Annotated in this window: 75 protein-coding genes and 3 pseudogenes (2 of these 78 cut by a window edge); 36 read left to right on the plus strand and 42 right to left on the minus strand. The window is 61.4% G+C overall.

Annotated features, from left to right (window positions below):
- The 5 genes from B0E42_RS07455 to yghU all read left to right on the plus strand — a co-directional run.
- Positions 1–755 carry the 3' portion of an aldo/keto reductase gene (locus tag B0E42_RS07455; RefSeq protein WP_018600658.1) on the plus strand. The gene continues 241 nt to the left of window position 1, outside the view, so the window shows 755 of its 996 coding nt (coding positions 242–996); its start codon lies beyond the left edge, outside the window; it ends in the stop codon at positions 753–755.
- Between the two features lie 123 nt (positions 756–878).
- Positions 879–1,637, plus strand: coding sequence for an ABC transporter substrate-binding protein (locus B0E42_RS07460; RefSeq protein ID WP_077506117.1), 759 nt, complete (start codon positions 879–881; stop codon positions 1,635–1,637).
- A 1-nt stretch (position 1,638) separates the two neighbouring features.
- On the plus strand, positions 1,639–2,982 hold the full coding sequence (locus B0E42_RS07465; protein ID WP_018600654.1) for a diguanylate cyclase: 1,344 nt from the start codon (positions 1,639–1,641) through the stop codon (positions 2,980–2,982).
- Between the two features lie 26 nt (positions 2,983–3,008).
- Positions 3,009–3,743, plus strand: coding sequence for an ABC transporter substrate-binding protein (locus B0E42_RS07470; protein WP_077506118.1), 735 nt, complete (start codon positions 3,009–3,011; stop codon positions 3,741–3,743).
- Positions 3,744–3,786: 43 nt separating this feature from the next.
- Positions 3,787–4,626, plus strand: a complete 840-nt coding sequence (gene yghU, locus B0E42_RS07475; protein ID WP_077506119.1) for a glutathione-dependent disulfide-bond oxidoreductase — start codon at positions 3,787–3,789, stop codon at positions 4,624–4,626.
- A gap of 261 nt (positions 4,627–4,887) precedes the next feature.
- Here the strand turns inward: yghU and B0E42_RS07480 are convergent, their stop codons facing one another.
- On the minus strand, positions 4,888–5,994 hold the full coding sequence (locus B0E42_RS07480) for a hypothetical protein (RefSeq protein WP_077506202.1): 1,107 nt from the start codon (positions 5,992–5,994) through the stop codon (positions 4,888–4,890).
- A gap of 339 nt (positions 5,995–6,333) precedes the next feature.
- Here B0E42_RS07480 and B0E42_RS31680 point away from each other — a divergent pair.
- Both B0E42_RS31680 and B0E42_RS31685 read left to right on the plus strand, forming a co-directional pair.
- Positions 6,334–7,488: pseudogene (locus B0E42_RS31680) on the plus strand (FIST signal transduction protein); the annotation flags it as partial.
- Between the two features lie 372 nt (positions 7,489–7,860).
- On the plus strand, positions 7,861–8,361 hold the full coding sequence (locus tag B0E42_RS31685) for a methyl-accepting chemotaxis protein (RefSeq protein WP_223471818.1): 501 nt from the start codon (positions 7,861–7,863) through the stop codon (positions 8,359–8,361).
- A 120-nt stretch (positions 8,362–8,481) separates the two neighbouring features.
- On the opposite strand, the gene B0E42_RS07490 is transcribed toward B0E42_RS31685, so the two are convergent.
- Positions 8,482–9,912, minus strand: a complete 1,431-nt coding sequence (locus tag B0E42_RS07490) for a diaminobutyrate--2-oxoglutarate transaminase (RefSeq protein ID WP_139353111.1) — start codon at positions 9,910–9,912, stop codon at positions 8,482–8,484.
- Between the two features lie 36 nt (positions 9,913–9,948).
- Entirely contained in the window at positions 9,949–10,164 is a 216-nt protein-coding gene (locus tag B0E42_RS07495) for an MbtH family NRPS accessory protein (protein ID WP_018600641.1), read from the minus strand.
- Positions 10,165–10,367: 203 nt separating this feature from the next.
- Between B0E42_RS07495 and fhuF the strand changes: the two genes are divergently transcribed.
- Positions 10,368–11,105, plus strand: coding sequence for a siderophore-iron reductase FhuF (gene fhuF, locus B0E42_RS07500; RefSeq protein WP_053186144.1), 738 nt, complete (start codon positions 10,368–10,370; stop codon positions 11,103–11,105).
- A gap of 7 nt (positions 11,106–11,112) precedes the next feature.
- On the opposite strand, the gene B0E42_RS07505 is transcribed toward fhuF, so the two are convergent.
- The 10 genes from B0E42_RS07505 to B0E42_RS07550 form a co-directional block, all read right to left on the minus strand.
- Positions 11,113–12,756, minus strand: coding sequence for a cyclic peptide export ABC transporter (locus tag B0E42_RS07505; RefSeq protein ID WP_018600638.1), 1,644 nt, complete (start codon positions 12,754–12,756; stop codon positions 11,113–11,115).
- The gene (locus tag B0E42_RS07510; protein ID WP_256578275.1) at positions 12,753–16,538 is read right to left on the minus strand and encodes an amino acid adenylation domain-containing protein; all 3,786 of its coding nucleotides are present in this window, start codon (positions 16,536–16,538) and stop codon (positions 12,753–12,755) included. Before B0E42_RS07510 ends, B0E42_RS07505 begins: the two co-directional genes overlap by 4 nt.
- A complete protein-coding gene (locus B0E42_RS07515; protein ID WP_168188497.1) occupies positions 16,538–25,558 on the minus strand; it encodes a non-ribosomal peptide synthetase in 9,021 nt (3,006 codons plus the stop codon). Before B0E42_RS07515 ends, B0E42_RS07510 begins: the two co-directional genes overlap by 1 nt.
- Positions 25,559–25,569: 11 nt before the next feature.
- Complete coding sequence (locus B0E42_RS07520; RefSeq protein WP_077506123.1) at positions 25,570–35,034, minus strand: non-ribosomal peptide synthetase; 9,465 nt, start codon at positions 35,032–35,034, stop codon at positions 25,570–25,572.
- A gap of 45 nt (positions 35,035–35,079) precedes the next feature.
- The gene (locus B0E42_RS07525; RefSeq protein WP_077506124.1) at positions 35,080–39,897 is read right to left on the minus strand and encodes a non-ribosomal peptide synthetase; all 4,818 of its coding nucleotides are present in this window, start codon (positions 39,895–39,897) and stop codon (positions 35,080–35,082) included.
- Positions 39,898–39,966: 69 nt separating this feature from the next.
- Positions 39,967–40,941 (minus strand): TauD/TfdA family dioxygenase, encoded by a 975-nt coding sequence (locus B0E42_RS07530; protein WP_077506204.1) that lies wholly within the window; start codon positions 40,939–40,941, stop codon positions 39,967–39,969.
- Positions 40,942–41,075: 134 nt separating this feature from the next.
- The gene (locus tag B0E42_RS07535) at positions 41,076–41,984 is read right to left on the minus strand and encodes an ABC transporter substrate-binding protein (protein WP_018600625.1); all 909 of its coding nucleotides are present in this window, start codon (positions 41,982–41,984) and stop codon (positions 41,076–41,078) included.
- A gap of 83 nt (positions 41,985–42,067) precedes the next feature.
- Positions 42,068–43,117 (minus strand): iron ABC transporter permease, encoded by a 1,050-nt coding sequence (locus B0E42_RS07540; RefSeq protein WP_077506125.1) that lies wholly within the window; start codon positions 43,115–43,117, stop codon positions 42,068–42,070.
- Entirely contained in the window at positions 43,114–44,148 is a 1,035-nt protein-coding gene (locus tag B0E42_RS07545; protein ID WP_256578276.1) for an iron ABC transporter permease, read from the minus strand. Before B0E42_RS07545 ends, B0E42_RS07540 begins: the two co-directional genes overlap by 4 nt.
- Positions 44,094–44,897, minus strand: a complete 804-nt coding sequence (locus tag B0E42_RS07550) for an ABC transporter ATP-binding protein (protein WP_024616507.1) — start codon at positions 44,895–44,897, stop codon at positions 44,094–44,096. The genes B0E42_RS07545 and B0E42_RS07550 overlap by 55 nt, the downstream gene beginning before the upstream one ends.
- 285 nt (positions 44,898–45,182) lie before the next feature.
- On the opposite strand from B0E42_RS07550, the gene B0E42_RS07555 reads away from it, so the two are divergent.
- From B0E42_RS07555 to B0E42_RS07570, 4 genes are all read left to right on the plus strand, one after another.
- Positions 45,183–47,399, plus strand: coding sequence for a TonB-dependent siderophore receptor (locus B0E42_RS07555; RefSeq protein WP_077506126.1), 2,217 nt, complete (start codon positions 45,183–45,185; stop codon positions 47,397–47,399).
- 295 nt (positions 47,400–47,694) lie between these two features.
- Positions 47,695–49,557 carry an ATP-binding protein gene (locus tag B0E42_RS07560; protein WP_077506127.1) on the plus strand — a complete coding sequence of 621 codons (1,863 nt, stop codon included), beginning with the start codon at positions 47,695–47,697 and terminating at the stop codon, positions 49,555–49,557.
- Positions 49,558–49,649: 92 nt separating this feature from the next.
- A complete protein-coding gene (locus B0E42_RS07565; RefSeq protein WP_077506128.1) occupies positions 49,650–50,882 on the plus strand; it encodes a porin in 1,233 nt (410 codons plus the stop codon).
- An 11-nt stretch (positions 50,883–50,893) separates the two neighbouring features.
- The gene (locus tag B0E42_RS07570) at positions 50,894–51,331 is read left to right on the plus strand and encodes a substrate-binding domain-containing protein (protein WP_077506129.1); all 438 of its coding nucleotides are present in this window, start codon (positions 50,894–50,896) and stop codon (positions 51,329–51,331) included.
- Positions 51,332–51,340: 9 nt separating this feature from the next.
- On the opposite strand, the gene B0E42_RS07575 is transcribed toward B0E42_RS07570, so the two are convergent.
- Positions 51,341–53,713, minus strand: a complete 2,373-nt coding sequence (locus tag B0E42_RS07575; protein WP_077506130.1) for a bifunctional diguanylate cyclase/phosphodiesterase — start codon at positions 53,711–53,713, stop codon at positions 51,341–51,343.
- Between the two features lie 354 nt (positions 53,714–54,067).
- Here B0E42_RS07575 and B0E42_RS07580 point away from each other — a divergent pair, with 354 nt between their 5' ends.
- Together B0E42_RS07580 and B0E42_RS07585 are read left to right on the plus strand one after the other, a co-directional pair.
- Complete coding sequence (locus B0E42_RS07580) at positions 54,068–55,078, plus strand: response regulator (RefSeq protein ID WP_053179107.1); 1,011 nt, start codon at positions 54,068–54,070, stop codon at positions 55,076–55,078.
- A 3-nt stretch (positions 55,079–55,081) separates the two neighbouring features.
- Positions 55,082–56,035, plus strand: a complete 954-nt coding sequence (locus B0E42_RS07585; protein ID WP_077506131.1) for a sensor domain-containing diguanylate cyclase — start codon at positions 55,082–55,084, stop codon at positions 56,033–56,035.
- Between the two features lie 125 nt (positions 56,036–56,160).
- Here the strand turns inward: B0E42_RS07585 and treA are convergent, their stop codons facing one another.
- Positions 56,161–57,789: an alpha,alpha-trehalase TreA gene (treA, locus tag B0E42_RS07590; protein ID WP_077506205.1), complete on the minus strand. Its 1,629-nt coding sequence runs from the start codon at positions 57,787–57,789 to the stop codon at positions 56,161–56,163.
- Between the two features lie 138 nt (positions 57,790–57,927).
- Positions 57,928–59,484 carry a carbohydrate porin gene (locus B0E42_RS07595; protein ID WP_024616516.1) on the minus strand — a complete coding sequence of 519 codons (1,557 nt, stop codon included), beginning with the start codon at positions 59,482–59,484 and terminating at the stop codon, positions 57,928–57,930.
- Positions 59,485–59,653: 169 nt separating this feature from the next.
- Here B0E42_RS07595 and B0E42_RS07600 point away from each other — a divergent pair, with 169 nt between their 5' ends.
- The 6 genes from B0E42_RS07600 (at position 59,654) to B0E42_RS07625 (ending at position 66,498) form a co-directional block, all read left to right on the plus strand.
- Positions 59,654–60,928 carry an ABC transporter substrate-binding protein gene (locus B0E42_RS07600; RefSeq protein WP_018600600.1) on the plus strand — a complete coding sequence of 425 codons (1,275 nt, stop codon included), beginning with the start codon at positions 59,654–59,656 and terminating at the stop codon, positions 60,926–60,928.
- Between the two features lie 21 nt (positions 60,929–60,949).
- Entirely contained in the window at positions 60,950–61,915 is a 966-nt protein-coding gene (locus B0E42_RS07605; protein ID WP_053179105.1) for a carbohydrate ABC transporter permease, read from the plus strand.
- Positions 61,912–62,754 (plus strand): carbohydrate ABC transporter permease, encoded by an 843-nt coding sequence (locus B0E42_RS07610; protein WP_018600596.1) that lies wholly within the window; start codon positions 61,912–61,914, stop codon positions 62,752–62,754. The genes B0E42_RS07605 and B0E42_RS07610 overlap by 4 nt, the downstream gene beginning before the upstream one ends.
- Positions 62,755–62,785: 31 nt before the next feature.
- The gene (locus B0E42_RS07615) at positions 62,786–63,931 is read left to right on the plus strand and encodes an ABC transporter ATP-binding protein (protein WP_077506132.1); all 1,146 of its coding nucleotides are present in this window, start codon (positions 62,786–62,788) and stop codon (positions 63,929–63,931) included.
- Complete coding sequence (locus tag B0E42_RS07620; RefSeq protein WP_174599571.1) at positions 63,928–65,430, plus strand: glycoside hydrolase family 32 protein; 1,503 nt, start codon at positions 63,928–63,930, stop codon at positions 65,428–65,430. Before B0E42_RS07615 ends, B0E42_RS07620 begins: the two co-directional genes overlap by 4 nt.
- 75 nt (positions 65,431–65,505) lie before the next feature.
- Positions 65,506–66,498, plus strand: coding sequence for a LacI family DNA-binding transcriptional regulator (locus tag B0E42_RS07625; RefSeq protein WP_018600589.1), 993 nt, complete (start codon positions 65,506–65,508; stop codon positions 66,496–66,498).
- 935 nt (positions 66,499–67,433) lie between these two features.
- Here the strand turns inward: B0E42_RS07625 and B0E42_RS07630 are convergent.
- Positions 67,434–68,036, minus strand: a complete 603-nt coding sequence (locus B0E42_RS07630; protein ID WP_053179099.1) for a TetR/AcrR family transcriptional regulator — start codon at positions 68,034–68,036, stop codon at positions 67,434–67,436.
- Positions 68,037–68,206: 170 nt separating this feature from the next.
- On the opposite strand from B0E42_RS07630, the gene B0E42_RS07635 reads away from it, so the two are divergent.
- The 5 genes from B0E42_RS07635 (at position 68,207) to B0E42_RS07650 (ending at position 72,901) form a co-directional block, all read left to right on the plus strand.
- Entirely contained in the window at positions 68,207–69,301 is a 1,095-nt protein-coding gene (locus B0E42_RS07635) for an alkene reductase (RefSeq protein ID WP_018600586.1), read from the plus strand.
- Positions 69,302–69,378: 77 nt separating this feature from the next.
- On the plus strand, positions 69,379–70,167 hold the full coding sequence (locus B0E42_RS07640; protein WP_053179095.1) for an SDR family oxidoreductase: 789 nt from the start codon (positions 69,379–69,381) through the stop codon (positions 70,165–70,167).
- Positions 70,168–70,257: 90 nt separating this feature from the next.
- Positions 70,258–71,289, plus strand: coding sequence for an NADP-dependent oxidoreductase (locus B0E42_RS07645; protein ID WP_077506134.1), 1,032 nt, complete (start codon positions 70,258–70,260; stop codon positions 71,287–71,289).
- Between the two features lie 61 nt (positions 71,290–71,350).
- Complete coding sequence (locus B0E42_RS31050) at positions 71,351–71,521, plus strand: hypothetical protein (protein ID WP_168188498.1); 171 nt, start codon at positions 71,351–71,353, stop codon at positions 71,519–71,521.
- A 141-nt stretch (positions 71,522–71,662) separates the two neighbouring features.
- Positions 71,663–72,901 (plus strand): DUF2599 domain-containing protein, encoded by a 1,239-nt coding sequence (locus tag B0E42_RS07650; protein ID WP_077506135.1) that lies wholly within the window; start codon positions 71,663–71,665, stop codon positions 72,899–72,901.
- Positions 72,902–72,955: 54 nt separating this feature from the next.
- Here B0E42_RS07650 and B0E42_RS07655 read toward each other — a convergent pair whose 3' ends face one another.
- From B0E42_RS07655 to B0E42_RS07725, 15 genes are all read right to left on the minus strand, one after another.
- The gene (locus B0E42_RS07655) at positions 72,956–74,566 is read right to left on the minus strand and encodes a gamma-glutamyltransferase family protein (protein WP_077506136.1); all 1,611 of its coding nucleotides are present in this window, start codon (positions 74,564–74,566) and stop codon (positions 72,956–72,958) included.
- 42 nt (positions 74,567–74,608) lie between these two features.
- Entirely contained in the window at positions 74,609–75,388 is a 780-nt protein-coding gene (locus B0E42_RS07660; RefSeq protein WP_003200817.1) for an amino acid ABC transporter ATP-binding protein, read from the minus strand.
- A gap of 2 nt (positions 75,389–75,390) precedes the next feature.
- The gene (locus B0E42_RS07665) at positions 75,391–76,167 is read right to left on the minus strand and encodes an amino acid ABC transporter permease (RefSeq protein ID WP_077506137.1); all 777 of its coding nucleotides are present in this window, start codon (positions 76,165–76,167) and stop codon (positions 75,391–75,393) included.
- Between the two features lie 12 nt (positions 76,168–76,179).
- Positions 76,180–76,986, minus strand: coding sequence for an ABC transporter substrate-binding protein (locus B0E42_RS07670; RefSeq protein ID WP_018600568.1), 807 nt, complete (start codon positions 76,984–76,986; stop codon positions 76,180–76,182).
- 76 nt (positions 76,987–77,062) lie between these two features.
- Entirely contained in the window at positions 77,063–77,731 is a 669-nt protein-coding gene (locus tag B0E42_RS07675) for a GntR family transcriptional regulator (protein WP_024616528.1), read from the minus strand.
- A 406-nt stretch (positions 77,732–78,137) separates the two neighbouring features.
- Positions 78,138–79,079, minus strand: a complete 942-nt coding sequence (locus B0E42_RS07680) for a helix-turn-helix domain-containing protein (protein WP_077506206.1) — start codon at positions 79,077–79,079, stop codon at positions 78,138–78,140.
- A gap of 175 nt (positions 79,080–79,254) precedes the next feature.
- Positions 79,255–80,019, minus strand: a complete 765-nt coding sequence (locus tag B0E42_RS07685; protein ID WP_077506138.1) for a 2-keto-4-pentenoate hydratase — start codon at positions 80,017–80,019, stop codon at positions 79,255–79,257.
- Entirely contained in the window at positions 80,016–81,623 is a 1,608-nt protein-coding gene (locus B0E42_RS07690; protein ID WP_077506139.1) for a bifunctional 3-(3-hydroxy-phenyl)propionate/3-hydroxycinnamic acid hydroxylase, read from the minus strand. The genes B0E42_RS07685 and B0E42_RS07690 overlap by 4 nt, the downstream gene beginning before the upstream one ends.
- A gap of 2 nt (positions 81,624–81,625) precedes the next feature.
- The gene (locus B0E42_RS07695) at positions 81,626–82,489 is read right to left on the minus strand and encodes an alpha/beta fold hydrolase (RefSeq protein ID WP_018600559.1); all 864 of its coding nucleotides are present in this window, start codon (positions 82,487–82,489) and stop codon (positions 81,626–81,628) included.
- Between the two features lie 25 nt (positions 82,490–82,514).
- Positions 82,515–83,117, minus strand: a complete 603-nt coding sequence (locus B0E42_RS07700) for an amino acid synthesis family protein (RefSeq protein ID WP_053179077.1) — start codon at positions 83,115–83,117, stop codon at positions 82,515–82,517.
- A gap of 14 nt (positions 83,118–83,131) precedes the next feature.
- Positions 83,132–83,581, minus strand: a complete 450-nt coding sequence (locus B0E42_RS07705) for a VOC family protein (RefSeq protein ID WP_003200799.1) — start codon at positions 83,579–83,581, stop codon at positions 83,132–83,134.
- Between the two features lie 11 nt (positions 83,582–83,592).
- Positions 83,593–84,633 carry a YCF48-related protein gene (locus B0E42_RS07710; RefSeq protein WP_053179075.1) on the minus strand — a complete coding sequence of 347 codons (1,041 nt, stop codon included), beginning with the start codon at positions 84,631–84,633 and terminating at the stop codon, positions 83,593–83,595.
- 12 nt (positions 84,634–84,645) lie between these two features.
- The gene (locus B0E42_RS07715) at positions 84,646–85,440 is read right to left on the minus strand and encodes an SDR family NAD(P)-dependent oxidoreductase (RefSeq protein ID WP_024619778.1); all 795 of its coding nucleotides are present in this window, start codon (positions 85,438–85,440) and stop codon (positions 84,646–84,648) included.
- Positions 85,441–85,466: 26 nt separating this feature from the next.
- Positions 85,467–86,957: an aldehyde dehydrogenase family protein gene (locus B0E42_RS07720; RefSeq protein ID WP_077506140.1), complete on the minus strand. Its 1,491-nt coding sequence runs from the start codon at positions 86,955–86,957 to the stop codon at positions 85,467–85,469.
- A gap of 10 nt (positions 86,958–86,967) precedes the next feature.
- Positions 86,968–88,509 carry an acetolactate synthase large subunit gene (locus B0E42_RS07725; protein ID WP_018600546.1) on the minus strand — a complete coding sequence of 514 codons (1,542 nt, stop codon included), beginning with the start codon at positions 88,507–88,509 and terminating at the stop codon, positions 86,968–86,970.
- A 276-nt stretch (positions 88,510–88,785) separates the two neighbouring features.
- On the opposite strand from B0E42_RS07725, the gene B0E42_RS07730 reads away from it, so the two are divergent.
- On the plus strand, positions 88,786–89,538 hold the full coding sequence (locus B0E42_RS07730) for an IclR family transcriptional regulator (RefSeq protein ID WP_077506141.1): 753 nt from the start codon (positions 88,786–88,788) through the stop codon (positions 89,536–89,538).
- Positions 89,539–89,732: 194 nt separating this feature from the next.
- Here the strand turns inward: B0E42_RS07730 and B0E42_RS07735 are convergent, their stop codons facing one another.
- The 4 genes from B0E42_RS07735 to B0E42_RS07750 all read right to left on the minus strand — a co-directional run bounded on the left by B0E42_RS07735 (position 89,733) and on the right by B0E42_RS07750 (position 95,457).
- The gene (locus B0E42_RS07735; protein ID WP_053179069.1) at positions 89,733–91,058 is read right to left on the minus strand and encodes a hypothetical protein; all 1,326 of its coding nucleotides are present in this window, start codon (positions 91,056–91,058) and stop codon (positions 89,733–89,735) included.
- 83 nt (positions 91,059–91,141) lie between these two features.
- Entirely contained in the window at positions 91,142–92,491 is a 1,350-nt protein-coding gene (locus tag B0E42_RS07740; protein ID WP_053179067.1) for an aminotransferase class III-fold pyridoxal phosphate-dependent enzyme, read from the minus strand.
- A gap of 11 nt (positions 92,492–92,502) precedes the next feature.
- The gene (locus B0E42_RS07745) at positions 92,503–93,924 is read right to left on the minus strand and encodes an aldehyde dehydrogenase family protein (RefSeq protein WP_018600537.1); all 1,422 of its coding nucleotides are present in this window, start codon (positions 93,922–93,924) and stop codon (positions 92,503–92,505) included.
- An 84-nt stretch (positions 93,925–94,008) separates the two neighbouring features.
- Positions 94,009–95,457, minus strand: coding sequence for an APC family permease (locus B0E42_RS07750; RefSeq protein WP_077506142.1), 1,449 nt, complete (start codon positions 95,455–95,457; stop codon positions 94,009–94,011).
- A 512-nt stretch (positions 95,458–95,969) separates the two neighbouring features.
- On the opposite strand from B0E42_RS07750, the pseudogene B0E42_RS31690 reads away from it, so the two are divergent.
- The 4 genes and pseudogenes from B0E42_RS31690 to B0E42_RS07765 all read left to right on the plus strand — a co-directional run.
- Positions 95,970–97,163, plus strand: a pseudogene (locus B0E42_RS31690) (HAMP domain-containing protein); the annotation flags it as partial.
- A 264-nt stretch (positions 97,164–97,427) separates the two neighbouring features.
- A pseudogene (locus B0E42_RS31695) lies at positions 97,428–98,021 on the plus strand (methyl-accepting chemotaxis protein); the annotation flags it as partial.
- Positions 98,022–98,116: 95 nt separating this feature from the next.
- Positions 98,117–99,286, plus strand: coding sequence for an efflux RND transporter periplasmic adaptor subunit (locus tag B0E42_RS07760; protein WP_077506144.1), 1,170 nt, complete (start codon positions 98,117–98,119; stop codon positions 99,284–99,286).
- A 3-nt stretch (positions 99,287–99,289) separates the two neighbouring features.
- Complete coding sequence (locus tag B0E42_RS07765) at positions 99,290–102,388, plus strand: efflux RND transporter permease subunit (protein ID WP_077506145.1); 3,099 nt, start codon at positions 99,290–99,292, stop codon at positions 102,386–102,388.
- 266 nt (positions 102,389–102,654) lie between these two features.
- Here the strand turns inward: B0E42_RS07765 and B0E42_RS07770 are convergent, their stop codons facing one another.
- The 4 genes from B0E42_RS07770 to B0E42_RS07785 form a co-directional block, all read right to left on the minus strand.
- Positions 102,655–103,503, minus strand: a complete 849-nt coding sequence (locus B0E42_RS07770; protein ID WP_077506146.1) for an ureidoglycolate lyase — start codon at positions 103,501–103,503, stop codon at positions 102,655–102,657.
- Positions 103,504–103,534: 31 nt separating this feature from the next.
- Positions 103,535–104,275 carry an SDR family oxidoreductase gene (locus B0E42_RS07775; RefSeq protein ID WP_077506147.1) on the minus strand — a complete coding sequence of 247 codons (741 nt, stop codon included), beginning with the start codon at positions 104,273–104,275 and terminating at the stop codon, positions 103,535–103,537.
- Complete coding sequence (locus tag B0E42_RS07780) at positions 104,272–105,654, minus strand: MFS transporter (protein ID WP_077506148.1); 1,383 nt, start codon at positions 105,652–105,654, stop codon at positions 104,272–104,274. Before B0E42_RS07780 ends, B0E42_RS07775 begins: the two co-directional genes overlap by 4 nt.
- Positions 105,655–105,928: 274 nt before the next feature.
- Positions 105,929–106,879, minus strand: coding sequence for a LysR family transcriptional regulator (locus tag B0E42_RS07785; RefSeq protein WP_077506149.1), 951 nt, complete (start codon positions 106,877–106,879; stop codon positions 105,929–105,931).
- A gap of 113 nt (positions 106,880–106,992) precedes the next feature.
- Between B0E42_RS07785 and B0E42_RS07790 the strand changes: the two genes are divergently transcribed.
- From B0E42_RS07790 to B0E42_RS07800, 3 genes are all read left to right on the plus strand, one after another.
- Positions 106,993–108,174, plus strand: a complete 1,182-nt coding sequence (locus tag B0E42_RS07790; RefSeq protein WP_077506150.1) for a fumarylacetoacetate hydrolase family protein — start codon at positions 106,993–106,995, stop codon at positions 108,172–108,174.
- A gap of 49 nt (positions 108,175–108,223) precedes the next feature.
- Positions 108,224–110,008, plus strand: a complete 1,785-nt coding sequence (locus tag B0E42_RS07795) for an IlvD/Edd family dehydratase (protein ID WP_077506151.1) — start codon at positions 108,224–108,226, stop codon at positions 110,006–110,008.
- A 138-nt stretch (positions 110,009–110,146) separates the two neighbouring features.
- Positions 110,147–110,365, plus strand: a complete 219-nt coding sequence (locus B0E42_RS07800; protein ID WP_003200762.1) for a 4-oxalocrotonate tautomerase family protein — start codon at positions 110,147–110,149, stop codon at positions 110,363–110,365.
- Between the two features lie 91 nt (positions 110,366–110,456).
- Here the strand turns inward: B0E42_RS07800 and B0E42_RS07805 are convergent, their stop codons facing one another.
- Positions 110,457–111,134 (minus strand): TetR/AcrR family transcriptional regulator, encoded by a 678-nt coding sequence (locus B0E42_RS07805; RefSeq protein ID WP_053187546.1) that lies wholly within the window; start codon positions 111,132–111,134, stop codon positions 110,457–110,459.
- A gap of 148 nt (positions 111,135–111,282) precedes the next feature.
- Here B0E42_RS07805 and B0E42_RS07810 point away from each other — a divergent pair, with 148 nt between their 5' ends.
- The gene (locus tag B0E42_RS07810) at positions 111,283–112,164 is read left to right on the plus strand and encodes a DAPG hydrolase family protein (RefSeq protein WP_077506152.1); all 882 of its coding nucleotides are present in this window, start codon (positions 111,283–111,285) and stop codon (positions 112,162–112,164) included.
- Between the two features lie 19 nt (positions 112,165–112,183).
- Here B0E42_RS07810 and B0E42_RS07815 read toward each other — a convergent pair whose 3' ends face one another.
- On the minus strand, positions 112,184–112,810 hold the full coding sequence (locus B0E42_RS07815; RefSeq protein ID WP_018600489.1) for a TetR/AcrR family transcriptional regulator: 627 nt from the start codon (positions 112,808–112,810) through the stop codon (positions 112,184–112,186).
- 419 nt (positions 112,811–113,229) lie between these two features.
- On the opposite strand from B0E42_RS07815, the gene B0E42_RS07820 reads away from it, so the two are divergent.
- Together B0E42_RS07820 and B0E42_RS07825 are read left to right on the plus strand one after the other, a co-directional pair.
- Entirely contained in the window at positions 113,230–114,312 is a 1,083-nt protein-coding gene (locus B0E42_RS07820; RefSeq protein WP_053187538.1) for a hydroxymethylglutaryl-CoA synthase, read from the plus strand.
- A 31-nt stretch (positions 114,313–114,343) separates the two neighbouring features.
- Positions 114,344–115,343, plus strand: the 5' portion of a protein-coding gene (locus B0E42_RS07825; RefSeq protein WP_024618313.1) for a thiolase family protein. Its footprint extends 197 nt past the window's final position; only the first 1,000 of its 1,197 coding nucleotides appear in the window; the start codon lies at positions 114,344–114,346; the stop codon falls past the right edge of the window.

The following is a 115,343-nucleotide window of genomic DNA, read 5'->3' on the forward strand; positions in this document are numbered from 1 at the left end:
GCAAGTTCGGCCTGGTGCGCAGCAGCGATCCCCATGCCCGCGGCGTCAATGGTCGCCCCGACTACGTCCGGCAATCTGTCGACGGCAGCCTCAAGCGCCTCGATACCGATTACCTCGACCTCTACTACCAGCACCGCATCGATCCTGACGTACCCGTCGAAGAAACCATCGGCGCCATGGCCGAGTTGGTCAAGGCCGGCAAGGTCCGCCACATCGGGATCTCGGAAGCCAGCGCCGAGACCATCCAGCGAGCCCACGCCGTGCATCCCCTGGCAGCGGTGCAAAGCGAATACTCGCTGTGGTCCCGCGAGCCCGAACACAATGGCGTGCTCGCTACTTGCCGGCGCCTGGGCATTGCATTCGTCGCCTACAGTCCCTTGGGCCGGGGCTTTCTGACTGGCGAGCTGAAATCACCGGAGGATTTCGCCGCCGATGACTATCGCCGCTTCAACCCGCGCTTCCAGGCCGACAACTTCAATCACAACCTGGCGCTGGTAGAGCGGGTCAAGGCATTGGCCTTGGACAAGGGCATCAGCGCCGCGCAATTGGCCTTGGCCTGGGTATTGGCCCAGGGCGACCACGTCATCCCGATCCCGGGCACCAAGCAGCGCAAGTACCTGGAGAGCAACGTGGCAGCTTCTTCAGTGGTGTTGAGCGCTGGTGAATTGGCCCAGCTGGACGGGATTTTCGCAGGCGAAGGTGCTGTGGCGGGCGACCGATACCAGGCGCACACGATGACGTTGTTGAACGGTTGATCCTTCGGCTGGGCTGGCAGTTTCGACAGGCCGGATTCAAGCAGGCGCCAGCCCAGCCGATAACCCTATACAATAATAGCTCCCAGACCTCCGGGTTCTGCCAGTTGCATAGGGTAATGATCAATGGATTGGCCGCTGAATCGCCTGCTGATGTGGGGCGTCCTGATGTTCCTCGCTGCAAGCGCTTATGCGGCAGAGGCGCCGCTGCGCATCGTGACCGAGGAGCTACCGCCCTACAACATGACGCAGAACGGCCGAATGACCGGCATGAGCACCGAGGTGGTCCAGGCCGTGCTCAAGGAAGTCGGCATGGACGCGCCTATCCATTCCATGCCGTGGGCCCGGGCCTACGAACTGGCGCTCAATGAAAGCAACGTATTGATCTACTCGATCGTCCGCACGCCTGCACGCGAATCGCTTTTCCAGTGGGTCGGCAGCATCGGCCCGACGCAGTGGTACATCTACTCGCTGGCGGACCGGCCGGTGAAACTCGACTCGCTGGCCGATGCCCATGGGCACCAGATCGCCACGGTCAATCAGGACGTGGGTGAGCAATACCTGGTCTCGAAGGGCTTTCGCATCGGCGAAGAACTGCAGTCGAGCACCAAGTACGAACACAACTACCGCAAGCTCAAGGTCGATCACGTGGAGCTGTGGATTTCCAATGAGCTCAACGCGCTGTACCTGACGCGCCAGAATGGCGAAGACCCGGACAAGTTGCTGATCCGCTCGCTGGCGCTGCCCGAGCTAAGCAGCGCCGATGGCTTGAGCATGGCATTCAGCCGCAATACGCCGGCCGATACGGTGGCGAAATTCCGTGTGGGCCTGGAGACCGTCCGGCGCAATGGCGTCTACGATGCCATCCTGCGCAAATGGTTATGACATGGATGCCAATTTTCGTACTGCGTCCTCCCTGCAACCACAGACCAAGGCGTTCAGCTCCCTAGGGCGCCGCCTGGTGCTGGCAACGCTGCTGTTCTGCCTGCTCTTTACCCTGGCGATGGTCACCTGGCGTACCTGGCTGGCCTGGGAAAACAACCTGGCGGAAATGAATTCGGAGCTGGCCCTGATCGATCAGGTGTTCCAGAACACCCTGGCCCATGCCATATGGGAACTGGACCGTGAATCCCTCGACCAGCAAATCAGCAGCGTCGCCACGGCAGCCCCCGTGGGTCGCGTGGCGTTGAACATCCTGCGCCCCGGGCAAGCGCCTGAAGTCATCGAAATCAATCGATACGCCGCCGACCAATCGGGCGTGGTGCCGGTGCTGCGTCGAGAGCTTATCGCGCATCCCTACGCCGGGGCCCATGAAAAAGTCGGCGAGCTGACCATCGAAGGCGACAACAACCTGCTTTGGGAACGCCTCTGGGGCGAAGCACGCAGCATCGTCATCACCCAGCTCATCCAGTCCTTGCTGCTGGCCGGGTTGGTCATGACCGTGTTCAATCGCCTGGTGACCGTGCATGTGGTGCACATCGCCCGGCACCTGGGCGAACTGGCGCCGCAAACCCTCATGCGTCACCTCAAGCTGCAACGGGCGGTGCAGCGCCAGGACGAACTGGGCCTGCTCGAATTCCAGGTCAATACACTCCAGGACAATCTGCGCGCCCATCTGGAGCGCCAGCATTCGGACGAACTGGCCCTTGCCGCCAGCCGCGACCAAATGGCCGAACTGGTCGAGGCCCGCACCGCAGAATTGAAGGCGGCCAACCAGGCCCTCGAAGCACTGTCACGTCACGACGATTTGACGGGGCTGGCCAACCGTCGCTATTTCGACGAGTTGAAGGACATCGAGTTTCGCCGGGCGATCCGCCACAAGACCCCGCTGGCCGTGCTCATGTGCGATGTCGATTTCTTCAAGATCTACAACGACACCTACGGCCACATGCAAGGCGACTTGTGCTTGAAAGAGATCGCCGAGACCTTGCGCAGCGTGTTCGGCCGCTCTGGCGAACTGACTGCGCGCGTCGGCGGCGAAGAGTTCGTCGTGGTCCTGCCCAACGTCGACGCCGCCCTGGCCTGCGAGGCCGCCCAACGTTTCCGTGCAAGCCTGGCAGAACGTGAACTGCCCCACAGCGGTTCCAAGGTGTCGCCGTTTGTCACCGTGAGCATCGGCGTCGCCGAGTTGGACCCGGAGACCATGGACCATTTCGATCAACTGCTGCAACGCGCCGACCAGGCGCTGTACCGGGCCAAACACCAGGGGCGCGACTGCGTCGCCCTGTAAACCATCGCGTGCCATGAGGTCTGTATATGCACTATCGCCTGATACTCTGCTCGTGCTTGCTCCTCACCTCGATCAGTCTGCAAAGCCACGCCGAGGCGATCGAAGTCGTGACCGAAGACTCCCTCTACGCCTACCAGCGTGACGACAAGGTCGTCGGGCCGGGCAGTCGCATCGCCGAAGAAACGCTGAAAAACGCGCAGCTCACCGACTACAGCCTGTCGCTGTACCCGTGGGCCCGGGCCTATGAAAAAGCCCTGCACGAACCTAACGTGCTGATCTTCCCGTTGGACCGCACCCCAGCCCGCGAGCAACTGTTCAAATGGGTGGGTGAAATACATCGGGTGGCGAGCCGGCTCTATAAGCTGCGCGACAATAAAGACATAGCCGTCAACAACCTCGAGGAGGCCAAGCAGTACAGCATCGGCGTGGTGCGAAACGACGCCAAGCAGATTTACCTGCAACAGCGTGGGTTTACCCGGCTGGTCATCTCGGCCAACAACCACGACAACTTTCAAAAACTGCTGAATCGCCAGATCCAGTTGCTGCCGATGCCGGAGAACACCGCGCGCCTGATGAGCCAAGATGCCCAAATGGATTTCACTTCGCTGGAAGAGGTCTACATCCTCGACGAACAACCCCACAAGGTCCACCTGGCGTTCAGCCTGAGCACACCGGATGAAGTCGTCGCCAAGGCCCAGCGCGCTTTCGAGCAGCTCAAGGCTTCCGGTGAAGTGGCGCGGATCATGAACGAACAGCGGTAGACTCTGGGGGATCACACCACAAGCAACGATGAGGTATGTCCCGATGAGTAAAGCGTCCTACGTTCCGCCCCAGGTCTGGAAAAACGACGCCCCGTCTGGCGGCCAGTTCGCCAGCATCAACCGCCCTATCGCCGGGCCGACCCATGAAAAAATCTTGCCGATTGGTAAACAGCCGCTGCAGCTCTACTCCCTGGCCACGCCCAATGGTGTGAAGGTGACCATCCTGCTGGAGGAACTGCTGGCGCAGGGTCATACAGGCGCGGAATACGACGCCTGGCTGATCCGCATCAGCGAAGGCGACCAGTTCTCCAGCGGTTTTGTCGAGATCAACCCCAACTCCAAGATCCCGGCCCTGCTGGATCGCAGCGTGGAGCCCGGCATCCGGGTCTTCGAGTCCGGCTCGATCCTGCTGTACCTGGCGGAAAAATTCGGCGCCTTCCTGCCCACCGACCTGGCAGGTCGCACCGAAACATTGAACTGGCTGTTCTGGCAGATGGGCTCCGCCCCGTACCTGGGCGGTGGCTTCGGGCATTTCTACGCGTATGCGCCGGAGAAACTCGAATACCCGATCAATCGCTTCACCATGGAAGCCAAGCGTCAACTCGACGTCCTGGATCGCCGCCTCGGCGAAAGCCAATACCTGGCAGGCGATGACTACACCATCGCCGACATCGCGGTCTGGCCCTGGTATGGGCAACTGGTGCGCAACAACGTGTACGGCGCCGCCGAATTCCTGAGTGCCCACGAATACACCCATGTGCAGCGCTGGGCAGAAGACATTGCCAAGCGCCCCGCCGTCCAGCGCGGACAGCGGGTCAACCGCACGTGGGGAGATGAGGCGAGCCAAGCGCCGGAGCGGCATGAGGCTGCGGATCTGGGCTGAGGCCCTGTGGGAGCGGGCTTGCTCGCGAAAGCGGTGGATCAGCTGGCATTGATGCTGAATGTGCCGACACCTTCGCGAGCAAGCCCGCTCCCACACTGGACGGGTGATGAACCTCGGTTTCTCGACCAGCACAGCCCCCCTCTGTGGGAGCGAGCCTGCTCGCGAAAGCGGTGGATCAGCTGGCCTCGATGCTGAATGTGCCGACGTCATCGCGAGCAAGCTTGCTCCCACAGTTTTCCCCCCAAGCTTTTCGTCAAGTGTTCAGCGGCTGGCTTCCAGCTTGTACCCATCGCCCGCCGACGCCGGGGTCGTTTCATTGGCCAGGGCAAAGATACACTCGTCCAAATAAGGCCTGACGTCCGCCCATTTCTTGCCATCGGCGATAAATCCCCGCAGCTTCTTGCCCGCATCCACCACATCCGGTTCATGCGCCATCAACATGAGCCTGGCGACTGAACTGGCATCACCGTCCTTGTGCTTGGCATGATCCTGCCGAGCGTAAGAGTGAAACGCCTCGATCCTCCCCAGCGCAGCCTCGGTACGGCCCATGCACTTGTCACCCAGGATCTCTTCGCGCCGCTGTGCGTGCCCCCCGGCAAAGCTGTCCTGGACAAGGTGAAGCAAACTGCCAAACGCCACCTGATTCACGTTCGCCCGCAACCATGGACGCCCGACAGCAAAAAGATCCTGCACCGTCTGCCCGTTATTGAAATGCTGCTCCCAGCCTTCGATCTTGATGTCTTTCAAATAGGTATTGATGGGATAGGTTCCATCGGCAACCCCCCAGGCAAACTCGGCCCACATCATGATTTCACGCTTGGTCTTCTCCGGCGCGTCACCCTCTTGGGAAGCCATTGAGTGCAAGAATTGCAGGTCGCCGAAATGCGAACGGGAGATGTAGTTTCCCGCCCCCATAAACGCTATTGGATCAGAGGCGCTTATGCTCTCCGCCTTCTCGAAGAGATTGACCCAGCACCGCGTCTGCGAAATAAACCCAACCGAGTAGCGACCATTGCAACCCTTGGTCTTGGCATCTTCCGCGCCCGGCATGAACACCGGATCATCGTTCCAGCGAACCCCGGCAATGATGTAGGCGCCAGCATTCTCCAGATTGGGGTTGCTGCAATCCTGCCAATCCCCGTCACATCCATAGATCTTCTGCGTCAACGCCTCGTGGGCAGGATCGGAAAAATTATGCAGCACAAAACTGGCAAAAGGCACCGTCGCCTTATAGGAAACCCCGTATTTCTTGGCCATCTCCCGCTCAGCCAAGGTGCCATCCGGCGAGAGTTGAAAAGCGTTGACCTGGCCGATGCAACCCAACAAAACACCCCAGGCCACTCCGGACACGGCTTTGTATGTATTCATGGATTGTCTCTGCATAGGGCGATGACGAGCAGGTTCTCGTCTCGCACCTGGGGTTGTGGTGGGCGTGATAAATGGCAAGATGCCACCGTCGATAGCATAGCGGGTGTCGCTTTGCCGTCCAGGCGTCATAGGGCTGATTTTTCCGTAGGCGTCTCCTGGGCCCCATACGAAAGTCGCTGATCAACAGGCGGAGTAAACCCCAACCAAAAGCCCCTATGGGCCGCCCCCGCAAATAGCACAAGCTCACGCCCATACAAGCCCCCCGCCGTGACCACTACAGAGAAAGGACTCCGCACGCATACCTCGTACGCGTCACGTCGCGCTCAACCGAGTCCAGCCATGAACCTACTGAACCTCTTCAACACAGCCCGAGCCCGTACTCAAGGGGCTGTCAGCGTGGCCTGCACCTCTGCTGAATTGGACCAGGCGCTGGCCAACGTACGTATCATTCCAGTGCTGATCACCGGCTTCGTCTCCCCTCACCTGGACATCGATCAAGTCGCCGCCAAGGTCAAGAAGCGCTTCGCCCACAGCACCATCAGCCTGTGCACGACGTCAGGTGAGCTGTGCAACGGTGCGAACACGCTGTACTGCCAGACCGGCGAAACCTGGGATCGGGTGGTGCTGCAGCTGTTTGACGCCAGTGTGATTGTGTCGGCCGAGGTGGTGATGGTGCCGCTGGAGTGCGAGGACATTCGCGGTGGCGGCAAGCGCTTGACCATGCGTGAGCGAATCGCCAGGTTGGTGACTAACATCAAGCAGGCGCAAGTGAGCACACCGATTGACCATCGCGATACCTTGGCCTATGTGGTGTTCGATGGTCTTTCGGCTTCCGAGTCGTTCTTTATGGAGGCACTCTATGAGTCGGGACGTTTCCCTTGCCTGTTCGTCGGCGGCTCGGCCGGTGGCAAGACCGATTTCAAGAAGACCCTGATCAGTGACGGGCAACGCAGTTATCAGAATCATGCGCAGATTGTCTTCCTGAAAACCGCGGCGGACGTGCGCTTCGGAGTGTTCAAGAGTCAGAACTTCCAACCGGCCGGGCTGACGTTCAGCGTGCTGACCGCGTCGGTCGAAGACCGCACCATCGACCAGGTCATCGACAGCCGTGGCAACATCAAGAGCATGGTCCAGGCGCTGTGCGATGCATTCGAGTGCAGTGCGCAGGCGCTGGAAAAGAAGCTGGCCGATTATTCATTTGCCATCCGCGTGGGCGATGAGCTGTTCGTCCGTTCCATTGCCCGCATCGACTATCAGCAGCAGATCATCCAGCTGTTCTGCGACGTGGCGCCCGGCGAAGAGTTGGTGATGGTCAAGCGCACGCCCCTGCGCGAGGCGACCCGGCTCGACTACGAGAAATTCCTCAAGGGCAAAGGCGGCCGTCCGGTGGCCGCTATTCTCAACGACTGCATCCTGCGCCGGCTCAACAACAGCAGCGACCTGGGCAGCATGGCCGGTATTTTCGGGGATGTGCCTTTGGCCGGCTTCTCGACGTTTGGTGAAATCCTCGGTTTGAACCTTAACCAGACACTTACGGCGATTTTCTTCTTCAGAGTCACCAAGGGCACCCGTTTTGTCGATGAGTACGTCGACAACTTCATCGCCCACTATGGCGAGTTCAAGGCGTTTTTTCTGCGCCGCCAGATCAAGAAACTGGCAGGCCTGAACCATGTCGTGGTCAAGCAGATCATGGCGTTCAAGATGAATGATTTCAGCAGCGCCTTGGACACGCGCGGCCTGGACAACACCATCCTGCCGGTGTTCGACGGCCTGACCGACCTGGGCCAGGTCTTGGCCCAGGCCAGCCAGCAGCAGACGCAGATGGCGACGCAAATCAAGCACTACTCAGGTGAGCTACACCTGTCGATGGATGACCTGACGGGCACGATCGACCGGCAAAACAGCGTCGCCGAACAGGCCGGCACGACCGTCGAACAGCTTGCCACGCAAGCGGGTGAAGCGGTGGTCGGCGCCCGTGCGCTTGCCAGTTCGAGCTTGCGTATTCAGTCGATCGTACAGGTCATCCAGCAAATCGCCGGACAGACCAACCTGTTGGCCCTCAACGCCGCCATCGAAGCAGCGCGCGCCGGTGAGATGGGCAGAGGGTTTGCGGTGGTGGCTGATGAGGTTCGCAAGCTCGCGGAAATCACCCGCAAGAATGCCGCGGAAATCGGCGTGGACATTGATCTGCTCTCGACGGAGATCCAAGGCGTCGCCCAACAGATCGAAGACCAGTCCGTCGCCGTCAGCGCCCTGCGCGAGATGCTCGACGCCCTGGAAGACTCGAGCCGCACCACCGAAGGCACCGCGCAACGCACGAAGGCCATCGCGGACACCTTGACCGGGCTGACTCACGCCAGCGCTTGAGCAATTGCCGCAGATACCCTGTGGGAGCGAGCTTGCTCGCGATAGCGGTCGGTCAGCTTGCGCTGAGGTTGAATGTGCCGCCGTCATCGCGAGGAAACCTGGCTCCCACACTGCTGCATTTCACGCGATATGCAACGTCCGGCCCTTGACCTCCACGAGGGCATTGGCCAGGGCAACCTGGAACAGTTCGACCAACACGTCGATCTCCTCGGCCCGGATGATCAATGGCGGCAGGAACCGCACAACGGCACCATGGCGCCCCCCGAGCTCCAGAATGACGCCCAAGCGCAGGCATTGACGCTGGATTGCCTGGGCCAATGCCGTATCGGCTGCTGGGACACGACTGTCGCTCGCCGTGTCACTGACGATTTCCACACCCACCATCAGTCCTCGGCCGCGTACTTGGCCCAGGCAAGCATAGCGGTTCTGCAACTGGCGCAGAGCCCCCATGAGTCGTTGCCCCATGACATCGGCATGTCCCGGCAAGTCTTCGCTGATGATATGACGCAGCGTCGCAGCCCCCGCTGCCATCGCCATTTGATTGCCGCGGAATGTGCCGGCATGGGCACCCGGTTTCCAGGTATCCAACTCTTCGCGGTACACCATCACGGCTAACGGCAGGCCACCACCGATGGCTTTGGAGAGTACAAGGATATCGGGCTCGATGTCCGCGTGCTCGAACGCAAACAGTTTGCCGGTACGACCCAGGCCGGTCTGGACTTCATCGATGATCAGCGCCACGCCGAACTTACGGGTCAATTGGCGCAAGCCCTGGAGCCAGCGTATCGGCGCAGGAATCACGCCGCCCTCGCCCTGCACGACTTCGACCACCACCGCCGCGGGTGGCAGCACACCTGACTCCGGGTCGCTGAGCAGTTGTTCGATAAAATGCAACCCGGCATCGACACCGGCTTCGCCGCCAATGCCAAACGGACAACGGTAGTCATAGGGGTAAGGCAGAAATTGCACATCGGCCATCAGCGAGCCCAGTGCCTGTTTCGGCCCCAGGTTGCCCATCAGGCTCAACGTGCCTAGCGTCATCCCGTGGTAGCCGCCAGAAAACGACAGAATCGGTTTGCGCCCGGTGGCCGTCCTGGCCAGTTTCAATGCCGCCTCAATGCCATCGGCACCGGTCGGCCCGCAAAACTGGATGCGAGCGTGACGGGCAAAGTTTTCCGGCAGCGCGTTGAACAGGTCCTCGACGAAGCGATCCTTGACCGGTGTCGTCAGATCCAGGGTGTGCAAGGGCAAGCCGGAGTCGAGCGTTTGGCGCATGGCCGCGATGGCTACCGGGTGGTTATGCCCCAGCGCCAGAGTTCCCGCCCCCGCCAGGCAATCCATGAACAGCTGACCTTGGGTATCACGAACATAGAGGCCATGGGCCTCTTGCAGCGCCAACGGAATACGCCGTGGATAAGACCGGGCATTCGATTCACGGGCCGCCTGGCGCTGAAGATACGGGTTGGTGTTCAGTTCACGCGGTGCTTGCTGGCGAAACTGTTCCAGCGTGAAGGTTGCGCTGGATGATAGACGGGGCTGGACGCTTTCCATATTGAATCCCTGAGGTAAAAACTCTGTCGCGGGCGATCAGCCCTGTCCTTGTACTTGCATGGCCTGGCGCAGGCTCAGCGGGCGCATATCGGTCCAGACCTTTTCGATATAGTCCAGACACTCTTGCTTGCTGCCTTTCATGTCGAGCGTGCGCCAGCCATTGGGCACGCTTCGATAATCCGGCCAGATCGAGTACTGCTCCTCATCATTGACTACAACCAGAAAGCGCGTATCCGGACTGTCCAAACTCATTGCTTGCTCCTTGACTGACATGGCGGAAAGACGCCTACGATACAATACTAATGGTAGCGATTCTCATTAATTTTTAAAAATTCATACACTGTTCTCAAATTTCCCTATCGACGATGAACAGTCGCAAGACGGCAACGCCCTGTTTATACTTCGAGCCCCTCTGAACGATAACCTCTCTCAATTCGCGGTCCACGGATGAGTCGATGATTCCCAGCCTTGCCCCGCTGTTCACCGGTCCGCTTGCCGAGCATGGTGAAAAGCTGCAACTGCGCAGCCATCCCCGTACAGACGTACCGGGTGACAGGTTCTTCCAGCATGAGTATTTCAGCGCATTCGTCGACGACCTGCAGGTCCGGTACAAAACCGATGAGCGCCTGGCCCTGGTGTCGCTGTGGTCCAAATGGTATTTCAGCACCTTCCTGGCACCGGTGATGGCCGCCAATCTGCTCCAGCAATGCGATCTGCCACTTGCCCTTGCCGACACCGGGATACAACTGGGCAATGACGCCAGGCCACAGGCGTTGCACTTGGTCCATGCCGGCCAGCCTTTGCCACCCTGCACGGCCTTCGAGCGATTTCATACCCTGGTCGAGGATCATCTGGAGCCCGTCATCGAAACCTTGGTCCGTGTCTCCCAGGCATCGCCCCGGTTGTTCTGGAGCAATGCCGGCAACACCTTCGAGTTCGTCACCAGCCGCATCGACCTGCACCCATTGGCCAACGCGCACAGCACCGCACCGGCCAAGGAAATCCTGAATACCCGCCTGCGCCCGAACGGCCGGCGTAATCCTTTGTTCGCCCCCGTGCAGTACCACGATATCGGCGAGGACGAGCCACAGCGCCTGAGGCGCATCTGCTGCATTCGCTACCGCCTTCCCGGCGTCGGCTATTGCAGCAGTTGCCCACTCGATGAATGCAAACGGCAGGAACAGCCCGTTTAACTGCAGCCTATTTCGCCAGTTGAAAAGGGTTCTCTGTCGCTCGGTCGTAGTCCACGAGATGGCCGTAGTCGAGACGATAGACCCGGTCGGCAACATCGAAATAGCGGTCGTCATGGGTGATTGCAATCACCGTCTTGCCGGCCGCCTTCAGCTCGGGCAGCAGTTCGTTGTAGAACACGTGGCGGAACACCGGGTCCTGATCCGCCGCCCATTCGTCCAGCAGGAACACCTCCCTGCCCTCCATCATCAGCAGTAACAGTGCCAGGCGCTTGCGCTGGCCCTGGGACAGGGCCGTGGTCGACAGGCGCCCGGCAGCGAACTCGACTTTATGGGCCAACCCAAGGCGGTCCAGGTAATGATCCACCCGGGCCTCAAGCCCCTCATGATTGCCCGCTTCGCCCAGCACATCGGCGAACAGATAGAAGTCGGCAAAAATGGCGGCGAAATGCTCCCGGTGCCACTCGCTGGTGCCGGTATCGAGCACCACGCCGTTCAGCGAAACCTGCCCAGAGGTGGGAACGTAGAGCCCCGTCAGGAGCTTGGCCAGGGTCGACTTGCCACTGCCATTGCCACCGACAATGAAAATCAACTCGCCGCGACGAATCGACAGGTCGATCGGTCCCAGCTCAAACGCAAACTCGTCACTTTGCCCGGGATAGCGGTAATGCACGTTTGACAGGCGCAACTCACCGAAGGGTTGCGCCGCTTGCGCAGGGGTCTTGAACTGCACCGTCTCACCCAACGCCAGGGCATCGATGGCCTGCAAGGCAACATGGCCGCGAATGACCGCAGGAATGGCATCCAGGATCATCGAGATCGGCGTGCGCAGAAACATGATTGCCAGCACGTAACCCACCACGACCTGTTGGCTGAGCAACCCTAATCCCTGGCCGAGAAAGAACAGCGTACCGATCAGCACGAACACCAGCAGTGTCGTCCAGTTCAGGTTCACCGCCCACAGCGTGTCGGCACGTACCGACGCATCCAGCGAGGCCCGCGCGATCGGTTCGAGCTTGCGCTCATAGAGCAGGTGCCGGCGTTCCCGGCTCAGGCCCAACTCGCAACGCCCCTGGATGGCGGCCTCGAACTGCTCGGTCAACTGGTCATCCTGCTGCCGCACGGCCTGCATCAGGATCTTGACCTTGCGCCCCAGCAGCACATCAAGACCGACCCCAAGGGCAATCACCCCCAGGGTCAGGAAAAAGAACGCCATGCTCAGCCAGGCCATGTAGGCGAGCCCCGCCAACAACAGCAAGCCGTTGTACAAGGAAATCGGCAGTTGCTTGAACGCCGTGGCGACGGTGGTCACGTCCTTGGTCAGCGCGTTGTAGATACGCGGGCTGCCCAGCCGCTCGATGCGTTCGAGTGCTGTGCCCAACACCTTGCCCACCAGCCGCAGGCGCAATTGGTAAACCAGGCGATGCCCGATCTGCACCAGCAACCATTGCGACGTGACACCGCTGATGAACAATAGAATCAGCAGGCCACCGAACAGCAACAAGCCCCGGCCGATATCATCGAGTCCATGCTCCAGGCTGCGGTTGATATACCCGATCAGGCCGATACTGGTTGCCGCGCTCAAGGCGCTGCTCAGAATCGCCAGCAGAATGCGCCATCGAGCGTCGTGCAGCAGTTCTTTCAATAACATCATGAGGCAGACACCACCTTGGCAGAGGTTTGCAACAGTAAAGGCAACAGGCTTTCGACCAATCGAGGCTCTGCGAGCATCTCGTGATGCCCCACGTCCAGCGTCCACTGGCGAACAGCTTGATGAGTATGCGCTTGCCACTGAGCACGCAAGTCGGCATGGGCATTGCCGCGCCAGAGCCACAGCGGCACATCAACGGTGGGCAAGGCTTGCTCGTACAAGCGCATCTTGATCGAGCGATATTGCGCCAATAGCGTGAGCAAATCAGCATCGGCGGCGCCCCATTGCAGATGCGCGCGCACCTGGGCATCGTTGAGCAACCGGGCAACACCCTCGGCATAGTCCAGACCTGCCAACAGGCCCGTCACACGTTCGCGCAGCGGCTCACCGATTGGCTGGGCGTGAGTGCGGCAGTAGAAAGCAAAATCTGCAATCAACTGGCCTGCTTCGTCGCCCTCGCCGGCCAGGCTGCGCTGCGCATCGTGATCGAGCACCACAAGCCCTTCGACGGTAAAGCCGCTGGCTTGTAGACAGGGTACCAGCATCAATGCCAGGCGCGACGCCAGGCTCCAGCCCAGCAGCACCAGCGGGCGCTGTTTCAGCTGGACAGGGATGCTCGCCACGTATTGCTGCAACAGCACGTCCATGTCGCCCTCATCCCAGCCCTTTTCCAGGGCGGCCAGACCAAAGACAGCGGCTTTACCGCTCAGATTGTCTACCAACGGCTGATAGGCCTGCAGATGCCCTTGCGCGCCATGCACCAGCAACAGGGCCGGCGAATGCTCGTGCGCGTCATTCAAGACTTGCCATGGGCCGCCGCTGTGATCGTTACCCAGGCCATGAACCAGGTCACGCACGGTATGCCGCTCGAACAGCAGATTGGTCGGCAATTCGAGAGACAGGCGCTCGCGAATCAGCGACACCACTTTGATCGCCGCCAGCGAGTGCCCACCGACGTTGAAGAAATTGTCGGTCACCCCCAGCTCGTCGACACCCAACACCTCGCACCAAATCGCCAGAATGGCCGTTTCGAGCTCGCCCACAGGCGCCACGCGAGTGTTCTGCAAACGCTGCCTGGCGCGTTCGAGCAGGTTTTTGCGATCAAGCTTGCCATTGCTGTTCAGTGGCAGCGTCTTGAGTGCAAGGATACCGCTGGGCAGCATGTAGTCCGGTAGCTGGCGAGCCAGGGCGGCGCACAGTTGCTCGGTCGTTTGCGACAGGGCGTCGTCCTTGACCACGAAAGCCAGCAAGCGCCCATGGTCGCCTTCGCCGTCCAGCAGGACAGCGGCCTGCAACACGCCCGGCTGCGCCAACAAAGCCTGTTCGACTTCCGCCAACTCCAGGCGAAACCCACGGATTTTCACCTGTTGATCATTGCGCCCCAGAATGCGTACGGCACCATCGGCCTGGCGCAAAGCAAGATCACCGGTGCGATACAGGCGGTGGCCACTGAGTGGATCGACACCAAAGGCACTGCCACCGACACCGCCCACATAACCGCGCCCGACACTGGCGCCACTGATGCACAATTCCCCGGCCTGGCCTGACGGCACCGCGCGTTGCTGGTCGTCGAGCAGGTGGATGCAGTTATCACCCAATACTTGATTCAAGGCGCTATCACCCACGCCCTGGCTGACATCGATCGCACGCCATAGCACGCCCACTGTGGTCTCTGTCGGACCGTAATGGTTGTAGAGGCGACAGGCAGGCTTCGCTTGGGCCAAACGGCTCAGCAAATGCTCACTGATCGGCTCTCCGCCCAGTACCAGGACCTGGCGTGGAAGAATGCCGTTGGGAGCGTGTTCGCCCATCAGCGCTTCGAGGTGCGAAGGCACGATTTTGAGCACGTCCAACGGGTAGCGCTGGAGTTCTTCGGCGAATGCCCGGGCATCGGTCACGGTGGACTGCTCCAGCACATGCACGCAACCGCCCTGCAACCAGGCCGGAAACAACACCGTATTTCCCAGATCCGCGAGCAGTGAAGACACCAGGCCATAATGCCCGGCCTCGGGCAACTGGAGTGCGCGGGTCACTTGCGTGACGTAATGGCGCAATTGGCCTTGCTCGATTTGCACACCTTTGGGCTTGCCGCTGGTGCCCGAGGTATAGAGCACGTAGGCCAGGTCTTGCGCCGAACCCTGCACCGGCGAATCGAACACCGGCCCAGTGCATGCCTGTGACCAGCACAGGGTGTCGACCGAGGTATCGGGCAGCAGCCCCTCTATGTGCAGCAACAAGGCCGGTTGAGCATCATCGATAATGTCGGCCAGCCGCAGCGGTGGTTGTTGAGGATCCAGGGGCAGATAGGCAGCACCGACCTTGAAGCAGGCCAGCATCGCGATCAGCATCTGCGCCCCCCGCGGCAAATACAGGCCGACCACTTGTTCATGGCCGACACCGGCCTGACGCAGGCTGCCGGCCACACGATCGCTCAAGGCATCAAGCTCAGCGTAAGAGAACAGTTGCTCTGCATAGCGCAGCGCCGGCCGATCCGGTTGTGTCCGGGCGTACTCGCGCACGGTGGCGACGATATCGAGATCCGGCGCCAGGGCCGGACGCGTCGGCAACGCCAGCAACTCCTCGGGCAAGTGCGGATCGACACCGTTGATGAGGCCATTGGGCGACTGCAGCAATTGCTCGAGCCAATGGGCGAATCGCTTGAGCAAGACCTGCATCTGCGCTTCACGGTACAGGCCACGGTCATAGGCCAGTGTCAGTTCCCCGTTGCCCTGGGCATCGAGCGTCAGCTGCAATTGCAACTCGACCGGGGTGTCGAAGGACAGGACTTGCAAACCCTGCAGCAGCGGTGCATGCACGACACGCAGCCCAGTCTGAAAACTGGCACGCCACTCGGGCAATAGCTGAGCCTGACCGACATATTCCTGCCAAGCCACCGCGTTTTCCAGTTGCCGTGCCAACGGCCGGGCCAGGTTGATCCAGGAGCTGTGTTCGGACACCCGCACCACCATCGGCAGCGTCTGCTCGAACAACCCACAGGCTCCCGAGAGCTCTTCATAGTCATCGCGAGGATCGTGCTGCAAACCCAATTGGCCGTGCTGCTGCCCATTGAGCCTGCCCAGCAATGCGCCCCAGGCGGCCAGGGCCAGTGCTTCGACGGCCACGCCTTCGCGCTCGGCCAGCGCCGTCAACGCCGCTGGCAGTGTCTGCGCAAGCCTTAGCCGAACAACGGCATGGTTGCCGCTGGCGATGCCATAGCGCTCGATCAGGCGCATGCCCGGCACGTCCTGCAAGGCCAGGTTGCGCCAGAACTGCGTGCCCTGCTCGGCATCCTCGTCCAACTGCAGGCCATTGATCCACTCGACGTATTCGCCGTACTGCATGGGTTCAGTTTCCAACGACGCGGCACGTCCCAGCAATTGCGCCTGCAACTGGATCAGACTGCGCTGATCCAGCGAATAGACCGGGACCGCCAATAGCAGGCAATCGTCGAGTAGCCAGGCCAGCACATCGGGCTGTTCAGCAAGGCAATGCGCCTGGGCCTCACGCAGCCACTGTTGCTCATCATGCCCGTCACCTGAACGTCCCTCACGCCAGCTCAGGCGCAACTCGAGGGGCTCGACCACATGCTGGCGCAGTCCCGTGGCGCCAACCGGGCGCTGGTAGCGCAAGCGCAGCGCTTGATGCTGCTGCAAGCCGTCACGCAGTCGCTGTTGGACAGTGGCCTCGGGCACGCCCGACAGTTGCATCCGAACCCAGCGCCAGGCCTGCGGATTGGCCTGGGCCAGTTGTTTTTGTTGAGGTGAAAGCGTTAGTCCAAGGTCCATCATGGTTTCAACTCTGCGTGTGTCTCTTCGGTCTGCGCCGGCGCAGCCATGACCTGATCACGACCATAGATTTCACCCATGGCCACCACAATTTTACGCTCGCCTTCGAACGGATCCCGGGCGTGCGCAGCCAGCATGTTATCGAGCATGACCACATCGCCCTGCTGCCAGTCGAAGCGCACGGCACAACGGTCGTAGGCAGCGTTGATGGCCTCGATGGCACTTGGCTCAAGCTCGGAACCGTCACCGTAGAACACTTGTCTCGGCATCGCCGTTGCCCCGTCGCGCAGGAACTGCTCACGCACATCGGCATCGAGAAAGGCCGGGTGATAGAGCTGGATCTGATTGAAGAAGCTCTCCTCTCCCGTCAGCGGGTGCAGGATCACCGCAGGGCAAACCTGACGGGTGTGCAGATCGTTGGCGCCGCGCCACTCAAAATCGATATTGCTCTCACGGCAGATCCGCTCGACTTGCTCGCGCTCCTGGGTCTGGAAGAAGTGCTGCCAACTGACGTCCAGGCTGGTGCTGAAATTACGCACGTACATCAATTGTTTGCGACGCAGGTTCGCTTGCAGCCAGGTGGGCAGCTCACGGTAGACCTGGCGGCTGTCGACAATCGGGGTCGCGCCACCGGAAGTGGCGGGCGTCTGGCAGTAAAACCATTGGCGACGCGGCCAGCGATGCTGATGAGCGCTCTCGTTGTGGAACAGAATCATCCGATCCTTGGGATAGGGCGTGGACTTGTAGATATTCTTGCCTCCCTCTTCCTTCGGCAGGTCACCGTACTGGCCATATAACTGAGGGCACAGGGCCTGGCAAAAAGCCTCGAAAGCCGCCGGAGTCGGCAAATCAAAGCCACGCAAGAGAATGCCGCCATGCTCGCGCAGCCAGCTTTCGACCTTCTCACGGTTGGCTTGCGCCCAAATGGCCGGCGCCAGTTCGCGGTCACGCAGTTGAATCAACAAGGGGAACTTCGAACCTTCGCGCAATGGCCGGGCTTCAAAGGGCTCGCGGGTAACGGGCGATCCGCTCTGGCGCATCTTGCCCAATTTGCTCATTTTGCGTTGCAACGGATTGTCCGTGGACATTGCAGCAGCTCCCTTTGGAGTCGGAATCAGGGTGTCGATTGGGTTGTCCGGTGCGCCGAGGGCCATGTCCAGCAGCGACTCGAAAGCTGTACGCAAGCGTTCGACCGTGGCCGGCAGAAACAGGCTGTTGCGATACACCCAGCGCAGGTTGAACACATCGCCGTCTTCGCTGGCGAACAGGGCCATGTCGAACTTGGAATGATGCTGCTCGCCCGTCAGTGGCTCCACCTGCAAATTGCCGAGTTGGCGTTGCTGGCGCGGCGTGTTGTCGAGGACAAACAACGTCTGCAACAACGGGTGGACATTCGCCACCCGTGGCAGCTCCAGGCATTCGACGACACGCTCGAACGGCGTGTCCTGCCAGGCGAATGCTTGCAGGCAAATCTCCCGGACCTGCTGCGCTTGCTCACGCAAACTCAGTTCCGGTTGCACGCGGATACGCAAGGCCAGCAGATTGACGAAAAAGCCGATCAGCGATTCAGTGGCCGGATGCTCGCGGTTGGCGACGTCCGTTCCGATGACCAGATCACGGCCTTGCGTTTCGCGCTGCAGCACGGCGGCATAGCACGTCAGCAGCACCATGAACGGCGACGTTGCGCTTTGCTGTGCGAAAGCCTTCAACCGGCCAACCGTGGCCGCTGACAACTGGAAGTCCAGGGCCGCCCCGGCGCCGCTGTCGCGCTCCGGACGGGGAAAATCGAACGGCAGTGGCACCTGCGCGGGAATGCCGGCCAGGGTCTGCCGCCAGAAGTCCAGGCCTTCACGCTGACGCAGCTGTACCGCCGCCGAACCTTGCCATACGGCATAGTCGACGTACTGGATCGCCAGCTCGCTCTGTGGCGGCAGCACACCCGTGCTGTAGGCTTCATAGCCCTGGATCAGTTCATCCACCAGCACGGCGCCGGACCAACCATCGGAGGCGATGTGGTGCATGACCAACTGCAGCACATGTTCCTGTTCGCCGAGGCGGTGCAGGACCGCCCGCAACGGTGCCTCGCTGGCGAGGTCGAACGGCCGCAGCGCAACGTCCCGGGCATCGACCGGCCACTGCGCGTCGCTCGACACGATCACTTGCAACGCCACCGACATGTGTCCGTGAATCCGCTGGTACAACTCGCCGTTACGTTGGTGATACGTCGTACGCAAGATGGTATGGCGGTCCACCAGCCGGTGCAATGAACGCTCCAGGGCATGGCGGTCCAGTTGTCCGCGCAAACGCACATTGCTGCTCATGTTGAAGCTGCTGTCAGCCAGGTCCAACTGCTGCATCAACCAGACGCGTTGCTGCGCCGAGGACAAGGGTTGATCAAGCTGCTGGTCGACCTGAGGGATCTGCAACGAAGCCAGATCCAGGTGCTGCGCCAGGCCCTCGATGCGCTGCGCAAGGTCCGCCAGTACCGGCGTTTCGAACAGCCAGCGCAAAGGCACTTCAAAACCCTGTTCACGCAAGCGTGCACGCACCTGGGCCGCCATCAGCGAATGCCCGCCCAGTTGGAAGAAATGACCGTCGGCAGGAATCTGTTGCAGGTTCAACACCGCAGCCCAGACCTCGGCCAGCGACGCCTCGCTGGCCGTCAGCGGGCGCTGGACGCCCTCCATACCGCAGTTTTCCAACTGCAAGCGTGGCAGTTGCTTACGATCCACCTTGCCATTGGTATTGAGGGGCAGTTGCTCCAGCGCCTGCAAATGCGTCGGCAACATATAGGCCGGTAAACGCCCCTGTAAGTAGGTGCGGATGGAGGCGGCGTCGGGTGGATTGTCGGGACTCGCTACCCAGAAGGCGGCCAGATGCTCGCCTTGCACGGCCACGACCGCCTGCAGCAGTTCGGGGTGGCTGAGCAGCACGGCCTCGATCTCCCCCAGTTCGATGCGATAACCACGCAATTTGATCTGATCATCGGTGCGGCCGAGGTAATACAGCTGCCCATCGGGCTGCCAACGCGCCAGGTCGCCCGTACGGTACAAACGCCCACCCTCGCGACTGAACGGATCGGCAATAAACCGTTCGGCGGTCAATCCAGGCTGCCCGGCATAACCGCGGGCCAGACCGTCACCGGCAATATAAAGCTCGCCCACACAGCCAGGAGGTACTTCGCACAAGTGCTCATCAAGGACGTGGCAGCGGGTATTGAGCAATGGCCGGCCAATGGGTGCGACGGGCAACTGCAGGGCACCGATCGGCGCCTGGGTGGACCACACCGTGGTTTCTGTCGGGCCGTAGACGTTGACGAGGTGAGCCACGCATTGGCTGAGCTCGGTCGCCATTTCCGCCGCCAGCGCCTCACCACCGGCCAGGGCCACACGCCCAGCCAGCACCGTGCGATCGCCTTGCAGCAACATCGCCCAGGTTGCCGGTGTGGCCTGGATGAGATCCACGGCCTGGTCCTGAATCAGTCGCGCAAGCAACATGGGGTCCTGTCGCTCTTCATCATCGGCCAACACCACGGTGCCGCCACGCACCAGCGGCAGGCACAGCTCCAGGCCGCAAATGTCGAAGGTCACCGTGGTCAAGGCCAGATAACGCTGCACGTTTTCCAGTGGCAGCGCCTCTTCCATGGCTAGCAGGAAGTTGGCGAAATTCCCTCGACTGATCTGCACGCCCTTGGGTTGCCCGGTCGATCCGGAGGTGTAGAGCGTGTAGGCCAACTGTTCAAGCGTCGTCGCCAATGCCGGGGCTTGTGCAGGGAACTGAGCCAATGGCAGGTCCGCCCACAGGCAGCTGCGCAGGTGTCCGGGCAGGTCCGCGAACAGCTTGTCGCAGAGCAGCAATTGCGGCCGAGCGCGGGTGAGAATCTGCGCCTGACGTGCCGGTGGATGAGCTGGGTCGAGCGGCAGGTAGCAAGCACCGGCCTTCTGAATCCCCAACAGGCACACCAGCAGTCTTTCGTCCCGAGGCAGGCAGAAGGCAATCGTCGACTCCTGCCCTATACCCTGCGCCAGCAGCCAATGGGCCAGGCGATTGGCTTGGGCATCCAGCGCCGCGTAGCTCAAGCGGCGATCAGCGCAGCACACCGCGATACGCTCAGGATGAACGGCGGCCTGTACTTCAAAGCGCGTGACAAAATCGGCCTCGCTGTGCAGATGCACGGACTTGCCCGCCGCGGCCAAAGTTGCGACTGAGCCCAGGGGGACTTCCAGCAAGCGCTGCTGAAGATCGAGGCTGACCAGGCTGGCGAGCAATCCCTGGTAATCCTCCATCAGTCGTTGGGTGGTACCGGGGTGCAACAGAGCAGTCGCGTATTCGACAATCAAGCCGGTACGCGCATCCGTGCCGCGGCCTTGGGTGAACAGATTGAACGTCAGGTCGAACTTGGCACTCACCACGCCGTCCGGCAACGCCAGTGTTTCCACGCTGATGCCCGGCAGGTTGAGGCGGCGCGAATCCCGATGATCGGCCTGGTAGTTGAACATCGCCTGGAACACCGGCGTGCGATCCAGGCTGCGCTCGACATCCAGCATTTCCAGCAGTTGCTCGAACGGCAGCGCCTGATGGGACAAATCATCGGCCAAACGTCCGTTCAGGGCCTGGATAAAGGCTTGCAGGCTTTGCCGGGCGTCAATCTGCACCCGGTGCGCCAGTGTGTTGACGAACAAGCCAACCAATGCCTGGCTCTTGACCGATTCGCGCCCTGCCACTGGCAAGCCAATGGCGAAATCATTGCGTCCGCCATGACGCCAGAGCAGGAGCTGGTAGGCGGCGAAATACAGTACGAAGGGCGTGACACCCAGGGCCCTGGCCCGGGAGTCGACAGCCGCGCTCAACGAGCCGGGCAAGGCCAGCTCGCTGCGGGCGCCAGCGTAGGCCTGCAGCGCCGGTCGCGTGCAGTGGTCGGGCAGCTCCAGCGGTTCGTTGCTCAGACCTTGCAAGCGTTGTTGCCAATAGCCCCGCAACTGGCTGCCCTGCTCCCCGTCCAAATCTCGCCGTTGTGCGTCGATCAATGGCAACAATCCGCTCGTCACAGGCGTGGCCCGGTCCTGGTAGATCAGCGCAAAGTCCTCGACCAACAAGCCCATGGACCAACCGTCCACGGCAATGTGGTGCACATTGAACAGCAACCGGTAATCACCCGGCGCAAGACAAAATACGTCGATTGCCAGCAACGGCCCCTGCACCAGGTCAAAAACGCGCTTGGCGGCCCCGGCAATGGCCGCTGCCTGGTGTGATTCATCCAGGTCATGGAGGTCATGCACATTGAAGAGTGCAGCGGCCTTCTCATCCAGGCGCTGCCAGACCTGCCCCTGCTCTTCGAAGAACCGGCAGCGCAGTGCGTCATGGCGCGAAACAAGGACCTGGCAAGCGAGCTGCAATCGTGGCACGTCCAGATCGCCGCGCAAGGCCAACAATTGCGTAACGTTGTAAGCCGTTGCAGCCGGATCGAGTTGTTGCATGAACCACACCCGTTGCTGGGCATGGGACAGTGCACGTGGCGGCGCCAAGGCTTCGGTTACCGGCGGCGGTGCAACCGCCGCCGACGCTGAGGAGGTCAGAACCCCAGCCAGTTGCCGGGCGCTGGGGTTCTCCAGCAATTGCCGGGGCATCAGGCGCAGTTCAGCCTGACGCAGACGCGCGATCAATTGCAGGCTGAGGATCGAATCCCCCCCTTCGGCAAAGAAATCGGCGTCCGGCCCCAGGCCAGGCTGTTCAAGCAACTCGCGAAAAGCCGTGAGGACGGTCAGCAACACCGGGTCCAACCGGCCGTCGATGCACAGGGCCATGGCCGCGAGGGTGGGATGTTGCAGGACATCGCGCGGTTGCAACTTGAGTCCTTCGCGCGCAGCCAGGCCGATCAATTGCAGACTGAGAATCGAATCGCCACCGAGGGCGAAAAAATCATCCTCGCGCCCGACGTGTGCGCAATCGAGAATCTGGCACCACAACTGCGCCAAGCGCTGTTCCGTGGCGCCGATCGGCGGCCGGGCGGATGCATCGGCCAACTCTGTCTCGGTCGGTTCAGGCAATGCACGCCGATCCAGCTTGCCATTGGCCGTCAGCGGCAACGTATCCAGCACCCACCAATGACCGGGCACCATGTGCTCCGGCAACTGGCGCTTGGCTTCGGCTTGCAGAGCCGCCAGTGCTTCGGTTGCCAGGGCAGGACTGAGATACGCCACCAGTTGCGTGCGTCCTTTCACCTCGCAGGCCAGCACCACCCCTTCGCGAACCTGAGGCTGTGCATTGAGCCAGGCGCTGACTTCGCCCGGCTCCACGCGAAAACCGCGGATCTTGACCTGATCGTCCTGGCGCCCCAGGAACACCAGGTGCCCACTGCGATCCAGGCGAACCCGGTCACCACTGCGATAAAAGCGTTGCCCCTGGGCAGTAGAGCCAAATACTTGCGCGGTCAACTCAGGTTGACCGAGGTAGCCCTGGGCGACCTGAGGGCCTGCGATCAGCAGCTCGCCGGCGACACCCAGCGGCACCGACACGTCATTGCCGTCGACGATGCGCAAATGGCAATCCGCTAACGGCTGGCCCAAGGGCAGATACAGACTCGAGTCAAGGGCGTCGAAGGCCTGGATTTCTCCGCAGATCACGCCGACCGTGGTCTCCGAAGGACCGTAATGGTTGAAGATGCGCAGTTGCGGTGCCAATTCACGCACCCGTGCAAACAAGGTCTGATCGAAACCCTCACCGCCCAGGATCAACACATCCCTGGGCAAGACGCGTCGAGCATCGTCCAGCGCCAACAGCCCGCGTAAATGCGACGGCGCGATTTTCAGGCAATCCACTGGCTGCTCGTCGAGAAAGTCAGCCCAGCCTGGCGGATCGAAGGTCAACGAGGCTGGCGGCAGAATCAGCGGATCGCCGGCATTCAGCCCGGCGAACACGCAGGTCAGCCCCAGGTCCGCGGCCACGGTCGCCAACGTCGCCCAGCGGCTACCCGGCTTGGCTTGCACGCGTTGACCGATCGCGCTCGCGTAATGCCCCACGTTGCCATGAGTGACCAGGACACCTTTGGGCTGACCGGTCGAACCCGAGGTATAAATGAGGTAAGCAGGCAGGTGCGGCTGACTGAGGCTCTCGCCCAGCCCCTCGGCGGCCACTGCGGACAAGTCGGCGGCACTGAGTACCAGGCGCGCCATGTCGGCGTTCGTTTCAGGGGCCTCGGCCAGTGTCACCCACAGCCTCGCGCCACTGTCCTGCACCAACTGCGCCAGTCGCTGTGGCGGCTGTGCCGGGTCAAGGAACAGACACACCGCACCGCGTTGCCAGCAGGCCAGCATCGCCAGCAGTTGTTCCGCGCAACGCGGCATGCACAGCGCAACCACCTGGCCCGGGCCGATGCCCTGCCCGGCCAGTCGCGCGGCCAGCGCGCGGGTCGCGGCACCGAGCGTGGCATAGTCGACGGTTTGCCCAGCGCTGCACAACGCTGCCGCGTTCGGCGTGTGCGTTGCCCAGTGCAGCACCTGCTGATCCAACGGCAAGGGCATCGCGCCCAACGCGGGGCCATTCAGTTCACTTGGCGGCGAAATCAGTTGCAGTTCGGCCAGACGTCGCTGGGGATGGCTTGACGCCTCTTGGAAAATCGCCAGCAAGTCATCCAGCATCTGCTCGACCGTCGCCGCGTCGAACACTTCATCGCTGTATTCCAACTCGCAGCGCAGCCGCGCGTCAGCGCTACGCACCAGGCGCAGCGTGAGGTCGAAGCGTGCATGACGCTGCGGCGGGTCGAGTACTTCAACCGCGACACCCGGCAATGTCAGGGTGCGGCTCTCGGGTAAATCGACCTGGACGAACATCACCTGAAACAGCGGGCTCGAACGTGAGCGCTCGAGGTTTTCAAGAACGTTTTCGAAAGGCAGCAACTGATGATCGAAGGCGGCCGCGACGGTGTCGCGGGTGCGCAGCAGCGCGGTGGCGAAGTCCGGGTTGCCGTGCAGGCGCTGACGGATCACCAGGGTGTTGAGCAACGGGCCGATCAAGGGCACCAGTTCCGGACGATCACGTTGGGCGGCCGAGGTGCCCAGGCACAGGTCGTTCTCGCCACTGTAGCGCGACAGCAAGCAACTGAAGGCCGTCAGGCCGTAGATGTACAGCGTCACCCCATGACTGCGAATGGCGGCTTCTACCGCCGTCGTCAGCTGCGGCGAAAGCTCCCGGGCAAGCACCGCGCCGCTATGGCGACGTTGTGCGGGCGCAGGGCGTGGTCGGTCCAGGGGCAACGCCAAGGGCGCGGGCGCATCCGCCAGTTGGCCGCGCCAGAAGTCGATGTGCTGCCGGCAGCTTTCACTCTCCAGCCACTCGCACTCCCACGCGGCGTAATCGGCGTACTGGATGCTCAATTCGGGTTGTCGGGCCGGCTCATTCGATGCCAGTGCCCGATAAGCCTCGGCCAGTTCCAGGGTCAGTTGCTGAGCCGACCAGGCATCGTAGGCCACGTGATGAATGGTGAAAAACAACCAGGTCGATTGCTCTTGCGCGTCGCTGAAGGCTTGCCAGCGCCAAGGCGCCGACTGAGCGAGATCGAAGGGCTCGGCGAGCTGACGGGCATATTCATCGGCGCACCACTGCTCGTATTCAGAAGCCGCCAAGGTCAACGGTTCGACGCTGGGCCGCGGCACTTGTTGCGACTCACAATGGGGTTGCATCCGGCCTTGCGAATCGGTCGTGTAGCGGGTGCGCAGGATCTGATGACGGTCAGTCAACTGCTGCATGGCCTGCTGCAAACGCGCGCCATCGAGGCGGCCGTCGAAACGCAGTACCGAGCACAGATTGTAAAGGGCACGACCGCTCAGGGCTTCCGCCGACAGAAAGCGCCGCTGCGCCTGCGCCAACGGCATATGCTCACCTTCGCCAAGCACGGCGGGAACGATTGGCAGGCGCCAGCTATCGATGCCCTTCTCGGCCAGGCGCTGGCGAAAGACTTTTTTCTTGTCCGCGGGCAAGGAAGCCAGCCGCTGCGCAATCTCCAGGAAAGCTTGTTGCGTCATCGCACTCATCCTTACTCTTCCATCTCTGATAACAGGCGCTGCATTTCGTCCAGGGCTTCGTCGGTCGAAGGCCCTTGGGGTTTCTCGATCTGCTCGGCAAGACCGGCAATCGTCGGGTTATGGAACAGGCTGCGCAGCTCGATCCTGATGCCGAAACGGCTCTCAATCTGGGTCATCAGGCGCATCGCCAACAACGAATGCCCGCCCAGCTCGAAGAAACTGTTGAACACCCCGACTTGCGGCACCTCAAGCAGGCTTTGCCAGATGTCGGCCAGTTGCTGCTCCAGTTCGTTGCGCGGCGCCACGCCCTGTACAGCGATGGGCTGCGGTGCCGGCAAGGCCTTGCGGTCGATCTTGCCGTTGGCATTGAGGGCAAAACGCTGCACCTCGATAAAACCGGCCGGGACCATGTAGCCCGGCAACAGGCCTTCGAGATGCCGCCGCAGGGCCACTTGATCAACGGGGCTGGTCGCCTGCAGCCAAGCGAACAGGCTTTGACTGCGCGGATCGATCATCACCACGGCCTCTTCAACGCCCGGGTAACGACGCACCAGCGATTCGATCTCACCGGGCTCGATGCGGAATCCGCGCACCTTGACCTGGAAGTCGCTGCGACCGACATACGCCAACCGACCGTCACCGCGCCGGCGTACCAGGTCGCCAGTGCGGTACATGCGGCTGCCAGGTTCGCTGGCATAGGGGTCAGGCAGATAAACCGCGGCCGTTGCGGCGGCGGCATGCTGATAGCCACGGGTAACCCCGGCGCCCGCGATATACAGCTCCCCGGTCGTGCCCAGCGGCACCGGACGCAGCATCTCATCGAGCACATAGCAGCGGGTGTTGAGCAGTGGCGAGCCAATATCCGCCACGCCAGACGGCACGTCCTGCAGCGCCTGGGTGGTCGACCAGACGGTGGTTTCGGTCGGGCCATAGGCGTTGATCAGGACCACGCCCCGGCTACGCAGCTCGGTCACCAGTTCGCCCGGAACCGCTTCCCCCCCAATCAGCCCGCGCACTGGCGGCCAGTCGGCCTGTCCGGTTTCCAGCAGGATCTGCCAGCCGGCGGGTGTCGCCTGGAACACCGTGGCCCGACGCAGCAAGGCAAACAGTTGATGACCATCGACGACCTGCTCGCGACGGGCCAGCAAGATGGCTGCGCCGTTGACCAGCGGCAAGAACAGTTCCGGCTTGCACATATCGAACGCGTAAGTGGTACTGGCCAGCCAGACATCCGCAGCGCTGAGTGGCAACTGCCGATCGAGACCGGCCAACAGGTTGCTCAGGTTCTCGCGGGTGACCTGTACGCCTTTTGGTGTACCGGTCGAGCCCGAGGTGTAGATCACATAAGCGCGTTGCTGTGGGTTGACCGCCAGCACCAGGTTGTCGGTGCTGCATGCCTCCAGCGACAACTGATCGAGCCAGACATTGTCGACACCGCTCAAGGCATCGCCACACTGACTTTCGCTGAGCACCAGGGCCGGCCGCGCGTGCTCGATGATGAAGCGCAGGCGATCTGCCGGGTGTTGCGGATCCAGCGGCAAATACGCCGCACCAGCTTTGTGAATAGCCAGCAGGGTTGGCAGCAACCAGGGGCCACGACTCAAGCAAACGGCAATCAGCTCATCGGTGCCGACACCCTGTGCACGCAGCCAATGGGCCAGGCGATTACTGAGGGCATTGAGCTGGGCATAACTCAATTGCTGATCCTGGCAATCGACCGCCAATGCCTGGGGTGTCAATGTCACTTGACGCTCGAATCGGGCAATCAGGTCCGCTTCGCCGTGCAAGGCCTCGGCCGCCTGGTTCCATGGCCGCTGGGCCAGGGCATGATCGGCGTTGGCCAGGTCAATGTCCCATAGGCGCGCCTGTGAGTTTTTCAGCATGCCCTCGAGCAGATACAGATATTCGTCGGCATAACGTTGCGCCGTCCGGGCCAGGAACAGGTCGGTGTTGTACTCCAGCACACATTGCCAATCGTCACCGTACTGCTCGATGTGCAAGCCGATATCCACCAGGGCGCTGTCACTTTCCACATCCAGTCGCTGCACCGGCAAGCCGGCGAAATGGTGCTCATCCTTTACGGCGACATCGCGCTGGATCAGGTTGAACAACGCCTGGAACAGCGGTGTGTGGCTGAGGTCGCGGCGCACCTGCAACGCCTCCACCAGCCGTTCGAAAGGGACATCCCCATGCTGCTGCGCAGCCAGGTGAGTGGCTTGCAATTGCTGCCAGAACTGTTCGACCGACTGCTGGGCATCAATGTGACTGCGCAGCACCTGGGTGGTCGCGAAGTAGCCAATCAGGTTATCCGTATGGGCCTGGTGGCGATGGGCGACCGGCAGGCCAATCCAGATTTCACGCTGGCCCGAGTGCCTGGCCAGGAGCGTTTTCCAGGCGGCCAGCAATGGCGCGAACGCGGTCAGCCCATGCTGTTGCGCGGTCTCGCGCAGTTCCTTGACCAGCCTTGCCGGCAGGCTGAAGCGCAGGCGCTGGCCGTTGTAACCTTGCTGCGCGGGGCGTGGCATGTCGGTCGGCAGGTTCAGCACTGGCGGCTCCCCTGCCAGGGTTCGACGCCAGTATTCAAGCTGCGATTCGATACGCGCTTGCCCCGAAGGACTCTGCCAACTGGCCGCGATGTCAGAAAACTGCAGCGGTAGTGGCGGCAGGCAAGCGCTGCCCCCCTCCAGCAAGGCCTGGTAGATCAGTTGCAGCTCATTGAAGAAAATTTCCAGCGAACGGGCATCGGCGATGATGTGGTGCAAGGTGACCTGCAGCACACTCAGGTGTTGGCCCTGATACACACGAACCCGCCACAGCGGGGGGGCCGAAAGGTCGAAGGGACGCTGTGCTTCTTGACTCAGTTTCTGCGCAAAAAAAGGCGAATGCGCGTCGATCTCCAGTGGCTCGAAGCTCACCGGCAGCGCCGTGAGCGCCTCGACCTGCTGACGTGCGCCCTCGGGCGTTTCGCTGAACACCGTCCGCAGGCTGTGCTGGCGGCTGATCAGTTGCGTCAGCGCCTGCTCCAGCAACGACGGTTGCAGTGCCCCCTCCAGACGCAAGGCCAGGGACAAATGGTAGGCCTGGGTATCGCCCTGCAAACGATCGAGGAACCACAGCCGCTGCTGGGTGAAATGCAGCGGTGCCAAGGGTTCTTCAAAATGACGCAGGACATCTTCGGCCTCGATGCTCGTCGCCGCCAGCTGCGCCGCCAGATCCCGCAGGACCGGCTGCTCGAACACCGTGCGCAAGGGAAGACGCCGGCCATGCTGTTCGGCCATTCGCGCCACCAGGCGCGCCGCCAGCAAGGAATGGCCGCCCAAGGCGAAGAAGTTGTCGTCGGCCCCCACATCGGTGCAGCCCAACAGCTCCTCCCAGAGCTTGGCCAACGCCTGCTCCCATTCGCCCGAAAGCCCGCCACTCTGGCGGTCACGCTGTACCGGTGCCGGCAATGCCTTGCGGTCAACCTTGCCGCTGGGGCTCAAAGGCAGGGTGTCCAGGCGAACGAACTGGCTCGGCAACATGTAGTCCGGCAATTGCGCGCCGAGTGTCTCACGCAGCATCGCTTCATCCAGCGCGTCGCCTGCGTAGTAAGCCACCAGACTCGCTGTTTCACCGCCGCCCAGCAGCACGACAGCCGCTTCGCGCACCCCGGGAATACGCGCCAGCAGCGCTTCGATTTCACCCAGTTCGATACGGAAACCACGCAGTTTGACTTGGAAATCCAGGCGCCCCAGGTAATCCAGGCCGCCACTGTTGTTGCGTCGAACCCGATCACCGGTGCGATACATGCGCGCGCCAGGCATGAAAGGATCCGGCAGGAACGCCGCCGCGGTCAGTCGCGCCGCCGCGAAGTAACCCCGACCAAGGTTCGCCCCGGCCAGATACAGTTCACCGGGCACACCTGCGGGCACTGGCTGCAGATCAGCATCCAGGACATACGCGGCGGTATTGGCCACCGGTTGTCCGATTGGCACCTCAACACCAGCCTCACCGCCGTTGCGCACTTCAAACGTGCTGTAGACCGTCGCTTCTGTCGGCCCGTAGCCGTTGATCACCCGGGCGCCCCTGCCCTCGATGGCCTCGGCCAGTGCACAGGGCAAGGCCTCTCCACCGGAAACGGCACGCACGCCTTGCCAACTGCGCGAGGTGTGCGCCACCAGCATCCGCCAGGTCGCCGGAGTGGCCTGCATGACCGTCGGTTGTCCTGTCATCAATAGCTGATCGATCGCTTGGGGATCACGCGCCTGCTCGCGATCAGCCAACAGGATGCTGGCGCCATGCGCCAGAGGCAGCAGCAATTCGACAATGGCAATATCAAATGTCGCGGTGGTCAATGCCAGCACCCGATCCCGGGCCGTCATTGGCAAGACCTGGTCCACGGCCAGCATCAGGTTCATCAGGTTGCCGCGGCTGATGGCCACGCCTTTGGGTTGGCCGGTGGAACCGGAGGTGTACAACACGTAAGCGAGCTGCTCCGCCACCAATACCGGAGCCTTGTAGCAGTCGGCAGCGCTCATCGCATCGATATCAAGCAATGGCACGCCACTGTTCCACTGCGCCAACACCGCCAGACTCGCGACCGTTCCCAGGCACAGCTTGGGTTGCGCCGCCTCAAGAATGTAACGGCCACGCTCCGGTGGCGTGTCCTCGGCCAACGGCACATAGGCAGCACCGGCCTTGAGGATCGCCAGCATCGCCATGGGCAGGCGGGCATCACGAGGCAGGCTCAAGGCCACTCGATCTTCGATGCCAACGCCATGGGCCTGCAAAGCCGCCGCCAGTCGTTCGGCGGCCTGATCCAGTTCGCCATAGCTCAGGCGCTCATTGCCAGCCAGTACGGCAACCGCGTCGGGTTGGCGGGCAACCTGATGAGCAAAGGCCTGGAGGATGTCCTGATGACCGGCCACGCCGTGCCCCTCGATTCGGGCAAGGCCACGTTCGGCAGGTTGCCATGCCAGCTCCCCCAAGGCCTGCCCTGGCTGCTCGAGCAACGCATCAAGCAATGCCAGATATTGCTCGGCCATCGCTTGCACGGTCTGTTCGCGGAACAGATCGCTGCTGTATTGAAGGCTCAGGCTGATGCCATGCTCGCTGTCACGCACGTCCAGGTGCAGGTCACACATGGCGCTGTCCGGACGATTGTCCAACGGCTCGGCGATCACATCGGTCAGCTCGAAACGCTCCAGGGCGTTGCCCGGAAAGTAGTTGAACATGGCCTGGAACAGGGGGTTGTAACTTACCTGGCGGACCACACCGAGCTGTTCGATCAGGTAATCGAAGGGCAAGTCCTGATGGGACTGAACCGACACCGACAACGCCTGCAACTCGGTCATCAGTTGCAGCAGACTGCGCTCGCCCGACAGTTTTTTGCGATACACCAGCGTGTTGACGAAGCAACCGACCAGGGGCTGCAGGACCCCATGGTGCCGATTGGCAACGGGAACCCCGACCAGGATGTCGTCCGCGCCGCTGCGGCTGCGCAACAGCAGCTGAAACGCGGTCAGCATCGGGATGAAATTGCTCCAGCCGTGACCAGCACTGAACGCGCGCAAGCGTGCCGTCAGGGCCTCGGGCAAGCGCCGCTCAACACGACCGCCCGCCTGGGTGGCCTGGGCAGGACGAGGAAAATCGGCCGCCAGCTCCAGCACCGGCAACTCGCCGGCCAACTGCTCGCGCCAATAGGCCAGTTCCTGCTCACAGGCCTTGCTGGTCATCCATTGGCGTTGCCAGAGCGCATAGTCGGCGTATTGCATCGACGAGGCTGACTGCTCCGTCACCAGGCCTTGCCGCAAGTTGCGGTACTGCTTGCACACACCGTCGATGATCAATTGCAGGGACCAGCCATCGGCAACGATGTGATGGCAGTTCAACGACAGGACAAATGCATCCGGCGCCAGGCGATAGAGTCTTGCACGCAGTAACGGAGCCGTTTCCAGGGAGAACGGCGTCATTGCATCCTGACGCAGCAAGTCGTGCAGCGCCTCTTCGCTCTGCACCTCGATCAAAGGCATCTCAAGCTCGGTGCGGGCCAGGATCACCTGGCTCGGCCCTTGAGCCTCGCCTATGAACCCGGTGCGCAGCACTTCGTGCTGATCGACCACAGCCTGCAGGGCCGCACGTAGCTCGGCGATATGCAACTCGCCAGTCAAGCGCACGGCACCGGCCAGGTTATAGGCGGGACTTTGGGGATCCAGTTGCTGCAGAAACCACAGGCGCTGCTGGGCAAACGAAAGTGGCAGCTTTTCAGGGCGCGGCAACAGCGTTGGCGACGACTTGACCGTGCCGGCCCGGCTTTCCAGCCAATCGGCCATGGCGGCGATGGTCGGGCGCTCGAACACCACGCGCAGAGGCAAATCCTTGCCACTGAGCTTGCCGATCAGGCCAATCAGTTGAGTGGCCAGCAGCGAGTGACCGCCAAGCTCGAAGAAATTGTCCTCGACCCCGACCTGACCGAGCCCCAGCACGCTTTGCCAAGCCTCGACCAGTTGGCCTTGCAGCTCGCTGCTGGGCGCGACATAGCGGGCCTGACTTTGCGCGGCGAAATCTGGCGCGGGCAAGGACTTGCGGTCGATCTTGCCATTGCCATTGAGTGGAAAGCGCTCCAGAAACACAAAAGCGCCCGGGGTCATGTACGGCGGCAGGTTACCCAGAACATGCTCGCGCAGGGCCTCGATGCTTGCCTGTGCATCCGCCACCACATAAGCCACCAGGACCTTGGAACGTTGCTGGTCATCACGAGCCACCACCACGGCTTCCCGTACACCGGGGTAACGGGTCAGGCAGGCTTCGATCTCGTCCAGTTCAATACGGTGCCCGCGGATCTTGACTTGGTGGTCGGTACGGCCGACGTATTCAAGATCACCATTGGGCAGGAAGCGCGCCAGGTCGCCAGTGCGATAGAGACGGGAACCGTCGTTGGCAATCGGGTCCGGCAGGAACACCGCCGCCGTGCGCGCCGGATCGGCCATATAGCCGCGCCCGACGCCCACCCCGGCAACGAAGATTTCCCCGACCGCTCCGGCCGGTATCGGCTGCAGGTCGGCATTGAGCAGGTACAAACGATTGTTCAATGTGGCGCGACCGATCGGCACATTGGTGCGCTGCTCAGGCAAACGTTCGAGCAACGGATGAAAAGCCACGTCATCGGAGCATTCGGCCGGCCCATAGGCGTTCATCAACGGGATGGCGGGATAACGCTCGAACCAGCGACGCGCCAACGCCGGCGGCAACGCCTCGCCGGTGGCCAGCACCCAGCGCAGGGCCGAACGCTCGAGCCCCGCGTCGAGCAGGCTCTGCATCAACGACGGCACGGCCTCAAGGATACTGATGCCGTGCCGTTCAATGGCTGAAGCCAGCGCCTCAGGATCCTGCACGACGCAATCGCCGAGGATCACGGTGCGCGCCCCCAGTACCAGGCCGGCGAGGGTTTGCCAGACGGAAATGTCGAAGCACTGCGGCGCGGTCTGGGCAATCACGTCGGTCGCATCGAGCCCCAGCCCCGGCAGTTTGCCGAGGATGTTATTGAGCATGCCCGCATGCGCCACCATGGCCCCTTTGGGGGTGCCGGTGGAACCGGAAGTGAAGATGCAATAGGCCAACGAGCGGTCGTGAACGGGGATGTTCAACTCGTCATCGCTGTAGCGGTCCAACACCGCCGGATCGTAGAGCACCGATTGGGGACGCTGCTCGAGGTAGTCCAAAGCCTCCATCGCCAGCTCGCCCTGCCCTGCACTGTGAATCAGCAGTGGCGTGCGACTCTGGCGCAGGACCTGCGCCAGCCGCTGAGGCGGGTTGCGTGGGTCGAGCGGCAGCCAACCGGCGCCGGCCTTGAGGGTGGCGACAATCATCACCACCAGGTCCAGGCCTCGCTCGTCGAACACCGCGACCAAATCGTCGGACTTGACCCCCTGCGCCCGCAAGTGTCGGGCCAGACGGTTGGCGGCGCGGTTCAACTGGTCGAAGGTCAGGCTTTGCTCGCCGTGAACCATGGCAATGCGCTCGGGCGTCTGGCGAACCTGTTGCTCAAACCGCTCGATGTACAGCGGTTGCAGCAGTTGTTCATCGGCCGCCAGACCACCCCCGGCCCAAACCTGATGCTGGTGGGCAATCTCACGCTCATCGAGCATCGCCAAATGGTGCAAAGGGGTCTCGGCGTTCGTGTGCAGGGCATCACCGATGTTCAGCAACAAGGTGCGGAAGTGGCGCAGCATCTGCTCGACTTCTTCGCGCAGGAACCAGTCGGTCTGGTAGGTCAGTTGCAAATGCAGGCGCTCACCCGGAACGATCACCACCGTGATGGGATAGTTCGTATGGGTGCGGTTGGCCATGTCGCTGATCAGGTAGTCCAGTTGCCCCTGGCGCAAGTCGGCGGCAATGGGTGCGTTTTCGAAGACGAACAGGCTCTGGAACAAATCCTGACGCTGTACTTCGCTCCAGCGCTGGATCTCGGCCAGGGACACACTCTCGTGTTCGCGCAGGCTCAGGTTCTCGGTCTGCAAGGCCTTCAGCCATGGGCCCAGCGCGTCATCCGGGCGCCAACGCCAGCGCAGCGGCAAACTGTTGATGAACAGACCGACGATGTTTTCCATGCCTTGCAGGTGCACCGGGCGACCGGCGACAGTGATACCGAACACCAGGTCGCGATCACCGCTGTAACGCGCCAGCAGCAAAGCCCAGGCCCCCTGCACCAGCGTATTGAGGGTGATGCCGTGTTGGGCCGCCGCGCTTTGCAAGGCCTGGGTCTGCGGGACATCCAGAAGTTCGACGCAGTCTTCAACGGGCTCGGCGGCGTCCTGAATACGGCCAACATGGCCGAAGCCAAATTCATTGGGCGTGTCAAAGCCGGCCAGGCGTTGTTGCCAGAACGCCTGATGATCTTCCGGTTTCTGCGTTTCCAGCCAGCGAATGAAATCACGGTACGGACGCGGCGCCGGCAAATTCAGGCGGCGACCTTCCTGGGCGGCGCGGTAGCCGTTGAGGAAGTCCATCATGATGATCGAGAAGCACCAGGCATCCATCAGGATGTGGTGATAGCTGCGCACGAACTGGTAGGTGTCGGGTGCCAGCTTGTACAGCCTGACCCGCATCAGGGGCGCCTTGGTAAAATCCAGTCCCTGGGCGCGTTCTTCGCTGAGCAATTGCTCCAGGCGATCCTGCTGCTCACCTTCGCTTAGATGCGACCAGTCCTCATAGGTGATCGGCAATTCGACCTGCTTGTGCACGACCTGCATCGGTCGTTTCTGCTGCTTCCAGACAAAGGAGGTGCGCAGCAACTCATGGCGCTCCACCACCTGCGCCCAGGCCTGACGAAAAGCGGCCAGATCGAGATTGGGCATGACCATGACATGACGGTATTGCAGCAGGTACATACCCTTGCCCGGGTGCAGCAGGCTATGAAACAGCAGCCCCTGCTGCATGGGAGCCAGCGGGTAAATCGCTTCGATATTGCGCGAAAGTGCTTTGACCTTGTCGTTCATGCTGACGGTATCCGAACCTGTAATGTAGGGGGGGCGCAATAGATGTCACTGCTCGAGTTGTTCGAGCAGCCCCAGGAATTCATCGTCGGACAAGCCGGAGTCGGCGAAGTCCGAAGCCGTGGCGCGACCGGCCGTGGGGGCCAGGCAGTGCTCCAGCAAGGCCGCAATGCGCTGCTGGAACTGCTGCGCCAACTCGCGGACCAACGCTGGCTCGTGGACCTGCGGGGCATAACGCCATTCGATATGCAGCCGACCTTCGTTCACCAGCGCGGTGACATCCAGCAAGTGCGTGCGGCGGGTGCTGTCGGCGCGCATGCCTGGGCAGATCGGCCGAGCCAATCGCCAAAGGCTGGACGCATCGAGCCATTGGTCGACCCGCCCCAGGTAGTTGAAGGTCAGCAGCGAGGCCGCCCCCAGGCCATGGGCCGGGTCGAGGCGCAGCAGTCCGTAACCCATGCCTTGTTCAGGTACGCGGCGCAGGGCTTCCTTGGCGGCGATGATCGAGTGTTCGCAATCCCATGAAGTGTCGACGGCCAGCGGATAGCGGCTGGTATGCCAACCAATCGAGCGGGACAGATCGGGGCTCTGCTCCCAACCGCTGCGACCGTGGCTTTCCAATTCAAGGGTGACGCGCTCCCGCCCCTGCCACTGGCCGATGGTCCCGGCCAGCGCGGCCACCAACAGATCCTGGACCTGGGTGCCGTACGCCCCATGACAATCGCCCAGTAACAACTGCGTCTGCTCAACCGACAATTGCGTGTCCAGCGTCCGGCTCTCACCGTACAAGCTGACCTGTTCAGGTACGACGCCCTCGGCGGCCAGCTGCTCGTGCCAGAAATCCACCTGCGCCACTACATCAGGCTCACCGCGGTGGCGCTGCAAAGCTTCGCTCCACACATGGAAACCTGCCGTGACGGCGGGCAGAACCACGTCCGGGTGCAGGTACAGGCCTTCCAACTCTTGCAGCAGCACCTGCCACGACACCGCATCGACCAACAGGTGATGGGCCGTGCAAAGCAATTCCCGGCTGTGGGGGAAGTACACCCAGCGGATCAAAGGGGCCTGGGCCAGGTTCCAACCCTGCTGCGAGCGTTGCAGCAGGGCTTCGCTCAAGGGTTCTTCCACAACCTGGAACAGCGCTTTGACCTGTTCCTGGGAAAAGCGCTGATAGCGTTGTTGCCAGCCCTGCGCCGATGCTTCAAAGGTCAGGCGCAAGCTGGCGTGGCGCTCAAGCAACGCGCCCAGGGCCTGGGTAAACCGCTCCTGATCCAGTGGCTCGTCCAAAGCCAGCAACAGCGACTGGTTCCAGTGTTCGGCCAGGTTTTGCTGCTGGGCAAAGAACCAATCCTGGATCGGCGTCAAGGCGAAAGCCGTGGTGAGCTCTGGCCCGTCGCTGACGGGCAGCGCAGTCATTGCGCCAAGGTCCACCACCTGCTCGGCCCAGCCGCGCACGGTGGGATATTCGAAGATCTGCTTGGGCTTGAGCTGCAGGCCCTGTTGCTTGGCCCGGGCGATGATCTGCAAACTCAGAATCGAGTCGCCGCCGACCGAGAAGAAATTGTCGTCTACCCGCAGATCCGGGTTATTGAGAATTTCCCGGGCGATTTCGAGAAGGCGTTGTTCGAGGGTCCGCTGTGGTGTCTGCACCACCCGGGCCAAGGCTCGCACGCTTTGCTCGGCAAACAACTGCTTGGGTGTCATCAGAATCTGTTGCTGGCGTGCCAGGGCAATGATTTGCAGGCCAAGAATGGAGTCGCCACCCAAGGCAAAGAAGTTGTCATCAGGCCCCACCTCGGGGTTGCCGAGCATCGCTCGCCAGATGTCCAGCAACGCGGTTTCCACGGTACTCAAGGGCTGATCGCCCAACGGCTCTGCCCCCTGCAGCGGCGCCGTCGTTTGCTCAGCCAGGCGCAACAATGCCTGACGATCCACTTTGCCGTTGGGCAGCAAGGCGAAGCCGTCGAGACAATACCACTGAGTCGGTTGCATGTAGTCCGGCAATTGCCCTTGCAGCGCCGTCTGGATTTCGGCCAGTGCGGCCGACGGCGCGACCAGGAAGGCTACCAGTCGATTGCCCGACAACGGCGTGGGGCTATTGAGCACCCTGACATCGCTGACATGAGGCATGGCGCGTAACTGTGCCGCGACTTCCGCCGGCTCCACCCGGTAGCCCCTGATCTTGACCTGCTCATCGAGGCGACCGAGAAACTCCACCTGCCCCTGGTAATTGAGTCGCACACGGTCACCCGTGCGATAACCGTGCTCACCAAAGCGTGCGTGATCGGCATCGGTGGCACTGAGATACCCCTGGGCGACGGTCGCCCCTTGAACGTACAGTTCACCGCTGACGCCGATCGGCAACAGAGCGCCATCAGACGAGCGCACGCTGACCTGGACATTGGCCAGTGGCCGCCCCAACGGTGCGGCACCGCTGGCATCGACCTCATGGGTCAACACCCCGACGGTGGTTTCGCTGGGGCCATAGTGGTTGACGATGCGCAAATCCGTGCTCAAGGCACGCAAGCGTGTCACCAACTCGTGGCTCAGGGCCTCGCCGCCCACCACCAGGCATCGACGCGGCAACAGCCGTTGCGGGTCTTTGGCGATCAACAAGGCGTTGAGGTGCGACGGCACGATTTTCAACAGGTCGACGGGCTGGTGTTCAAGCACGGCAGCCAGTTCCTCGGCGTCGAAGGCCAGCGCCTCGGCCAGCAGGCGCAGACAGCGGCCGCTCAACAGGGCGCCGAACAAGGCTGTATGCCCCAGGTCGGTCGCACAACTGGCCAGACTCGCCAGACTCGCATCGGCCGGCAGATTCAGGCGTTCAAGGCAGCCGGTGACGTAATGAATCAGGTTGCCCTGGCTGACCTTCACGCCCTTTGGCCGGCCACTGGAGCCCGAGGTGTACACCACGTAGGCCGCAAGATCGGCCGCCAGGGCCGCCCGCAAAGGTGCCTCACTGGACACGTGCGCAGACGGCAACGCCAACCACCGAACCTGCTCAGGCAACCACTCGGGTCGCGCGCCCTCACTGATCCACACCTTGGGCATTGCATCCTGACAGATAGCCTGCAAACGCGACGGCGGCCACTGCGGATCGAGGGCCAGGTAGGTCGCGCCACACTGCCAGGTTGCGAGCATGTGCATCACCAACTCACGACTGCGCGGCAGGCACAAGGCAATGCGTTCACCGGCCAGGCTCAAAGCCTCCTGCAAGCGTTCGCCGCGGGCGACCACAGCACGTCCCAGCTCGGCATAGCTGAGCGTACCCTGCTCATCCTGAAGAGCAATCGACTGGGGCTTGCGCTCACACTGCCCAGTGAACGCCTGCCAGGCGTTGCTGACGGCGACCGACGCATCCTCCCCGCCCAGGAATGACTGCTGCTCGGGCACCAACCACTCGAGCTCGGCAAACGGTCTTTTGGGCTGTTCGATCGCCGCGAGTGCCAAGGCGACGAACTGATCCCGATAGCGCTCAATCGTTTCATGGCGGTACAACGCCTTGCTGTAACGCCAGCGGCAGAGGAACCCCTCCTCTTCGTCGATGATCACCATGTTCAGTTCATGGGCCGCGCCTCGCTGCTCCGACAGCAAGCGGTCGACGTACTGCTCGAAAGGCGCGATGCGTTCCTTGTTCAGCGTGAACATATGCTGGAACAGCGGCGCCCTGCCCACCTGGCGCGGCAGATCCAACTGTTTGACCAGGCGCGAGAATGGGTAGTGGCGGTGCTGCAGGGCTTGCTTGACGGTGGCATCTACCTGCCTGGCCCAGTCGCCGCTGGACAGATCCCGACGCAGACGGCAGCGAATCGGCAGCGGATTGACCAGGTAGCCCGGCAGATTGACGTGCTCGCGTCGCAAGCGCCAACCGCTGGGGGTTCCCAGGACGAAATCGTCTTGGCCTGACAGTACGCCGAGAAATTGCTGGAACAGTGAGAACCACAGCACATACGGCGTCACTCCCACCTCTCGGGCTACGGTGCGAAACCGTGCCGTGGTGGCCGGATCGAAGCGCACCGACAACTCCCCACCTTTGAATGCCTGATTGCTGCCGTAGGGAAAATCCGTCGGCAACTCCAGCGTCGGGGCTTCGGCCAGTTGTGCCTGCCACCAGGCCAGTTCCACGGGCTCGGCCGCTTCACTGCGGATATGCAGATCACTGCAGTAGTTGCGATAGGCGTCGGGATTCACGGCGGACAGCGGTTGATCGTTGATCAACGCGAACAGCTCATTGAGCACAATGTAGAACGTGGCCAGATCCGCCGCGATGTGATGAATCACCAATAGCACGGTGTGCTCGACATGGCCGTCGCGTGCGTTGCTCAAAAGGACGACCCGACTGACGTCACCCTCTTCCAGCTTGAAGGGAAGATCGGCCGATTCAGTGATACGTTGCTGCAACGTCTCTGCGCCCACGTCTTGCATGGCCACACACTGCAACGGCTGGACCCGCTCGCGGTGGCTCCACTGCAACAACTCGCCGTTGCGCTCGGCATAGGCCGTGCACAACATCGGATAGCGTTGCTGGACCGTCACCCAGGCGTCCTGCAGGCGTTGAGGCAAGTCCTGGGTAACGAACTGCGGCTTGATCCGTCCGGCATAGGCAATGTTATAGGCGCAGCTGTCAGGCTCCAGACGCTGAAGGAACCAGAGCGCCTGCTCGTTATCCGTCAGGGGCCGGGCAGCAAAATAATCGGGATGCAGTTGCAGCCACTGCAGAACTTCGGCGTCGCGTGCATGGAGCTCGGCATTGAGCTCATCATCCAGCGCACCCGGCGATCCGTGCGTAACGATCAATTGACCTTGGGCTATCGATAGGCGAACTCCACGCAGCCAGCAGCGATGCATCAGGCGATCGAGCATTTGATGTCCTTGAATGTACTTGTTCGAAATAGGCCGCCCAGTGCGACGGCTTTCTGAAAGTGGGGGCGATCAGCTTGCCGAGGCTGGCTCTGCCATGGCGACCACGACCTTGCGCGATCCCTGGAAGGTCGAACGACCGTGAGCCACCAGCATGTTGTCGAGCATCAACACATCACCCGCCTGCCAGGGGAAGCTCACCTGACAGCGTTGCAGGACCTCGCGGATGTGCTCCAGCGCCTCTAGCTCAATCGGCGAGCCGTCGCCATAAAACACGTTACGCGGCACGCCCTGCTCCCCGACGATAGAGATCAATGTCTCGCGCACCGACGCTGCCAGGTTGGAGATATGGAACAGATGAGCCTGGTTGAACCACACCCACTCCCCTGTCACCGGATGCTGGGCAACCGCCTGGCAGACCTGGCGAGTGGAAAGCTCGCCATCGTCCGTCCACTGGAACTCGATGTTGCTGGCGCGACAGAAACGCTCGACCTGGGAGCGGTCTTCGGTGCTGAAAGCCTGTTGCCAGGGCAAGTCCAGGCCATTGCCGTAATTGCGCACGTACATCAGGCGCTTCTCGGCAAAGCGCTGACGGATTGCAGGATCGAGTTGCTGGTAAACGAGGCGACTGTCGGCAATGGGTGTTTCACCGCCGACCTGCGAGGCCTGCATACAGTGAAACCAGATTTTCATCGGCCAATTCAGCGAATAGGACTGTTCATTGTGCAGCGGGATAACCTGATGGGCCGGGTACTCGGTGGAGGTGTATACCCGGTTGTTGAGCTTGGTGCGCGGGGTGGAAGCGTAGTCGTAGGTCAGCAGTTCATGGCCGAAGCTACGAGCAAATTCCTCGAAGTCCGCCTCTCCCTTGAACGCAAAACCGCGAAACAAAATGCCACCCGCACGCGGCAACTCAGTTTCTACGACCTGCTGGATCTGCGCCCGGCTGGCTTGCCAGGCATCCCCGGCAAGCGGGGACTGGAGTATGAACGGCAGGGTCTGCTCGCTACCCGGTACAACATCCATGAATTGAACCTGTGCACGCATCAAACCGCTTTCCATTTAAGCCCCCCGCCATTGCGATCAGCGTATTTTTCGAGAGCATAAACTAATACAAACGAGTAACACCTGCAATAGAGAATCATTGTCATTAATGATGATTGTATCGCAGATGATACGTTTTACTTGGCCTGCAGCACGCTCTCGCGCTCGGCGATATGCGACATCAGCAGATAGGCAGAACCCACCAGGCCCTGCATCGTATCGGCATAGCGGCTGCGATTGAGGTACAGGAACTGACGATTCTTCACTGCAAACAGATTCTGCCACTGTGGGGACTGACGAAACGCCGCTGTGCTGGCTTCCGAGTCGAGCAGCTCTTCATACGTGTCAATAATGAAATCGCTGTCGAAGTCGCCGATGCGCTCCAGGCTGTAAGGCACGTTTTGGCGCGCCTCGCGGTAGGCGGCGACACGCCCCAGGCCAAAATCGCCGATGACGTCGTCCATGCCGCCGCGACCGATCAGTTGAAAGCCATCGCTGTAGACTTCCAGCGTCGTGACGGTAATGCGCGAAGGATCTTTCACGCGCTTCTTGAACTCGCTGACGACCCATTGATATTCGTTGAGCATTTCCGCATAGCGCTGCGGCTTGCCGACCAGGTCGGCGAGTTGCTTGGCGTAAGTCTTGATGTCGCTTTCCCGAGCGGGCAGCAGCACGACCGGGGCGATTTTGCTGAGCTTGTCCTTGAGGTCGGCGTGATAGGACAAACCCACGATCAAGTCAGGCTTCAAGGCGGCAATGGCTTCCAGATCGGGCGCCTGGTGCGAGCCGATATACTGAATGCCCGTCACATCGAACCGCTCCTGCGTCCCGCGGAACAACACGTCCGAGAACAGCTTTTTGCGCCCCGTCGAACCACAGGGTTTGACCCCCAACTCCAGCAACTGGGCCGTCAGGCTGAAGTCATGCAACGACACAATGCAATGCGGCGCTACGGGAACCTCGACTCGGCCAAAACTGTTCTCGAACACTTTGGTTTCAGCGGCGCCAGCCTGTACAGCCACCAATGCCAACGGCACACATAGCATGCCAAGCACACCTCGGAAAAAACCTTTAACCCGGTCCCGCACGCGTTTACCTCCACACATTTCCAATGAGCGTCGCCGTGTTTTCAGCGACTGCGTTGACGCGCCAGCAAAACAATCAGATACGGCGCGCCGATGATTGCGACAACCAGCCCTGCGGGCAACTGCAGGGGCGGCAAAAGCCCCCGACCCAGCGTGTCACCGGCCAGCACCAACAACGCACCGACCAAGGCCGACAAGGGGATCAAGGCGCCATGACGGTCACCCGCCATCTGTCGCGCCAGATGAGGCGCCACCAGCCCGACAAACGTCATGGTGCCCACGTTCGCCACTGCAGCCGCCGTCAACATGACGCTGCACAGCAACAACGAAACCATGATCCACGTGACATTCAGCCCTCGACTGAGTGCGACTTTTTCACCCAACTGCAACAGATTCAACTGACGATGACAGAACAGCAACGGCAGCCCAGCCACCAATAGCCAGAGGCCGAGGCTATGAACCTGCGGCCAACTGGCACGGTGCAAACTGCCGCCAAGCCACATCAGGGCCGACTCCACCTGATCGATATTGCCGTAAGTGATGAGCAGGTCGGCCACCGCGCTGAGCATCGCGGTGAGACCGACACCGACGAGGATCAAGCGCAACGGCGAGATGCCCTGGCGCCAGGACAGCAGCGCAACGAAGAACGCCACCGCCAGCCCTCCGGCCAGTGCCGCCAATGGATAGAATTCCAGAGGCAAAAGCGCCGGCCAGAGCACGATAATCAACAACATGGTGACGCTGGCGCCTGACTCCACGCCCACCAGGCCCGGCGCCGCCAGCGGGTTACGCGTCAACGACTGCATCAACAGACCGGCAAGGGACATGGCCGCACCAGCCAGGACCGCCAGCAAGACACGCGGCAGCCGTAGTTCCCAGAGCAGGTTGCGCATTGTCGAATTGACTTGCTCAGGCGCCAGCAAGGCTTGCCAGACCTGGGCGACACTCAGTGAGTAGCTGCCGACGGTCAATGCGTACAGCGCCAACGCAACAACGGCAACCGTCAGCAACAACACTGAAATCAAGTCGATCGGTCGCGCAATCCAAGGCAACAACGGATACGCCCGGGGCAAGGTCAATCCCGCTCGCATCATCTGACCTTCCTCAATACCAGCACGACAAAAATAGGGCCGCCGATAAGCGCCGTCACGATACCGGTATTGAGCTCGAACGGACGCACCACGGTCCTTGCCGCGATATCCGCCAGAATCAGCAGCAACGCTCCCAGCAACGGGGCGGCCAGCAACAGTCGACGATAATCATCGCCGAACAACAGTCGAGCCGCATGAGGCACCACCAGACCGACAAAGCCAATAGGCCCCGCCAAAGCCACTGCCCCCCCGGACAACAGGACCACCGACGCCAAGCCGAGCACGCGCATTTTCAACAGATTGACACCCATGCCGGCCGCAGCCTGCGGGCCAAGACGATGAGCATTCAATGCACGGACGTTCACCAGGCACAGGCACATGCCGAGCAAGACATAAGGCCAGACCCAAGCCTGCATCGAGCCCCCGGTCACTCCGATGGAGCCGGTAAGCCAGCGCCGCAGGCTGTCGAGCCCCTGCTGATCGAGCAGCAGCAGAATCGAGGTAATGGCGCTGAACAGTGCCGCGATCATCGCTCCGGACAGTGTCAGCCGAATCGGATTGTGCCCCCGGCCCGCCAACAGCAGGACGCCGACGGAGGCCACCAACGCCCCCGCAAATGCAAACAATGGAATCATCGACATATCGTTGCCCGGCAGCACCAGCAAGCCGAACACGACGAATAACGCAGCGCCGCTGTTGATGCCGAGAATGCCCGGATCGGCCAACGGGTTATCACCCACCGCCTGCATGATTGCACCGGCAAGCCCGAGGCTGGCCCCCACCAGCATCGCGACCAGCAGGCGCGGTAAGCGGCTGCCACGGATGACGCTCTGGTCGGGGTTGCCCGGCGCATAGGCGACCAAGGCCTGCCAAGCTTCATGCCAAGGTATGTCCTTTGCGCCGACGGCCAGATGAAGCAGCGAGGTCAAGGCAATTGCCATCAACAAGCCCAACCAGACCGGCAACCGTAAACCCTGACTCACATCGCCTCCCGCACAGCCAATGGCTGGCTTCGGCTCGTCTGCGGCACGCATAACGGATCACCGGAATAAGGGTCGGTGATGATGTGCGCATCCAGATCGAACACCGCTTTGAGATTGTCCCGAGTGAACACCTTGGCAGGTGCGCCCTGGGCGAGCACGCGCCCTTCGCGCATCATCACCAGGTGATCGGCATAACGCGCGGCCTGGTTCAGGTCGTGAAGTACAGCCACGATGGTTTTGCCTTGTTCACGAAGATCCACCAGCAACTCAAGCAGCGTGATCTGATGCGCAATATCGAGAAATGTCGTTGGCTCATCCAGCAGGATCACCGGCGTATCCTGGGCCAGGGTCATTGCAATCCAGCAGCGTTGCAATTGCCCCCCCGACAGGGTGGCCAAGGAACGATCAAGCAAAGGATGGATGCCCGCCAGGTCAATGGCCCGGTCAATGGCCTGTTGATCCTGCTCGGACCATTGGCGCCACCAGGTCTGCCAGGGGAAACGTCCCTGCATCACCAGCTCGCGCACACTCATACCGGCTGGCGATGTCGTGCGCTGCGGCAATAACGCCAGGTGTTGTGCCAGCGTTCGACGCGAATACTGCCCCAGCCGCTTCCCCGACAACTGCACCTCGCCCGTACTCGGCCGCAGCATATGCGCAAGCACATTTAACAACGTGGTCTTGCCGCACCCGTTCGCCCCGATCAACGCCGTGAAACAACCTTCAGGAATATCCAGGCTGACACCGTTGAGAATCTGCTGTTCGCCATAGCTCAGCCGCACATCGGTGGCTTTCAGCATGACCGTCCCTCCACGCCCAAAAGGCCTGATCGAATGTGTTCATCGAGCAATGCCCCATCGTTTTTTGTCCCGTACAACCAAAGGGAATCCGCTGGGGGCATAAGTGGGCGACAGAATATGTCGAAAATAAAATAATTGCCTACAAGACTGACAATACTAATGCAAACCTTTATCATTTACAGCTAACATATGGCCAGTAGACACCAACCCTGATGGTCTGCTGAACCAACCGAATCAGGGCATAAAGGCCCCCGAAGCCAAAATGTAAACTCAAGGACTCCGTCGATGCTCGGAAAAAAAACAACAGTTGGCACCGAAAAACGTTACGTCATGCGTCATCCAGCATTTCACCTGAGCACCCTTGCACTGGCTTTGGGGAGCATTTTTTCAGCGCAGGCGATCGCCGCGCAGGATGAAACATCCGATAAGGGTACAACGGTTCAACTCGGTGAAATCAACATCAATGCCGCCGCTCCGGAGAACCCGACAGGCCCGGTCAACGGCAAAGTCGCCTTGCGCAACACCAGCGCCACCAAAACCAACGCGGCCATCACTGAGACGCCACAGTCGCTGTCCGTGGTGACCGCCGATGAAATGCGCGATCGCAAATCAGACACCCTGGCCGATGCCCTGAGCTACACCCCGGGCTTCACCAGCCAACCAAGCAGCTTCAACCGGACCTCCGATCGGTTCCGCATTCGTGGTTTCGACGTAGAGTCCGCCACCGGCGGCTCGCTGCGCGACGGCCTGCGCCTGCAAAACAACTCCTACGACGGCGTCCAGGAACCCTTCGGCCTGGAGCGCGTGGAAGTGATCCGCGGCGCCGCCTCGGTACTCTACGGGCAACTGTCACCGGGTGGGTTCGTCAACGGCGTCAGCAAACGCCCGACCGAAACACCGCTGCATGAATTGGGCCTGCAATATGGCAATCATGATCGCAAGCAACTGACAGCCGACTTCAGCGGCCCGCTCGGCGACAGCGAGACCCTCAGCTATCGCCTGACCATGCTTCAGCGCGACAGTGATACCCAGCAGGACTACATCAACGACAACAAGACCTACATCGCCCCGGCCCTGACCTGGCGTCCCAACGAAGACACGTCGCTGACATTGTTGTCCTTCTATCAAAAAAGTGACACACGCTTCTCCGCCCCCCTGCCCTACCAACTCGTCAAAGGTGTCGGCAACGGCCCCATCACCATCGGCCGCCACGATTTTATCGGCGAGCCTGACTACGACGATATGAATGGCGAAATGTCCGCCATCGGCTACGAGTTCGAACACCGTTTCGACGAGCACACCCGCATCAGCAACAAATTGCGTTACTACGAAGCGGATGTGAAATGGAAGTACCTGCAGGCCCAGACAAGTCCGCTGGCCATTAATACAGCGGCTACCACAGGTATCCTGAGCCGTCAGTACAGCGACCGGCACGAGCGCTCCAGGGCCCTGGCCAGCGACACCAACGTCGAGACACGTTGGAACATCGGTGGCGTGGAAAATACCTTCCTGGTGGGTGCTGACACCTACGACGCCTCGTACGACTCGCATAACTTCCGGGGCGCCGCACCCTCTATCACTCTCGGTGACTACAACTACGGGCAACCGGTAGTGGTGGATGATAGACAAAGTCGTGATCGTGGCTCACAGATCGATACCCTGCAGACAGGCATCTACCTGCAAGACCAGATCAAGTTCGACGACCATTGGTTACTGCTGCTCGGCGGCCGACACGACTGGGCCGACCAGGATCAGAAAGGGTTCGCCACGGGTCAGAAGATCGACCAGAAGAACGAAGCCACCACCTGGCGTGCCGGCCTTGTGTACCAGGCGGATAACGGTCTGGCGCCGTACATCAGTTACAGCGAGTCGTTCTTCCCGGTCGCGGTGTCCGAAGCGCCTGGCCAGACCTTCGATCCCACCGAAGGCAAGCAGTACGAAATCGGCATCCGCTACCAGCCCCCTGGCAGCAACACGCTGTTGAGCGCAGCGGTTTATGAGCTGACGCAAGAAAACGTAGTGAAGCGTGACCTGTCAGGCCAAAATCCCCAGCAGATTGGCGAACAACGCTCCCGTGGCCTGGAACTGGAAGCCAAAACAGAGCTGACGCCTCAACTGAGTGTCATTGCGACCTACGCCTACACCGATGCACGCATTACCAAAAGCGTGGTCCAGAGCGAAGTAGGCCAGCGCAGCGAAGATACGCCGTACCACCAGGCCGCCCTATGGGCCGACTACAACTTCGCCCTGCTCGGCTTGCCGCAATTGAAGGTCGGTGGTGGTGCTCGCTACAAGGGAACGACCCAGGCCTCGGGTATCGACTCGCAAATGCCGGCCTATACCCTGTTCGATGCCATGGCCAGCTACCAGATCGACAAGAACTGGGACGTTGCCCTCAACGCAAACAACGTGACGAACAAGAAGTACACCTACTGTGAATTTGCCATCTGCCGCTACGGCGACGAGCGCGAGTTGGTAACCTCCGTTAATTTCAGGTGGTAAGGTTGGCTCGGTCGGCGCTGTCAGGGGTCGACCGAGCCATGTAACGCAGCAGAAATCCAAGCACCAAATAGAAGCTGGGTGACACTGGCTTCTACCTCCCTCAAGGGCGATCAAGCGCCTGTTCATACAGAAAACCGATCCGTATCACCGCGCACTGGCAGGTACGGTTTGTGGTCTATAGTTCCTAGCAAATCCGAAAAATTTTCGCTCGTGCAACCTGGAGCAACATCCTCTCGAGCCATAAACCGCGTCGGATAACCACCCGCCTTCAATAGTGAAATGCAGGGAGCACACTATGCCGATCCAGCGGCCTGAAACACTGAGGTTGGCCCCTGGCCCTGCCCATCATGCAGAGATGGATGGCGATAGCGAGGCCGGCGTGTTTCGGTTCGGCTTCGACCAGGCCAAGGAAGCCTACATTCTGTTCCCGCTGCTGGCCGCGCTGCTGTTGCTGGTCATCTGGACCGCTACCTTGTACCTGATCAAGGTTGAACACCTTCGCGCGCAGCAGAGCGCCGCGACAGCGAGCCTGGAGATGGGCGCCACCTACGAAGCGCAAATGTTGCGCGCCATTCACGAAATCGATCAAACCCTCAAGCTGGTCAAATACACCTACGAGGCCGAGGGCGAGCCCAATCCCCTGCGTCGGCTCCAGGAGCGGGCCTTGTTGCCGCCGGCCTTGGTGTTTGACGTCAGTGTGGTCAACCCGGACGGCAGGCTCGTGGCGAGCACGCGGGTCAACGACCGGGAAAACATCGCGGACCCGGATGAGCAGCAAACGCTGCGCCATAGCGACTCACTGTCCATCAGCCATCCGTGGAAAAGCCCAGTCACCGGGGAATGGCGCTTGCGCTTCAGCCGGCGACTCGACGCGGCGGACGGCAGGCTTTCCGGGATCGCCAGGGTCGAGGTCGATGCCGCCTATTTCGTCAGCAGCTACGACGCCTCGAAACTCGGCGACCAGGGTGCGCTCGGGCTCCTTGGCACCGACGGCATCTTCCGCGTACGGCGCACCGGGGAAACGGTACTGGCCGGCGATACGGTCGATTACAGCGCCGTGGTGCCAGACGCCGAAAACACCGAGGCCGTGCTCTCGGTCAACGGATGGGACGGGGTGCGGCGCTACACCAGTGCCCGTCAGCTCTACGACTTTCCGTTGGCGGTGATTGTCGGCTTGTCCGAGCAAGAGCAACTGGCCGCGGTGAACCAGCAAGCGCGTACCTATCTCTGGCGCGCCGCGGGCGGCAGCCTGGTGCTGGTGTTGCTGGTGGGCCTGCTCGCCCGGATGAGCTGGCAACTGGCGCAAAGCCGTCTGCGCGCCGCCGAAGCCCAGACGCAACTGGCCGCGGCCGCCCGCCAGGCCGGCATGGCCGAAATCGCCACCAACGTCCTGCACAACGTGGGCAATGTACTCAACAGCGTGAATATCTCCGCCGACCTGGTCACCCGCAAGCTGCGCACCAGCAAGGCCTTGGGGCTCGGCAAGGCGGTGCAGATGATGAACGAACATGCCGAGGACCTCGGCGACTTCATCTCCCACGACGAAAAAGGCAAACTGCTGCCCGGCTACCTGAACCAACTGGTGGACGCGCTTGCGGTCGAGCAACAGAGCATGACCGAGGAACTCGGCCAGCTGAGTAAAAGCGTTGACCACATCAAGGAAATCGTTTCCGCCCAGCAATCGTATGCAGGCCCCTCCAGCCTTGCCGAAACCGTGCAGATAAAGGAACTGATCGAGGATGCCCTGCGCATGAACGCCGGCATCATCGCGGCGCATCGGATAACCGTGGTGCGAAACCTGGCCGAAACACCCTTGCTGCAACTGGACAAGCACCGGGTGCTGCTGATCCTTATCAACCTGATAAAAAACGCCAGCAGAGCCATGAATGACCGGCCGGAGTTCACCCCTCAAATCATCCTTCAGAGTGAGATCCCCCAAGAAGACACCCTGGTCATCAAGGTCATCGACAATGGCGAAGGCATCGCGCCCGAGAACCTGACGCGGATCTTTGCCCATGGCTTTACCACGCGCAAGGATGGCCATGGTTTTGGTCTGCACAGCTGCGTGCTGGCGGCCATGGAGATGGGCGGCTCGCTGGAAGCCCATAGCGATGGCCCGGGAACAGGTGCGACCTTTACGCTCAAATTGGCGATCTAGGCTACGCTTCGGTGCGTGGTAGCGCGCAGTTTCAGCCACCGTTACAAGGAACAGACGAATGGCGATCCATGCAACGAGGTCACGTTGACCCTATGGTGACAAGACCCAATACCCTGGTCCTGGCAGTCGTGACGCTGTATGCCGGCGGCGCCAGCGCCGACGCCGCCGATATGTTCTCGTTAAGCAGTTTCGGCACGGTGGGGATCGTCCATTCCAGCGAAAAAAGAGCCGACTTCACCTCCAGTATCTTCAAACCCAACGGCGCCGGTCATTCACGCAACTGGAGCGCCGACGTCGACAGCCTGATCGGTGCCCAACTGACTGCCACGTTCACCCCGCAGCTGTCGGCCGTGGTACAGGTCATTTCAGAGCAGCGCTACGACAACAGCTACCGCCCCTTTGTCGAGTGGGCCAACATCAAGTACCAGTTCACGCCGGACTTGAACGCCCGCATTGGCCGTACCGTATTGCCGACTTTCCTGGTCTCCGACACTCGAAAAGTGGGCTACACCCTGCCCTGGGTGCGTGCGCCCATGGAGGTCTACAGCCTGATGCCGATTTCCAGCAGCGACGGCATCGATGGCAGCTACCGGTTTCGTGTCGATGAAATCACCAATACCGTGCAGGCGCACTACGGCCAGAACGACACCCGTCAGCCTGACGGCGCCGGCAAGGTACTGACGAGAAATTTCTGGGGGGTCACCAACACCACCGAGTTCGGCGTCCTGACCACGCGCATCACCTTCATGAAAGCCGACCTGACCCTGGAGCCGTTCAATTCACTCTTCGATACGCTCAGGGCGTTCGGTGCCGAAGGCATCGCCATCGCTGATCGCTACGACTCCGATGACACGCCTGTCGAATTCTTCGGAGTGGGCGCCAGCTATGACCCGGGCGACTGGTTCGTCATGAGCGAATGGGGGCGTCTGGATAGCCGTTCCGGCCTGGGCAGGACCAGTGGCTGGTACATCAGCGGCGGGTACCGCGTTGCAGCGTTCACCCCCTATGTCACCTACGCTCGATCCAGGACCGAAACAGAAGTCTCCAGCCCGGGCTTGACGACATCGGCCTTGCCGCCCGCCCTGGCGGGGGTTGCCGAGCAGCTCAACGGAGCGCTCAACTCTGTCCTGGGCTCAAATGAAGGCCAACAGACCGTGTCCCTTGGCGTGCGCTGGGATTTCACCAAGAACATGGACGCCAAACTGCAATACGATCACACACGTTTCAAGGGCAACTCGGTCGGTCCGTTGATCAACCCCCAACCGGACTTCACGTCGGGGGGCTCGCTCAACGTCATCAGCCTAGCTGTCGATTTTGTATTCTGATGGAGCAGGCCATGGGGTTTGTGAGGCTCATCGGATTCGCCGTAGCGGGGCTCGCCCTGTGCGCAGCCAGCGCTGCCGTCAAGGCCGAGGTGGTCGTGGTCGTCGCCACGTCCAGCCCGGTGAAAGCGCTCGCGCCCAATCAGGTGGCGGATATTTTCCTCGGCAAGACCAGTCGTTTCCCCGACGGCGGACAGGCAATTCCCATTGACCTGACGGAAGATTCGCCGACCCGCGATGAGTTCTACACAATGTTCACAAGCAAGTCCGCCTCCCAGCTCAAGGCGCACTGGTCGAAAATCATCTTTACCGGCAGGGGCCAACCGCCGCAGGCTGTTTCGAACAGCGCGGAGGTCAAGAAGCGTGTTGCAGAGAACCCCGGCACCATTGGCTATATCGATGCTCGGGAGGTGGACGGCAGCGTCAGGGCACTACCGCTTGACCCGCAATAAGCGCGGGCCTTAGTTATCGAGATCCGTGTCGGCCGCCTGGGCTTGCAGCAATACCTTGAACTGATCGGCGGGAACCGGCTTGTTGAAGTAAAAGCCCTGGAACTCGTCGCAGGCATTGTCGCGCAGGAAATCGGCCTGTTCCTTGGTTTCCACACCTTGGGCCACCACGGTCAGGCTGAGGGTCCGGCCCATGGCAATAATGGCCTCGGTCAAGGCTTTGTCTTCCGACACGCTGCTGGTATCGCAGATACACGAGCGGTCGATCTTGATGACGTCGAGCGGAAACTGTTCGAGGGCAGAGAGCGAAGAATAGCCAATGCCGAAATCATCGATGGCGATGCGGACCTTCAGGTGTTTGAGCCCGGTCAACACGCTCAACGCTCTCTTGACGTCCTGCATGAGCAGGCTCTCGGCGATTTCCAGCTCCAGCAGACGTGCATCCATACCGGTTTCGGCCAATATCTCAGCCAGGTCCGTGAGCAGGTTCTCATCGGCAAACTGCCGTGCCGTGAGGTTCACGGCGACCCCCAGGTGCGGCAATCCCTGTTGCTGCCAGGCCACGTTTTGCTGGCAGGCGGTCTTGAGCACCCACTTGCCGATCGGCACGATCAAACCGGTCTCTTCGGCGACGGGGATGAATTGCATCGGTGCCACGATACCCAGGTCCGGATGGTTCCAGCGCAGGAGCGCTTCCATGCCGGTAATGCGACCACTGCCAATATCTCGCTTGGCCTGGTAGTGAAGCTGAAACTCGTGGCGCTCCAGCGCGTGGCGCAAGCTCAGCTCCAGCGTCATCCGCTCCAGTGAGTCCGCGTTCAGCTTCGCGGAGTAGAACTGGAAGTTGTTCTTGCCGCATTGCTTGGCCTGGTACATCGCGATATCGGCGTTTTTCTTGAGTGTCTGCTCGTCCAGGCCATCCTGTGGAAACACACTGATCCCGACACTGGCGGTCACCCGGAACTCCTGACCCTGGAGGTTGAAGGGCCGGGCAATGGCGCCGAGGATTTTCTGGGCGGTGGTTGCCACGTCCTTGTCATCGGACAGCTCCGGCAGCAGGATCACGAATTCGTCGCCGCCCAATCGGGCCACCGTATCGCTGGTGCGCAGACACGCCTTGAGCCGCAGCGCGACCTCCTTGAGCAGTTGATCGCCGGCATCGTGCCCAAGCGTATCGTTGACTTGCTTGAAGCGGTCGAGATCCAGGAACAGCACCGCCAGTTGCCGACGATAACGGCTTGCCTCACCGATGCTCTGGCTCAACAGCATGCTGAACAGACTGCGATTGGGCAACGCCGTAAGGCCGTCGTGATAGGCCAGATACTCGACATTTTCGGCGTAGGCAATTTTCGCTTCGCCAGCGCGCAGACGGCTTTGCACCAGTTGCCAACTCATCCGGGCGAGCAGCCCCGCCAACAACACCAGCAACAGGCTGCCGCCGGCCGTGCGCCAGAGGTAGGTGTGCGCTTGCTGGTTCACCGCGGCCAGTTGCTCTTGCTCGGACAAGCCGACAATCACCGCCAACGGAAAGTCGTAGAGCTGGCGGGCACTGGTGTAGCGCCGCACACCGTCCGTTCCGTTGATCAAGCGTACGGCGTCAGTGTTTTCGGTGTCCGGCACCACGGCGGCGTAATCGACCTCATCGCCGGCCGATATCGCTTCCCCGCTACGCCGTGCCCGAAAGACGCCGTCGATGCCCAGCAGGCCGAGCAAGCCCTGATTGCCAAGCTTCGAGGTGTCATAACTGCTGACGAAATAGGCCGCATCGACTTCAACCATGGCGATCCCGGCGAATGCGCCAGCCCCCGTGTCAAGCCGCCGGCTGAAACGCAACTTCCACTCCCCCGTCGCCGGGCTTTTCCATGGGCGGCTGATCGACAGTGCAGTGTCACGCCCCACCGTTTGCAGCTCATCCTTGGCGATCCGGTTTCCCACCTCGCTCGACTGGGTGCTGGCCACGACCAGGGCACTGGCATCAACCACGCTGACATCAAACAAGTAAGGCGAAGGCAGCAAGGCACGTGCCTTGAGCTTGGGCAGCGGGTTTGGCTCGCGTTCGGACTCGTAGGTGTACTTGACGAGCTTGAGGGTCTGATCGATTTCACGCACCGCCCGCAGGATCTGCGCTTCGTAGGTGGCGCCGATTTCCAGGCTCGCCTCGGCGATGCCTTGCTGCGCGCGGGCCTGTTCGAGTTCGATCAGGTACAGGGTGCCCGCCCAGATGACCGACAACAGCAGAACGGCCAGCAGCGGGAACAGAATGTAGGCTTCCTGGACCTGGTCGAAGCGGCGCCGAAACCGATTGCTCGTCGCATCGGACTGGGCGGTTTCACGAGGGGCGACATCCTGGGCCGACGTCAGTACACTCGCCCGTTGGATCGCCATGGTGTGCTCCCTGCATTGTTCACTGCTGACGGCCTGCGGGTATCCGACGCGGTAACGCTGCGAGGCGTACGTGGTTCCTGGTCGCCGGCACTGAAGGATTCCGAACCTGCAGAAAACTATAGACCACAAACTGCGCCTGCCACTGCCAATCGGCACGCCGACCGTGGCTTTGCGCCGGTTGTAATGACGAAGTGCAGTTGACTCCCCTGACTTATTGGTCCAGTTTTTAATACAACAGTGCCCTGCAAGTCTTTCATGCAGGACGCGACGCCTGATAAATCCTGTTCGTTAATCAAAGGGCCCCTGCCAGCCTATGAATGATGTACGTAGGACCTTCCCTACCATTGAACGCCAATGGATGCCCCTGTGCCGTTGATTCCCCTGGTTGTGTGTGACGACTCCAACATGGCGCGCAAACAGGTGTTGCGCGCGCTGCCGACAGACTGGCCGGTTTCGGTCACCGAGGCGGTCAACGGGCGCCAGGCGATGGACGCCATACGCCAAGGCCTGGGGCAAGTGGTGCTGCTCGACCTGACCATGCCGGAGATGGATGGCTACCAGGTGTTGAGCGCCTTGCGCGCCGAGGGCTTGAAGGCGCAAGTCATCGTGATTTCCGGTGACGTCCAGGACGAGGCGGTGCGCCGCGTGCTTGAGCTGGGCGCGATGGCGTTCCTGAAAAAACCGTTCGACGAAAACGAACTGCGCCAGACACTGGAGCGGCTGGGGCTACTGGCCCAAGCCAGCCAGGTGCCGTTGCAGAATCGCTCGACCACGAACGTGGCCATCAGTTTCCACGATGTGTTCCGCGAGACGGTCAACGTGGCCATCGGCCGGGCAGCGGCCCTGATCGCCAAGGTACTGGGGGTCTTTGTGCAGTTGCCGGTGCCGAACGTGAACATTCTCGAGGTCGGTGAGCTGCATATGGCGTTGAACGACGTTGGCAGCTCCGAGCAACTCACGGCCATCTGCCAGGGTTTTATCGGCAGCGGTATCGCCGGCGAAGCCCTGCTGATATTCCATGACTCGGAGATCGCCGACATCGCGCAACTGATGCAGCGCGAGAGCGCCGATTATTCAGACCTGGAAATGTTGCTGGACCTTTCCAGCGTCTTGATCGGTGCGTGCCTGAGCAGCATTGCCGAACAGATCGATGTGGTGTTTTCCCAGGGGCATCCGCAGATCCTCGGGCAGCACGCGGCCATCGATGACCTGATCCAGGTCAACCGCAAGCACTGGAAAAAGACCCTGGCGGTGGAAATCAGCTACAGCCTGGAAGGACACGATATTCGCTTCGACCTGTTGCTGCTGTTCACGGAAGACTCCATCGAACGGTTGACCCACAAACTCGCCTACCTGATGAGCTGAGCCATGAACGATCCCATCGATCTGAACGAGTTTCACTGGTTACTGGCCATCGTTCAGAGCATCGACGTCGGTGTCGTGGTGCTCGACCGCGAGTACCGCGTGCAGGTCTGGAACACCTTCATGGAGAACCGCTCCGGGGTGCAGCCCAAGGATGCCCACAATCAGCATTTTTTCAGCCTGTTCCCTGAAGTCGATCGCCAGTGGTTCAGCCGCAAGGTGGAAAGTGTCGCGACCCTGGGCACGCCAGCGTTCACGGTCTGGGAGCAGCGCCCGTACCTGATTCGGTTCAAGAGCTACCAACCGATCACCGGCCAGGAAGCGTTCATGTACCAGAACACCACGCTGCTGCCGCTGCGCTCGCCTGACAACACCATCAAGCACATCTGCCTGGTGATCTATGACGTCACCGACGTCGCCACCAACCGGCACCAGCTCCAGGCCGCCAACGCCCAGCTGCAGGAACTCTCCAGCACCGATCGGCTGACAGGGCTGTACAACCGCGGTCATTGGGAGAGCAACCTGAAAGCCGCCTACGCCCGGCACCAGCGCTACGGCCATGCGTTGAGCCTGGTGATGCTCGATATCGATCACTTCAAGCGGGTCAACGACACCTACGGTCACCAGGCCGGCGACAAGGTCATCGAGCAAGTCGCCAGGCTGCTGCTCGAACATGCGCGCGACTCCGATGTGGTCGGGCGCTATGGCGGTGAAGAGTTTGGCGTGGTGCTTTCAGATACCGACAGCAGCGGTGCACTCACTTTCGCCGAACGCATGCGGCACTCCGTGGAGGCGCTGGAGGTGGTGTACAACGACCAAACCATCCGTTTCACCATCAGCCTGGGCGTGGCCGACCTGAGCCAACCCTCGAACGACCACGCCGACCTGATCGCCAGGGCGGACCAGGCGCTGTATACGTCGAAGAAGACCGGGCGCAATCGGGTGACGGTGCATGAATAGCGAGCCCATACACATCCCCTGTGGGAGCGAGCCTGCTCGCGATGGCGGTGTGTCAGCCACCCTCAATGTTGCTGAACCACCGCTTTCGCGAGCAGGCTCGCTCCCACAGGGAATGTGTGTGGCATTCACTCACTCATAAGGCTTGACGACGTTTCAGCATATTTACCCAGCAGCTTTAGCGTCACCCCGTTTGTCCAGCCGAAGCCGTCCTGCAGTTCATATTCGCCGCCTCCCCCGCCGTCTCCGCGCCCGGACAGATCGTATTTCTCCACCAGCTTGTTTTCCTTGCGGTAAAGGTTCTCGACCTGCTGCAAGAAGCGGCTGCCAATTTGCTGCGCCAGGGCGGTGTGCCGGTATCGGTCCAGCCCCTCCACCGCCACCCACTGCAACGGTGCCCAGCCATTGGGCTCGTCCCACTGCTGGCCATTACTGACCTGGGTGGTGGCGATGCCGCCGGGGCGCAACAGGCCGTCACGTACCGCATCGGCAGTGCGATTGGCATGTTCGACAGACGCCAGCCCCGTATACAGCGGGAAAAGCGTCGCGGCCGTAAGCTGCTGGCGTGGCTGGTTGCGTTGCCAGTCATAGTCCACGTAGAAACCTTTGTCGGCATTCCACAAGTGCTTCTCGATGGCACGCTGGCGCAGTTCGGCGCGCCGGCCGTAAGCCTGGACGCAGGGGCTGTTCTGCACCGTCTCGCAGGCTTTGGCGATGGTGTTTTCCAGATGATAGATCAGGCTATTCAGATCCACGGGCACGATGGCCGTGGTGCGAATACTCGCCAGGTTCTGGCCATCGTCCAACCAACGCGAGCTGAAGTCCCAGCCGCTTTCGGCGCCAGCGCGCAGGTCTCGCCAGAGCTCTTCCCTGGCCCGCTCCGGCGCCTGCTCGGCAGTGCGGACATCTTGCAACCACGATTCCTGTCGAGGCGTCGGGCTGGCATCCCAATAGCGGTTGAGCACACTGCCATCGGCAAGCTTGACCACGTGCCGCTCAGCCGCACCGGGCTTGAGTGACTGGGCGCCCTCCATCCAATAGGCATACTCCTTCTGCAACTGCGGCAGGTATCGTCCATAGGCCTGGTCGCCCTCGATACGCGCCTGTAACTCCACCATGTAAGCAAAAAATGGCGGCTGAGACCGGCTCAAGTAGTAGGTGCGATTGCCGTTGGGAATGTGGCCGTAGGTGTCGATCATGTAGGCAAAGTTGTCGGTCATCTGCCGGACCTGAGCCTTATCGCCGCTCTGCTCAAGCCCCAGCATGGTGAAATACGAATCCCAGTAATACATCTCGCGAAAACGTCCGCCGGGCACCACATAGGGCTGCGGCAGGGGCAACAAGCTGCTGTAGGCCGGCACCTGGCTGTAGGATCGACTCAGTACCGGCCAAAGGCTGTCGATGTGTGCCTCGATCGGAGCGTCGGGCTTGGATGCTGGGCTTTCGGCTTCGCCGGATTCGATGAAATTGTCTTTCACGAAGGCCTTGATATCGAAGCCATCGCGGTTACGTCGGGCCAGGTAATCGGCGCGGATCTGCGCTGGATCACGGTTGGGCAGTGCGTCCACGAAATGCTTCTGGTCAGTGAACACCTGCTCGCGTTGCACCGCTTCAAAGAGTTCGGGATAGGCTTGGTCGGGGGGGAGATTGGCTCGTGCCTGGGCGTCGGCATAGCCCCATGTAGCGGGCGGTTGGCTTGAACAGGCCACGCACAGCAGCGCGGTAAAGGATAGGCTGGTGAAGTACATAGGTCGCATCGGCGGCTCCATCATATTGTCGTTCCTGACAAACGAGTGACCTGCCCGGATGGACCTGGGTTCATTAAATGCGCTTCGATAGCCCCAGCTCCTGTGGGAGCGAGCTTGCTCGCTCCCACAGGCTTCAACTGGCCGGCATCAGAACCAGGTTTCCATCTGGATGCCGTACTGCCAGGTGCCACCGGCGTTGAAGTCAGTCTTGCCGAAGGAGTCGGTGGTGCTGTACCGGTCCAGGTCCGAAGACCAGTTCATGACACTGGCGAACAGGCGCAGCTCAGGACGCGTGAGCAGATCGCCCAGGTCAGGCTTGAAGGTCGGGGCGACCGTGAACTTCCAGAAGTTGCCGTCGACCGCATTGCGTTGCATGTAACCCTTGGGGTCGAGCTGCATGGTTTGCCAGCTCATCTCGTAGGCCATCTCGAAATTGCTGTTGATTTCGTTGGCCAACCGCACGTTGAGGGTCATCCAACGGTAATCGTCGCCCTTGACGTAGCGGTCCTTGCTTTGCTCGGCCAGCAGGCTCGGGCCGATGCGCCAGTCGGACGCTATAGGTGTCTCGCCGTAGAGCGCCAGACGCAGGGCACGGGCATCGTCGATCAATTCGCCATCGGCACCGACGTTCTTGACCTCCGCCCCCAATCCCTGGCCATAGAGCAGCGCCGTCTTGAAGAAGCCTTCGCGGCCGAAAAAGTTTTTCTGGTGATTGGCAACCATGCTGTGCAAGCCGGAATCGGCCGGCGCCAGCCCCGCTTCGTTGGTGCGGGTAGCAAAGTCGTTTTTCTTCGAGCCGATGGCGTTGAACATCCACTGCCACTGGCCATTGTCGAAAAACTGGTTGGAGGTCAGGATGTAGCTTTCCACATCGGCATTGACGCCGCCCTCACTGAAATCCCCGTAGTTGCGACCGATCAACGAGTAGTTCGAGCGCCAGTTCTTGTTCATCTGTATATCGTAGATACCGCCACCGGTGCCAGCCAGATAGACAACGTCGGAGTCGAGCCAGTGGATGTCGAAATTGTCCCTGTCGAAGCGCTTGCCAGCCCACAGGGTGGAGTTTTCGAACATCGAGTTGCCCTTGAATGCCGCCAGGTGATCGAGTTCGGTAAACACCTGGCGCACGTTCAGGTTGCTTTCATCGGCGGTCCAGTCGTTGGAGCTCTCCACACCATCGGCGATGGAAACCGTGAACTTGGAGCGGGTACCGTTCTGCGCGTATTGCTCTTTCGACAGGTCGATACGCATGTAGGTATCGTCCTCGTTACCGAGTCGCCCGACAGCGCCGCCGACAGAACCGGCCGGAGTGGTGTACGGACCGCCACGACCACCGCCCAACCCATCATTGATCAGCAACCCGGAGCGGGCGTAGCCCTTGAAGCTGAAACCGTCGGTAAGGTGCGCACCACTGCCCTGCTTCTCTGTGCTTTGCTGGCTGGCTTCGAGTTTGGCCAGGCGAGCATCGAGCGTGGGGACCGTAGCGGCGGACGCCACCGGCTGCATGGCGGGCGTGGCGAGTTTGAGTTGCTGTAATTCCCTGGCGAGTGCCTGGGTTTGCTGTTCGGCGGCGGCGGCACGCTTTTCCGCTGCACTGGCACGGGCCTCGAACGCGGCCATGCGCTCTTCCAGAGTCGCGGCCTGTGAAGTGGTCGCCGAGGCGCCGAGCACACCTACGAGTAGCCAGCTTGATGCTTTCTGCATGTGGTTTTTCCCTGTTTTGTTTTTATTGTTCTGTTGCCGCGACCGGCCTTTTTGCCCAGGTTCTGAATTGTCAGACCCAAGGAAAAAAAGGATGCCTCATCGCAAATACACTGATACATTTGGCGATGTTAACGTTAACTTTTCTAAAAACAAAAATAAAGAGGGCTTTATGAAACAGCTCAAATCGATCCTTCCAGCGGCACTGCTCGGCCTGTGCGTCGGGTTTCCATCCCTCTCCACAGCCGCCAGCCTGACGATTTCCTGCGGTGCCGTGGGTGCTGAATTGCAACTGTGCAAGGAGGCCGTCGAGGCGTGGTCGAAACAGACCGGCAACAGCGTCGAAGTGGTTTCCACCCCTAACTCGGCAACCGAACGGTTGTCGTTCTACCAACAGATCCTCAGTGCGCAATCCAGCGACATCGACATCATCCAGATCGACATGGTGTGGCCGGGGATGCTTGCCAAACACTTGATGGACCTGCGCGAGGTGCTTCCTGCCAACGCTACCCAAGGTTACTTCCAGGCCCAGGTGGACAACGCCACGGTGAACGGGCGCCTGGTGACCATGCCGTGGTTCACCGACTCGGGGCTGCTGTATTACCGCAAGGACTTGCTCGAGAAGTACAACAAGCCCGTGCCCCAGACCTGGGAAGAAATGACGGCTACCGCCAAGACTGTCCAGCAAGCCGAGCGTGATGCCGGGAACGCCAATGCCTGGGGCTATGTATTCCAGGGGCGCGCCTACGAAGGCCTGACGTGTAATGCCCTGGAGTGGATCAGCAGCCAGCCGCAAGGCGGGCTGGTCAATCCGCAAGGCGACATCGTGGTCAACAGCCAGGCCTCAAGGGCCGCATTGACCTTGGCCAAAAGCTGGGTGGGAGACATTTCCCCGCGTGGCGTACTCAACTACACCGAGGAAGAAGGACGCGGCGTCTTCCAGTCGGGCAATGCGCTGTTCATGCGTAACTGGCCTTATGTCTGGGCCCTGGTGCAAAGCCAGGACAGCGTCGTGAAGGACAAGGTCGGCGTCGCTCCCCTGCCCCGCGGCGGCGAGACGGGCACCCATGCGTCCACCCTCGGTGGCTGGGGCCTGGCGGTGTCGCGCTACAGCGCCAACCCCAAGCTCGCCGCAGAGCTGGTGAGCTACCTGAGCAGCGCCCAACAGCAGAAACACCGCGCCTTGGTTGGCGCCTACAACCCGGTGATCGAGTCGCTGTACCAGGATCCCGAGTTGCTCGCGGCCATGCCTTACTACAGTCAACTGCGCAGCATCCTCAATGATGGGGTCATGCGCCCTGCTTCAATCACCGCCGACCGCTATCCACGGGTCTCCAATGCGTTCTTCGATCAAGTGCACGGCGTGCTGGCGGGCGAACGGCCGGTCGATCAAGCGCTGGCCGAACTGGAAAGCGAACTTACGCGCATCAAACGCCGGAACTGGTAAGCCACAAGGAAGGAAATCACCATGTCTGTCTCCACTACACTCGCCCCCGGCGACGACGAGCACCTGCTCACTCGGGAAACGCCGGTACAACGCCGTCGCGTTCGCGCCGCCTGGCTGTTCCTGAGCCCGATGTTGCTGTGCCTGGCCCTGGTGGCGGCCTGGCCGCTGCTGCGCACATTCTGGTTCAGCCTGACCGACGCCAGCCTGGCCGACACGGGCGATGCCAGCTTTGTCGGCTTGAGCAATTATCTGTTTCACAGCAGTGCTGGCTGGTCGGGCATCCTGGTCGACCCACAGTGGTGGAATGCGGTGCGCAACACCTTGCATTTCACCGTGGTGTCAGTGGGATTGGAAATCGTACTGGGGCTGCTGGTGGCGTTGCTGCTGAACGTCAAGTTCACCGGACGCGCCCTGGTGCGGGCGTTGATCCTGATCCCCTGGGCGATCCCGACCATCGTCTCGGCGAAAATCTGGTCATGGATGCTCAACGACCAGTTCGGCATCATCAATCACATAATGCTCGGCCTCGGCCTGATCGATGCGCCCCTGGCCTGGACAGCCGACGCCGACCTGTCGATGTGGGCAGTGATCGTCGTCGACGTCTGGAAGACCGTGCCCTTCGTCACGCTGCTGATGCTGGCGGCCTTACAGATGTTGCCCAGCGACTGCTACGAAGCCGCCAGGGTCGATGGCATTCACCCGGTGAAAGTGTTCTGGTGGGTCACCCTGCCGCTGCTGATGCCGGCATTGCTGGTGGCGGCGATCTTTCGCATCCTCGATTCCTTGCGAGTGTTCGACGTCATCTATGTGTTGACCTCGAACTCATCGAGCACCATGAGCATGTCGGTCTATGCCCGCCAGCACCTTGTGGAATTCCAGGACGTCGGTTACGGCAGCGCCGCTTCGACCTTGCTGTTCCTGGTCGTGGCGGTCATCGCCATGGCGTACCTGTACCTCGGACGCCGTCAACTGGAGGTTCGCTCATGAGCCCGCGCCTGCTGAAAAAAACCCTGCTGCGCGCCGGGTTCTGGTGCCTGATCGGGATCTTGCTGCTGTATGCGGTCTTCCCGTTCTACTACGCCATCGTGACGTCGCTGAAGCCGTCCAGCGCCTTGTTCCAGGTGAGCTACTGGATCGACAACCCAGACTTCTCCAACTATGCCGCCGTGCTGAGCCAGGCCTCGTTCCTGCGGGCCATCGGCAACTCGCTGGTGGTCGCGCTGAGCGTGGTCGCACTGGCGTTGTTCCTCAGCCTGACCGCCGCCTATGCCCTGGGCCGCGTGAAGTTTCGCGGACGCGGCGTGGTGTTGATGATGGTCCTGGGCGTCTCGATGTTTCCACAAGTCGCAGTGCTGTCGGGATTGTTCGAAGTGATCCGTGCCCTGGGCCTGTACAACACGTCCTGGGCGTTGATCCTGAGCTACACGATTTTCACCCTGCCCTTCACCGTCTGGGTACTGACTACCTTCATGGGGCAACTGCCTCATGAGTTGGAAGAGGCCGCCATCATGGACGGTGCGTCACCCTGGGTCACGCTGACCCGCGTGCTGTTGCCGCTGCTCTGGCCGGCACTGGTCACCACGGGGCTTTTGGCCTTCATCGCCGCCTGGAACGAGTTCCTGTTTGCCCTGACCTTCACCCTGACCGACTCGCAACGCACGGTCCCGGTCGCCATCGCGCTGATTTCCGGCGGCAGCCCCCATGAATTGCCTTGGGGCTTGTTGATGGCGGCGTCGGTGCTGGTCACGGTTCCATTGGTGATTCTGGTGCTGGTCTTCCAGCGCCGCATCGTTTCCGGCCTCACTGCCGGCGCGTTAAAGGGTTGAGGCCCAACACAGATAAGAAAGGAACAGCATCGTGATCAAGTTGAAGCTGGACAACGTGAACAAACAATTGGGCGGCGCACGCATTCTTCGCGACGTCAGCCTGGAAATCTCGGCAGGTGAATTCGTGGTTTTCGTCGGCCCTTCGGGCTGCGGAAAGTCGACCTTGCTGCGGCTGATCGCCGGACTGGATTCGATCTGTGACGGCGACCTGCTGATCGACGGACGCCGGGTCAATGACCTGGAGCCGCGCGAGCGTGGCGTCGGCATGGTGTTCCAGTCCTATGCGCTGTACCCGCACATGAGCGTCTACGACAACATCAGCTTTGGCCTCAAACTGGCCAAGACCGAAAAGACCACCCTGCGCGAGCGAGTGCTGAAAACCGCGCAGATCCTGCAGTTGGACAAACTGCTGCAACGCAAGCCACGGGAACTGTCGGGTGGACAGCGCCAGCGCGTGGCCATGGGCCGGGCCATGGCGCGGGAACCGGACATTCTGTTGTTCGACGAGCCGCTGTCCAACCTCGACGCCTCCCTGCGCGTGCAGATGCGCAACGAAATCGCTCGGCTGCATGGGCGCCTGGGCTCGACCATGATCTACGTGACCCACGACCAGGTTGAAGCGATGACCCTGGCGGACAAGATTGTCGTGCTCAATGGCGGGCGCATCGAACAGGTCGGCTCGCCACGCGAACTCTACGAGCACCCGGCCAGCCGCTTTGTCGCCGGTTTCCTCGGTTCGCCCAAGATGAACTTTCTGCCGGCGCGCCTGCACACCCCAGGTGAAACCAGCCAGATCGACAGCCCTTTATTGGGCATGACGCCCCTGCCCTTCAACAGCGCCCACCTGGCCGCGAACAGTCCGCTGACCTTGGGGATTCGCCCGGAACACGTGTCGCTCAAAGCGGCGCAAGGCAGCGCTGGGGTCGTCGTGGTCGGGGTCGAATACCTGGGCAGCGAAACCTACGTGCACCTGGAGTCAGGCGAGGATGAACCGTTGATCTGTCGCTGTGAGGTCAATGCCGGATGGCGAGTGGGCGATCGGGTTGAACTGCAACTGGCGTTCGGCAGCGTGCATCTGTTCGACGCGGATGGCACGGCCTTGAGACGCCACCCTGCTGTTATTGAAGTCCTCCCGGAGGACGTCCCACAGCGCTCGCCAAAAGCAGGCGCCCTATGACTGTGTCTGTAAATGCCATGAACGCCCCCATGCCCTCCCCCCTTGAACATGCGCAGCAGGCGCTGAGTGAAGGTCAGTCTCGTCTCATCGACGATTATCGCCCTGACTATCATCTGGCGCCTGTCGCGGGCTGGATGAACGACCCTAACGGGGTGGTGTTTTTCCGTGGTGAATATCACGTGTTCTACCAACACCACCCTTTCGATGCCAAATGGGGTCCGATGTATTGGGGACACGCCAAGAGCGCCGATCTGGTCCATTGGCAGCATCTGCCCCTTGCCCTGGCGCCAGGCGATGACTTTGACCGCCACGGCTGTTTTTCCGGTAGCGCGGTGGTGTGTGGCGACACCCTGGCGCTGATCTACACCGGGCACACCTGGCTGGGAGAAGTGGGTGACGAGCGCTTTATCCGCCAGGTCCAGTGCCTGGCCACCAGTGACGACGGCATCCGGTTCGTCAAGCATGGCGCCGTCATCGAAGACGCGCCGCAAGAAACGATCATGCACTTTCGCGACCCGAAGGTCTGGCAGGAGGACGGCCATTGGTACCTGATTGCCGGCGCGCGCCTGGGCGACAAACCGCTGCTGCCGCTGTACCGCTCCACCGACCTGCACACCTGGGAGTTCCTCGACTACGTGTCCAGCGGTAATGAGGGCGATGGCTACATGTGGGAATGCCCGGACCTGTTTCGCCTAAACGGGCGTGACGTGCTGCTGTACTCCCCCCAGGGCATGCAACCCGAAGGTTACGAACGGCTCAACAAGTACCAGACCGGTTATCGCATCGGCCGGCTCGACAACCAATGGCACTTCACCGGCGGGCCGTTCATCGAACTGGATAACGGTCACGATTTCTATGCCGCGCAAACGTTGGAGGCCGCCGATGGTCGGCGCCTGGTGTGGGCCTGGCTGGACATGTGGGAAAGCCCGATGCCGAGCCAGGCCCATCACTGGTGCGGCATGCTCGGCTTGCCCCGCGAGCTTGAACTGCAGGGCGATCGCCTTGGCGTGTTTCCGGCACGGGAACTGACCGCGCTGCGCCAGGCGCCGCTGCCGAGCATCGCGCCGTGGGGCGAGTCGGGCAGCCGCTGGGTGCCGCAGGTGCAGGGCGACAGGCTGGAGATCCATGTGCATCTGGATCTGCTCGGCTGCACCGAAGGCCACCTGGGCATTGCCTTGCGCTGCAGTGCCGATGAGCAGGAGCAAACCCTGCTCTATTACGACGCGTCACTGCAACGCCTGGTACTCGATCGCAGCCGCTCGGGTGCGCAAGTGAGCGGTCAGCGCAGCGTGTCGATCGAGCCGACGCAAACGCAACTGCACCTGCGGGTATTTCTCGATCGCTCGTCCATCGAGGTGTTTGAGGAAAACGGCCGCTTCAGCTTCAGCAGCCGCCTCTATCCGCGGCCCGACAGCCTCGGGGTGAAACTGTTGGCAAACGGCACTGGCGGGCGCGTCGCCATCCCCAAGGCGTGGCCGCTGGACTCGGGCTGGCTGTGAGTACCGCCATTGGAGTCGCGAGAAGCCCAGGGCCTGTGTCATGATTCTGCGTCAACCTGACTGGCCGCACTTCGCATGACTTCAGTGAAAGACGTTGCACAGCTGGCCGGCGTATCCCTGATGACGGTTTCGCGCGCGCTCAACACGCCGGAAAAACTGAGCCCCGAAACCCTTCAGCGGGTACGTCGCGCCATTGAGGAACTGCAATTCGTACCGAGCCTGTCGGCGCGCAGGATGCGCGGCGACAACCTGCAGGCGCGCACCATCGGTGTGTTCGCACTGGACACCGCGACCACACCGTTCGCCGTCGAGTTGCTGCTGTCCATCGAACAGACCGCGCAGCAGGCAGGCTGGAACGTCTTCATCCTCAACCTGTTGAGCAACCCGCCCACCGACCAGAACATCGACCTGATGCTGTCGCACCGCCCCGACGGGTTGATTTTCAGTGCCATGGGATTGCGCCAGGTGAGCATTCCCGAGCGACTCAAGAGCAAACCGCTGGTGCTCGCCAATTGCCTGGCCGATGACAGCCACCTGGTCAGTTATGTGCCGGATGATGAAGCCGGGCAACATCGAGCCATGCAGCATGCGTTGAGCCAAGGCTATCGGCGCCCGCTGTGTATCAATTTACCGAGGAAGAGTCTTGCCTGGGGTCTGCGCCAGCAAGGCTTGCAACGCGCCTGTCAAGCCGTCGGGCTGGCACCTGAAGCACTCCTGCAATACGACCTTTCCGATCACGACGCCTATGGTGAAACCGCCGCCATTCTCGACCGGCACATCGTTGACGGCCGTCCGCAATTCGACGTCCTGGTCTGCGGCAACGACCGCATCGCCTTCTGCGCCTATCAGTTGTTGCTGGGTCGCGGCCTGAAAATTCCCGGCGATGTCGCGGTGCTCGGCTATGACAACATGATCGGCATCGCCGAACTGTTCGTCCCGCCACTGACCACCGTACAACTGCCGTACTACGAGATCGGTCGCCAGGCGGCCCGGCACCTGATCGAGAACCTCGAGGTATCGGGCGCCCAGCCGGTGGATTGCCCGCTGGTGGTCAGGGCGTCGCTATAAGACCGCCGACAAACCCGTGGCGAGGGAGTCGCCGACGCTGCGCTGTCGCGCAGCAAACAATTATTCGGCCTCAGATAGGAGGTGCGCGCAGGACAGAGGCCGCAGTTATCACTGGCGTGTTCGCACCCGAGAGGGAGAGCGGCCCACACGGTATCGGCGTGGAGTCGTTGTTGGCATAGCATGCTGTGACCACGTATAGGAGAGTGAACCCTTTCGCCACTGTGTAGCCTGCGCCTTGGAATCTATTTAGAAGATCAGATACCTGAGTTTTTGAATAGGAGCTTGCGCACGAAGTCAGTCTGACAGTTGGCCAGGATTATGGCCGAGTACATATCCATCGCTGCGGTAACGGCCACTTAGGGTTCCGCCCTGACGGCGGCTCACTTTTGAGAAGCCCGGGAGCCGGCCCAGTCAAAAGTAAGCAAAACGCTTTTGCCCCACCACTCGGCACCTCGCCTAGGCTCGGTGTGCCCTCACTCCGGCATTGCTCCGTGGGCCGCCGCGAAGGGCCATCCATGGCCCAGCGCGGCTAACCCGGCATCCATGCCGGGTTGCCCACTACGCAATGCCTGCGTTCGGCCATCGTAGTTAACGGGGCGCCGAGATCAACGTCCGTCGCGAGGCGGCCTCATAGCCGACCTGGCTCTTCCGGTCGTACTCCGGTCCAATTGTGGGAGCGAGCCTGCTCGCGAAGGCGGTCTGATAGTTGGCCATAGATTCTGGGCAACCACATTTTCAGTGGAAATTGAACATTCTCGCTACCGTGCAGCCTTGACCTGGAATTTGTTATAGAAAATCAAGTGCTTGCGTTTTGTTTGATAGGAGCTTGCTCCCGCTTGAGTGCAAAGCGCTCACAAAAAGGGCCGCTTCGCGGCCCAGCGGGAGCAATTGCTGGCCACGGGTGCACCGTTTTTCTTAAGTGAACAGCATTATGATCACTCAGGCTGTTTCGCGGGCGACGGCGGCAGCGCCGCGATGATCTGGGCGCGGCAAACCTCGAGGATTTCATCGGCCAGCACGGAATCGTCCGGGCAGGCCCGCGACAACATGATCGCCCCGACGGCATGCGCCAACATGTCGAGCATTTTTGCCCTGATCGCTTCCTGCGGTGCTTCCTGCGACGCGTCTTGCCCGGCCTCGTACCGGCTTTCGAGCGCGGCCAGGGTGTTTTCGACGCCGCGGGCAAAGGTGGCCTTCAGTTCGGGCGATTGACGGGCAGCGTCGCCACACAGTGCCGCCATGGTGCAACCGCCGCCCCGGCCGTCACGGTGGTCCCTGGACACGTAAAGATCGACGAAATCAGGCACGTCGATGCCCGCATTGTCGGTCAGCGACTGCGCAAGGCTGCTCGCTGCCGCTTCGGCCATCAGGTCGGCCTTGGAGCCGAAATGCTTGTAGAACCCGCCATGGGTGAAGCCAGCAGCCGCCATCAGGTCCGCCACACCCACACCGTCAAAGCCTCGCTCGCGAAACAAGACAGAGGCCGTCTCGACGATGTGCTCTCGATTTGCCTGGGCCTGGGCCTTGGTCACCCTCATTTTTCACTCCCTCGTGCTGCTCGAAAATCATGCTCACATCATACATAGATGTCGAACATAATCAAATTCGTTGACAGTTTAGATTTCGATCATCATCCTAATGAAAAGCCGTGCTCACCTCGCCAGGCTGCACGCGCTCCCTTTATCCAAACCGACGGAAACAAGACGCCATGACCGACCAGATCCTGTTCACGCCCTACACGTTGGGTGATCTCACGCTTTCCAACCGAGTGGTCCTGGCGCCGCTGACACGTAACCGTGCGGGGCAAGGTTTTGTACCGAGCGAGTTCGCTGCCACTTACTACAGCCAGCGAGCGTCGGCCGGCCTGCTGATCTCCGAGGCGTCACAGATTTCCCAGCAAGGACAGGGCTATCAGGACACACCCGGGATCTACACCCAGGCGCAGATCGACGGCTGGCGCACGGTCACCGAGGCCGTGCATGCCAAAGGCGGGCGGATTTTCCTGCAGCTGTGGCATGTCGGCCGCGTTTCCCACGTCGACCTGCAAGCGAATGGTGCGGCGCCAGTTGCCCCCTCCGCCTTGCGTCCGGCGACCAAGGTATTCGTCAACAACAGTTTCGAGGACGTTTCCGAACCGCGAGCGCTGGACATCAGCGAGTTGCCGGGGATCGTCAACGATTTTCGCCAGGCGGCGGCGAACGCCATCGCCGCGGGATTTGATGGCGTAGAGATCCACGGCGCGAACGGCTACCTGCTGGACCAGTTCCTCAAGGACGGCGCCAACGTGCGCACCGATGCCTACGGCGGCTCGATTGAAAATCGTGCGCGCCTGCTGCTGGAAGTCACCGCGGCCGTGGTGGATGAAGTCGGCGCCAACCGCACCGGCCTGCGCATCTCGCCGGTCTCGCCGGCCAATGGTGTGTCCAGCAGCGCGCCACAGGCGCAGTTCGACTACCTGGTCGACCAGCTCGACGCCCTCGACATCGTTTACCTGCATGTGGTCGAAGGCGCGACCGGTGGGCCGCGCGACGTTGTGCCTTTCGACTTTGCTGCCTTGCGCCAGCGCTTCAAAAACACCTACATCGCCAACAACGGCTACGACCTGGACCTGGCTACCTCACGACTCGTCGAAGACAAGGCTGACCTGATCGCCTTCGGCCGGCCGTTCATCGGCAATCCGGACCTGGTGGAGCGGCTCAGAACCGGTTCGCCTTTGTCGGCATTCAATCCCGCTACCCTCTACGGTGGTGGTGCGACGGGCTACATCGATTATCCAACGCTCGCTGAATCCAGCGCGCGGTAACACCGGCCAGACCCGACTGCGCGCCTGAACAACCGCGCGCGACTCGCTCATCAATACCTTGAAGAAGAGAATTTCCCATGGACACTCGCACAACCGTTCTCATCACTGGCGCCTCCACCGGCATTGGTGCTGTCTATGCCCAGCGCTTTGCGCAACGTGGACACGATCTCGTCCTGGTGGCCCGCGACAGCGCGCGCCTGGAAGCCCTGGCCGCCAAGCTGCGCAGCGAACACAACGTTGCCGTCGATATTCTCCAGGCCGACCTGACTCAGATCGGCGACCTGACAACCGTCGAAGCCCGGCTGCGCGATGACGCCAACATCGGCATCCTGGTCAATAACGCCGGTGCCGCCCAATCCGGCACCTTCATCGAACAATCGACCGACAGCGTCGCGCACCTCGTGGCGCTCAATACCACCGCGCTGGTCCGGCTGGCCAGCGCCATCGCCCCACGCCTGGTCAAAGCGGGTGACGGCGCGATTATCAATATTGGCTCCGTGGTTGGCCTGGCACCGGAGTTCGGTATGTCGGTCTACGGCGCGACCAAGGCGTTCGTATTGTTTCTCTCCCAGGGCCTCAGCCTGGAACTCTCCCCGAAAGGCGTCTACGTGCAAGCCGTCCTGCCAGCGGCCACCCGTACCGAGATCTGGGAACGCGCGGGCATCGATATCAACACCTTGAGTGAAGTCATGGAAGTCGGTGACCTGGTCGATGCCGCGTTGGTCGGTTTTGATCGTCGCGAGCCGGTGACCATCCCACCCCTGCATGAAGAAGCACGCTGGGATGCCTTGCAGGCTGCGCGTCAAGGCCTGCTCGGGCAAATCCGGCAGTCCCATGTTGCCGAACGCTATCAAGACCCGGCGTGATCATCGTTTAGCGGGCGCCGGCGCGAAGGACAGCGCCGGTATTTCTGGACACCTGACCAGCCTGTTGCCCCCTTATGAGAACAAAGCACCATGAAGGCATTTTTAATCGACCGCTACGGCAAGCACGCTGGACGTATTGGCGAGGTACCGGCTCCTGAAGTGGCTGACCACGACGTTCTGGTCCGCGTGCACGCCGCCAGCGTCAACCTCCTGGATTCAAAGATTCGCAAAGGCGAGTTCAAACTGATCCTGCCCTACTCGTTTCCCTTGGTATTGGGGCATGACGTGGCCGGGGTCGTGGTCCGCGTGGGATCCCGTGTCGAGCAATTCAAGCCGGGCGATGAAGTCTATGCCCGCGCCCCGGATGGGTACATCGGCACCTTCGCCGAGCAGATCTCAGTGAACGAAAATGCCCTGGCCGTGAAACCGGCAAACATCAGCATGGAAGAAGCCGCTGCCCTGCCCTTGGTCGCCCTGACGGCCTGGCAGGTACTGGTTGAAACCGCCCGACTGAAGCAAGACCAAAAGGTCTTCATCCAGGCCGGTTCAGGTGGCGTCGGCACCCTCGCCATCCAGCTTGCCAAGCACCTCGGCGCCTTCGTTGCGACCAGCACCAGCACCGCCAATGTGGCGTGGGTCAAAGCCCTGGGCGCGGACATTGTCATCGATTACAAGCAACAGGATTTCGCCAACGTTCTGCAGGACTATGACGTCGTGTTGAACAGCCTGGGCGCCGATGAATTGGAGAAATCGCTGAAGATCCTCAAACCCGGCGGCCAGCTCATTTCCATCTCCGGGCCACCCACCCCGCAGTTCGCCCGGGCCCAGGGATTTTCCTGGGTGCTGAGACTGATCATGGGCCTGTTGAGCAGCGGTATACGCCGCAAGGCCCGCCGAAAAGGTGTGAGCTACGCCTTCGTGTTCATGCGTGCCAGCGGCGCTCAACTGCGTGAGATCAGCACGCTCGTCGAATCCGGCAGCATCAAGCCGGTGCTTGACCGATCCTTCCCCTTCGACGCAACAGCCGATGCCCTGAGCTATGTCGAACAAGGACGATCGAAGGGCAAGGTCGTCATCAAGATCCACTCGGGAATGGCCCCTGAAGGAAAGGCGCTGATTTGACCTGCGGGAATCGGTTGACTACCTTGAAACTCACCCATCTCGTTCGACAAGGAGTGTCGACATGTGCGCAGCTGCTCGTGCGTTTTTTACCTTGCCCCTGGCGTTCCAGGCGGTAGCTGCCCAGTCGCCGCATGATCCGCTGAAGCCCCGCATCAACCCCAACTACAACATCCTCAAGGACGCGCACCAGGAACTCGATGCCGCGGCTGGTTGCCATTCGCTCTCGCGTTGAGTTGCCCTCGTCCACAACGCCGCCGATGCCCGCGACAGGCTCAATGAACCCCGCGGCCGGCACCACAAACCCTTCTGCTTTCTCTTTCCCCGGCATGGAATGCCGTGCCGGCTACCGGTTCCCACACAAGGAAGTCACGTCATGAAGACACGTTTGAAAAGGATCACGCCACTGCTCGTCCTCCCATTGTTCTGGCAACCGACAGCGGCCAACGCCGAGTCGTGCGAAGAGACGCTGAGACGGGTGGAGGGGTTGTACAACAACACCGTCGACAGTTGCCGGCAGGACCCAGCCTCGGATTGTTCGGGGTTGCTGATCAGGGGCACTCACCGCGCCAACCCGGCGAAGGGCGAGAAATGGGATGTCTGGAACCCAAGCCCGAAAGCGAAAGAGCTGGGCACCTTTGCCGCCTCCTGGATGCGGGTCGATGGCATCAGCTATGAAGACCCTGGCATGAGCACCCAGAACGGCTACATCATCACGCCGATCGACCAGGTACGCGAACCGGAAACCCCGGTGCACATCTACTGTGCATTTCCGAACGATGCCTGGACCGACTTTCGCGATGATCGAGGTTGTGGCAACAATAAAAACACCGCCCAGACAGAGGCGGTCTGCCAGGCCATGGCGCCGCCTATCCTCAATGCCAATGCCTGGGTCGCGCACTTCACCCGGTTCAACAACGACAGGAAGCAAGACCAGTTGCAATGTGGTTTCAATATGCGCAACCCCATGAGCAGCCGGGAACGGGTCGACGCGTTTCGAAACTTCATGGGCGCCCGGCAAGTCATCAATACCCGCGAATTTCAAACCCAGACCGAACTGCGCCTGGGTAACCCGAAAGACGATGCACTGCCGATCCTGGCGTTTTTCTACAGCGATCAACGTGGCCTGAACGATGCCCTGGCCAACCAACGGGACTACAAGGACAAGACCGGCAAGGATCGCAACATCATCAAGATCGACTTCCCCAGGACGCCGGGCAGCAAGGCCACGTTCTCCTGCACCCAAACCCCGTCGCCGCCCACGCAACAATTCTGTGACCGCTACATCGAATCCAGCACTTGGGTGAAACGCCCTGATCCGAAGCTTGGGCCCGACACCTGGTCGCTCCAAGTCGTGCCCACGGCATGCGGTCGCGCGATCAAGGATGACCAGACCGACAGGATGTTTGCCGAGCTGTACAACAAGCACAAAGACGACGGGCAATGGCGGCAATACAGCGTCTACGGCGGGTCCCTCCGCCGGCAATTGGTGTGTCATCTGGCGGCAACCTTCGATGGCAAACCCGTCAGGAACAAACCCGAGTGGAACCTTGAGCCGGCACGGCCTTACGTCGACCAGGCCAGGGCTGTCGCACAGTACTGCAATCCTTACTGAGGCTTGAGCGGCAACGCGATCTGCCGATATTCCAGGTATCGGCGGATCACGTATTTACCAAACAGCAATATGCGAATCCGCCCGGGGTTCGGTACCACCACACAGCACACCGCTGACCGGGTCGCGCAGGATGATCTGGCCGCGGCCATAGTCGGTCAGGTCGCTGGCGATCTGGACCTCATGCCCCCGTCGTGCCAGGGCATTGGCCAGGTCCCGTGAGGCCCCGTGCTCGATCCCGACCTTCATCGCCCCCAGCCATTGCCAGCGCGGTGCGTCCAGTGCCGCTTGCGGGTTCAGGCCGAAATCCACCAGGTTCATGACCATCTGCACATGCCCCTGGGGCTGCATGTAGCCGCCCATCACGCCGAAGGGACCGAGGGCCTCGCCATTGCGGGTGAGGAAACCGGGAATGATGGTGTGGAAAGTCTTCTTGCCTGGGGCCAGGCAGTTGGCGTGGGTCGAATCGAGGCTGAACTCCTGCCCACGGTTCTGCAGGGCGATGCCGCTGTCGGGCAGCACCACGCCAGAGCCGAACCCGTGGTAGTTGCTCTGGATGAACGAGACCATGTTGCCCTCCCCATCCGCAGTCGCCAGGTACACCGTGCCGCTGGCGTGGGGGTCGCCGGGCGCGGGCGGTTGGGCCTGTTCGCCGATCTGCCGACGACGGTGGGCGCTGTAGTCATCGCTGAGCAGGTCAGCCACCGCCACGCGCATGTGCAAAGGATCGGTGATGTAGTGCAGGCCGTCGCTGTAGGCCAACTTCATCGCTTCCAGTTGGCGATGCCAGGTCTGTTGGCTGTCACGGTGATCGAAGTCGAAGCCTTCCAATATCTTCAACGCCATCAAGGCCACCAGGCCCTGCCCGCTGGGCGGGATTTCCCAGACATCCACGCCTCGGTAATTGACGTGGATGGGGTCCACCCACTGGGCGCGATAATCCTTGAGGTCCGAGGCGCGCAGATAGCCGCCGCTGGCCCGGGAATGGGCGTCCAGGCGCTCGGCCAACACGCCGCGATACAGGCTCTCGCAGCGGGTGTCGGCCAATTCCTGGAGGGTGCGCGCCTGGGCCGGGTTGCGAAAAACCTCCCCGGCCCGTGGCGCCCGGCCTTCGATCAGGAAGGTGTCGAACCAGGCCTCGAGGACGGCATCGCGATGGGGCGTGAACTCGTTCACCGCGACCTGCCATTGATGGGCAACCACCGGCGACAGCGCAAAGCCGTCCCGCGCCAGGCTAATCGCCGGTTGCAGCAGCTCGGCAAAGGGCAGCTTGCCAAAGCGTCGAGACAACTCGGCCCAGGCCGACGGGCAGCCCGGGACGGTCACCGGTGTCCAGCCATAGAGCGGCATCTGCTCGTGGCCGGCGGCCTTGACCGCCTCGATACTCAAGGCAGCCGGTGCATGGCCGTTGCCGTTGAGGCCGTGCAACTGGCCCTTGCACCAGACCAGCGCAAAGGCGTCACCGCCAATGCCACAGCCGGTGGGTTCGACCACGGTCAGTGCGGCTGCGGTGGCGATGGCGGCGTCGATGGCATTGCCGCCCTTTTGCATGATCTCGATGCCCGCCTGGGCAGCCAGGGGCTGGGACGCGGCGACCATGCCTCGACGGGCGAAAACGCTTTGGCGTTGCGACGGATAAGGATATTCGTGGGCAGAAAATTTCAGCATGGTGAAGGCTCTTCGATACAGGAATTCAGTGGCCGGGAAAAGTCATAACACGCGACTGAGAAAAGCCCGGGTACGAGGATGAATGGGGTGACAGAAAATCTGCTCCGGCGGCCCCTGCTCGATGAGCTCGCCCTGGTCCAGGACCACCACACGGTCGGCCACTTCCCGGGCAAAACCCATTTCATGGGTCACCACGACCATGGTCATCCCCTCCTCGGCCAACTCCTTCATCACTTGCAACACCTCGCCGACAGTCTCCGGGTCGAGGGCGCTGGTGGGTTCGTCGAACAACATGGCCTGGGGTTTCATGGCCAGGGCCCGGGCAATCGCCACCCGCTGTTGCTGGCCGCCGGAGAGCATCGACGGGTAGTGATCGGCCTTGTCCGCCAGGCCGACCCGTTCCAGCAGGCCGCGGGCCTGCTCCAACGCTGCGGTGCGAGTCACGCCAAGCACCTGGATCGGCGCCTCGATAATGTTCTCCAGGGCGGTCATGTGGGGGAACAGGTTGAAGCGCTGGAAGACCATGCCGATGTCCCGCCGCTGCCGGGCGATGTTGCGCTCCGACTCACGCACCAGGCTGCCGTCGGCCCGTTCGCGATAGCCCATGGCCCGGCCATTGACGCGGATGCGCCCGCCCTGGATGTCCTCCAGCAAGTTGATGCAGCGGATGAAGGTGGTCTTGCCGGAGCCCGAAGCGCCGATCAGCACCACCACTTCGCCGCGCCGCACTTGCAGGGAGATGCCCTTGAGAATCTGCAGCTCGCCGAAGGACTTGTGGACATCCAGCGCCTCGATGATCAGCTCTTCGCTTTTATGCGCCATGGTTAACGTGCCCTCAGCAGGTTCAGGGTGCTGCGACCGAACATCCGCATCGACGCCGGCGGCGGTGACGAGGGCCGGTCCGACTGGCCGAAACGGGCCTCCAGCCAGCGCTGGAAAAAGCCCCACAACGTGGTCAGCAACAGGAAATAGATCGCCACCACCAGGTACAGCTCGAACACCCGGAACGTCGCCGACGTGACCATCTGGGTACTGAGCAACAGCTCCTGTACGCCGATCACGCTGACCAGCGTGGTGTTCTTGAGCATCACGTTGAACTCGTTGCCCAGCGGCGGAACGATGACCCGGAACGCCTGGGGCAGCACAATGCGGCGCATCAGTTTGGCGAAGGTCATGCCCAGCGAGCGCCCGGCCTCGTATTGGCCCTTGTCCACCGCACCGATGCCGGCGCGGATGATCTCGGCCATGTAGGCCCCCTCGTTGAGGCCCAGGGCAATGATCGCCGCCTGGATATTGCCGGGGATCACCAGGCCGAACAGGTCGATGTCTTCGAAGCGGAAAATCCCGCCGGCGGCCAGTGCGGTGTAGAGAAAGACGATCTGCACCAGCAACGGTGTACCGCGCATCAGCCACACGTAAAAACGCACAGGCAAATGCAGCAAGGGGTTGCTCGACAACCGCAACAGCGCGGCGGCCAGCCCGAGAGCACAGCCCAGCAACATCGCCAGCACACTGATCAGGCAAGTCAACCAGAGCCCGGTGAGGTACACCCCACTGGGCTGCAACAGGTACTGCCAGAACACATCCCAATTGAAATTCATCAACGGTTCACCTCAATCGAGTGTGTCACTGGCGACATGCCATTTGCCCAGCAGTTGGCTGTAGCTGCCATCGCTGCGCATATCGCCGATGATCTGCTGCACGGCGGCGGTCAGTTGCGGATCGTCCTTGCGAATGCCCAGGCCGGTGAGAATCCGGCTGAAGGCTGGCACGCCCTCCTCGAACAGATCGGGCGCCATGGTGGCGTAGTAACCGGCGGTTTCCACGGTGGTGCCGTAGGCGTCGACCTGGCTGATGCGCAGGGCCTGGAAGGCATCGGTGTCGGTGTTGTAGACCACCAGTTTCATAGGCGGCTTGCCGGCCTTGGCCAGGGTCTCGTTCTCGGCGTCGAGCAGGGTCTTGATGGTGGAACCGTTGAGCACCGCGACCTTGTCTCCGGAGAGATCCGGCAGTGTCTTGAGGCCCTTTGGATTGCCCTTGGGCACCACCACCGCCTGGCTGGAATACATGTAGTTGACGATGTCGATCACCTCGCGGCGCTCGGGTTTATCAAACAACTGGTCGACGATCATGTCGCACTGGCGGGCCAGCAACGCGGGGAGCAATCCGGAAAAGGGAATGACCCGCCACTCCACCTTCTTGTCGCCCAGGCGCTTGGCGATTTCCAGCCCCAGGTCCACGGTCAGTCCCTTGGGTTTCTGCGCCTCATCAAAGGACACCAGCGGCGGCGAATCCATGCCCGAGCAGTAGACGAGTTTATCGACCTTGAGCAAACGCTCCGGGACAACGGGCGCGGCAACCGCCCACTGCGCACAGAAACCCAAGGATAAAGCGGCAACCAACAGGCGAGGCTTATGCATGACCAGACACTCCAGTTCAGTAAGTAACGGGCAGTACTCAAAGTCAGAACACGGGCAGATTCGAAACCTGCTCTCGTTATTTTTTTGATTGCAGGAACTCGATCAATTCAGGAACGGTGCCTTCGATGTGCGCACGCACCACCGCCTCGGCCTTGTCGGCATCGCCCGCACGCAGGGCGTCGAGAATCAGCATGTGCTCCTGGCGCGCACTCAGGGGCTTTTCCACGTGCTGCAACCACAGGCGCATGGGCGCTTCGATCAGGGAATAGAGCGCGCTGATCTGCTTGAGCAATCGCGGGCGACCGCTGAGGCTGCACAGGTATTCATGGAACGCGCGATGGCGGCTGACCCACTCGGCGCTTTCCTCGCGGTAATCGTCCATCTCGTCCAGCAGTCGCTCCAAGGCAGCCAACTGGCGCTCACCAATCCTGGCTGTCGCGACACGGACTGCCAGGCCTTCCAGGGCGCTGCGCATCTCGAAGACTTCGTGCAACTCATCGATGTCCAGGCCGCTGACAATCGCCCCGCGATTGGGTCGCAGGGTCACCAGGCCCTGGGCATCCAGACGGCGAAAGGCTTCGCGCACCGGCATCCGGCTCATGCCGATCTCGTTGGCGATGTCCTCGGCAATCAGCCGGTCGCCTTTGCGTAACCGACCGCCACAAATCGCATCGAGCAGGAAGTTGTAGGCCTCCTCCTCGGCAGTCATCGGTGGGCGTTCAACGTAAGTCGGGGCAAATTGCATGGCAGCACCTTCTGCATTTTTGTATCCAATTATCCATGGATTCAAAAAAGCAGAATGCGTGCCAAGCTCACGCACCACTGTGCAAGTAATTGATTTTAAGGAATTTACTTGGAAAAACGACTGCCAACCTGAAGACCTGGATCGCCCAGGTGTGCTACCAAATAGCTCAGTGGCTGCCTTTTAGGGGTGCAAGATGGCGCTTCGGTAACATCGCGAATACCGTTCACTTAAGGCTGGCTAGATGAATTGTGGCGAGGGGATTTATCCCCGCTGGGCTGCGAAGCGGCCCCCGAACCAGGCAACTCGGTGTGCCAGGAAGATTGAGTTCAGTGCTTTTGGGGCTGCTGTGCAGCCCAACGGGGATAAATCCCCTCGCCACAGATTTCGCCTGCGCATCTGGAGCCCATCATGCAGGCGCCCGGGGCGTATCCGAGGGTGACTCGCCAAACAGCGCCCGGTAATGGGCCGCGAAATGACTCAGGTGGAAAAAACCCATCGCCACGGCGATTTCACTGACGTTCAGTGCCGCCGCACGGGTCGTGATCAAACGCCGGCGCACGGCATTGAGCCGCAGGTTGCGCAGGTACTCCACCGGACGCATCCCGGTCACCGCCTGAAAACTGTTCTGCAGGGTCCTGCGGCTGACCCGCAATTGTTCGCACAAATCGAGGATGCTCAAGGGCACATCGGCGCTGGCGACGACCAGCTCCTGGCAACGTTTGACCAGATAGGCACTGACGGCAAAATTGCCGCGCCGGCCACGCACCTCGTCCGAAGCGTGACTGAACAGGTCGAGAAAGGCGTTGAGCAGGACGTCTTCGAGGATTTTTTCCGCGGCGGGATTGACCGCGTCCGCCTGTTCCAAAAGGTGACGAAACAGTGGGTGGATCCTTTGCTGCACCCGGCGCAGCACCGCCTCATCCACGCTGACCTGGGACACGCTTTTCAAGCGCTTGAGCTGTTCGCTCGACAGTTCGTAGGCCGCCAGCTTGGCGAACCGCACCGTGTCGACATTAGCCGCGAAGAAGTGCATGCCTTCCGGGGCGTGCAAGACGAAGTCCTCGCCATCGCGCAACAGCACGACACTGTGAGCGCCCACTTGGTGCCCCTGGACCACCGGCGCACCGCCCAGCGACATGGCAATGCACAAGCGCCCTTTGGGCGCGCAACCGCGCTGCACCACACGTTTATCCAGCACCTCCTGGAATATCTGGAAACGATCGGCACACACCTGCCGCAGTTCGCTGGAAAGGCAGCCACGCCCGAGTTGGTCATAGACCTGTTGCCAGCCCAGGATCGAACCGGCATGTTGCTGAGGATCATTGAAGGTACGGACTTCGGCGAACATGATCATTGTTCCTCGGTGACGCTGTACTTACTACCCGGTGCTATACAGGAGCTGTGTCGGACGCTGTGTAGGAGCTGTCGAGCGAAGCGAGGCTGCGATCTTTCCAAAGACACTTGAATCTCAAGCGAAAGATCAAAAGATCGCAGCCTTCGGCAGCTCCTACGGTGAACAGTGTTTATCGCCGGAAAACCAAAGCCAGTTCCGTGCCAAGCATGTGCAAACGATATTCGCCTGCCCTGACGTCCATCGGCGCCAACAACGCCCCGGACAGCACCACCTGCCCCGCTTCAACGCGCTGCCCGTCGGCCAGCAACCGCCGGACCAGCCAACACAGATTCGCCAGAGGGGTGTCCTCGCGCGCCAGGACGTTACCTTCACCGCAGGGCACGCCGTCATGCACCAGGCGATAGTTCACTTCGGGCAGTCGATCCGGATCGAACCCCACCCTCGCCCCGAGGCAATACAGCCCCGCGGCGGCATTGTCGGCAAGAAACGCCCCGACGCCGAAACGCCAGTCCTGCCAGCGACAATCGGCAATTTCGAATGCCGGCGCGACCTCGGAGATGGCAGCGAAGATGTCCTCGTCGCTGTAGAAACCCGGCACCAGCGTGCGCCCCAGGACAAACGCCAGCTCGATTTCCAGCTTGGGCTGGATCAGCCGTGCCAGGGTCACCGTGCTGCCGGGTTCCACAGCCATGGCATCGGTCAGCGCGCCCAATACCGGTTCATCAATACCGAAACGGTCCTGGGCGGCGCGGCTGGCGAAGGCCACTTTCCACCCGGTCAACCGCTCACCAGCGGTCTGGCGCCGACGCAGCGCCTCGCGTTGCAAGGTGTAGCCCTCCTGCTGGGCGACGGCCTGAGGCTCCAGCGAAGGCAAGGCGTGTACGGCCTGCGCGGCATCCTGAAGCCGGACCAGAAGATCGTCTTCACGCCTCATGAGAGCTGCTCCGCCAATTTGCGCAACACGCCTTCGAGCCGCTCGGGTGTGGTGATCGCGGCAACGAACCGATCCGGTCGCACCACCACAACGCAGTCACGCACCTTGGCAAACCATTCGCCCAAGCGGTTATCGACGTCCTCGACGCAAATGGCGCCATTGGCGGACAAGGGTTGGTTACGCCCCACGCCACTGCGCGAGCGATTGATCTGGATGAAACGCGTCTCCCAGCGCGCCCACCAAGCGGCGGTTTCTTCACTGAGCTGTTCGCTCGGATTGACCCGATACCCCAGCACCGCATAGGAATGCCCCAGCACATCGTCCAGGCGCCGGCGCTGGCCCTGGGCATCTTCGACAGACGGCTGGATGAACAACTGCCCAACCAGATCATCCTCATGCAGCTCGGCGCGCTCGTGATGAACCAGGCCTTTGGTGATGGTTGCCTTGGGTTTGAACTTGAATTCCAGCAAGTGCGAGCGCAGGTTGTCGACGCTGTTGACGGCCTGGAACAACCAGTCCCGCACACCGGCCATCAACGGGTTGGTCAGCCCCAGGACAGCGCCCATGTTGTCGGCCAACGCGATGAGATCGGTCGCATGCCCACGGCGCTCCTGGTCGTAACTGGCAAGAATCGCCGACGACGCCCGCCCTTGGAGGATCGCGGCGAGCTTCCAGCTGACGTTGGCGACATCACGCAGGCCGGAATTGAGCCCCTGCCCGGCCCAGGGCGGGGAAATATGCGCCGCATCCCCCACCAATGCCACCCGGCCCTGGACAAAGCGCGCCGCGACCCGGGAGTTATGGGTGTAGGCGCGGATCCGGATGATTTCCAGTTGATCGACCGCATCGCCGATATGCCCACGGATCAAGTCCCGGATCGTCGCCTCTTCGCACATCCGGGTCTCGTCTTCGCCCTCCAGGAGCATGAACTCCCAGCGCCGCTGCTGATACGGCAGGTAGATGCAGACGAAGGGTCGCTGAGGGTCGGCATGCAGGGCGGTGTACGGTGCATCCAGGGAGTCGTTGGCCGTGTCGATCACCACCCATTTGCGCGGGTGGGTCAGCCCCAGCAACTCGATACCGAGTTTCTTGCGCACGCTGGAACGTCCGCCATCGGCGCCGATCACGTACTGCGCCTGCAATTGATAGAGCTCGCCCTGGGCATCGCGCACCTGCAAGGTCACGCCCTCGGCATCCTGCTCCAGATCGAGCATTTCATGGCCCTGGCGCAACGCGACACTGGCGTGCTTGCCCAACTGCTCGCGCAAGGTCGTTTCAAGCAACTGTTGCATGAAGATGTTGCGCATCGGCCAGCCATAGTTTGCCGTGCTCGGCTTGACCTCGGCAAAACACACGCCTCGCGCATTGTAGTAACGCAGGGGCACGTTGCAGATCATGTCGCGCGCCGCCAGTTCAGCGATGCCGATGCCCTGCAACACCCGCAGCGCCTCGTCATCCATGCCCACCGCGCGGGGATACGGCAGCACGCCGTCAGCCAATTCGAGGACGATGCAGTCGATACCGTACAGCCCCATGTAATGAGCGGCCGTGATCCCGTTCGGGCCGCCGCCCACGATGACAACCTGGGTTTTCTCCTGCTTCATCGCTATTCACCGCTTTGTTGTTGTGGTTGTAGGCATTGGTCATACAAATAGTCCATGACGACAAGGTTGAACATTGCGCTTTGGTCATCATGGACGTAATGGCTGGCGTCGGCGATTTCCTCTGTGCGCACCCACTTATTGGCCTGCTTGATCGACTCGAGGGTCGCCAAGGGCAGGAAATCGGAACGGGCGCCACGAATGAACAGCGTCGGGCAATCCAGCGCCCGTACCGCCGGCCACAGGTCGGTCGGGGTAATACTCAGGCGCGCCTGGGCAATACCTTGCTGGTCGTGACGCCATTCGATGCCAGCCAGGGTTTCCTTCATGGAATACATCAACCTGGAAGCCAGCCCCTCCTGAGAGAGGCCAGGTCGCGCTTGCAGCCAGAACTGGGCGGCGCTCTCCCAGTCAGGAAACAACAACGGTGTCTGGCTCATCTCGCGCCGAATCCGCTCGGCGCCGTCACCGCTGACCGAAGAACCAGGGCCGATGTCCTCGATCACCAACGCTTGCAGTCGTCCCGGATTGAGCCGCGCATACTCCAGTGCATTGGTGCCACCGAGAGAATGTCCCACCAGGACGAAACGCCGCAGCTCCAGATGCGCCACCAGATCTTCAAGATCGTTGACATAGGCCTCGGTCCGATAACTGGCGGCATCCGCCCAGTCACTGTAACCACGACCACGCTGGTCAAGGGCGTAGCAGCAGTACCGCTCGCCCAATGCATTGGCCAGGCCATCCCAGGTCTGGGCATAGGAGCGCAACCCGTGGAGCAGCACCACCGCGATGCCCGACGGATTGCCCCAGGACAGATAATGCAGGCGCAGCCCTGATCGATTGGTGAAGAACTGGCTGTTTGCAGACATTCGTTCGCTTCCCACGATCCGTACCTCAATACAGGCCGTCATTGCCCTTGACGTCGGCAGCCTGGAGACCACCCAGGCGCGCATGCAAGCGCCCACGCGTGGCGAAGGCCCAGATGATGACCAACTCGTCGGCTGCGGGACCATCGCCGAACGACAGCGAAATGCTGTCGTAGTGCGAACGGACATACAGCGCATCCTTGTGGGCCAGCGGCACATCGATGGTCACGCCAGGCCCGCCACGCTTGCCCGTGGAAGGCACCCAGGATTTGCCGCCGCCCAACGCGACGCGGATCGGATCCGCCGCCGGGTTGGTCAGCAAGGCATTGCCATGTTCGTACTCGCCTTGGCTGCCCACCAGGCACGCCTTGCCGTAACTGACGATCTCGCGCTGGCCAGCCATTACCCGGATGCGCCGACCAAACTCCTGGCCCAGCAAAGGTGACGGCTCTATCAGCTCGGCCAGGCTTTCACTGAAACGGCCGGCATAAGGGTTGGCGATCACCGCGCCAATGGCGTACTTGAACAGCGGTTCACCGTCGGCCAACTGGCCCGTTTCGTTGGCCAGGGTTTCCTCGACGAAGCTGTACCATTTGCGGATGTGGTAACTGGCGAAATTTGCGGTTTTCATAAGAGCAGTCTCTTTCAAAGTGGGTCGAGATCGAAATGCCGGCTGGGGGCTCCAGCGGCCTTGAAGCGGGCCTTGCCGCGTGCATCGTCGTGTTCGGACTCGAGAAAGAATTCCAGGCGATTGCCATCGGGGTCGTTGAAATACACGCCGTTACCGATCTCGTGGTCGGTGATCTTCACCACCTCGACGCCCTTCTTCAGCAACATGCCGTAGAGCTTGCGCAGGGTGGTCATGTCGCCCGCGATCTCCAGCCCGTAGTGCTGCAGCCCCAGGCCGCCCTGGTGGGCCCCGGGTGCCGCGCGCAGCAACGCGATGTCGTGGTGCTTGGCACCGAAGGCCATCATGATCCAGCTTTCACCCCGGGCGCTTTCATGCATGCCCAGCACGTCGGCGTACCAACGCGCCGACACTTCAGGGTCGCTCACGGATAGCGACAGGTGAGTACGAACGACTTCGACTTTCATCGCGCGATACCTCAGTTCTTCTTGATGATGGATTGATGCCCGGACTTGATTTGCGCCACGGCGGGCGTCCAGAGCACATCAGCGATTTCACTGAATTCACGCCACTGCTTCTGCCAGCCGTCACCGCCGTTCTCGGAGGTGAACAGATGCCCATACTTGGTGCCGGCGACAATCTGGCGAGGGTCGGCGGGGTTCAAGGCAATCGCCCAGACACAGGAGTTGGGCTGTTGCGGCAGTGGCAACACTTCCCAACTGAGGGCGGCATCCCGGGAGACCAGTACCTTGCTGGTGGTGCCAGGGGTGCCGTCGGAAATGCTCAGGTAGAGCGTATCCTCGCTGCCCAACGCGGCATTCATGGCGCGCACGTAGTACAGGCCGAAGGTTTCCCGGGCGACGATGCCGGTCCAGGTCTGTCCCTCGTCGAGGCTGCGGTAAACGGCGTTGACACAGACCACGACGATGACCTTTTGCCCATGGTTGGGCAGGACCACGATGTTGTGCACGTCCGAGTTGTAGTCCCACAGCAGGCGGTCATCGACACGGGTCCAGCTGTCGCCACCGTCACGGCTGTGGAACAACCCACCCTCTTCCAGGCCGAACCAGAGCTGGTTGCGATCCGTCGGGTCGTAGGCGAAGGCCAGCAAGCGCGGACGACTGACGCCGTCGCAGAACTCCGGGATCTCAACCGGGGCACGTTCCCAGTGCTGACCACCGTCGAGGGTGCGCCACAGCACGGCGCGCGACGGCGCACCGGTGCCGACGAAAATGCGCTGTGCATCTTGCGGGTCCACGGCCACCTTCCAGACGGTCTGGCCGTTGAATGGCGAATCCACCCGCTGCCAATGGCCGCCGGTATCACGGCTGATGCACAGGCCGACGTCGGTGCCGGCATAGATCACCTCAGGTGTCCCCGGATGGAAACTCAGGGAGCGGGTGATCGCGTCGAATTCCAGGTCCTGGCCCAAGCCCAGGCGGTGCCAGGTACGGCCATCGTCGGCGCTGCGGATCACCGCTTGCCCTACGGTGGCGACCAAAAGGGTTCCGTTACTCATCACTGCTGCTCCTCAAATGAAGATGCCGCGGGTCAAGCCGCCGTCGATGCCAATCGATTCCCCGGTCACCGCACCGGCCTTGGGGGATGCGAGGAAACCGATCAGCCAGCCCATTTCGATGGGTGCCAGCGTGCGCCGGATCGGCGTCGCGTCGATGTAGCCCTGCTCCACCTGCTCGGGCGTCTTGCCCTGCTTGATCCCTTCGCGCTCGTAGAGCTCCTGGATGTGCGGGGTGTCCACAACGCCGGGGTGGATCAGATTGACCGTGATGCCGGATGGGCCCAGTTGGTCGGAAAGGGTCTTGGTCATGTGGGCGATGGCCAGGTTGCGCATGCCCGAGAGGACCTTGCTGCCACGCCCGGTCAGGCCACCGATGTTGATGATGCGACCGAAGCCGCCGGCCTTCATGTGCGGGGTCACGGCCTTGGCGCAACGGAAATAACCGATCACCTTGGTGTTGAGGTCCGAGAGCAATTCATCGTCGCCGGCATGTTCGATGTCGTTGCGCACCACACCGGACGGTGCCGCGGCGCCGTTGACCAGGATGTCGATGCGGCCAAAGTGCTTGTGGGCAGCCTCGACCATGTCGGACACCGCCGACATCTGGTTGGTGTCACAGAACAGCGGCAGCACCTCGTTGCCGGTCTCTGCGGTGATTTCCTCGGCGGCTTGCTGGAGAAACTCCATGCGCCGCGCGCAGATCACCACCTTGCAACCTTCCTGGGACAGAAAGCGCGCGACTTCCTTGCCAATGCCCATGCCACCGCCGGTGACGATCGCCACGCGGCCTTGTAATTCCAGATCCATAGCAGTTCCTCTTGTGATTGTTCGGCTCAGGCGAGATCGACGAAGACACTTTTGGTTTCGGTGTAGGCATCGATCACGTTCTTACTCATTTCCCGGCCCCAGCCGGATTGCTTGTAACCCCCAAATGGCGAGGCCGGGTCGACGACGTTCCAGCAGTTGATCCACACCGAGCCGGCCTTCAACTGGGCGGCCACGCGATGGGCGGAACGCAAGTCGCGGGTCCAGAGACCGGCGGCCAGGCCATAGGGCGAGTCGTTGGCGCGCAGCACCAGTTCATCGATCTCGGTCCAGCTCATGACGGTCAGTACCGGGCCGAAGATTTCTTCCCGGGCGACACAGGCGCGCTCGGCGCGGTCGAGAAACACGCTGGGCCGGATGAAGTGGCCGCGCTCCAGGTGGGCCGGCCGGTCACCGCCGCAGATCAGCTCGGCGCCTTCTTCCTGGCCCCGTTGCAGGTAGCCACGCACCGTGCCCAATTGCCGGGCCGAGACCAGCGGGCCCATGCTGCTGGCCGGATCCAGGCCTGGCCCCAACACATGGGCGGCCGCGTGGCGCTGGAGTTCCTCAAGCACCTGATCGAGAACGCTGGCATGCACGTACAGACGCGATCCGGCGGTGCAGACCTGCCCCTGGTTGTAGAAAATGCCGTCGGCGGCGCCCTTGGCGGCACGGGCGATATCGGCGTCCGGCAGGATGATGTTGGGGGACTTGCCACCCAGCTCCAACGACACCTTCTTCATGTTGCCGGTGGCCGCCTGGGCGATCAGCCGCCCCACCTGGGTCGAACCGGTGAAGGCGATCTTGTCCACGTCCGGGTGCTGGGCCAGCGGTGCGCCGGTATGCACGCCGAGGCCGGTGAGCAGGTTGACCACTCCAGCCGGGAAACCGGCGGCCTCGATCAACTGCACCAGGCGAATCGCAACCAGGGGCGTCTGCTCGGCGGGCTTGAGCACCGCGACGCAACCGGTCGCCAGCGCCGGGCCAAGCTTCCACACGCACATGGTCAGCGGGAAGTTCCATGGCACGATCAAGGCGCAGACGCCCACCGGCTCGCGCAAGGTGTAGTTGAGCATCGGTGCGCCGCTGGAGGGCGATACCGGCAGCGTGCTGCCTTCGATCTTGGTCGGCCAGCCAGCGAAATAACGAATGATATTGGCCGCACTGGCCGCTTCGCCCCGGGCCGCGCCGATCGGCTTGCCGTTTTCCAGGGTGATCAGTTGCGCCAGCTCTTCGCGATGCTGGTCGAGCAGTTCCGCCAGGCGAAACAGCAACAACCCGCGCTGGGCCGGTGAGTGCTGCGCCCAGGGCCCGGTGAAGGCCGCGCGGGCGGCAGCGACGGCGGCATCGACGTCGCGCTCGCCACCTTCGGCGACTTGCGCCAGGGTGTGTTCAGTGGCCGGGTTTTCCACGGCAAACCGACGGCCATCGGCGGCGTCCTGCCAAGTGCCACCGATAAACAGCCGACCCGGTTGCGACAGGAACTTCTCGACCGTAGGTAACAATTGAATCGGGTTCATATCCGCTCCTTCACAGTGCCATTTCAATCAGGCAAGGACCGCCATCGGCCTTGGCGTTGGCCAGGGCGCGCTGCAACTCACCGTTGGTGTGCACGGTGCTGGCCGGCAAGCCGTAACCCTTGGCCAAGGCCTTCCAGTCGATCCGTGGACGGTCCAGCACCGTCAGGCTCAGGGCCTCGGGGCCCAGGTCGGTCATGCCGAAGCGGCGCAGCTCGTTCTGCAAAATGGCGTAGCGATGGTTGGCCGCGATCAGGATCACCACCGGCAGTTGCTCGCGGGCGATGCTCCACAAGGTCTGGATGGTGTACTGGGCACTGCCGTCCGATTGCAGGCAGAACACCTTGTTGCCACGCTCGGCCATGGCGGCGCCAAAACCCACCGGGATGCCCTGGCCGATGGCCCCACCGGTGTTGGTCAAGACCCGATGCCGTGCGGCATGGGCCGAAGCGGTGAAGAATGGATAGCCGCACGTCCCGCCTTCCACCGAAACGATGCAGTCGTCCGGCAGCGACGCAGCCAACACCTGACCCACGGACTGCGGGGTCAACGTAGCTTCGCTTGGCGGCAGCTCGATGCCGGTTGGCGTTGGCACATAAGCCGGCGCTTCAAGGGCATCGGCCAGCGCAGTGAGCGCGCCGGCAACATCGTCCCCTACTTCCGCCAGACAGAGCAGGCGTTCACGTTCGGCCAGGCGAGAAGCGATGCCTTCGTAGCCGAAATAACTGATCGGCTCCGGCACGCCAGCGCACACCACCGCGTCGTACTGGTCAAGAATCTCAATGGCGACTTCGGGGAAGTACGGCAGGCGATCCAGGTCAGGCAAACCACCGCCGCGATAACTCAGGCGCGGAAAGGTTTCGGCGAACAGGCGCACGCCCGGCAGTTGCGCCAGGCGCCCCGCCGCTTCGAGCCCGGCGACCGACAAGCCTTGGTCGCCGACGATAAACACCAGGCGCCGACCATCACGCAGTGCCTGGGCGACCGCCTCGATCCGGTCACCGGCAAAACGCCGAACCGGGGCCTGCAATGCGGTGAAGGCTTTCTCGTGCTGCACCGTGTTGGCTTGCAGGTCCATCGGCAGAATCAGGCTGGCGATCTGGCCGTTGGCCTGCCAGGCGGCACGCACCGCCTCCTGGAAATCTTCACCAACGCCCGATGCCGTGCGCGAGGTACGTACCCACTTGGAAACGCTGCCGGCCAACGCCTGGATATCACTGGCCAAAGGCGGATCGTAATTGACGTGCCAGGACGCGTGATCGCCGATGACGTTGACGATCGGGGTGTTGGCGCGACGCGCGTTGTGCAGGTTGGCAATGCCATTGGCAAAGCCTGGCCCCAGGTGAGTCAGGGTCATCGCCGGCTTGCCGGCAATCCGGCCATAGCCGTCCGCAGCACCGGTGCACACCCCTTCGAACAAGGACAACACCGGCTTGAGGGCTGGCGCACTGGCCATGGCTGCCACCAGGGGAATTTCAGTCGTTCCGGGATTGGCGAAGCAGTATTCGATACCGCTCGCCACCGCCGCTTTCACTATCAGTTGCGCACCATTCATTTCCAGCCCTCTTGATCGAGCGTTTGCAGTGGCTGAGATTTATCACATAGAAGAACCCTCCACTCAAGTATTTTTTACACACAAAAGCTCTTATTTTGAGATTTATGCAAAATAACCACGAGAATAAGGCCATCAATCCGTTTGTTTTTCTCAAGCACTGGCGTATCGTGGCAACGCTCTGTCCGTCTAGTGAGCGGGCTTTCCATCATCGGCGCACCTACCTATAGTGCTCACCCAAACGACCACCTACGCGCCATTCCCCCCTTTAGGAGCGAAATGAGCAGTCTGAGCAAAATGCTGAGTGTGCTGGACCTGTTCGGCCCGGCAACGCTGAAGATCGACCCCGACACCATCGCCGAACGCATGGGCCTGTCACGGGCGACCGTGTACCGCTACGTCAAGGACCTGTGTGATGCTGGCCTGCTGGTCCGGGTGGATGCCGGCAGCTACGGCCTGGGGCCACGCATCATTGAACTCGACTGGATGATGCGCCAGTACGACCCGATCCTCGTGGCGGGCCGCGAGTTGATGCACCAGCTGTCCGAGGCCACTGGCCTGGCGGTGTTCGCCAGCGTTTTCTATGACGGCCACATCATCAACACCTACATCGCCGAACCCGATAACACCTACCAGTTCGCATTCGGTCGCGGCCAGCCACTGCCGTTTTTTCGCGGTGCGCAATCCAAGGTGCTGATCGCCTTCCAAAAGGGGCGGCGCCTGCAACGCCTGTTCGAAGAACACATGGCCAATGACCCCGACAACGGCTTTGACTGGGCAAGTTTTTCCAAAGCGGCGAAAAAGATCCGCAAGGACGGCTATTGCCTGACTCACGATGAACTCAACCTGGGGCTCACCGGTATCGCGGCGCCGATCATCAACCCCGGGCTCGACGAGGTGGTAGGCAGCCTTTCAGCCGTCGGCAGCACCGACAGCTTCAAACTGCTGCGCCAGGAGACCGTGGTTGAAATGGTGATGGACACCACCCGACGGATTGCCGAGCGCATGCACAACCCGCCTGCTGTCGGCTAGAAAGCACAGACACTGCTCACTCAAGAGAAACGATCCCCTGTGGCGAGGGGATTTATCCCCGTTGGGCTGCGCAGCAGCCCCCTAAGCAGTCAACTCAATCTGTCTGACACACCGGATTGCCTGCATTTAGGGCCGCGTCGCGCCCCAGCGGGGATAAATCCCCTCGCCACAAGGTTTATCGAACAGCCCCTGCTTCAGAACGGCACGGCCACCGTCACCTGGCTGTACACGTTGGTGCCATTGCCCGCCACTTGATTGCCCCCGGTCGTTGCATCCCGATCCGGCTTGTAGAGGCCTATCAGCGGCGTGATGATCAAATGCTCGTTGACGGCCCACTCGGCATACAGATCCAGCTCACGGGCATCCAGGTTCAGGGCGCTATCTTTGCGTACCGTGTTGAAATCAAAGTACAGCGCACCAAGGGTCAGGTTTTCCAACGGTTTGGCTGTCAGGCCGACATGATGAATGCCCGTGTTGCTGTTGAAGGGCCCGGCATAATTGCCCGCGACTTCACCCTGGAACCAGGTGCCGTAGCCCGTGCTGAGCCCGGTGAACAGCGAGTCCCACTTCTGGGAATAGCGGGTGTAGCGATACGTCAGCTTCGGGGCCCAGGCGAGATCGGCAAAGGTGTAGCCGGCCTCGGCGTACCAGGCGTTCTGCGGGCCGGCGTCCTTGTCCTGCCAGGCGTATTCGAATGCCAGGCTGGCGTTTTCGATGCCCGCGTCGCCTTCACCACGAATGCTGTAGACGTCCATGCCCTTGCGTTGCTTCTGGAAATCGCTGGCCCACTGCTCGTTCACGTCAAGACCATGTATCCAGGTCAGTCCCAACGTGCCCGCCTTGGCGGTGTAATCGAGCGTGCCGGCGGCCAGTTCGGTTTCGGCCTGGGCGCGGTTATCGGACTTGAGCCACACCACACTGCCATGCAGCCCATCCTGCCCGCCCAGACGTAATACGGCGGTTTGATCAAACGCGTGCCGGGCCGCCAGGTAATAGGCGCCACCGCGATTCAAGCGACCACCGGCAGGCCCTTTGCCCAGATTCGGCCCGTCATCGTTGATCAAGAATCCCCTGCCCAGCTTGACCACCTGGCGGCCGCCGGAAATATCGACGCCGTCCTGCCCCAGCACGGGAAACAGATCGGCGGAACGCCACCCCAGGTAAGCGTCTTCAATCTTCGTCGTGCGCTCGCTGCCCAACGTATTGCCGGCCGCGTCGCCATCGCCCCAGGTGGCGGAACTGACCAGGCTGAACGCCCCGTAGGCGGTGCCATGGCCGGCCAGGCCCTGGTCGCCGCTGACGCCATACTTGATGAAGCCTTCGCGCCAGGTTGAACCACCTGGCGTGCCGTCGTAGTTCTTGCGACTGTTGAAAAGACCGAACACGGCCAGCATGTCGGCGTTGAGGTGAGTGTCGTCATCGGCATACAACTCATAGGCCTGGACCTGACTCGCAGCGCAGAGCGCCAGCGTACAGGCAAGGCCACTGCCGAAAAATCCCATACGCGATAGGTTCCGCATGGCTAGAGCTCCTTGTGGTGCGCCTTTGATAGGCTGTTTTTATATTCAGGAGCCGGTGCCGCAAGCGGCGCCGGCTGGCTGGGCTAACGGCAGTCGGCAAGCGCGCTGTCCAACGCGCCGACCATCATGGCGGCCTCGTCGGACGTGAGGGTCAGCGGCGGCGACATCACGATTTTGTTGCCTATCGGGCGCATCAATACGCCGGCCAGGCGCGCCTGCTCGGCAATGCGCGAGGCCAGGCCCGTAGCAGGGTCAAGCGGCTCGCGCGTGGCCTTGTCCGCCACCAGGTCCACGGCGATCATCAAGCCCTTGCCGCGCACTTCGCCCACTACCGCATAACGCTCGGTCAGCGGTTGCAGTTGTTCCAGCAACTGGGCACCGACCTTCCCGGCGTTGCCCGGCAGATCCTCGGCCTCGACGATGTCCAGCACCGCCAGGGCCGCCGCGCAGGCAGTCGGGTGCCCGCTGTAGGTGTAGCCGTGCATGATGACGTTGCTGAAGCCCGGGCCGTTCTCGATGGCATCGACCATGCGCTGGTTGAAGACCGTGGCCCCCATGGGGATGTAACCAGCGGTGATGCCCTTGGCCAGGCACAGTACGTCGGGGGCGACACCCCAGCCACGACTGCCGAGCATGCAGCCGGTGCGGCCGAAACCCGTCACCACTTCATCGGCGATCAACAGGATGCCGTGGCGGTCGCAGACTTCGCGCAGCCCCTTCCAGTAGTACGCCGGCGGCACGATCACACCACCGGCACCTTGCACCGGTTCGGCGATCAGCGCGGCAATGGTCTGCGGGCCGAGCAGCGCGATCTGGTCTTCCAACTGACGAATGCAGTGCGCGGTCAGTTCTTCCGGATCGCGGCAGTCCCAGGGGTTGCGGTACAGCCACGGCGTGTCGAGCAGATGACAGCCAGCCAGCAGCGGCCCGTGGTTGTAGTGATACACGCCGTTGCCGCCCACAGAGGTGCCGCCCACGTGCACGCCATGGTAACCATTGCGCAATGAGAGAAAGCGCGTGCGCCCTGGCTCGCCGCTGGCGATCCAGTATTGGCGGGCCATTTTCAGGGCCGTCTCAACCGCATCGGAACCGCCGGAACTGAACAACACCCGCGCCATGTTTTCCTGGGCGAACATCGACGTCAGCCGCTCGGCCAGGTCGAACACCCGCGGATGGGCGATGCCGTCGAAGGTCTGGTAATAAGCCAGTTCGTCCAGCTGCGCGGCAATGGCCGCCTTCACTGAAGCTCGATTATGGCCCACGTTCACGTTCCACAAACCGCCGATACCATCGAGCATGCGATGGCCTTCGATGTCGGTGATGTAGTTACCGTCGCCACGGGCGATGATCAACGTCTTGGAGCGGTTGGCTGGCGCCGAAGAACTCATCGGGTGCCAGAATTTTTTTTGTGCTGTCTTGTAGTGCTCGTACATGGTTGCAGTCCTCACTCTGTTTCACGCTTGCGTACGTACAGCAGTTGCTGGCCGGTGAACTCCAGCAACCCTTCAAGGCCGAACTCGACGCCGAACCCGGACATCTTGCTGCCGCCAAACGGCGTATTCGGCTGGATCTGCGCATGGCAGTTGACCCAGGCCATGCCACATTCCAGGCGACTGGCCAGGGCCTGTGCCTGCTCGCTGTCGCGTCCCCAGACCGATCCACCCAGGCCCATGTCGCCCGCATTGGCGCGACGCAGGACATCCTCGACATCCTGATAGGCAATCAGCGGCAACACCGGCCCGAACTGCTCCTCATCCACCAGGCGCTGCCCATCGGTCACATCGGCGACCAGCGTCGGCGGATAGAAAAAGCCCGGGCGGTCCAGACGAGCACCGCCACACAACACCCGCGCCCCCTGGGCACGGGCATCGGCCACCAGTTCCTCAACCAGCTTCAACTGTTCGAGGTTCTGCACCGGGCCAAACGTGACCCCGGGCGCCAGGCCCTCACCCACCACCTGACGCCGGGCGATCAGGGTCAGGGCCTCGGCAAAGGCCTCGTACTGGGATTGGTGGATGTACAAGCGCTTGAGGGCGGCGCAGGTCTGCCCCATGTTCAGGAATGCAGCCTGGAAAATATCTTCGGCGACCGCCTCGACCGAGGTGCCTGGCAGCACGATGGCGGCATCGTTGCCGCCCAGCTCCAGGGTCAGGCGCTTGAGGTTGCCGGCGGCGCCGCGCATCACGCTTTGGCCGGTGGCGGTGGAGCCGGTGAAGACAATTTTCTGGATACCGGCGTGGGCGGTGATCGCACTGCCGAACCCTTGCTCACCGGTCACGCTATTGATCACGCCCCGAGGCACGTGGCGAGCGATGACTTCCACCAGGCGCAGGGTGCTCAAGGGGGTCAGGCTCGACGGTTTGCTGATCACGCAGTTACCGGCCCGCAATGCCGGCATGATGTGCCAGACAGCGATCATGAACGGCCAATTCCAAGGCGTGATCGACGCGACCACGCCCAACGGCTTGCGGTGCAGTTCAATACGCTGGGTTGGGGTTTCTTCCACCAACTCCACGGGAATCTGCTGCTCGGCGGCATAACGCGTCCAGGCCACCGCGCCCATCACTTCGGAGAACGCCAATTCCAGTGGTTTGCCCTGTTCCAGGACAATGAGCGGGGCCAAGGCCTCGGCTTCCTGTTCGAGATCGGTAGCGATGCTCAGCAGGCGCTGGCGGCGATCTTCATGGGTGCTGTGTCGCCACTCGACAAAGGCCGACTGCGCCGCTTCGACAGCGAGGTCCAGCTGGGCCAGGGAACCGGCCGCGCATCGAGCGAACACCTTACCGGTCGCCGGATTGAGCACATCAAAGTGCCCGTTCTCACCGTCGACCCGAGCCCCATTGATGAGCATTTGATAATCGTGCATAAAACCTTCCTTTCACGCGCTGACGAACCGTCCCGAACGACAGCGGACTTGTTTTCTGGGTGGATTGACGTTGTGCCTGACGCCTTAGAGCTTGTGGCTTCCCAGCGCCATGAATCGCTCGGGCGATGCCTTGCGCAATCGAGCGGCGAGGAACACACCGACGATCAGCGCGGCGGGAATCACCGCGCATAGGCCATAGGACAGGAGCTGGCTGGCGCCGGTCAGCACGTCGAAATGAATCACCGCAAGGGCCAGGACCACCAGCAATGCCAGGCACGAAAAGACCGGAAGAATCCGACCGCGCCAGAGCCCCAGCTTCAGCTCCGGGTGAGCGCGGAAATAGACAAACACCGCCGCTGAGGTCAGCGCCATGAGCAGGATCACGCACAGCGTGGCCAGGTTGGAAAACCAGGCGAACAGCTGAAGGATCGGATCAGCGTCCAGCGCGGCAAAGATCAGCACCACCACCGCCGCGATCAGGCTTTGCAGGACCGAGCCCATGTGCGGACTCTGGTGCACGCGATGGGTGGTGCCCAACCGGCTGTGCAGCAAACCGTCGCGGCCGATGGCATAGAAGTAACGCGCCGCGGCATTGTGGAACGCCAGCAGCCCGGCGTAGATGCTGACCATGAACAGCACGCGGATGATCTGGGTCAGGTGCGGGCCGACAAAATGATCGGACATGCCGTAGATGAACGTCGTTGGATCCTGGAGCGCCTGCAGGGTCGGCACGATCTTGTCGGCCCCGACGCCGATCACCATCGCCCAGACCGACAAGGCATAGAAACCACCGATCAACAGCACCGAGCTGTAGGTGGCAATGGGAATCGTGCGGTGCGGATTCCTCGCCTCCTCGCCGTAGATGGTGGTGGCCTCGAAGCCGATGAACGCCGCGAAGCAGAACAGCAAGCCGATGGACGGCGTGCCGCTGAACACATGGCTGCGCTCGAACGAATCGAGATTGATGCCACTGTCGCCACCGGTCTTGAGAATGGCGAAATCCAGCGTCAGGATCGCCAGGTACTCGGCAATCACCACCACCGACAGTACCCGGGCCGACAGGTCGATCTTGCGATAGCCAAGAATCGCAATGCTCGCCATCGCCAGGAGCGAATAGGTCCACCAAGGCAAGTCCAGGCCAAAGACGCTGGCCATCGTGCCACTGACCACCCCACCGAACATGCCATACAGGCCGACCTGGAGGATGTTGTAGGCAAACATCGCCAACACCCCCGCCGCGCCACCGGCCAAGCCCCCCAAACCGCGGGAGGTGAAGGCATAGAAACCACCGGCGTTGGTCATGTGGCGGGACATGGCGGTGTAGCCCGCCGAGAACGCCAGTAACACCAGCAAGGCCAGGAGCAGCAATGCCGGTGTGCCAGCGCCGTTGCCCAGCATGATGCCAATGGGAAAACCGCCGGCGATGACGCTCAAGGGACTCGCCGCCGAAATCACAAAGAAGATGATGAAACCGACACCCAAGGCGCCGCGCTTCAACTCCGTCGAACTGCTGATCGGGAAAGATACGCTCATTGTTCTTGACCTTATTGTATGAGGCAGTTGTTGCTGGATCGCAGACGCCAGCTTCGCCGACTTCCAAAAGCTTATTGTTCTGGTTGCACACTGGATTCGATGCTAGGCCGTTGCCAAACCCACTCGCTATCCCAAAACGGCAGCATCCGAAGCCGCGCCCCAAAACAGGTCAGCCCCATCAGAGCCAAGGACATTCCTGTGGCGAGGGGATTTAGCGAAACGTCGCACCGCCCCGCTGGGGCGCGAAGCGGCCCTAAATGCAGGCAACCCGGTGTATCAGACAGATTGAGTTGACTGCTTAGGGGGCTGCTGCGCAGCCCAACGGGGATAAATCCCCTCGCCACAGGGGACGTCGTCGCTCTAAGTGCCCCGCATTAGCCCAATGCCGGCGCACAACGGCTGCCGATTCGGGATAACCGGCAGGCGCTTCCTGCCGCAAGATAGCCTCGCCCGTCCTTCAAACAGTGCTGGGCCCAAAACAATAAAAGCCCCTAAGCGCAGGAAACTTCAGCATGTTCTTCGCTCGTCTCTCTATCCAATGGCGAATCACGCTCTTGAGTGGCCTGTGCCTGCTCGCCGTCGTCGGGGCATTGACCGGCGCCTCCCTGTATCAGAACCAGCAAGGCGCGACGCTGCTCAAGCAGCAAAGCAGTCAACTGCTCGGGCGCTCGGCCCTGGAAGGTTTGCAGGCACAGGGCCTGGCCCACGGTCAGCGGGTGGAACGCTTTTTCAGCGAAACGGCGATCTATGGGGAAGGTTTTGCCCAGCAGGTCTTGCAACTGCGCGCCCAGGCGCGGAACGGGCGACTGACGCCAGGGCAACTGCGCCGGGACCTGATCGCCGCGACCCGCCAAGCCCTTCAGAACCGTGAAAAAGTCCTCGGTTTCTACGTGGTGCTGCTGCCCGACGCGCTGGTCGGTGAAGATGCCGGTTTCACTGGCCAACGCGATCTGGCCGGCAATGAAAAAGGTCGCTTTGCCCTGTACTGGTCGCAAAGCCAACCCGGCCATTTGGTGCAAGAGGTGCTCAGCGAAGCCCAGATCAGCGCCAACACCGCACCACCGGGCAGCGAGCCGGCCAACGCCTGGTACGTCTGCCCGCAAACCCAGGGGCGCACCTGCGTGACAGAGCCCTACGCGATCGAGGTCGAAGGCCAGAAGACGTTGATGAGCAGCATCTCCATACCGTTGCTGGACCAGGGCAAAGTCATCGGCGTGGTGGGCATGGACATCAGCCTCGATACCCTCCAGCAACTCGCCGCCAGCCTTGCCAACGACCTGTATCCCGGCCACAGCGAGATCAACATTCTTTCCCCGTCAGGGCAAGTTGCCGGTCATAGCGGCACGGTTGACGGCACCTCCGTCGACGTTCGACAAGCCGTGCAAACCGTCCCCGACAATACCCCCTGGCAATTGCAGATACGCGTGCCCGAAGCGCTTGTGCAAGCACCGGCCCTGCACATGCAGGCACAGTTGGACGACAAGCATCGCCAGGCCAACTGGTTCAACCTCAGCCTCGGCTTGCTGGCTGCCGGCTTGGGCCTGTTGCTCATCTGGCTCACCGCTTACGGCGTGACCCGGCCGCTGCTGCGGGTGGCGCATATGCTCGATGCGATTGTCGACGGCGACGGCGATCTCACCCAGCGCCTGCCCAACGACCGCCACGATGAATTGGGCCTACTGGCGAAGGGCTTCAATCGCTTTCTCGACAAATTGCAGCCCATCATCCGCGATATCCAGCAAGCCTCCCTGGACACCCGCAACACCGCCGACACGTCGGCACAGGTGGCCCGGGAAGTCAGCGCGGGCATGCACACGCAGTACCGGGAAGTCGAACTGGCGGCAACGGCCTTGCATGAAATGAGCACCAGTGCCCAGGAAGTGGCCCGCCATTCCCACCAGGCGGCCGATGCCGCCACCGTCGCCGAAAGCGCCAGCCGATCGGGGCGTGAACTGTTCGCCAACGCGGTCACCAGCATCGACAGCCTGGACCGGCGCCTGGAGACCACGCTTGAGCAAGTGCAGGCGCTGGCCGGCAACAGTCAACACATCGGCCAGGTGCTGGACGTGATCTGCGCCATTGCCCAGCAGACCAACCTGCTGGCCTTGAATGCCGCCATCGAGGCCGCCAGGGCGGGTGAACAGGGGCGTGGTTTCGCGGTGGTGGCCGACGAAGTGCGGCATCTGGCGAGTAATACGCAGAATTCGGTCGAACAAATACGCTCGGTGATCGAAGCGTTGCAGCAACTGAGTCAGGACGTCGTGCACAGCACCCAGTCGAGCCGCGAGCTGGCCAGGGACAGCGTCGCTCACGTCGACAAGACCCAGGCGGCACTGCAGCGCATCACCGACGCAGTGGAAGTGATCGAACACATGAACCAGCAGATCGCCAGCGCTGCCCTGGAGCAAAGCGCTGTGGTGGAAGACATCAGCCACCGCGTCAGCGACATTCGCGGGATCAGTGAAACCTTGACCAGCCGCATGGAAGAAGCCTCGCAGGCGAGCCACTCGTTGCGTGCGATGGCCAATCACCAACAGCAACTGGTCGGTCACTTTCGGATTTAGGGGCCATTACACAATTTCACAGAGCGCCTACAAAGCTTCACCCCTGTCGTTGGACTCGATCCCTACCATGGGCAGCTCAATATTGGGGAAGCACCATGTCCAAGATTCCTTTCGTCACACTGGGCCTGTTGGTCGGGGCGCTGCTGCTCGGTGGCTGTGATAGCACCTCGACCCCAGAGGCATCCGCTCCGCTGGCAAGCGTGCGCGTCGAAACCGTCCAGGCCCGGCCACTGTCGATCAGCAACGAGCTGAGCGGCCGGATCGCCGCGCCGCGGGTGGCCGAAGTCCGGGCGCGGGTGGCCGGCGTGGTCTTGCAGCGGGTGTTTCGTGAAGGCCGCGACGTCAAACAGGGCGAGGTGCTGTTTCGCATCGACCCGGCACCGTTCAAGGCCGACCTGGACAGTGCCGAAGCGGCGTTGCGCAAGGCCGAGGCCAATGCGTTCCAGGCCCGTTTGCAGGCACAGCGTTATGCCCAGTTGATCGATGACAAGGCGATCAGTGGCCAGGATTACGACAACGCCCGGGCCGGCGTGCGCCAGACCGCCGCTGACGTCGCGGCCAGCAAGGCCGCGGTGGAACGAGCGAAGCTGAACCTGGGGTACGCCACGGTGACCGCGCCGATTTCCGGACGGATCGGTCGCGCCCTGGTGACGGAAGGCGCCCTGGTCGGGCAGAACGAAAGCACGCCGTTGGCATTGATCCAGCAGCTGGACCCGATCCACGCCGACCTCACGCAGTCGACCCGCGAACTCAACGACCTGCGCCGCGCCTTTCGCGCAGGGCTTTTGCAAGCGGTCGGCCAGGGCCAGGCCAAGGCCACGTTGATTCAGGACGATGGCAGCCCCTATCCGCTGCCCGGCAAGTTGCTGTTCACCGACCTCAGCGTCGACCCGAGCACCGGCCAGATCACCCTGCGCAGCGAATTCCCCAACCCCGACCTGGACTTGCTGCCTGGCAGTTTCATTCGCGTGCGCCTGGAACAGGCGGTCAACAGCCAAGGCATCACCGTGCCGCAGCGGGCGATTTTGCGAGACAGCGCCGGAGTCGCCCAGGTGTTGCTGCTGGATGCCGAGCAGAAGGTCAGCCAGCAACCGGTGCAACTGGGCGCCGCGCAAAACGATCGCTGGGTCGTCACGCAAGGTTTGAAGCCCGGCGACCGCATCGTCATCGAAGGCCTGCAACACGCCCGTCCCGGCGAGCAGGTCCGGGTCGACGATTCCCCACTTCCCCTCGCCCAGGTTCCCGGGCCACAGGCAGGACACTAAGCCATGCCGCAATTCTTCATCGACCGCCCGGTGTTCGCCTGGGTCGTCGCGTTGTTCATCCTGTTGGCCGGTATCCTGGCCATCCCGCAACTGCCGGTGGCGCAATACCCGGTCGTGGCCCCGCCACAAATCGAGATCTACACCGTCTACCCGGGTGCTTCGGCGCAAACCGTGGACGAAAGCGTGGTCAGCCTGATCGAGGAGGAACTCAACGGCACCGACAACCTGCTGTATTTCGAGTCCCAGAGCAGCCTGGGCAGCGCCACCATCACCGCGACCTTCCAACCCGGCACCAACCCGGAACTGGCCCAGGTCGACGTGCAGAACCGCCTCAAGGCCGTGGAGTCGCGCCTGCCGCAAGCGGTGACCCAGCAAGGCTTGCAAGTGGACAAAGTCTCCGCCGGCTTCCTGCTGCTGATCACCCTCACCTCCAGCGACGGCAAGCTCGACGACGTGGCCCTCAGCGACTACCTGGCGCGCAACGTGATGAACGAGATCAAGCGCCTGGACGGTGTCGGCAAGGCCCAGTTGTACGGGGCCGAACGGGCCATGCGGATCTGGATCGACCCGCAGAAACTCGTCGGCTTCAACCTGACCCCGGCCGACGTCAATGCCGCCATCGTGGCGCAGAACGCCCAGGTGTCGGCCGGCAGCCTGGGCGATTTACCGAGCCGCAGCACCCAGGAAATCACCGCGACCATCGTCGTCAAAGGCCAGCTCAACACGCCGCAGGAGTTCGCCGACATTGTGCTCAAGGCCAACCCCGATGGCTCGACGGTGCGCATCGCCGACGTGGCACGGGTGGAAATCGGCAGCCAGGAATACCAGTTTTCCACGCGCCTGAACGGCAAGCCGTCCACTGCCGTGGCGGTACAACTGTCGCCGGGCGCCAACGCCTTGAACACCGCGACCCTGGTGCGCAACAAGATGGACGAGCTGTCGCGCTACTTCCCGGCCGGCGTGGAGTACAAGATTCCCTATGACACGTCGCCGTTCGTCAAGGTCTCGATCACCAAGGTGATCTACACCCTCGGCGAGGCGATGTTGCTGGTGTTCGCGGTGATGTTCCTGTTCCTGCAGAACATCCGCTACACCCTGATCCCGACATTGGTGGTGCCGGTGGCGCTGATGGGCACCTTCGCGACGATGCTCGCGCTGGGGTTCTCGATCAACGTGCTGACCATGTTCGGCATGGTGCTGGCCATCGGCATCCTGGTGGACGATGCCATCGTGGTGGTGGAGAACGTCGAGCGGATCATGGCCCAGGAAGGCTTGTCGCCCAAGGAGGCCACGCGCAAGGCCATGGGGCAGATCACCGGGGCGATCATCGGCATCACCCTGGTGCTGGTGGCGGTGTTCATTCCGATGGCCTTCATGCAGGGCTCGGTGGGGGTGATCTACCAGCAGTTCTCGCTGTCGATGGCGACCTCGATCCTGTTCTCGGCGTTTCTCGCCCTGACCCTGACCCCGGCGCTTTGCGCGACCTTGCTCAAACCGGTCGCCAAAGGTGATCACCACGCCAAGACGGGTTTCTTCGGCTTGTTCAACCGTGGGTTCGACCGATTCGGCGAGCGCTATCACGGTTGGGTGGCCTATGCGGTAAAACGCAGCGGCCGTTATCTGCTGATCTACGGCGTGTTGCTGGTGGGCATGGGCCTGCTGTTCAGTCGCCTGCCCTCCTCGTTCCTGCCGGTGGAAGACCAGGGCTACACCATCACCGACATCCAGCTGCCACCGGGTGCCAGCAAAAACCGGACGGTGCAGGTGGTGGAGCAGATCGAAGCCCACAACGCCGGCGAACCGGGAGTCGGTGACAGCACGATCATTCTCGGTTTCAGCTTTTCCGGCAGCGGGCAGAACGCGGCCCTGGCCTTCACCACCCTCAAGGACTGGTCGCAACGCGGCGCCGATGATTCGGCGGCGTCCATCGCCGACCGTGCCAACCTGGCGCTGGGTCAAATCAAGGACGCCATGGCCTTCTCGGTGCTGCCGCCGCCCGTGGATGGCCTGGGCACTTCCAGCGGTTTCGAGTTCCGTTTGCAGGACCGTGGCGGCCTCGGCCACGCCACCTTGATGCAGGCCCGCAGCGAATTGCTCGCCGCCGCCGACAAAAGCCCGATACTGATGAATGTGCGTGAAAGCGCCCTGGCGGAGGCGCCGCAGGTGCAATTGGAGGTCGACCGCAAGCAGGCCAATGCCCTGGGCATTTCCTTTGCCGACGTCGGCAGTGTGTTGTCCACGGCAGTGGGTTCGACCTACATCAACGACTTCCCCAACCAGGGGCGTATGCAACGGGTGGTGGTCCAGGCCGAGGGCGACCAGCGTAGCCAGGTCGAAGACTTGCTGAAGATTCATGTGCGCAACAACAGCGGAAAAATGGTCCCGTTGTCAGCCTTCGTCCAGGCCCGCTGGACCCAGGGGCCGGCGCAATTGACCCGCTATAACGGCTATCCGGCGGTGAGCATTTCCGGCGAACCGGCACCGGGCTACAGCACCGGGCAAGCCATGGCTGAAATCGAACGGCTGGTGGCCCTGGGGCCGACGGGCCTGGGCCAGGAGTGGACGGGGTTGTCCTTGCAGGAACGTTTGTCCGGCAGCCAGGCACCCATCCTGTTAGGCCTGTCGCTGCTGGTGGTGTTCCTGTGCCTGGCGGCGCTGTACGAAAGCTGGTCGATCCCGACTTCGGTGTTGCTGGTGGTGCCGTTGGGTGTACTCGGCGCGGTCTTGGCTGTGTCGTTGCGCGGCATGCCTAACGACGTGTTCTTCAAGATCGGGCTGATCACCATCATCGGCCTGTCGGCGAAAAACGCGATCCTGATCATCGAGTTCGCCAAGAGCCTGTACGACGAAGGCCACGACCTGATCGACGCCACGCTCCAGGCGGCACGCCTGCGCCTGCGGCCGATCATCATGACCTCGCTGGCCTTCATCCTTGGGGTGGTACCGCTGGCGATTGCCACGGGCGCCAGTTCGGCGAGCCAGCAGGCTATCGGTACCGGAGTGATCGGCGGGATGATCACCGCCACGCTGGCGGTGGTGTTTGTGCCGGTGTTTTTTGTGGTGGTGATGAAGCGTGTCAGGCGTGTTGATCCCAAGGGATGATGCAAACTGACCCACCGCTATCGCGAGCAAGCTCGCTCCCACAGTGGATCTTCAGCGGGCACAATATCCGCGTACATCCGCAATCCTCTGTGGGAGCGGGCTTGCTCGCGAAGAGGCCAGCACATTCAACATCTTCATTAACTGTGACGCCGCCTTCGCGAGCAAGCCCGCTCCCACAGGGGCCTGCGAGGCACATGAATTTTGTGCCTGTCGAAGATCCACTGTGGGAGCGAGCCTGCTCGAGATGACGGCAACGAGCCCGATGATCAGTCCGCCTGCACCGTGACCTGGCGCTGTTCGCCCAAGCCCTGGATTCCCAGGCGCATGGTCTGGCCCGGCCGCAGGAACACCGGGTTGGGCTTGATGCCCAGGCCAACACCCGGTGGTGTGCCGGTCGAGATGACGTCGCCGGGTTGCAGGCTCATGCACCGGCTCAGGTAGGCAATCAGTTGCGGCACGCTGAAGATCAGCGTTCGGGTATTGCCGTTCTGATAGCGGTGTCCGTCGACCTCCAGCCACAGCTCCAGCGTATGCGGGTCGGCAATGTCGTCCCGGGTCACCAGCCACGGCCCGAGGGGGCCGAAGGTGTCGAAGCCCTTGCCCTTGTCCCAGGTGCCGCCGCGCTCCAGTTGCCACTCGCGCTCGGACACATCGTTGATGACGCAGTAGCCGGCGACATGCTCCATGGCATTGGCTTCGTCGATGTAGCGCCCGCCTTTACCGATGACCACGCCCAGCTCGACTTCCCAGTCGGTCTTGAGCGAGCCGCGCGGGATCTGGATGTCGTCGTTCGGCCCACAAATGGCACTGGTCCATTTGTTGAAGATGATCGGCTCCTTGGGCACCTCCATATTCGACTCGGCCGCATGGTCGGCGTAGTTCAAGCCAATGCAGATGAATTTGCCGACCTGGCCGACGCAGGCACCGATGCGCGGCTGGCCGGCCACGATCGGCAGGCTGCGCGGGTCGAGGGCGGCGAGCGCTGCCAGGCTGTCCGGGCCAAGGACCTGACCGGCGATGTCCGGCACATGGCCCGAGAGGTCGCGGATCTGATTGTCGGCATCCAACAGCCCGGGTTTTTCCGAACCTTTTTCGCCGTAGCGCAATAGTTTCATGTCGTGCTCCTGCTCAAGTGAAGACCGGGGTTCAGATGCTCATGCCACCGTCGATGATGTGGATGGCACCCGTGGTGTAGGCGGACGCATCACTGCCCAGGTACAACGCCAACTGCGCGATCTCTTCAGTGTGGCCGATGCGGCCCATGGGCTGGCGGTCGAGAAATTGCCGGTAGACCTGCGCCTCATCGACGCCCTGCTGCGTGGCCTGATCGGCGATGCGCTGGCGCAACGAGGGTGAATCCACGGTGCCTGGGCAGATCGCGTTGCAGCGGATGCCCTGGCTGACGAAGTCGATGGCGACGGCCTTGGTCAGGCCCACGACTGCAGCCTTGCTGGTGGCATAGGCGAAGCGATTGGGCACGCCCTTGACGCTGGAGGCCACCGAAGACATGTTGATGATCGAACCGCCGCCACGGCCCAGCATGCACGGCAGGAACGCATGGATCATCCGGTACATGGCCGTGACATTGAGGTCCATCGAACGTGCCCAGGCGGCTTCGTCGCAGTCGAGGATGTTGCCGCTGTGCACAAAGCCTGCGCAGTTGAACAACACGTCGAGCCCACCGATGCGTTCACAGGCGGCGCTGATGGCAGCGGGCGACGTGACATCCAAGGGCATGGCGGTAATCCCTTCGATCCCCGCCAGTGCCTGGATATCGATGTCAGTGGCGAACACCTCGGCACCGGCGCGGGCGAAGGCAATGGCGCTGGCCAAGCCAATGCCCTGCCCCGCTGCCGTCACCAGTACGCGCTTGTTTTGTAGGTTCATGCGGTCTCCAGTTGGGCTGCCGTGGTGGCGTGCTTGGGTGTCCTGCCGAGCATCGAGGCGGGAATGGCCAGGATCAGTCCACCGCTGACCAAAAGACACAAGGCCAGTACATAGGTGCCGTTGTTGATATTGCCCGTGAGGGTTTCGGCCACGGCGGTGATCATCGAACCGGTGAAGCCCGACAGGTTGCCGATGGCGTTGATCATGCCAATGCCGGCCGCAGCGGCGACGCCCGACAGTACGGTGCCCGGCAGGGTCCAGAAAATCGGCATCAGGCTGAGGATCCCTGAGGCGGAGACACTGAGGAAGAGTACGGACAACACCAGGTTGTCAGCGAAGAACGCACTGAGGATCAGCCCGGCGCCACCGATGAAGGCTGGAATGGCCGCGTGCAGACGCCGTTCGCCGGTTCGGTTGGAATGCCGCGCGTTGAGCAGCATCGCCACGATGGCCACCGAGTAGGGGATGGCGGTCAGCAAACCGATGTGCAGGCTGTTGGTGATGCCGGTGCTCTTGATGATCGACGGCATCCAGAACGCCAGGCCGTAGAAGCCGGTGTTGAAGGTCAGCAGGATCAACACCAGCAACCACACCCGAGGATTGAAGAACACTTCACTCAAGCGCGTGGCCTTGCCCTGGTTGTCGGTTTGCAGGTTGGCCTTGAGCAGGGCTTTTTCCGCGACAGACAGCCATTTGGCTTTGTCGATATTGTCGGCCAGGCAGACGATCACCACGAACGCCATGATGATCGAAGGAATGCCTTCGATGAGCAACATCCATTGCCAGCCAGACAGGCCATGCACCCCTTGCATGCTGTTCATCAGCCAGCCGGAGAGTATCCCACCCAGGGTCAGGCTGACCGGCAGCGCCAGCAGGAACCCGGACATCACCCGGCTCTGCCGGTGGGTCGGGAACCAGTAGTTGAGGTACAGGATCACGCCGGGGAAAAAGCCCGCTTCACAGATGCCCAACAGAAAGCGCAGCACGTAGAACATGGTGCTCGATTCGACGTGGAACAAGCCTGCCAGCGGCACGGTGTAGGCCACGGCCATGGAAATCACCGCCCAACTGAGCATGATCCGGGCGATCCAGAACCGCGCGCCAAAGCGATGCAGCAACAGGTTGCTGGGGACTTCGAAGAGGAAATAGCCCCAGAAAAACATACTGGCGCCCAAGGCATACACGGTGTTGCTGAATTGCAGCTCGTTAAGCATGTCGAGCTTGGCGAACCCGATGTTCACTCGATCGAGGTACGCCGCCATGTAGCACAACAGCAACACGGGCAGGATCCGCCAGATCACCTTGCGGTAGGTCCGGTCTTCGAAATCCAGTTCGCAGGCGGGAGCCTGCGTGGGCAACTGCTCGGAGATGGTTTGCATGAGGTAACCCCTGATTGTTTTTATTGGGTCACGTCGAATGAGCGAATCATCCGGCGATTGAACGAGGACTCTACTGTCGGGGAGCGATTCTTTCCCAATGGCATTTTTGGATTAGTTGATAACGAGGCGTTATCAACTAATCCTCAAGTCCATGGAACCTGTAGCGAGTTATCCGTGGGAGCAAGGCTTGCCCGCGATGAAGACGACGCGGTTTGAGGGAAAACGCGGCGCCTGCATCGCGGGCAAGCCTTGCTCCCACAGATTCATTCTGCCCTTAAGCAGGCTGCATGGCGGCCAGGCGGGCGTTGTCCTTGAGGATCTCGGCGAACTCCAGCGCCGCGCCCACCAACGGCTCATCCTTGCGCGTGAGAATGCCGTAGTCCTGCGGCACCAGGTGCAACGGGGTATCGAGAGTCTTGAGCTGGCCGCTTTCGAGCAGCGGATCGACCATCGCATTGGGCAGCATGCCGATCATGGGCCCGCGTTGCAGCACCTGGAGGAAGGTCTGCATGGAAATGGTGTCGATGGTGTTGCGCGGCATTCCCACCCCGGCCTCGGCGAAGGCCAGCTCCATGCGTGCGCGAATCGGCGTGCCGACCGGATAGAGAATCCACGGCAAGTCCACCAACTGCTGCAAGGAGACCGGGCCCGCGCCGGCCAACGGATGGTGACAGTTGACCACGATGCAGAACGGTTCTGGGGCCAACGGTTGGAAGTCATAGCGCTGCTGCTGGCTTTGATCGGTAAAACGGGCCACCGCCAGGTCAAGCGTCTTCTCTTCAAGCATCTCCATCAGGTGGTTACTGGTCTGCTCCACCACTTCAATCGACAGCAACGGCCAGCGCTGCTTGATCTGCAGGATCGCCTCGGGCAAAGCCACCGCAGTGGCGGCAAAGATCCCGCCGACCTTGAGAAAACCGTGCCCCCCCTCGCGCAAACTACTGATCTGTTCGACGAACGAGCGCGCATCATTCAAGGCAATCTGCGCATACCGCAGTACGTGTTCGCCCAAAGCCGTAGGCGGCATGCTCCGAGGCAATCGCTCGAACAAGGCAAAGCCGAGCAGGCTTTCGATTTCCTTGAGCATCTTGCTGATGGCCGGCTGGCTGAGGTTCATCTGCTGCGCCGCCAGGTGCATGTTGCGGGTGCGCCCCAACGTGTCGATCAGCAGCAAGTGGCGGAATTTGAGCCAGCCACAGAAGCTGGAGAAGGACAGATCTGACATGGCGATTCCTCAGGCCGGCGATAACCCAACGTTATCAAATACTGAATATATCTCATTGGAGTTTATCGAGCGGCCACCCTAGCGTGAAGGCTTTACGAACAGGAAGACTTGCCATGTCGCTACTGCTTACTCCCGAGAACACCCTGCCCGTCGATGGCGTGGCCGGTACCCTGATTGGTCGTGCCTGGGTGCCAGGCCGAATCGCCGGGCCTTCGCCCATTGCGTTGCGCAGCGACGGTGTGTTCGATCTCTCGGATCGTTTTGCGACATTGAGCGATCTGCTGGAAACAGAATCGCCGCTGGCCGCCGTGCGACAGACGCCCGGCACCTTCATCGCCAGTGTCGAAACCCTGCTGGCCAACACCGGCCCTGATGCCGACCCGAGCAAGCCGTCGCTGTTGCCGCCACTGGACTTGCAAGTGATCAAGGCCGCCGGCGTGACCTTCGCCGCCAGCATGATCGAGCGTGTGATCGAGGAACAGGCCGGCGGCGACGCGGCGAAGGCCGAAGCCGTACGCACCACCGTGCACAGCGTGATCGGCGACAACCTGCGCACGATCGTGCCGGGCTCCGAGCAAGCCATGCGCCTGAAGGACTTGCTCATCGAACAGGGCATGTGGTCGCAGTACCTGGAGGTCGGCATCGGCCCGGATGCGGAAATCTTCACCAAGGCACCGGTCCTGGCCGCCGTGGGCAGCGGCAGCCGCATCGGCATTCATCCGATATCGCAATGGAACAACCCGGAACCGGAAGTGGTGCTGGCGGTGAACAGCCGGGGCCAGATCCACGGCGCCAGCCTGGGCAACGACGTCAACCTGCGGGACATCGAAGGCCGCAGTGCGCTGTTGCTGAGCAAGGCCAAGGACAACAACGCTTCCTGCGCCATCGGGCCGTTCATTCGCCTGTTTGACGAACACTTCAGCCTGGATGACGTCCGCTCCTGCGTGGTCGATCTTAAGGTACAGGGCGAAGACGGCTACCGCCTGCAGGGTTCGAGTTCCATGAGCCAGATCAGCCGTGACCCGCAGGACCTGGCGGGCCAGACGCTCAACGCCAATCACCAATACCCGGATGGTTTTGTGCTGTTTCTCGGTACCCTGTTCGCCCCCACCGAAGACCGTGACCATGCCGGCAGCGGTTTCACCCACAAACGCGGTGACGTGGTCAGCATCAGCAGCCCGTTGCTCGGCAGCCTGCATAACCAGGTGACCCACAGCTGCGATGCCGCCCCCTGGACCTTTGGTGTCAGCGCCTTGCTGCGTAACCTCGCCGCCCGAGGCCTGCTGGAGCGCTAAAACGCCACGACCGTGACCGATTCATCCAATTACAAGAGAGAAATGAATCATGAGTGACACGTCAAAACGCCGCCTGCGCAGCGAGCAATGGTTCAATGACCCGGCCCACGCGGACATGACCGCCCTGTACGTCGAACGCTACATGAACTACGGGATGACCCGCGAAGAGCTGCAATCGGGACGCCCGATCATCGGCATCGCCCAGACCGGCAGCGACCTGACCCCCTGTAACCGCCATCACCTGGAACTGGCCCAACGGGTCAAGGCCGGTATTCGTGATGCCGGCGGCATTCCCATGGAATTCCCGGTGCACCCGATCGCCGAACAGTCGCGCCGCCCCACTGCCGCGCTGGACCGCAACCTGGCCTACCTGGGGCTGGTGGAGATTCTTCATGGCTATCCATTGGATGGCGTGGTGCTCACCACCGGCTGCGACAAGACCACCCCGGCCTGCCTGATGGCGGCGGCAACCACCGACCTGCCGGCCATTGTCCTGTCCGGCGGGCCGATGCTCGACGGTCACCACAAGGGCGAACTGATCGGCTCCGGCACCGTGCTCTGGCATGCGCGCAACCTGATGGCCGCCGGCGAGATCGACTACGAAGGCTTCATGGAAATGACCACCGCGGCATCGCCGTCGGTGGGTCACTGCAACACCATGGGCACCGCCTTGTCGATGAACGCCCTGGCCGAAGCCCTGGGCATGTCGTTGCCCGGTTGTGCGAGCATCCCGGCGCCCTATCGCGAGCGCGGGCAAATGGCCTACGCCACCGGCAAGCGCATCTGCGAACTGGTGCTGCAAGACATACGCCCGTCGCAGATCATGACCCGCCAGGCCTTCGAGAACGCCATCGCCGTCGCCTCGGCACTCGGCGCTTCGAGCAATTGCCCGCCACACCTGATCGCCATCGCCCGACACATGGGCGTCGAGCTGAGCCTGGACGACTGGCAACGGATTGGCGAAGACGTGCCGCTGCTGGTCAATTGTATGCCGGCAGGCAAGTACCTGGGTGAAGGCTTCCATCGGGCCGGCGGCGTGCCAGCGGTCATGTATGAACTGCAAAAAGCCGGACGCCTGCACGAAGGCTGCGCCACGGTCAGCGGCAAGACCATCGGCGAAATCGTCAGCAACAGCCTGACCAGCAACGCCGATGTGATTCACCCCTTCGACACCCCACTCAAGCACCGCGCTGGTTTCATCGTGCTCAGCGGCAATTTCTTCGACAGCGCGATCATGAAGATGTCGGTGGTGGGCGAGGCGTTTCGCAAGACCTACCTGTCCGAGCCCGGTGCCGAGAATAGCTTTGAAGCCCGGGCCATCGTGTTCGAAGGACCGGAGGACTACCACGCGCGGATCGACGACCCGGCGCTGGACATCGACGAGCGCTGCATCCTGGTCATTCGCGGTGTCGGCACCGTGGGCTACCCCGGCAGTGCCGAAGTGGTGAACATGGCCCCGCCGGCGGCACTGATCAAGCAAGGCATCGACTCCCTGCCTTGCCTGGGCGACGGCCGCCAGAGCGGCACCTCGGCGAGCCCGTCGATCCTCAACATGTCCCCGGAAGCGGCCGTGGGCGGCGGCCTGGCGTTGCTGAAAACCAATGACCGGCTGAAAGTGGACCTGAACACACGCACCGTGAACCTGCTGATCGACGACGAAGAGATGGCCCGGCGCCGACTCGCGTGGACGCCGAATATCCCGCCTTCGCAAACGCCCTGGCAGGAGTTGTACCGGCAACTGGTGGGGCAACTGTCCACCGGGGGCTGCCTGGAGCCGGCGACGTTGCATCTGCGGGTGATCGCTCGCAGTGGTGAGCCGCGTCATTCGCACTGAGTCCAGACGGCCGATTGTTCACGTACGTCGAATGCTGATGCCAACCCAGAGGGATTTATTCCAAGGGCGCAAAGGAGAAAGATGCGCGCCAGGGGCCTTCGCCCTGCCGCATCTTTCTCACACCCACGGAGTCGATCCATGCCATTTGCCAACTACAAATTCCCCGAAGGGATCCTGGACCACGCTCGCAAAGAAGAGATCATCCATCGCACCACAGAAATGTTCGTCGAGTACTTCGGCGAGGGCGTCCGTCCGTTCACCATGGTGCTGGTCGAAGAGGTGGCAGACGGCGGATGGGGGCGCGCGGATGAAACGCTGACGCTGGCGAAGATGGGGCTGCCTGCCAAAGGACAATAGCGCCTGTGGAGCATCAACGATGCATCGCGCTCCCCGTTGGCGACTGTGACGGCACGCGTCGCCATCGGTAGCCCCCAATAACCATGGACCGTCAGTTTGCAGCGTCGTGCGCAGTCGCCGCCACTGCCTGGAGCCCACCAAGGGCATAGCTCATCATGTGGTCGATCAAACCCTGCGGCTCGAGATTCAAGCCTTGCAGTACATGCTGCTTTAACGGCTGATGGGCGATAAGCAAAAAAAGACAGGGGGCGAAGACGCTGATGGCGCTGCGCAAGGTTGTCGGGTGATCCGCTGGCAAGTTCATGATTTGCCCCAACAAGCCACGCAGTATGTGCGCCTTGGGAAACGACTGCTCCTTGAGTACCACCTCAAACTCGGGAGAAGGCGAAAGCACTTCGCGCGTGAGCACTTTCAGCGCCCAACCATCCGGATGGTCGTGCAGGCGCTCGACCAACACGGTGATGAGGGCACGTAATTTGTCTTGCGGCGACCCTGGCCGCTCGTTAAGCGAAACCAGCGTTTCCATGCGCACCAACCGAGCGTGGGCTTCGAGCAATACCGCGCGGTACAGGCCCTCTTTGTTTACGAAGTGATAATTCACCGCCGCGCTGTTGGCTTGCGAACGTTCGCAAATCTGCTTGCTGGTGGTGTTGGCCAACCCTTGTTCGGCAAACAACTCACCCGCCTTTTCCAGAATCTGCAACCGCGTTGCCTGCCCATCGAGTCGCGAAGCACGAGGCAGGGAAGGCTTGCCAATGGCATTGTCCATGAGCTCATCTCTTTATAGTTCTAATTCAAATTTGACTTTTTATTTTGGCCTACCTATTTTGGTCCCGTCATTGTCCCTTTACAACACCGCGCGAGGACTTCGCAGCCGATGCTGCGGGCTTTTCACGCACTACCAAGGAAATACCGTCATGGAAGCGCGCGTAATGACACCTTTCACCTACTTCTCATTGCCAATGCAGAAGCAGTTCCTGGCCAATCAGCGGGCCATCCAAGGCAAACCCTACGCCGACTTTTTCCGCTCGAAGATCAGCGTGCCGCTCAGTGCCGTCGAAAAAATACAGCAAGGCCCCATGCCCTTGGCTGACACCTTGACGCCCAGCGTTGAAGACCTTAACCGCATGCTCGCCGCTGATTTCATTAGTGAAGAGGCCGGATACGCCCTGCTGCCTGGGCCGATGGCCTACGTGCAAAGTCGCAAGTTTTTCCCCAACTGCACCGCTGAAATGCTCAAGTGGTGGTTCATGTGGCATCCACTGGAGGCTGAACGCTACACCCTGTGGTTTCCTTATGCCCATGTGGAAAACCCCTGCGTTCATCACGAGCGGCTCCTGGACGATACCCTGAGCTTCGAGGAGCGCTTGTACGGCAATACCTTTTGCGCCTCTGAGTACGTCGGTGACCGTCTCATGCACCTGCACATTGATTTCAGGGCCCCCTGCGAGCTGGGCTTCTGTCCGGATCTGTACCGCGAATCCAAAATAGACGGCAGCGTCAGCGCCTTGATGAGCCTGGCCCACGAACCGCAAGTGCCGGTGTCGCTGATGGCGCACTTGTTCAAGGAGTGTCCGGAGGGTTTGTACCTGACGAGCCGCTACTGGGTCGGCAGCCACCCTGCCATGCAGCGTTTTCCAGGCGCCGAGCGAGCCGCTCGGCTACTGGAAGAAAACGGCCTGGGAGAAGTGGAGCTGGAAACCCTGGCTTATGAATTTGCCGTGCATGACTTGTGTGAGTTCAACCACCTGGCCAGCATCCTGCCGAGCCTTCATGCACGATTCAGCGGCACGAAATAAGCGCAACCCCTCCCGATAATCAGGCTTCGGCGGCATCTTGAACCGCCGCCGAAGTCGAGCGCATTGCCCCGTTCAGCAGCAGTGTCGTGAACTCATTGATATCTGCTTCCACCTCCAACTGCTCAGTCAAAAGCCGGTACCAGCAAAACCCAAAGATCATGTCCAGGAGCAATTCACGCGACGTGTCCTTGGGCAACTCGCCCTGCTGAATAGCATTTTCCACCAGCTTGCGAGGCAACTCCCTACGTCGCTCCATGAATTCATCTTTCAGTTTGGGCAGCGTGCAGGGATCGAGTTGCGCCTCAGCGATGACACACCGAAAAGCCTCCCCGCAAATGGTTTCTCGCCAGACCTTCCAGAGATTGAGCAGCAAGAAATTGAGGTTCTCCTTGAAAGAGCCTTTATCAGGCTCTTTGCGAATCTGCTCGCTTTCACTCTCGTAGACCTCGGCGATCAAGGCTGCCTTGTTACCCCACCACCGGTAGATTGTCGGTTTGCTCGCGCCAGCGCGACGGGCCACCGCCTCGATGCTCAGCCCCGAGTAACCGCACTCCTTGAGGGTTTCTATGGCAGAAATGATGATCGCTTTGTGCGTGTGAGGGCTCCTCAATGAGCCAATGGAGCTCCGAGATGGTTTACGGGCCATAAATCAAAATCTCCAATATGGCGCTTGACAAAAGAGACTCAGGGTATAGGATTCTCTCGAAAAGCAATGAAACGGATCGTTTCGTTTTGTATGTTTATTTGATCTCAGCTTCTGCTTAGCAGGGGGTCTCTTGAGCGCTTATTACCTCTATATAGGGAGATACGAGAAGGAAAGTCATAAATTTTTAACGCTACCTTAACGATACGGTACGTTTCGTATCATACATAATGATTGTACGAAAACAAGCCTATTGTTCATAGGTTGACCGGTAGGTTCTGTCGCTTGGACCTGCCGATTTATGAGGCATGGGACCGCCATTTATCACTTTGCGAGCACCAATAGATAGTTTCTAAATATTTCATGCACCTGTCACGGCGTTCTGCCAGCAGGTGAAAGAACGGAATCTGGAGGAAGTACACATGAATAAAGTAGGAATTGTGAGCTATGGCGCGGGCATCCCGGTCTGCCGGCTCAAGGTGGACGACGTGATCCAGGTGTGGAAAAACACCGATTTGAGCTTGGTAAAGGGTCAATTGGGCATCCTTGAAAGGGCTGTGCTGCAACCTGATGAAGACGTCATCACCTTGGGCGTGCTAGCCGCGCAACGCGCGCTGGACAAAGCGCCGCCTTGTTCCCTTGAAGCGCTTTATCTTGGCACCTGCACCAATCCTTATGACTCCCGGGCCTCGGCGGCGATCATCCTGGAAATGCTCGGCTGCGGCTACGACGCCTTCTGTGCAGACGTGCAGTTTGCCGGCAAATCAGGCACCAGCGCCCTTCAGATCGCATACGCCTTGGTAGCATCGGGCATGGTGGGCAACGCGTTGGCGGTGGGCGCCGATACGATCAACCGCAACACCGCCCCCGGTGATTTGACAGAGTCCTACGCCGGAGCGGGCGCCGCGGCCCTGCTGTTGGGTACAGAAAATGTGATCGCGTACTTTGACGCAAGTTTTTCCTGCGCGGCGGATGTCGCTGACAACATCAGGCCTCAAGGGGACCGCTATATCCGGTCGGGAATGGGACTGGGCTCGGACAAGAACAGCATCGGCCTTGAAGACCAGACTCGCCGTGCTGCCTCGGGATTGATGGCCAAGATCCATGCGCAGGCTGCTGATTTCGATTATGTCGTCTTCCAGCAAAACCTGGTCTCAACCCCCTACTCTCTCGGCAAGCACCTGGGCTTCACGACGGCGCAAATCGAACCTGGCATCTATGCCCAGAATGTCGGTGATGCCGGGGCAGCAAGCCCTTTGCTGGGTTTGGTCAACGTCCTCGATCAAGCGCGTCCCGGTGAAAGAATCCTGGTGGTTTCCTATGGGTTTGGTGCGGGCAGCGATGCCATTGCCTTGACCGTCACCGATGCCATCGAAGCCTATCAAAAGACCAACGTTCCGCTGCGCACGCTGCTGGAGGATAAGTACTACGTGGATTACGGGACGTCGATCAAGTACGAGTTCAAATACTTGCGGCCCGACTATGCCCTGACGGCCTATCTCTGATTCCAATCCATCCAGCAAGGAGCACTTTTTTATGAGCGCACGACGCGTTGCTATCGTTTCGGCTGCCTATACCCCTAAACCGGGCAGTTCCAGAGTTCGTCAGACCTTCAAGGAGATGATCGTCGAGTCCGCCTACCAAGCACTCAACGCCATCAAGATGCATCCCCGCGAACTTCAGGCAGTTGCCTATGGCTACCACGGTGAAGGCATTTCTGAGTACGGAGGCCTGGGCCCGACCATTTCCGATGCCCTGGGTATCAGCCCTGCCCCCACGTTCATGAGTACTGCCAACTGCACCAGCAGCTCGGTGTCTTTCCAGATGGCCCACCAAATGGTCGCCTCAGGTGAATACGACATCGTTCTGTGCGGCGGCTTTGAAAAAATGACCGACCACATCAACTACGCCGAGTACATCGGCTCCAGCACTGAATGTGAATACGATTATTTTCTCGGCATCTCACACACAGACGCCTTCGCCCTGGCGACCGCCGAGTATTTTGAAAAGTTCGGTTATGCAGGACGCGAAGCGGATGTATTGGCGACGTTTGGGCGGCAGATGCGTATCTATGCCCATAACACCCCCACGGCTACCCGCTATGGCGTGCCGATTCCGTCCCTCGAAGCACTCAAGAGTAGCGAAGCCTGTGGCTCGATGCTGGCCTGGGGTGAAGCCAGCGGTTGCGCCATCCTGGTGGCCGAACACCTTGCGCACCGTTACACGACCCAACCGGTATTTATCCGTGGCTGTGCCTACACCGGCGTATCGCACTATTTCGGGACGCGCTATCACAACCCGACGCTGCAATTTCCGGGGCTGCCAAAAGATGTAGGCATGGCGGTTTCCGCCAACTCGATAGCCTGCGCCGAAATCGCCTACAAAAAAGCCGGTATCACTGCAAAGGATATCGATGTGGCGCAAGTCTACGACTTGCTGGGCGCCGGGCTGATTCAAATGGAGTCCATGGGCGTATGTGGTCCAGGCCAGGCAGGCGACTTCGTATTGGAAGGCGGCATAGCCCTTGATGGGCAAC

Origin of the sequence: Pseudomonas sp. A25(2017), from assembly GCF_002001065.1 — a bacterium.
Lineage (GTDB): Bacteria > Pseudomonadota > Gammaproteobacteria > Pseudomonadales > Pseudomonadaceae > Aquipseudomonas > Aquipseudomonas kilonensis.

Bases quoted from the DNA above. Each gene is read 5' to 3' on its own strand.
- B0E42_RS07715 (WP_024619778.1), bottom strand. From the start codon at position 85,440: ATGGATCTGGAATTACAAGGCCGCGTGGCGATCGTCACCGGCGGTGGC.
- B0E42_RS07655 (WP_077506136.1), bottom strand. From the start codon at position 74,566: ATGCTGAAATTTTCTGCCCACGAATATCCTTATCCGTCGCAACGCCAA.
- B0E42_RS07795 (WP_077506151.1), top strand. From the start codon at position 108,224: ATGAGTGACACGTCAAAACGCCGCCTGCGCAGCGAGCAATGGTTCAAT.
- B0E42_RS07580 (WP_053179107.1), top strand. From the start codon at position 54,068: ATGGATGCCCCTGTGCCGTTGATTCCCCTGGTTGTGTGTGACGACTCC.
- B0E42_RS07560 (WP_077506127.1), top strand. From the start codon at position 47,695: ATGCCGATCCAGCGGCCTGAAACACTGAGGTTGGCCCCTGGCCCTGCC.
- B0E42_RS07720 (WP_077506140.1), bottom strand. From the start codon at position 86,957: ATGAACCCGATTCAATTGTTACCTACGGTCGAGAAGTTCCTGTCGCAA.
- B0E42_RS07515 (WP_168188497.1), bottom strand. From the start codon at position 25,558: ATGACGCAACAAGCTTTCCTGGAGATTGCGCAGCGGCTGGCTTCCTTG.
- B0E42_RS07550 (WP_024616507.1), bottom strand. From the start codon at position 44,897: ATGCTGAAAGCCACCGATGTGCGGCTGAGCTATGGCGAACAGCAGATT.
- B0E42_RS07735 (WP_053179069.1), bottom strand. From the start codon at position 91,058: ATGCGGAACCTATCGCGTATGGGATTTTTCGGCAGTGGCCTTGCCTGT.
- B0E42_RS07810 (WP_077506152.1), top strand. From the start codon at position 111,283: ATGGAAGCGCGCGTAATGACACCTTTCACCTACTTCTCATTGCCAATG.
- B0E42_RS07605 (WP_053179105.1), top strand. From the start codon at position 60,950: ATGTCTGTCTCCACTACACTCGCCCCCGGCGACGACGAGCACCTGCTC.
- B0E42_RS07695 (WP_018600559.1), bottom strand. From the start codon at position 82,489: ATGTCTGCAAACAGCCAGTTCTTCACCAATCGATCAGGGCTGCGCCTG.
- B0E42_RS07530 (WP_077506204.1), bottom strand. From the start codon at position 40,941: ATGCGTGCACAGGTTCAATTCATGGATGTTGTACCGGGTAGCGAGCAG.
- B0E42_RS07630 (WP_053179099.1), bottom strand. From the start codon at position 68,036: ATGAGGGTGACCAAGGCCCAGGCCCAGGCAAATCGAGAGCACATCGTC.
- B0E42_RS07620 (WP_174599571.1), top strand. From the start codon at position 63,928: ATGACTGTGTCTGTAAATGCCATGAACGCCCCCATGCCCTCCCCCCTT.
- B0E42_RS07535 (WP_018600625.1), bottom strand. From the start codon at position 41,984: ATGCTATGTGTGCCGTTGGCATTGGTGGCTGTACAGGCTGGCGCCGCT.
- B0E42_RS07465 (WP_018600654.1), top strand. From the start codon at position 1,639: ATGGATGCCAATTTTCGTACTGCGTCCTCCCTGCAACCACAGACCAAG.
- B0E42_RS07625 (WP_018600589.1), top strand. From the start codon at position 65,506: ATGACTTCAGTGAAAGACGTTGCACAGCTGGCCGGCGTATCCCTGATG.
- B0E42_RS07540 (WP_077506125.1), bottom strand. From the start codon at position 43,117: ATGATGCGAGCGGGATTGACCTTGCCCCGGGCGTATCCGTTGTTGCCT.
- B0E42_RS07710 (WP_053179075.1), bottom strand. From the start codon at position 84,633: ATGAGTAACGGAACCCTTTTGGTCGCCACCGTAGGGCAAGCGGTGATC.
- B0E42_RS07800 (WP_003200762.1), top strand. From the start codon at position 110,147: ATGCCATTTGCCAACTACAAATTCCCCGAAGGGATCCTGGACCACGCT.
- treA (WP_077506205.1), bottom strand. From the start codon at position 57,789: ATGCGACCTATGTACTTCACCAGCCTATCCTTTACCGCGCTGCTGTGC.
- B0E42_RS07575 (WP_077506130.1), bottom strand. From the start codon at position 53,713: ATGGCGATCCAACGGGCGAGTGTACTGACGTCGGCCCAGGATGTCGCC.
- B0E42_RS07470 (WP_077506118.1), top strand. From the start codon at position 3,009: ATGCACTATCGCCTGATACTCTGCTCGTGCTTGCTCCTCACCTCGATC.
- B0E42_RS07570 (WP_077506129.1), top strand. From the start codon at position 50,894: ATGGGGTTTGTGAGGCTCATCGGATTCGCCGTAGCGGGGCTCGCCCTG.
- B0E42_RS31050 (WP_168188498.1), top strand. From the start codon at position 71,351: ATGTGCGCAGCTGCTCGTGCGTTTTTTACCTTGCCCCTGGCGTTCCAG.
- B0E42_RS07555 (WP_077506126.1), top strand. From the start codon at position 45,183: ATGCTCGGAAAAAAAACAACAGTTGGCACCGAAAAACGTTACGTCATG.
- B0E42_RS07705 (WP_003200799.1), bottom strand. From the start codon at position 83,581: ATGAAAGTCGAAGTCGTTCGTACTCACCTGTCGCTATCCGTGAGCGAC.
- B0E42_RS07775 (WP_077506147.1), bottom strand. From the start codon at position 104,275: ATGAACCTACAAAACAAGCGCGTACTGGTGACGGCAGCGGGGCAGGGC.
- B0E42_RS07595 (WP_024616516.1), bottom strand. From the start codon at position 59,484: ATGCAGAAAGCATCAAGCTGGCTACTCGTAGGTGTGCTCGGCGCCTCG.
- B0E42_RS07690 (WP_077506139.1), bottom strand. From the start codon at position 81,623: ATGAAGCAGGAGAAAACCCAGGTTGTCATCGTGGGCGGCGGCCCGAAC.
- yghU (WP_077506119.1), top strand. From the start codon at position 3,787: ATGAGTAAAGCGTCCTACGTTCCGCCCCAGGTCTGGAAAAACGACGCC.
- B0E42_RS07785 (WP_077506149.1), bottom strand. From the start codon at position 106,879: ATGTCAGATCTGTCCTTCTCCAGCTTCTGTGGCTGGCTCAAATTCCGC.
- B0E42_RS07640 (WP_053179095.1), top strand. From the start codon at position 69,379: ATGGACACTCGCACAACCGTTCTCATCACTGGCGCCTCCACCGGCATT.
- B0E42_RS07815 (WP_018600489.1), bottom strand. From the start codon at position 112,810: ATGGCCCGTAAACCATCTCGGAGCTCCATTGGCTCATTGAGGAGCCCT.
- B0E42_RS07650 (WP_077506135.1), top strand. From the start codon at position 71,663: ATGAAGACACGTTTGAAAAGGATCACGCCACTGCTCGTCCTCCCATTG.
- B0E42_RS07480 (WP_077506202.1), bottom strand. From the start codon at position 5,994: ATGAATACATACAAAGCCGTGTCCGGAGTGGCCTGGGGTGTTTTGTTG.
- B0E42_RS07745 (WP_018600537.1), bottom strand. From the start codon at position 93,924: ATGCACGATTATCAAATGCTCATCAATGGGGCTCGGGTCGACGGTGAG.
- B0E42_RS07490 (WP_139353111.1), bottom strand. From the start codon at position 9,912: ATGGAAAGCGTCCAGCCCCGTCTATCATCCAGCGCAACCTTCACGCTG.
- B0E42_RS31685 (WP_223471818.1), top strand. From the start codon at position 7,861: ATGGATGACCTGACGGGCACGATCGACCGGCAAAACAGCGTCGCCGAA.
- B0E42_RS07680 (WP_077506206.1), bottom strand. From the start codon at position 79,079: ATGTTCGCCGAAGTCCGTACCTTCAATGATCCTCAGCAACATGCCGGT.
- B0E42_RS07770 (WP_077506146.1), bottom strand. From the start codon at position 103,503: ATGAAACTATTGCGCTACGGCGAAAAAGGTTCGGAAAAACCCGGGCTG.
- B0E42_RS07685 (WP_077506138.1), bottom strand. From the start codon at position 80,019: ATGAGGCGTGAAGACGATCTTCTGGTCCGGCTTCAGGATGCCGCGCAG.
- fhuF (WP_053186144.1), top strand. From the start codon at position 10,368: ATGATTCCCAGCCTTGCCCCGCTGTTCACCGGTCCGCTTGCCGAGCAT.
- B0E42_RS07665 (WP_077506137.1), bottom strand. From the start codon at position 76,167: ATGAATTTCAATTGGGATGTGTTCTGGCAGTACCTGTTGCAGCCCAGT.
- B0E42_RS07635 (WP_018600586.1), top strand. From the start codon at position 68,207: ATGACCGACCAGATCCTGTTCACGCCCTACACGTTGGGTGATCTCACG.
- B0E42_RS07585 (WP_077506131.1), top strand. From the start codon at position 55,082: ATGAACGATCCCATCGATCTGAACGAGTTTCACTGGTTACTGGCCATC.
- B0E42_RS07510 (WP_256578275.1), bottom strand. From the start codon at position 16,538: ATGGACCTTGGACTAACGCTTTCACCTCAACAAAAACAACTGGCCCAG.
- B0E42_RS07610 (WP_018600596.1), top strand. From the start codon at position 61,912: ATGAGCCCGCGCCTGCTGAAAAAAACCCTGCTGCGCGCCGGGTTCTGG.
- B0E42_RS07740 (WP_053179067.1), bottom strand. From the start codon at position 92,491: ATGTACGAGCACTACAAGACAGCACAAAAAAAATTCTGGCACCCGATG.
- B0E42_RS07460 (WP_077506117.1), top strand. From the start codon at position 879: ATGGATTGGCCGCTGAATCGCCTGCTGATGTGGGGCGTCCTGATGTTC.
- B0E42_RS07565 (WP_077506128.1), top strand. From the start codon at position 49,650: ATGGTGACAAGACCCAATACCCTGGTCCTGGCAGTCGTGACGCTGTAT.
- B0E42_RS07765 (WP_077506145.1), top strand. From the start codon at position 99,290: ATGCCGCAATTCTTCATCGACCGCCCGGTGTTCGCCTGGGTCGTCGCG.
- B0E42_RS07675 (WP_024616528.1), bottom strand. From the start codon at position 77,731: ATGCAATTTGCCCCGACTTACGTTGAACGCCCACCGATGACTGCCGAG.
- B0E42_RS07645 (WP_077506134.1), top strand. From the start codon at position 70,258: ATGAAGGCATTTTTAATCGACCGCTACGGCAAGCACGCTGGACGTATT.
- B0E42_RS07790 (WP_077506150.1), top strand. From the start codon at position 106,993: ATGTCGCTACTGCTTACTCCCGAGAACACCCTGCCCGTCGATGGCGTG.
- B0E42_RS07780 (WP_077506148.1), bottom strand. From the start codon at position 105,654: ATGCAAACCATCTCCGAGCAGTTGCCCACGCAGGCTCCCGCCTGCGAA.
- B0E42_RS07525 (WP_077506124.1), bottom strand. From the start codon at position 39,897: ATGCTCGATCGCCTGATGCATCGCTGCTGGCTGCGTGGAGTTCGCCTA.
- B0E42_RS07545 (WP_256578276.1), bottom strand. From the start codon at position 44,148: ATGCGTGCCGCAGACGAGCCGAAGCCAGCCATTGGCTGTGCGGGAGGC.
- B0E42_RS07700 (WP_053179077.1), bottom strand. From the start codon at position 83,117: ATGAAAACCGCAAATTTCGCCAGTTACCACATCCGCAAATGGTACAGC.
- B0E42_RS07730 (WP_077506141.1), top strand. From the start codon at position 88,786: ATGAGCAGTCTGAGCAAAATGCTGAGTGTGCTGGACCTGTTCGGCCCG.
- B0E42_RS07670 (WP_018600568.1), bottom strand. From the start codon at position 76,986: ATGCATAAGCCTCGCCTGTTGGTTGCCGCTTTATCCTTGGGTTTCTGT.
- B0E42_RS07750 (WP_077506142.1), bottom strand. From the start codon at position 95,457: ATGAGCGTATCTTTCCCGATCAGCAGTTCGACGGAGTTGAAGCGCGGC.
- B0E42_RS07725 (WP_018600546.1), bottom strand. From the start codon at position 88,509: ATGAATGGTGCGCAACTGATAGTGAAAGCGGCGGTGGCGAGCGGTATC.
- B0E42_RS07495 (WP_018600641.1), bottom strand. From the start codon at position 10,164: ATGAGTTTGGACAGTCCGGATACGCGCTTTCTGGTTGTAGTCAATGAT.
- B0E42_RS07820 (WP_053187538.1), top strand. From the start codon at position 113,230: ATGAATAAAGTAGGAATTGTGAGCTATGGCGCGGGCATCCCGGTCTGC.
- B0E42_RS07760 (WP_077506144.1), top strand. From the start codon at position 98,117: ATGTCCAAGATTCCTTTCGTCACACTGGGCCTGTTGGTCGGGGCGCTG.
- B0E42_RS07505 (WP_018600638.1), bottom strand. From the start codon at position 12,756: ATGATGTTATTGAAAGAACTGCTGCACGACGCTCGATGGCGCATTCTG.
- B0E42_RS07805 (WP_053187546.1), bottom strand. From the start codon at position 111,134: ATGGACAATGCCATTGGCAAGCCTTCCCTGCCTCGTGCTTCGCGACTC.
- B0E42_RS07660 (WP_003200817.1), bottom strand. From the start codon at position 75,388: ATGGCGCATAAAAGCGAAGAGCTGATCATCGAGGCGCTGGATGTCCAC.
- B0E42_RS07520 (WP_077506123.1), bottom strand. From the start codon at position 35,034: ATGAACGACAAGGTCAAAGCACTTTCGCGCAATATCGAAGCGATTTAC.
- B0E42_RS07600 (WP_018600600.1), top strand. From the start codon at position 59,654: ATGAAACAGCTCAAATCGATCCTTCCAGCGGCACTGCTCGGCCTGTGC.